A 115,343-nucleotide genomic window follows, 5' to 3' on the forward strand; every position below is an offset into this window, starting at 1 on the left:
GAATACGCTTGACCGCGTGGTTGAGCCGAACCTCCTGCACACCCCCGTTCTGGACTGGTACGAGGACAACGCCCGGGACCTCCCCTGGCGCGCCCCCGACGCGACACCGTGGGGGGTGCTGGTCAGCGAGATCATGCTGCAGCAGACCCCGGTCGTCCGTGTCCTGCCCATCTGGCACGAGTGGATGGACCGCTGGCCCACTCCCAAGGCGCTGGCCGCCGAGCAGCCAGGCGAGGCCGTACGCCACTGGGGCCGGCTCGGCTACCCGCGCCGTGCGCTGCGCCTGCACGCCTGCGCCCGCGCCATCACCGACGAGCACGGCGGCGAGGTGCCCTCCGACCACGAGACGCTGCTGTCGCTGCCCGGCATCGGCGAGTACACCGCGGCCGCCGTCGCCAGCTTCGCCTACGGCGGGCGGCACGCGGTGCTGGACACCAACGTGCGGCGGGTGTTCGCGCGGGCGATCCGCGGCGAGGAATATCCGCCCACCGCCACCTCGGCCGCCGAACGCCGGCTCGCCGAGAGCCTGCTGCCCGAGCTGGGCGCTCCCCGGTGGGGAGTGGCCGTCATGGAGCTGGGCGCCCTGGTGTGCACGGCCCGCTCCCCCCGCTGCGCCGACTGCCCGATCACGGGGCTGTGTGCCTGGCGCCTGAACGGCAAGCCGCCGCACGCCGGCCCCGCCCGCAAGGGCCAGACGTACGCCGGCACCGACCGCCAGTGCCGCGGCCGCCTCCTGGCCGTCCTCCGCGCCGCCCACGGCCCGGTCCCCAAGTCGGCTCTGGACGCGGTCTGGGACGACGCCGCCCAGCGCGAACGCGCCCTGGACGGCCTCATCACCGACGGCCTGGCCGAAGCATTGGACGACGGCACCTACCGCCTCCCCCACGCCTGAGCCCACCGGCCAGCCCGACCGCCCCGGCACGACCGCCCCGGCACGGCCGCCCTGGCACGGCCGCACCGCACAGCGGGTCGACCCCGGTCTTCCACCGACCGCCCGCAGGGGTCACCGCTCCCAGCGGGCTGACCGCACCGGGCTCACCGGACCCACGGGGGCACGAGGCGCTCTGTGTCCTTGGGGGCGAGGTCGCAGGCGTCGGGTTCCGACTTTCCGTCCGAGTTGTAGACCTTGGCCCCGGCCGGTGCGGTCACGATCGAGACGAAGCCGCGCTCGGCGTCGGCGACCATCTGCCGGCTGACGTCCGGGGGCAGCACCATCGTGTCCCCGGCGCCCACCTCGTGCCGCTCGCCGCCCAGCGTCACCACCGCGGCCCCGTCGAGCCACGTCCACACCAGCTCGGCGTCGAACGCGTGCACCGGCCCCACCATGCCCGGCCGCGCCTCCACCCGCCAGACCGCCGCACCCGCCTGCCCCTGCGTCGGCGAGGCGAGCGTGGTCATCACCCCGTTGGGCGTCTCGACCCGCCGCGCCTCTGACGCCGTGACCACACCCATCGCCATCCCCTCTCTCACGCGATCCACGGCGGAACGCCGTAATCGGCACCATCGGCGGCCAGCGCCCGAGCCCCGGCAGGAGCCGTGACGACGGCGCTGTAGCCGGCGTCGGGGTCGGCGAGCACCCGCCGCACGGTACGGGCCGGCATGACGACCGTGTCCCCGGCGGCGACCGCGTACGTCAGCCCGCCCAGCTCGACGGTCGCCGCCCCGGCGACCCAGCTCCACACCTGCTCAGCATCGAAGTCGTGCACCGGCCCCACGGCACCGGGCCGCGCGTCGACCCGCCACATCGACCGGGCCGCCCCGCCCTGCGCTGGCGAGGCGAACGTCGTCATGACCCCGCCAGGAGTCTCCGACCGGCGCGCCTGCGCGCCTCTTATGACAGCCACCAGGCTTCACCCCTAAGATTTAGGCAACCACGTTGTCGAATATAGTTAACCAGGTTGTCTATCATGTCAAGCCCCGGCTTCGAACTGCCCCTGCGCCTGCTGCTCGCGTTCCGCATGTTCATCGACGAGCTGCACGCCGAGCTGGCCCGCCAGGGCCACCCCACCCTGCGCCCGATGCACGGCTTCGTCATGCAGGCCATCGGCCCTGACGGCACCACCGCCGTCGAGCTCGGCCGCGCACTCGGCGTCTCCAAACAGGCGGCCGGCAAGACCATCGACACCCTGGAGAGCGCCGGCTACGTCGAACGCACCGCCGACCCCCAGGACAGCCGCCGCAAGCTCGTCCGCCTCACCCCGTACGGCATCGACGCCCTCACCCGCTCGGCCCGCATCTTCGACACCCTGCGCGCCCGCTGGGCCGCCGAACTCGGCGAGGACCGCCTCAGCGCCCTCGAAGCCGACCTGCGCACCATGACCCCCGCCAACCCCTGGCGCCTGGACACCCCCGGCTGGTTCGGCAACCTCTGAGAACGCCGGAGGGCCCGGCCGACAAGCGACCGGGCCCTCCGAAGACGAATCAGGCGGCCAGCTGCAACCCCAGGCTGGTCAGGTTCGTCCGCGCCCAGGCCAGCTCCTCGGCCAGCAGCGACACCAGCGCGCCAGGCCCCTTGGCCCGGCCGGGCACGGTCAGGTTGTGGGTCTCGACCTCGATGTGCGCGCTCCCGCTCACGGCCCCCGACAGCAGGGCGGTCAGCGTGTCGTGCAGCACGGCCCCGGTGCTGGGCGTCTCGCCGGTGTGGTTGTGCACGTGCCCCAGCTTCACCACGGGCGCGCCCGCCGCGGCGAGCCCCTTGAGCGCCGCGCCCGGCTCCTCGGCCCCGCAGGCCAGGTGGCAGGCGTCGAGGCACACGCCCAGGTGCTCGGAGTCGATGCCGCCCACCCGCTCCAGCGCCTGCTCGGTCGTCTCCAGCACACACCCCGGCCACGGCTCGAACCCGACCCTGATCGTCTTTCCGGTCGTGCTGTAGATGCCGCGCAGCTCGCGGGCCAGCCGCTCGAGCCGGCGGGTGGCGATGGAGTGCAGGTCGGCGGGCCAGTCGCGGCGCCAGCCGATGGGGATGGTGGAGATGCTGCCGAACCGGACGTCCTCCGGCAGCAGGAAGGCGAGGATCTTGGCCAGCGCCATCGTGTAGCGGTAGCGCTCGGGCTTGGCCCAGTCGGGGCCCGGAACGTCCTGGTTGCGGCCGCCGGTGCCGTTGAGGCTGACGACCTCCAGGCCGCGCTCCTCAAGGGAGCGGCGCAGGCGTACGAGCTCGATCCGGTCGGCGGTGAGGTGGTCGGCGACGCTCGGAGACAGCCACAGCCCGATCCCCATCCGCTCCACGCCCAGCCGCTTGCGCACCGGGACCGCGTATCGGGTGAGGTGCGCGATGAGGTTCTCCAGGTCCTCAGCGGGGTGGACGCCTGCGTTGTAGGCGAGGTGAACGAGCGTTCCGTCATCGTGACGCAGGCGCATCGGTTTCCTCCACGGCTTGCTGATGTTGTCCCGTCGCCCGCCTCGGACGTGCGACCAAGTGAGCATGCCTGCCTGCGGCTGCCGCGCGCGTCCGCCCTGAGTTGATGGTCCGCTACTCCTCTGGGAGCAGCCCTCAGTTTGAGATCGCGCTCTTGTGACTCACTTGGATGAGACTTGGCTATGCTCTACGCAGTGTAGTACTACTCGCGGTGGTGGCATAGCCGGCCGTCCAACGATTAGGCAACGACCTCTCTTTCCGGCAGCAACCGGAGTGCGGGCCGCCTGTACCCGCCTCGTACGGCCCCAGAACCGCCCACCCGCCCCGAACACCCGACAAACGCCACCATCCCCCCAAAAGCCCCCTCAGAGCCTTCGGAGCCCACCCTCCAGACCCACCGCGAGCATCCGGCGGCGCTCTGGCAGGGGGCCGAGAGCCGCGGGGGGCCGAGGACGCCGTCCTGGTCATCTTGCGCCGGCGAAGGCAAGAACGGCGCCGCGCGCAGAACCTGCCCGTACCTGTCCGAGCACGCCCTCGGCGGCCACCCGTACGTGACGTTCAGCAAGCGGAAGATCCCCGCACGCGTCTACGAGCTGCGCACCGGCAAAACGCGTGGGCCCGAAGAGCGTGCAGATCTCCGGCTCCAGCTGCCCGCGCCGCATCCACTACACCTACTACGGCGTCGACATCGGCCCGCCCAGCGACATGTTCGTCAAGTCCTCGAAGTCGGACATCCGCGCCGCCTACGGCCGCCTGATCAGCCCCTGACTTTCGGGCACACGAAGGCCCCGCCGACCCCAGACACGCGAAGCCTTCCGCCGACCCCGCAGACACGCGAAAGCCCCCGTGTGAGTGGCTCACACGGGGGCTTTCGACCGAGCCCTTACAGGGGCGTCAGTTCTGGATCGGCGCGGCGATCGCGGCGGCCGAGTCCGGGATCTTCGAGGAGGTCTCCCCCTTGAAGATGAACTTGGCGTCGTCGCCTTCGCCCTCCACCGTCACCTTCACGACCTGCCCCGGCCGGAGCTCGCCGTAGAGGATCTTCTCCGACAGGGAGTCCTCCAGCTCGCGCTGGATGGTCCGGCGCAGCGGCCGGGCGCCCATGACCGGGTCGTAGCCGCGGTCGGCGAGCAGCTGCTTGGCCTCGGGCGAGACCTCGAGCCCCATGTCGCGGTCCTTCAGGCGGGCGTCGACCTGGGCGAGCATCAGATCCACGATCTTGATGATCTCGTTCGGCGTCAGCTGGTGGAAGACCACGATGTCATCGACACGGTTGAGGAACTCGGGCCGGAAGTGCTGCTTGAGCTCCTCCTGGACCTTCGCCTTCATCCGCTCGTAGTTGGACTCGGTGTCGTTGGACTTCGCGAACCCGACCCCGATGCCCTTGGAGATGTCGCGGGTGCCGAGGTTGGTGGTCATGATGATGACCGTGTTCTTGAAGTCGACCACCCGACCCTGGGCGTCGGTCAGGCGACCGTCTTCCAGGATCTGCAGCAGCGAGTTGAAGATGTCGGGGTGGGCCTTCTCGATCTCGTCGAACAGGACCACGGAGAACGGCTTGCGCCGCACCTTCTCGGTGAGCTGACCGCCCTCTTCGTAGCCGACGTAGCCGGGAGGCGAGCCGAAGAGCCTGGAGACGGTGTGCTTCTCCATGAACTCCGACATGTCCAGGCTGATCAGCGCGTCCTCGTCGCCGAAGAGGAACTCCGCCAGCGCCTTGGACAGCTCGGTCTTACCGACGCCGGACGGGCCGGCGAAGATGAACGAGCCGCCGGGACGGCGGGGGTCCTTCAGGCCGGCGCGGGTGCGCCGGATGGAGCGCGACAGGCCCTTGATGGCGTCGTCCTGGCCGATGATCCGCTTGTGGAGCTCGTCCTCCATGCGGAGCAGGCGCTGCGACTCCTCCTCGGTCAGCTTGAAGACCGGGATGCCGGTGGCGGTCGCCAGGACCTCGGCGATGAGCTCCTGAGTGACCTCGGCCACGACGTCCATGTCGCCGGCCTTCCACTCCTTCTCCCGCCGCTCGCGCTTGAGCTGCAGCTGCTTCTCCTGGTCGCGGAGCGCAGCGGCCTTCTCGAAGTCCTGCGCGTCGATCGCGGACTCCTTGTCGCGGCGGACGTTGGCGATCTTCTCGTCGTATTCGCGCAGGTCCGGCGGCGCGGTCATGCGGCGGATGCGCATGCGGGAGCCGGCCTCGTCGATGAGGTCGATCGCCTTGTCGGGAAGGTAGCGGTCGCTGATGTAGCGGTCGGCCAGCTGCGCGGCGGCCACGAGCGCGTCATCGGTGATGGACACGCGGTGGTGGGCCTCGTAGCGGTCGCGCAGACCCTTGAGGATCTCGATCGTGTGGCTGAGCGAGGGCTCGGCCACCTGGATCGGCTGGAAGCGCCGCTCGAGCGCCGCGTCCTTCTCCAGGTATTTGCGGTATTCATCGAGCGTCGTCGCGCCGATCGTCTGCAGCTCGCCGCGGGCCAGCATCGGCTTGAGGATGCTGGCGGCGTCGATCGCGCCCTCGGCGGCGCCCGCACCCACGAGCGTGTGCAGCTCGTCGATGAACAGGATGATGTCGCCGCGCGTGCGGATCTCCTTGAGCACCTTCTTCAGGCGCTCTTCGAAGTCGCCGCGGTAACGGGAGCCGGCGACCAGGGCGCCGAGGTCAAGCGTGTAGAGCTGCTTGTCCTTCAGCGTCTCGGGCACCTCGCCCCTGACGATCTTCTGCGACAGGCCCTCGACGACGGCGGTCTTGCCGACGCCGGGCTCGCCGATGAGAACGGGGTTGTTCTTGGTCCTCCTGGAGAGGACCTGCATGACCCGCTCGATCTCCTTCTCACGGCCGATGACCGGATCCAGCTTGCCCTCGCGGGCGGCCTGGGTCAGGTTGCGGCCGAACTGGTCGAGCACCAAGGACGTGGACGGGGCCGACTCCTGGGGGCCGCCCGCCGCGGCCGGCTCCTTGCCCTGGTAACCGTGGAGCAGCTGGATCACCTGCTGCCTGACACGGTTGAGATCAGCTCCAAGCTTGACCAGCACCTGGGCCGCCACACCCTCACCCTCACGGATGAGCCCGAGCAGGATGTGCTCGGTGCCGATGTAGTTGTGACCCAGCTGCAAAGCCTCACGGAGCGACAGCTCGAGGACCTTCTTGGCCCGCGGGGTGAACGGAATGTGCCCCGACGGAGCCGACTGGCCCTGGCCGATGATCTCCTCGACCTGCTGGCGCACACCCTCAAGGCTGATGCCGAGGCTCTCCAGAGCCTTGGCGGCCACGCCTTCACCTTCATGGATCAAACCAAGAAGAATGTGCTCAGTGCCGATGTAGTTGTGGTTGAGCATCCTGGCCTCTTCTTGGGCCAAGACGACAACACGCCTCGCTCGGTCGGTGAACCTCTCGAACATCTCGTCGCTCCTCACAGAGCGGTCAGTCAGGCCGGTAAATCCGGTCCCGTCCTCCCGCATGCTAGCCCTGGCTCGGCGAACCGTGCCCTCTGCCGCTGACACGCTCTATAGCAGACACGTTCCCCGAGAGCAGGGCGTTCACCCTCCATCCAACTACTGTTCGGGGGTGACATGTTCCCGATACGCCGCAAGCGAACGATGTTTAAGCCGCCCCGGCGGGGCGACTGCGAATTGCCACTCGCGGCGCACGCGGATCCCTCACGGATCTGGCCATCTGACGCCTGGCACGAAGGCGGCGTTGGGGACGCCGCTTCGCCCGCGCGTCGCTGATGCCGCGTATCTGTTCTGACGTCATCGTATGTGGTGATGCGAGGCTTGGCCAAGCGAGCGCACTACGCCCTGAGCACAACTCGCCACCCTGCGCGCACCGCGCTTCTGCGTGCGCCCGTACAGACGGTAATCGGTAATGCGGCATCCGGTCAGCCCGGTTACCGGACGCGTCCCGCATGATGAGACGCCGTCACCGGTTGATGCGTCGCATTCCTCGTGATCCTTGCACGAGCAGGTGCACGGCAATCGGAATGCCGGCCGGTCGCGAGTTGGTCGCATTGCGGGCCGATGCTGGGGAACCGGCAATGCGTGAGGCTTGCTCATACTCGCGTCTTATGCCCACAGGCGGAGGGCGGGGCGGGGATATCGCGCGCGGCCGCGCATCCGTACGCCGCGGGTTTCCCGCCGGATGCGGCGGCAGTGGATCACGCTTTTACGCTACAGCGCGTGAAGAGTTGGGCGGCCGGGTTAACCCCCGGCGGTCGCCGATTTCGCCCGCGCACAAGCGGATGATGCCGGGAACGGCAATGGGGGCGGCCGGCCCGGCGTACACGGAGCGTACTCCTGAATGGGCTCGGCCGCCCCACACGGCTTTCGGCGCGCGCTCGCCCGCATAACGCGGCCCCGGCCGGAAACCGCCGGAAACCGGCGCCGGGGATGGCCAGTGAACGCGCGCGCCCAAAACGCCCACATTTGGGCGCCTTAGGAGATCATCCTCCACCGGAGTCCGGATTCGCGGGACGCCGGGGAAACGATCATGCGCTTATGGCGGCCGCCGGGGTCCAAGGCGAACATCATAAGCGCATGGTCGAGTGACGGGCTTGTCAGTGAGCGGCCTCGTACTTCTCCACGACGGTGGAGGCGATGCGGCCGCGCTCGCTGACGGGCAGGCCGTGGGCCTTGGCCCACTGACGGATCTCCGAGCTCTTCTCCCGGCTCATCGCACGGCTGCCGCCGCGACCGCGGCGACGCGTGGATACGGCGCCCGCCCTGCGCGCGTGCTGCACGAAAGGCGTGAGAGCGTCCCTCAGCTTCTTCGCGTTAAGGTCGCTGAGGTCAATCTCATAGGAGGAGCCGTCAATAGCGAAGCTGACCGTCTCATTGGCCTCGCCCCCATCGAGGTCATCGATGAGAATCTCCTGGATCTGCTTGGCCATGTACGCAATCCTTTCGCGGAGCATTGTTTCATTCGCCTGCCCAAACATATACCCGGAAAGGCGTGGAGACAATTCAGCGCTACGGGGATTCGGCTGACTAGCCGATCAGTTCTGCCGCTCGGGCTGATCCTCGCGGTTTCGGCGGCCCCCCAGAGCCTCGGAGCGGACCAACTTCACTACGCCAAAGATGAAGGCGCCGGCCACCACCAGAGGGGGGATGAGCGCTGACAATACGTCCGTTAGGGCTTCCATTCGTCCTTCGCCTCCACGGCTAGCGGGGTTTCGGGGGCGCTTAAAGCGCTCGGCGCGCCGCCACGGGAGCCCGGCTCCTCATGACGCGCGGGCGATGACCACCCGTACCCGACCATAGCGGCACACAGATGCCCTGCGTGTCGCAGGGGCGCCATCATCCGGCAACCCGGACGCCCCATAGCCTAATGCCAGTCTCTCCAGGCTCCTTACCGGATCAACCGAAAATTTTACGAAAAGACATCGCCCCAGGTACGCCGGTCTCACCGAAGATCTTTTACCACCCGCGTTCCCGCCACCCTGTCGTGCGGCCCCCGCTCCAGCGGCTTGTCCATGAGGATGAGCAGCCCCACGCCGAAGAGCAGCATTCCGGCCACCAGATTGACCACCGGAATGCCCATGAGCATCAGCGGCGCCGGATAGACCAGCGACCGTTTCAGCAGCGTACGGGGCGGCCGGTCGTCCGGCGCCAGGCGAATCCGCATGATCGCCTTACCGAACGTGCGCCCGCGCCGTGAATGAGCCCACCAGTCGTAACCGGCATAAGCGAACCCGGCCACCGCCCATCCGATCACCCCGGGCAGCCGGCCACCGAACACCTCCGACATCCCGACAGTCCGCAAGAAGCCCCACAGCGCAATGAACAGAATGTAATAGAAGACCCCGAAGACGAGCGCTTCAATGAAGCGGGCGGCCAGGCGTTCCCACCATTCAGCGGGGCGGGCCTGCGGTCCTGGTGGTGTCCCGGCCATATCTCCCACCTCACGTGTTCGCGGCGCACGGGGACTCTGACCATTTTCACCGGGGGACCCGGACATAACACAAGGGCCGGCGCAGAGCCGGCCCTTGTGTCGCCCTGAAGGGCTACCTGACCTTGACGACCACGGTCTTGCCGAACTTGTCGCCGAACGTCTGGTGCAGCGGCTTGTCCCAGAGCTGCGACGCGCCGTTGAGCGCGTAGATGAGCCCCGCGATCATGGGGCCCAGGATCGGCACCCAGTAGAAGATGTAGCCGCCCACCGTCAGCAGGGCGCGCTTGAGTGCGACGTCGGTCGGCACGCCGTCGGGCTGCAGCTGCCCGCCGACCTGGACGACCTTGATGCCCAGCGCCATCTTGCCGACGGTCTGGCCCTTCATCTTCGTCAGCAGGAAGTCGTAGAGCAGATAGACGATGGTGACGACGATCGAGACGACCACGTAGTACAGGATCCCGAAGGTCAGCCCGCTCGTGAGGCCCGTGATCGAGCTGTAGGAGGGGTACAGCGGCGCCAGCAGGAGCTGCACCACGTACATGACGATGCCGAAGATGACGCCGTCGAGGAGCCTGGCGAGCAGGCGCTGCCACCACTCGGCGAGCGGCGCGGGCGCACCGGGCGGCTGGACGCCGACCGGCTGGCCGTAGGGCTGCCCGTAGCCGGGCTGCTGGCCGTAGCCGCCCTGGCCGTACGGCTGGGGCTGCCCGTAGCCGGGCTGCTGGCCGTACTGCTGCTGGGGGTCGTAGCCCTGCTGGCCGTAGGCCTGCTGCCCGTAACCGGGCTGCGACTGCTGCTGCTGGCCGTAACCCTGCTGCTGCCCGTAGGCCTGCTGGGCGTCGTAGCCCTGCTGGCCGTAGCCCGGCTGGGACTGCTGCTGCTGACCGTAGCCCTGCTGGCCGGACGGGGGCTGCTGGCCGTAGCCCTGCTGCTGGCCGTAGCCCTGCTGCTGGCCATAGCCGGGCTGGGACGGCGGCTGCTGCCCGTAACCCTGCTGCTGCTGGCCATAGCCCTGCTGGGGGTCATAACCCTGCTGCTGCCCGTAGCCGGGCTGCGACGGGGGCTGCTGTCCGTACTGGGGCTGCTGGCCATAGCCCGGCTGGGACTGCTGCTGCTGGCCGTAGCCCTGCTGTTGCTGGGGGTCGTAGCCCTGCTGTTGCTGAGGGTCGTAGCCCTGCTGCTGCTGCTGGGGGTCGTAGCCCTGCTGGGGGTAGCCCTGCTGGCCGTAACCGGGCTGCGACTGCTGCTGCTGGCCGTAGCCTTGCTGGCCGTACTGGGGTTGCTGGCCGTATGAGGGCGGCTGCTGGCCGTACTGGGGTTGCTGCTGGCCATAGCCGTACTGTTGTTGTTGCTGTCCGTACTGGGGCTGCTGCCCGTAGGCATCGTCCGCCCGGTAGCCGACCACAGTGACGTCCGGGTCGGGCTCGCCGGGGTGGCGGCCCGCGTTCTGCTGCCCGTAAGGGGTGCCGGGTGCAGAGTTCTCGCCGGATTCGTCCTGTGGATACGGCGGCTGTCCGGTGCTCACCGTGTCACCTCGCTTCGAGTGCGCATGTGGCACGTGTCAGGACACATGCCTGTGCTGCCCAACGTATCGACATAGGTATCAACAATCACCTTTCCATCTGGTCAAGGTCCGCGTCACCCGATGTCAGATGCAGCAGCATGCGGGTGTTGCCCAGGGTGTTCGGTTTGACGTGTTCCAGGTCGAGGAACTCCGCGACACCCTCGTCGTACGAGGCCAGCAGTTCGGCGTACACCTCGGGTGAGACCGGCGTGCCCTGAATCTGGCGAAAGCCCAGTCTTGCGAAGAAGTCGACCTCAAAAGTCAGACAGAATACACGCCGCAGACCTAGATCATTCGCCTGCTGTATCAGCGCCGAGACGATCCGATGGCCGACGCCCATGCCACGGCACTGCGGGTCCACGGCCACGGTACGGACCTCGGCGAGGTCCTCCCAGAGCACGTGGAGCGCACCGCAACCGACGACCTGCCCGCCCCGTTCGGCCACCCAGAACTCCTGTACGTCCTCGTACAGGGTGACGGTGGCCTTCTTCAGGAGCCGCGAGCCCGAGCCCGCCCCCGCGTAGGTGTCCACAAGCCTCCTGATGTCCCGCACATCGGGCGTGCGGGCGCGCCGGACCACCACCGCGGTCTCAGCTGTTGTCAGTTCGGCCACCTGCTCCATGGCCCTCCAGGGTACAGATGTCATTACGGCTCGGCCCTAACTCCCACGTCTCGGCCCATGCTGTTACAACTCGTGCTCATCCGAGCACGAGCTCTGAGCAGGCCCGCGAGTCACCAGATCGAGCGGCAAATCCGTCATAAGTTGCGTTTCGTACGGCCAGGCACGAGATCACCTTGTGACTCTTCGGTTGTGAAACCTCTACAGAGTCGGCAGTTCTGGTTGAGCACGAACCCGGAGTGCATTAGTGTCCAGCGACGATGTTCCCCGCGTGTCGCGCGCGGGCGACACGCCTAATCCTCCGCGAGGAGGAGCCGGGGAACCGCCGGTGACGCCCCCCAGCGCCACCATCGGGGTGAATCCGCAACGTCCGGTAGGGCTGCTCCGGCCCGAACCCGTCAGCTAACCCGGCAGGCGTCGACGAGAGGAGCTGGTTGGTGAAGCGCACGCGCAGGCGTGAGAGGACGATCGCGGGCAAGCACGCCCGCCCTCCGCAACGTGCCTCCCGGCGGTCGCGTCTGCTCGGTGTAATAAGTGTCACACTGGCCACCTTTTTGGTCGCCGCCCCCGTCGGCTCGGCGTCCGCCGACCCCAAGCCCTCGCTCCAAGACCTCGCCAAGCAGGTCGAGAAGATGCACACCGAGATCGAGACGCTGGCCGAGGAGTACAACAGCCAGCGGGAGAAGCTCAAGAGCGCCAAGCGGGCCGCTGACGCCGCGAAGAAGACGCTGGCCACCAGCGAGGCCGACCTCGCCGCCAAGCGCGCCAAGGCCGCCGCACTGGCCGAGAACGCCTACATCACCGGCGGCCTCAGCCGCGCCCTCGCCTTCGCCACCTCCGACGACCCCGACGAGTTCCTCGACCGCGCCGCCACCACGTACGTGCTGCAGCAGCAGCAGGGCGAGGCCGTCAACCAGGTCACCAAGGCCAGGGAGGCCGCCGAGCGGGCCAAGGCGGGCGCCGCGACCCGCATCAAGGAGGTCGAGAAGCTCATCTCCGACCTCGACGGCAAGCGCGACAAGATCACCAAGCTGGTCACCAAGGTCGAGAGCAACCTCTTCAGGCGGGCGCTCGGCGAGGCGGGCCGGCCCGGCACCCGGGCCCAGCGCGTCAACCTGCCCATCGTGGGCAGCGGCAAGGCCGCCCAGGCCGCCAGGTGGGCGCTCACGCAGCAGCTCAAGCCGTACGTGTGGGGCGCAGAAGGCCCCAGCTCCTACGACTGCAGCGGCCTCGTCATGGCCGCGTACCAGCAGGTCGGCATCTCGCTGCCGCACTACACCGGCAGCCAGTGGACGGCGGGCCGCCACATCGACCGCTCCGAGCTGCGCCCAGGCGACCTCGTGTTCTTCTACAGCGACCTGCACCACGTGGGCATCTACCTCGGCGGCGGCATGATGGTGCACGCCCCGCGGACCGGCGACGTCGTCCGCATCGCCTCGATCGAGCGGCGGCCCTTCGCCGGCGCGGTGCGCATCGCCGACTGAGCCGCCCCGACTGGAGCCGCCCCCGATCGAGCCCGCCCCGACTGGAGCCGCCCCAACCGAGCCCGCCCCGATAGGAGCCGCCCTGCGAGGTCCGCAGAAGGCCCTACAGGGGCCCGCAGGGCCCGCCCCACACGAGCCCGTCGCCGGTGATCAGATCAGCTGGCGGCGGGCAGCCCAGGCCACGGCCTCGATCGCCGTGGCGACGCCGATGCGGTCGCAGATGCCCCGCAGTCTCCGGCGTACGGTACGGCCGCTGATGTCCAGCCGTCTCCCCACCCGGTCGACCGTGACCCCTTTCGCCAGCTCCGACAGCAATGCGAGGTCCGCATGGCTGAGTTCAACACCTTCAGTGAGCACTTCCATCGGGAGCCCTCCCCCCCAACAGCAGAACGTGGGCCTCTCGACCGGACCCAGGTTGCTCCTCGCAGACCGTAAACGCATTCTGGAAAGGTCGTCAAGCATGACAACCGTGTGGCTTGACCAGCACTATTGACATGATCCGAAATATGTGACGCCCTGGCGATAAAGCACTACAGAACGCCGCCGATTAAGCAGCCCACACAACGCGAAAATCGGCGCTGAACGCCTTTCGATCTTTCTCATCGCACCCATGAGAAGCCGCCCGGCCGACGTACGGGCAGCACGACGGAACGGCCGGTCGGCGAGGTGTTCCAGGGCGGCGCGGCCTCGTCGCGGGCCGGCTCGCGACGGCTCGCGACGGCCGCCCCTGGCCACGCGGCGGAGCCGCCCGCACCTGCGCGCCCGACCCGCCTGCGGGCCTGCGAACTTGACCAGGTGCTTACAGACGATCAAATGTCGGAAAGCGGGCCGACCAGAATGCGGTTCGGCGCAGGCGTCCAGAAGTGCCCTGACCGCGCACGCGAAACGGCGGCGCCGCCCTCAGGGCAGCGCCGCCGCACATGTGCTCAGTGGCTGGGCTCAGTGGCTGGACTCAGTGGCTGGGCTTGACCAGCGGGAACAGAATGGTCTCGCGGATGTTCTTGCCGGTGAAGGCCATGATCATCCGGTCGATGCCGGCGCCCATGCCCCCGGTCGGCGGCATGGCGTATTCGAGCGCCTGCAGGAAGTCCTCGTCGAGCTGCATGGCCTCGAGGTCGCCGCCGGCGGCCAGTAGCGACTGCTCGACCAGCCGGCGCCGCTGCTCGATCGGGTCGATCAGCTCGGAGTAGGCGGTGCCGAGCTCGGTGCCGAACCCGATGAGGTCCCACTTCTCGGTCAGCAGCGGGTTGTCGCGGTGCTGGCGGGTCAGCGGCGAGGTCTCCAGCGGATAGTCCATGACGAACGTCGGCTGCACCAGCGTGTGCTCGACCAGCGCCTCGAACAGCTCCTGCACGAGCTTGCCCGAGCCCCACTTCGGGTCCCAGTGGACCTCGCGGCGGTCGGCCAGCTTGCGCAGCTCCTCAAGGGTGGTGGAGGTGGTGATCTCCTCGCCCACGGCCTGCGAGACCGCGCCGTAGAGCGTGATGCGCGGCCACTCGGCGATGCCGAGGTCGATCTCCTGCCCGTCGTGCACGACCACCGTGGTGTCGAGTGCGGCCACCACGGCCTTCTGGTACATGCGCTGGGTCAGGTCGGCCATGTCGTTGTAGTCGAGGTAGGTGCCGTAGGCCTCGAGCATCGTGAACTCGGGGTTGTGGGTCGAGTCGGCGCCTTCGTTGCGGAAGTTCCGGTTGATCTCGAAGACCTTCTCGATGCCGCCCACCACGAGCCGCTTGAGATAGAGCTCGATCGCGATGCGAAGGTAGAGCTCCATGTCGTAGGCGTTGATGTGGGTCTTGAACGGCCTGGCCGCCGCGCCGCCGTGGATCGGCTGCAGCATCGGCGTCTCGACCTCGAGGTAGCCCTCTTCGTGCCAGAAGTCGCGCACCGCGCGCACGGTGGCGCTGCGGACCCGGGCCATCTTCCTGGCCTCGTCGTTGACGATGAGGTCGACGTAGCGCTGGCGCACCCGCGCCTCGGGGTCGGTGAGGCCGATGTGCTTCTCCGGCAGCGGGCGCAGGCACTTGGCGGTGATCTGCCAGCTGTCGGCCAGGATGGACAGCTCGCCGCGCCGCGAGGTGATGACCTCGCCGCTCACGCCGACGTGGTCACCGAGGTCGACGTCGCGCTTCCAGCTCGCCAGCGACTCCTCGCCCACCTTGTCGAGGGAGATCATCACCTGCAGGTCGCCGCCTCCGTCGCGGAGGGTGGCGAAGCAGAGCTTGCCGCCCACGCGGTTGAGCATGACGCGCCCCGCGACCGCGACCCTGTCGCCGGTCGAGGTGTCGGGCTCCAGGCCCTGGTATTTCTCCCTGACCTCGGCGTTGGTGGCCGTGCGTGGGAAATTCACCGGGTAAGGGTCGACGCCCTCGCTGCGAAGGCGGTCGAGCTTCTCCCTCCGGATGCGCATCTGCTCGGGAAGTTCGTCGCTCACAACATCAAAGGGTAGGGGATATGGCGAACTGCAAGGGCTCGTCGGCCTGCTGTAGATCCTCTGCAAGAGTCCTGGCTTACCAATATCTCACGAGCTCAGGGGGGAGCCGGTAGGGAGCCGGCCCAGGGAGCTCAAGGAGAGAAGATGTTCAAGAAGATCGCCACAGGGCTCCTGGCCGCCGCCGCGACGACCGCTCTCGCCCTGTCACTTCCCACCGCCGCTCAGGCTTCCAGCTTCGACCACCACCGGGACTCCTCCGACAGCTGGGGCCCCGTCCACGCCAAGTTCGGCCTGGCCAAGGCCGAGGGCTGGATCGGCGTCGACTGGAACCGGCGCGGCACCCACAACGAGGTCAGCGTCGCCGGCCGCCTCTACGACCGCGACAACCGCACCTACCGCCGCGGCGGCAAGTGCGCGTTCGTCACCTTCCAGGCCCGCGAGTTCCGCAGCGGCTGGGACACGGTCTACACCGACAAGTACTGCGGCTACCCCGGCTTCGAGCGCTTCCGCTTCGAGGTCGAGGACGTCTCGGCCGTGCGGGTGAAGGTCTGCCAGGCCGGCCCGCAGCGCAACGCGTGGCCGACGAACTGCGGCCGCTGGGACTACATCTACTCCGCCCGCCACTGACCGTGGCAGGCACACGAGCGGCCCCCCGCATCGGCGGGGGGCCGCTCTTTCACGTGTACGGGGGTCAGCCGGCGTTCCTGTGGTAGATCAGCCGCAGCCCGATGAGGGTCAGCCACGGCTCGTGCACGTCGATCGAGCGCGACTCGCCCACCACGAGCGCCGCGTGGCCGCCGGTGGCCACCACGGTGACGTCGTCGGGGTCGTCGGCGAGCTCGGCGGCCATGCGCTCGACGATGCCGTCCACCTGGCCCGCGAAGCCGTAGATGATGCCGGCCTGCAGCGCCTCGACGGTGTTCTTGGCGATCACCGAGCGCGGCCTGACCAGCTCGACCTTGTGCAGCTGGGCTCCGGCCGCGGCCAGGGCGTCCACGGAGATCTCGATGCCGGGCGCGGTGACCGCCCCGACGTACTCGCCCTTGGCGGAGACCGCGTCGAACGAGGTCGCGGTGCCGAAGTCGACGATGATGCAGGGGCCGCCGTACTGGTCGATGGCGGCCAGCGCGTTCACGATGCGGTCGCTGCCGACCTCTTTGGGGTTGTCCATGCGTACGGGCACGCCGGTGCGGATGCCCGGCTCCACGATCACCGCGGTCACGTCGCCGTAGTAGCGGCGGCACATCTCGCGCATCTCGTTGAGCACGCTCGGCACGGTGGAACAGATGGCGATGCCGTCGACGTCGGCCCCCTTGAGCAGTGGCGACTGGGCCAGCAGCCCCTGGAGGACGACCGCGATCTCGTCGGCGGTGCGGCGGGCGTCGGTGGCGAGCCGCCAATGCTCGATGACGTCCTCGCCCTCGAACAGTCCCAGCACCGTGTGCGTGTTGCCGACGTCGATCGTGAGCAGCATCAATTACCCCCGCAGATCCAGTGCGATGTCCAGGGCCGGCGCTGAGTGCGTTAGCGCTCCCACCGCAAGGTAGTCGACGCCAGTGTCCGCCACATCACGGGCCGATTCCAAGGTCAATCCCCCACTCGCCTCAAGAGCAACCCTGTTTTTCGCCCGATTTTTCACGACTTGTACGGCACGCGCGGTGTCCTCGACCGTGAAGTTGTCCAGCAGGATCAGCTCCGCGCCCTCGTCGAGCACCGGGTCGAGCTGGTCCAGCCGGTCGATCTCCACCTCGATCGGCAGGTCCGGGTACCGCTCCCTGACCGCCCTGAACGCCTCGGCCACGCCTCCCGCCGCCACCACGTGGTTGTCCTTGATCAGCGCCGCGTCCGACAGCGACATCCGGTGGTTCACGCCGCCGCCGCAGCGCACCGCGTACTTCTCCAGCGCCCGCAGCCCCGGCAGCGTCTTGCGGCTGTCGCGCACCCGCGCGCCCGTGCCGTCGATCTCCTCCACCCAGCGGCCGGTCAGCGTGGCCACCCCGGACAGGTGGGTGAGCAGGTTGAGCGCGGTGCGCTCGGCCGTCAGCAGCCCGCGCACCGGGCCCTCCAGCGTCATCAGCACGTCGCCCGCCCTGACCCGCTCGCCGTCCTTGGCCGCCCGCTCGGCCCGCGCCGCGCCCAGCCGGACGAACACCGCCTCGGCCACCGCCAGCCCGGCCACCACGCCGTCCTTACGCGCCACCACGTCGGCGACCGCCCGCTGCTCCGCCGGGATCGTGGCCAGGCTCGTCACGTCGCCCGCCTCCTGGAGGTCCTCGTCCAAGGCGCGGGTGATCAGCGCGTCCACCTCGGCCGGGTCGAGCCCGGCCGCCGTCAGCTCCTGCGCCAGGCGCGCGGGCATCGTGTCCTCGTGCGGCGTGTACGTCATGCGCAGCCCCTCCTCGGTCAGCGTCACGTCCAGGTGGCCGAGCCACTCGTTGTCGTCGCGTACGTCGTGGTCCTCGCGCCAGTGCGAGCCGCGCGTCTCCAGCCGGGCCGCCGCCGCACCGGTGAGCGCGGTGGCCACCGTGAGCAGGTTCGTGGCCTCCCACGACTCGGTACGCGGCGGCACCGCCACCGGCGTCCACCGGGCGTCGCGCAGTGCCCTGGCGGTCTCCATGAGCGACTCGCGGCTGCGCAGCACGCTCGCGCCCGCGCTCATGTGGGCCTGGATCCTGGACCTGACCCGGGGGTCCACCAGCCCCTCCTGGGCGGTGGCGGGCACCGGGTCGCCGGGCGACGGGCGTACGGCGTGGATGTCCTCCGCGATGCGCTCGGCGAAGACGAGCCCTTCGAGCAGCGAGTTGGAGGCCAGCCGGTTCGCGCCGTGCACGCCGGTGCAGGCGACCTCGCCGCAGGCGTACAGGCCGTCGATGCTGGTACGGCCCCGCAGGTCCGTACGGACGCCGCCGCTGGCGTAGTGGGCCGCGGGCGCGACCGGGATGGGCTCGGTCACCGGGTCGATGCCGTGCTCGCGGCAGGCCGCGTAGATCGTCGGGAAGCGCGTCTCCCACATCTCGCGGCCGAAGTGGCGGCCGTCGAGGTAGACGTGCTCGCGCCCGGTCTCGCGCATCCTGCGGGTGATGGCCTTGGTCACGACGTCGCGCGGCGCGAGGTCGGCCAGCTCATGCACGCCGGTCATGAACCGCTCGCCCTCGTGGTCGATGAGGAAGGCCCCCTCGCCCCTGACCGCCTCGGAGATGAGCGGCTGCTGCCCGGTCGAGCCCGCGCCCAGCCAGAGCACGGTGGGGTGGAACTGGACGAACTCGATGTCGCGCACCACCGCACCCGCGCGCAGCGCGAGCGCGACGCCGTCGGCGGTGGAGACGACCGGGTTGGTGGTGACCGCGTAGACCTGGCCCATGCCGCCGGTGGCCAGCACCACCGCCCTGGCGTGCACCGCGCCCACGCCGTCGCGCGCTCCCTCGCCCATCACGTGCAGGGTCACGCCCCTGGCCCGGCCCTGGGCGTCCTTGATCAGGTCGAGCACCAGGGCGTGCTCGATGACCTCGATCGAGCCGGCGCGCACCGCCTCGACCAGGGCCCGCTGCACCTCGGCGCCCGTGGCGTCGCCGCCGGCGTGCACGATCCTGCGCCGCCGGTGCCCGCCCTCCCTGCCGAGCTGGAGCTCTCCGTCACCGGTGCGGTCGAACCGCGCGCCCCTGTCCATCAGCCGCCGCAGCGCTCCCGGGCCGTCGGTGACGAGCGTGCGCACCGCCCGTACATCGCACAGCCCCACCCCTGCGACCAGCGTGTCGTTCAGGTGTTCCTCGGGGGTGTCATGCGGGTCGAGCACGGCGGCGATGCCGCCCTGCGCCCAGCGGGTCGAGCCGGACGACAGGCCGTCCTTGGTGACGACCAGAACCTTGGCCGCCGGCTCCAGCTCGGCGTAGCGCAGGGCCACGGTCAGGCCCGCGACGCCGGAGCCCACGACGACCACGTCCGCGTCCACGGTCCAGCCCGGGTCGGGAGCGGTCAGACGCAGGGGAATCGCCGGTGCACTCATGGGGGTCTCCTCACTGAGGCGATTTCGTCACTATGACGATAACGCCTGGGCGCGCGTGAGCATGCCCCGGGGGTGGTCAGGACGGACGGTCGGCCGGGCCCAGCGTGAGGGTGACGTTGTCGATCAGCCGGGTGCTCCCCACCCTGGCCGCCACCGCGAGCACGGCCAGCCCCTCGAAGTCGTCATCGACCTCGCCGAACGTGGCCGGATCGACCAGCGCCAGGTAGTCGAGGTCGAGCGCGGGACCCGCCGCGTCGAGCAGCTTGCGCGCCTCCGCCCTGATCTCGTCGGGCGTGAACTGCGCGGCGCCGGCCCGCAGCGCCCGCGACAGCGCCAGGGCGACCTGCCGGTCGTCCTCCGACAGGTAGCGGTTGCGGCTGGACAGGGCCAGGCCGTCGGGCTCGCGTACGGTGGGGGCGCCGAGGATCTCGATGGGCAGGTCGAGGTCGGCGACCATGCGGCGGATGAGCGCGAGCTGCTGGGCGTCCTTCTGCCCGAAGACCGCGAGGTCGGGCTGCACCAGGTTGAACAGCTTGAGCACGACCGTCAGCACGCCGTCGAAGTGCCCCGGGCGCGCGGCCCCCTCGACGACGCGGCCCATCTCGCCGGAGGAGACGGCGACCTGGCGGTCGGGCGGATACATGTCATCGGCGGAGGGGTGGAAGACAACCTCGACGCCTTCGGCCCGGCACACGTCCAGATCGGCATCGAATGTACGGGGATAGCGCGAAAAATCCTCATTAGGGCCGAACTGCAGAGGATTGACGAAAATGCTGACCACGACCTGATCGGCGCGCACCCGGGCCTGCCTGATCAGTGACCGGTGCCCCTCGTGGAGCGCGCCCATGGTGGGCACCAGCGCCACCGTGCCACCACGGCGCGCCTTGACCAGGTCCTCCCGGTTTCTGGCGACGATCAGCTCCATCAGAGTCTCCCGAGGGGACCGTCGCCTTTAGGCGACGGGGGAATGGGGAGCGGGAGGGCCGTCAAGGCTCGGGCGTGCAGTGATCTGTCAGGTCCGCGCATCAGAGATCTCCGTTCATCGCGCATTGGATGGATGACACTGTTTCTATGACCGTGTGACTCGTCAGGTGCGCACTTCCCCAGGCGCGGCGTACGACCTCGGATACCACGTGGTGTGGTGCCCAAAATACCGCCGCCCGGTCCTCGGCGGACGGGTGAAGGACCTGCGTTTCCGGTTGCCCACGCTGTGGTCGCGGTCCTGCTTGGTGGCCATGGTCGGCGCTGTGTCGGCCGAGACGGTGCGGCGCTGCATCGAGACGCAGTATGAGCGGGCACCCAAGGCGGGTGGCCGTGCGTAGGTCTTACAAGTTCCTCATGCGTCCGACCGCGCACCAGCGGATCGCGCTCACCGCGTGCCTGGACGACCACCGCGCCCTGTACAACGCGGCGCTTGAGGAGCGGCGTGAGGCGTACAGACGGTCCAAGGTGTCGATCCGGTACGGCGACCAGTCCGCCCAGCTGAAGGAGATCCGCGCCGACGACCCCGATCAGGCGCGCTGGTCGTTCTCCTCTCAGCAGGCGACCCTGCGCCGCCTGGACAAGGCGTTTCGCGCGTTCTTCGGCCGCGTCAAGGCCGGTCGCACTCCGGGCTTTCCGCGTTTGAAGGGCCGGGGCTGGTTCGACACGGTTGAGTGGCCCAAGGACGGCGATGGCTGCCGCTGGAACTCCCAGCCCGAGCATCCGTCCGCCACGTTTGTCCGCCTTCAAGGTGCCGGGCATGTCCGTGTCCACCGGCACCGCCCGGTGCGGGGCCGGGTGAAGACGATCAGCGTGAAGCGGGAAGGCTCCCGCTGGTTCGTCGTCTTGTCGTGCGACGACGTGCCCGCCGAGATCCTGCCCGCCACGGGTGCGGTCGTCGGCGTGGACATGGGCGTGGCGTCGTTCTTGACCACCTCGGATGGCGAGCAGGTCGGCAACCCTCGACACCTCACGGCGTCCGCCGGGAAGCCGGCAACCGCTCAGCGGGACCTGGCCCGTAAAAAGCGCGGGTCCACGCGCCGCCGTAAGGCGGTCGCCCGCGTCGCGGCCCTGCACGGCAAGGTCCGGCGTCAACGACTCGACGGCGCGCACAAGGCTGCGAACGCCCTGATCCGCGACTACGACATGATCGTGCACGAGGACCTGCGGATCACGAACATGACCAAGAGTCCGGCCCCGAAGCCGGATGGCGAGGGCGGGTTCCTGCCCAACCGCGCGGCGGCCAAGGCCGGACTGAACAAGAGCATCCTGGACGCGGGCTGGGGGGTGTTCCTGACGGTCCTCGCGCACAAGGCTGAAAGCGCCGGTCGAGAGCTGATCGCGGTGAACCCCGCCGGCACCTCCCGCACGTGTGCCCGTTGCGGGCACTGCGCGAAGGACGATCGTCTCACCCAGGCATCGTTCGTCTGTACGGCGTGCGGTCATGCCGCGCACGCCGACGTGAACGCGGCCGTCAACATTCTCAGGGCAGGGCTTGCCCTTCGCCAGGCTGCGCAAGCGGCTTAGCGAGAAGCCGCTCCCTCCAGGGAGCGGAGGAGTCACAACAGCCCTCCGAACGCGACGGTCAGGTCCATATATTGCCCCCCAGTGCGTCGAGCAGCCGCTCCGCCTCCTCCGGCTTGAGCAGCCCGGCCGCCAGCGCGCGGTCGGCCGTGAGCCTGGCCAGCGCGATGTAGGCGTCGGCCGCCTCGGGCGCGGCCAGGATGAGCGCGTCGACGTGTTTGCGTACGGTGCCGGCGTCTCCCCTGACGACGGGACCGGTCAGGCCCGCGATGCCGAGCCGCAGCACGTTGTCGAGCGCGGCGCCGAGCAGCGGGCCCAGCATCCGGCCTGGATGCTCGACCCCGATGCCGCGCAGCAGGTCGCCCGACTCGGCGATGAGCGTGACCATGTGGTTGGCGGCGCCGGCCAGGGCCGCGTGGTAGAGCGGGCGGTCGGAGTCGGCGATCCAGACCGGCTCGCCGCCCATCTCGATCACCAGCGCCTCGGCGACCGGCCGCAGCACGTCGGGGGCGGTCACGCCGTAGGAGATGCCGGTGAGCTTGTTGAGGTCGTCGTCGCGGCCCGTGAACGTCATCACCGGGTGCAGCGCCAGCGGCAGCGCGCCCGCCTCGGCCGCCGGGTCGAGCACCGACAGACCGTACGCCCCGCTGGTGTGGACGAGCATCTTGCCCCGCAGGTCGGCGCCCGTGCTGGCCAGGCCGCCGACCAGATCGGGCAGCGCGTCGTCGGGCACGGTGAGCAGGATCAGCTGCGCCGCCGCCACCACCTCGTCGGGCCTGGACGGCGAGACGCCGAGGCGCTCGGCCGCCCATCGCTGGGAGTTGTCGGAAACGCCGCTGGCGGCCACCACCCGGTGGCCCGCCTGCGCGAGCGCCGCGCCGAGTGCGGAGCCCACCTTGCCGGCCCCCAGCACGCCGACGGTCAGCCGTGCCGGGCGGTCCCCTGCGTCCATGACGTCTCACCCCTGACCAACGTGATGGCACTGCCGACCAGGGTAACGGCCTCGGGGAGTGGCGAGCGTGACCGGAGATTTGCCGCGCGTTGAGTTACCGACAAAAGGGACAAGGGCATGCGAATGGGTGCACCCCCTGTCGGAAGAGATGAGGAGAGGGGCCATCGCAGAAAGGCAGCGGGCGCCGAGTCCTCTGTGGACCCGACGCCCGCGATCGCGCTGACCCCTTGGGAGTGCGCCGGCCGGTCATCCGCCGACTGACCAGCCGGGACATGAACCCGGGCCGGCCTGCGCCGGCCCGGGCTCTATGAGTGCGGTCAGTGGTGGCTGGGCGCGTAGGCGTTGGCACCGCCCTTGCAGCCCGCGACCGCGAGGCCGATGACGGCGACCGCGTTGCCGCAGACGTTGATCGGGGCGACGATCGGGACGTGGAGCTGGTTGCCGGAGATAACGCCGCCGGTGCCGTTGGTGATGTCGGCGTGCGCCGGGGCGGCCAGCGACAGCATGGCGACGGCTCCGGTGACGACCATGACCTTCTTCAGCACGAGGGCTCCTCTCTTTCGCGGCCTGCACGACCGCGGGGTGCTTCTTCGGCGAGTGAAGGCCGCACCGCCCGATGGTCGACGCAGGGCAATCACTCGATAACAACAGGTAAACGCTAGCGCAAGATTGCGACATTGAGTAGTCATTCAATGACAGTGCGTCGCGATGGGAAGTCATGAGATAGTCCAGGCATGTGGCTCACATGGCGCGCGGCGACGGAGCGCGCGCTGTACGGCGAGGAGGGCTTCTACCTCCGCGAACGCCCCTCGGGCCACTTCCGCACCTCCGTCAGCGCGTCCCCGGCCTTCGCCGAGGCGGTGCTGGCGCTGCTCGCGGAAGTGGACGCCGAGCTGGGCAAACCCGACGCGCTTGACCTGGTCGACATCGGGGCGGGCGAGGGCGTGCTGGTCGCCGAGGTCCTCGAACGCGCCGAGCCCGCGCTGCGCGACCGGCTGCGCGTCACGGCGATCGACCTGTCGCCCAGGCCCGCCGGCCTGCCCGAGGAGATCGCCTGGTCGAGAGAGCTGCCGTGCTGCTTCACCGGGCTGGCCGTCGCCAACGAGTGGCTCGACAACGTGCCGCTCGACGTGGTCGAGCAGACCGCCGACGGGCCCCGGGTGGTGATGGTGGAGGTGCACACCGGCGAGGAGCGCCTGGGCGGGCCGCTGCGGCCGGCCGACCGGGAGTGGCTCGACCGGTGGTGGCCGCTGACACGGATGGGGGCGCGGGCCGAGGTCGGCAGGCCGCGTGACGAGGCGTGGGCGTCCGTTCTCGTCCGTCTCACCAGGGGCCGGGCGATCGCCATCGATTATGCACATCCTGTGGATAACCGTCCGCCCTGTGGAACGCTGACCGGATACCGGGACGGGTCGGTCGTGACCCCCGTACCCGACGGGAGCTGCGACATCACCGCACACGTCGCACTCGACGCGTGCGCCGAGGCCGGGCGGCGGGCCGGCGCGATATCCACAGCCTTGTCCACACAGCGCGAGGCGCTGCGCGAGCTGGGGCTGACCGGCGCGCGGCCGCCCCTCGACCTGGCCCGCACCGATCCGCGCCGCTACCTTCGCGCGCTCGCGCGGGCCTCGGAGGAGGGCGAGCTGCTGGAGGCGACCGGGCTCGGGGGCTTCGGCTGGCTCAGCCAGACCAAGTGACCCTCGCCGCCACGCCCCGGCGAAGCCCGGCCGGGAGCGTCCGCCGCTTCAGGCGGCGACGGTGATCGTTCACGCCTTCATGCGGGGGTGGCCGTCAGGTTCAGCGCGTGGAGGCCGCGGATGACGTAGCCCGGCTTCCATTCGGGCTCTTCCCGCAGCTCCAGCTTCGACGTGCGGTCGAGCAGGGCGCCGAACGACTCCGCCAGCTCGATCCTGGCCAGCGGCGCGCCCAGGCAGAAGTGGATGCCGGCGCCGAACGAGATGTGCGGATTGTCGGCGCGGCCCACGTCGAGCCGGTCAGGGTCGGCGAACACCTCGGGGTCCCTGTTGGCCGAGCCGAACAGCAGGGCCACCTCCGAGCCGCGCGGGATGCGTACGCCGTGCACCTCGATGTCCTCAAGCACCCACCGCTCGAACATCTGCAGCGGCGTGTCCCACCGCATCAGCTCCTCGACCGCGGTGGGCAGCAGCGAGCGGTCGGCGCGCAGCCTGGCCAGCTCGGCCGGGTTGCGGAACAACGACCACCAGCCGTTGCCCGTCACGTTCACGGTGGCCTCGTGACCGGCGTTGAGCAGCAGCACGCAGGTGCCGACCAGCTCGTCCTCGGTCAGCTCGCCGATCTGGGTGAGCGCGCTGACGAGGTCGTCGCCGGGGTTGGCGCGCCGGTCGGCGGCCAGGGCCTTGAGGTAGTCGGAGAACTCCGTGGCCGCGCGCACGGCGGTGTGCTGGGCCTCCAGGGTGGGGTTGAGCTCGTACATGCCGCAGATGTCGGCCGACCAGGGGCGCAGCAGGTGGCGGTCACCGTCGGGGATGCCGAGCATCTCCGCGATGACGGTGACCGGCAGCGGCTCGGCGACCTCGGCGATGAGGTCGCCGCCGCCCTTCTCCACGTACGCATCCACGAGCTCGCCCGCCATGGCCCTGACGCGGGGCCGCAGCGACTCGACCATGCGCGGCGTGAACGCCTTGGAGACCAGCCGGCGCAACCGCGTGTGCACCGGCGGCTCCACGTCGAGCATGCCCGCCCTGATCACGCGCCAGAACGGCTCCTGGAACTCCGGCTCAGCCGGCCTGCCGAACTCCTCGTGGCCTGCCACGTGCAGGTACGAGCGGCCCAGGCGGCGATCCCTGAGCAGCGCGTTGACGTCGGCGTGCCGGGAGATCAGCCATTGGCCCGTCGGCTCGAAGTAGCTGACGGGCGCCTCGCGCCGCAGCTCCTCGTAGACGCGGTACGGGTACGCCACGAATTCCGGATTCCAAGGATCAAAGCCCACTATTTCATCTTAGAAGCGGACGCCTCCCTCTTCGCGTTCCTGCTCCGCACCCGGATGTTGAGCAGCTCGACCACGACGGAGAACGCCATCGCGAAGTAGATGTAGCCCTTGGGGATGTGCTGGTCGAGACCCTCGGCCACGAGCATCACGCCGATGAGCACCAGGAACGCCAGCGCCAGCATCTTGATCGTGGGGTGGCTGTCCACGAACCGGCTGATCGGCCCGGACGCGAACAGCATCACGACCACGGCCACCACGACCGCCGCGATCATGACGCCGAGCTCGTCCACCATGCCGACCGCGGTGATCACCGAGTCGAGCGAGAACACGATGTCCAGCACCATGATCTGCAGGATCACGGAGGTGAAGGAGACGGCCGCGGGCTTCTTGCCGTCCTTGTCGTGAGGCGCCTCCATGTTGTGGTGGATCTCGGTGACGCTCTTGCCCAGCAGGAACAGGCCGCCGAACAGCAGGATCAGGTCACGTCCCGAAATCTCATGACCGAGGACCTCGAACAACGGCTCGGTGAGCTGCACCACCCACGACAGCCCCAGCAGCAGGAGCAGCCGGCTGACGAGTGCCGCGCCCAGGCCGAGCACGCGGGCCCGGTCGCGCTGCTCGGGTGGCAGCTTCCCGGCGAGGATGGAGATGAAGATGATGTTGTCGATCCCCAGCACGATCTCCAGGGCGACCAGGGTTAAAAAGCCGATCCAGATCTGCGGATCGGCCACCCAGTCGAGCATCGGGTACCTCCATGACTCGAGGGCAGGCGGGTTTCCGGTAGCAACGAGCCGGAGGCCGCAGAAGTTCACGGCTTGCGATTTCCGCCCGGGTGTCGGTTATAGTTCCCCTCGTAGGTCATGAGTGCCAGCGTCAAGCCCCGGCTAGCTGGCCGGCAACCCTCGCGTCCGCGGCGGGGTGCCCCGGGTGAAGACCTGGTCCGTCACGAGGTGTGGCGGGCAAGCGCGGGCTCCTCGGCTGCTTCCAGGGGTCCGATGACCCCGAGGAGGTTCGCCGTGTCCACTCTGACGATCTTCAGCAACGCCCGCGCCGCCGAGGAGACCCCGGCGCCCGCCACGCAGGCCCGGCCGATCCCCGCCGTCCTGGGCGCCGACCTCGAAGTGCCGGTCAAGGGCGGCCGCCTGGTCGGCTACGCCAACCTCGACTACGCCGCCAGCGCCCCCTGTCTCGAGCCGGTCAGCGCCGCCGTCACCGCCGCGCTCCCGGCCTACTCCAGCGTCCACCGCGGCGCCGGCTACGCCTCCCAGCTCACCACCGCCAGGTACGAGCAGGCCCGCCACACCGTACGCGCCTTCGTCGGCGCCCGCCCCGACGACGCGGTGATCTTCACCCGCAACACCACCGACGCCACGAACCTGCTGGCCGGCTGCCTGCCCGAAGGCACCACCACGGTCGTCTTCGACACCGAGCACCACGCCTCCCTGCTGCCCTGGCCGAACGCGGTCCGGCTGGCCCCGCCCGCTTTCCCCGGCGAGGCCGTGCGCGCCGCCGACGAGACGCTCGCCGCCATCGAAGGGCCCAAGCTGCTCGTCGTCACCGCCGCCTCCAACGTCACCGGCGAGCTGTGGCCCATCGCCGCCCTGGCCCACATCGCGCACCGGCACGGCGCGCGGATCCTGGTGGACGCGGCGCAGCTCGTACCGCATCGGCAGCTCAACCTGACCGCGCTCGACCTCGACTACGTGGCCTTCTCCGGCCACAAGCTGTACGCGCCGTTCGGCGCGGGCGCGCTGGTCGGGCGGCGGGACTGGCTGGCCGCGGGCGAGCCGTACCTCAAGGGCGGCGGCGCCGTCCGCTCGGTCGGCGAGAGCGCCGCGAACGTCGAGTGGCACGACGACCCCGAGCCGCGCCACGAGGCGGGCACCCCCAACGTGCTGGGCGCCATCGCGCTGGCCGCGGCCTGCGACGCGCTGACCGCGACCGGCTGGACCGAGCTGGTGCGCGAGGAGGAGCGGCTGATCGCGCGGCTGCGTGCCGGGCTGGCCTCCATCGACGGGGTACGCGAGCTGTCCCTGTGGGGTCCCGACCACCCCCGGGTCGGCATCGTGTCGTTCACCGTGGCCGGGTACTCGGCGCGGGAGGTGGCCGAGGTGCTGTCCGGCGAGTACGGCATCGGGGTGCGCGACGGGAAGTTCTGCGCGCACCCGTTCGTCCGTCATCTGCTGGGCGCCTCCGACGGCGGCTGCGAGGACGGCACCGCGTCCGCCGTGCGGGCCTCGATCGGCATCGGCACGACGCAGGAACACGTGGACCGGCTGGTGTCGGCCCTGCGCGACCTGGTCGCACGCTGACGCCCAGCGGCCTCACCGAGCGGCCTTTCCGGGCGGCCTTTCCGGGCGGCCTTTCCGGGCGGCCTTTCCGGGCGGCCCGTCCGCCGGGCTCAGCGGTTCGGTGGCTTACGGTGCTGGGGCGGCTCGTCGGCGACCAGGGAGTCGATCTCCCGCATGTCCTCGTCGTTGAGCCGGCTCTGCCGCGGCTCCTGCTGGGGCGCGCCCGGCTGCCTGGGGACGTCGGGCGGCTCCTCGGTGGTGGACCGGGCGGGCGTGGTGGGCCCGCCGTAGGAGCCGGTGTCCGTGGTGCCGTAAGAGCCCGTGGTGGTGTCCGTCCTGTTCGGCCGGTACGACACCAGGTCCTCCTCGGCGGCCCGGCGGTCGTGCCGCCGCCGGAACATCGACGACAGGATGCCGTCGATCCCGATGCGCCCGCCGCCCAGTGCCAGGAACAGCAGACAGAGCGCGCCGAGCGCCGCCGCGAGCTCCCAGCCGCCTTCCTGCACCATGATGCCCTTGTCCCAGTGCGCGAAGATGATCGCGCCCAGCATGTTGAGCAGCAGCAGCAGCGCCACAGGGCGGACCGCCAGCCCGATGATCAGCAGCACCCCGCCGATGAGCTCGACGACCATGGCGTACCCGGCGGCCAGCTCGGGCATCGGGATGCCCATCTCGCCGAATCCGCTCGCGATCGCGGAGTGCCCGCCCTGCCACTTCTGCCAGCCGTGCGCGACGAAAATCACGCCGGTGATGACGCGCGCGATCAGGGCCGCGATGTCGAAGAGAACTCTCTTCATGGTCCTATCTCCCCCCGTTCCAGCTATTCCTCCCCCTGTCCGGCTATGGGATGTCATCGCATGCCATCTCTTGACCAACCCCCTAGCTGGATCACCAGCGACGACGGTGGCAGCATGGCCGTATGACGGAACGTGTGGTCGGAATCGGCGCGGGCGCGAAAGAGCTGGCCACCGAGGACATGATCCTCAACATCGGGCCGCAACACCCCTCCACCCACGGCGTGCTGCGGCTGCGGCTGACGCTCGACGGCGAGCGCATCGCCACCGCCGAGCCGATCATCGGCTACATGCACCGGGGCGCGGAGAAGCTGTTCGAGGTGCGCGACTACCGTCAGATCATCATGCTCGCCAACCGGCACGACTGGCTGTCGGGGTTCGCGAACGAGCTTGGCGTGGTCATCGCCGCCGAGCGCATGCTGGGCATGGAACCGCCGGTGCGCGCCGTCTGGGCCCGCACGCTGCTCGCCGAGCTCAACCGGGTGCTCAACCATCTGATGTTCCTCGGCTCCTACCCGCTTGAGCTGGGCGCGATGACGCCGCTGTTCTACTCCTTCAACGAGCGCGAGCGCATCCAGGCCGTCATGGAGGAGATCTCCGGCGGGCGCATGCACTACATGTTCAACCGGGTCGGCGGGCTCAAGGAGGACCTGCCGCTGGGCTGGCTCGACCGGGTGTCGGCGGCCGTCGCGGAGACCCGCCGCCGGGTGCCCGACATCGAGAACCTCATCCTGCACAACGAGATCTTCATCGCCCGCACCAAGGGGGTGGGGGTGCTGACCCGGGAGCAGATCCTGCAGTACGGCGTCAGCGGCCCCATCGCCCGTGCCTCCGGGGTGGACATCGACCTGCGGCGCGACGATCCGTACCTGGCCTATGGGGAGCTGCCGGTGAAGGTCGTCACGCGGAGCGCGGGCGACTGCCACGCGCGCTTCGAGGTGCTGCTCGACCAGCTCAAGGTCTCGCTCGACCTGGCCGAGGTCTGCGTCGAGCGGCTGCGCTCGCTGCCGCCTGGGCCGATCAACCAGCGGCTGCCCAAGGTGCTGAAGGTGCCGGAGGGGCACACGTACGCGTGGACCGAGAACCCGCTCGGCATCAACGGCTACTACCTGGTCTCCAAGGGCGACAAGACGCCGTGGCGGCTCAAGCTGCGCTCGGCGTCGTACAGCAACATCCAGGTGCTGCGGGAGATCCTGCCCGGGCACCTGGTGGCCGACATGGTGGCCATCCTCGGCTCGATGTTCTTCGTCGTGGGTGACATCGACAAGTGAGCGGGCAACAACGGGACAAATACGTCGACTGGCTGCGGGCGCTCAGCCTGATCGTCGTGGTGGTCTGGCACTGGGCGTTCACCATCCTCGAATGGAAGCCGCACGGCCCCGAGCCGACCAGCCCGCTCGGCTTCACCTCAGGGTTATGGATTCTCACCTGGCTGCTGCAGGTGCTGCCGCTGTTCTTCTACGTCGGCGGGCACGTGCACCTGCTGTCGTGGCGGCGGGCCAAGGGGCGCGGGACCGGCATCGGGGCGTTCGTGCTGCGGCGCATCCGCGCGCTCGCCTTACCCGCGCTGTTCCTGTCCGGGGTGTGGGTCGTCATCGGGGCGGTGGTGACGTACACGTTCGGGGTGGACTGGATGTGGCGGGTGGTGCTGCTGGTGCTCAGCCCGCTGTGGTTCCTCGGCGTCTACCTCGTGCTCATCGCGCTGCTGCCGGTCGCGCTGTGGGTGCACCGCCGCTACGACGTGCTCGCGCTGATCTGGCTCGGCGGCACGGCGCTCGTCGTGGACGTGCTGCGCTTCCGCTACGGCATCGAGTGGGCCGGCTGGCTCAACATGATCGTCGTCTGGGGCCTCGCCCACCAGGCCGGCTTCTTCTACGACCGGGTCGTGGAGCTGCCGCGCCGCTACGACGCCGCCCTGCTGTGGACCGGGCTGTTCGCCCTGTTCGGGCTGGTGTACTCGGGCATCTACCCCGGCTCGATGGTCGGCGTGCCGGGCGACAAGTGGTCGAACATGGCACCGCCCACGTTCGTCATCGTCGCGCTGCTGCTGTTCCAGATCGGGCTCGTCGAGGTGCTGCGCCCGGCCATGGAGCAGGTGCTGGAGCGGCCGCGCTGGCGGCGGCTCAACGACTTCATCAACCGGTACTCGCTACCGCTGTTCCTCTTCCACACCACCGGCATGGCCATCTCGCTGGGCCTGTCGTGGTGGCTCTTCGGCACGCTCGGCGACCAGATCCCGCCCGACCTGAAATGGTGGCTCGAACGCCCGATCGCCATCATCGGGCCGCTGATCTGCACCACTCCGGTCATCTACCTCTTCGGCCGGCGCCGGGCTTCCGTCCGGCAAACGCAGGACAAGGGTGTCGGCGGATCCATAAGCTCGACGCATGGCTGAGATCGCCTTCCGGGCCAACGCCGAAGACGAACGGATCATCCGTACCGCGTTGCGGGAAGGTGAACGGCCCAGCGACGTGCTGCGTCGCGCACTGCGCCTGCTGCAGCGGGAGATGTGGCACGACCGCCTCGCCGCCGCCGAGCAGCGGGCCGTGGAGGGCCTGCCCGACGAGCGCTAGCGGCGCTCCTCGTCCTCCGGCTTCTTCGGCACCCGGCAGCAGTGCTCCAAGTAGAGGGCCGCGCAGACGAGCAGCACGCAGGAGACGAACGAGCCGGTCGAGATGAAGAACTCGCCGCGCGGCGTCTCCCTGTCGAGGAGCTGCACCGTGTGGAGCGCGAAGCCGGCGAAGACGCCGCCGAACACCGCGCCCGCGTACGCCGACGCCTTGCCCAGCGCCGCCAGCCTGGCCACCGCGAGCGGCTCGACCGGCTTGGTGCCCGGCTTGCGGGCGAGCCTGGCCTTGGTGGCCCAGCCGCTGTAGCCCTCGCCGAGCGCCAGCAGGAGCAGGGTGGGGATGGCGGTCCACGGCAGCAGCGGCAGCCTGCCGTAGTCGCTCATCATGATCGCCGCCCAGGTGGCGAGGGCGACGACGACCAGGATGCCGACGAGGGGGCCGGGGGACGTGGGCTTCAATCGGGCCTCTGCAGCTTGAGATCCTCGCGCAGGCGTACGCCTCGCCGGTCGAGCCCTTCGAGCAGCCCCGCCACCGCGCCCTTGCCGGGCAGCACCCCCTCGGGGTCGCAGTCGGCCCACGGCACCAGCACGAACGCCCGCTCGTGCGCCCGGGGATGCGGCAGCGTCAGCTCGGGGTCGTCGGAGACGACGTCGCCCACCACGATCAGGTCGATGTCGAGAGTGCGCGGGCCCCAGCGTTCGAGGCGCTCACGACCGAACGCGTTCTCCACGCCCAGCGCCCGCTCCAGCAGCGTCTGCGGCTCCAGCGTGGTCTCCGCGATGACGATCGCGTTGAGGTAGGGCCGCTGCCCGCCCGGACCGCCCACCGGGTCGGTCTCATAGACCGGGGACGCCTTGACGAACTCCAGGCCAGGCGCGTCGAACAGGGTGTCCAGCGCGTCCTGCAAGGTCGTGAACCTGCGTCCCAGGTTGCTGCCGAGAGAGAGGACCACCTTCATCCGCGGCTCCGCTCGATGGTCACGATCACGTCGTCGAACGGCACCGGGATCGGCGCCGCCGGTTTGTGCACGCTCACCTCGGCCTTGTGCACCAGCTCGTTGGCCAGGCACACGTCGGCGAGCCGCTGCGCGAGCGTCTCGATCAGCTCGACCGGCTCGCCCTCCACCACCGCGGCCAGCGCCTGCGCCAGCTCCCCGTAGTGGACCGTCTTGGTGAGGTCGTCGCCGGCCGCCGCCGGCGCGGTGTCGAGGAACAGCGTCGCGTCCACCACGAACTCCTGCCCGAGCTCACGCTCGGCAGCGAGCACGCCGTGCCGGCCCCGGGCGCGCAGGCCCTTGAGGGTGATGCGGTCAGCGCTCAAGCTCGCCTTCCTCCTCCTCGTCGTCGTCGGCCTGCAGCACCGGCGACCCGTGGTGCATCCACAACCGCCAGCCCTGCGCGGTGCGGATGTAGACGTTGCTGGCCACCACCTTGCCCGCGGCGAAGCTGGCCTCACCCTCCTCCCCCGCGGTCAGGATGTTCTCCACACAGGTCAGCACGGCCACGTCACCCAGCACCGTCGTGTTGACGTCGGTCAGCACGAACTGGATGTAGGTGGTGTTGGCCATGATCAGGGCCCACGACCGCAGCACCTCGGAGCGGCCCGACAGCAGGGTCCAGCCCGGGTGTACGCAACTCACCTGGTCGTCGGTGGTGTCCTCGGCCCAGATCTCGGTCATCTTGTCCAGGTCGCCGCTCTCGATGGCGGTGTAGAACTCCTGGTTGACCGTCTCGATGGCGGCGGTGTCGACGCTCATGTGCCTGCTCCGGCTCTCTTCCATGCGGCGGCCACGCGCACGGCATCGGCATTGGGACCTACTTCGTGCACGCGTACGCACCAGGCTCCGGCGTGCGCGGCCAGTGCGGTCACGGCCAGCGTGGCGTCGTCGCTGCGACTGAACGGCCGGGGCGTGCCGTCGGGTTCGGCCAGCAGGCGCCCCAGGAACCGTTTACGTGAAGCCCCGATGAGCAGCGGGAAGCCGAGCTCCGCGAGTTGCGGGATGCCGGCCAGCACCGCCCAGTTGTGTTCGGCGTTCTTGGCGAAGCCCAGGCCCGGGTCGAGCACGATCTGCTCCTCCGTGACGCCCTCCGCCATCACCAGATCGACCCGCTTGCTCAGCTCTTCGCGCACCTCCGTCACCACGTCGGTGTAGACGGCGCGGGACTCCATGTCGTGGCTGTGCCCCCGCCAGTGCATCACCACGTAGGAGACGCCGGTGTCGGCCACCACGCGCGGCATCTCCGGGTCGGCCAGGCCGCCGCTGACGTCGTTGACGAGCCGCGCGCCCGCCTCGACCGCCGCCCGCGCCACCTCGGCCCGCATCGTGTCGACGCTGACCACCACGCCGTCGGCGGCCAGCGCCCTGATCACCGGGACGACCCTGGCCAGCTCTTCGTCCAGCGGCACCCGGGCCGCGCCAGGGCGGGTGGACTCGCCGCCCACGTCGACGATGTCGGCCCCCTGATTCACCAGGTCGAGGCCGTGCTGGACGGCGGCGTCGGCGCCGAACCACTTGCCGCCGTCAGAGAACGAGTCGGGCGTCACGTTGACCACACCCATGACGAGGCACCGATCCGCACCTCCCGGCACGTTGATGGGCACGCTAGTCATGGGCCAAGCCTAGGCGCTTCCCCACACCTGCTGACATCGTGGGTACCCCGTTCGCCGCTCGCGACCTGATCAGCGCCCCAGGATGAGCGCCATGGCCTCGGACCGGGTCTTGTCGCTCGTACGGAAGTCGCCCCGCACGGCCGACGTGACGGTCTTGGCGCCCGGCTTGCGTACGCCGCGCATCGTCATGCACAGGTGCTCGCACTCCACCACCACGATCACCCCGCGCGGCTCCAGCACCCGCATGAGCGCGTCGGCGATCTGCGAGGTCATCCGCTCCTGCACCTGCGGCCGGCGGGCGAACACGTCGACCAGCCTGGCCAGCTTCGACAGCCCCGTGACCTGGCCCTTCGCGTTGGGGATGTAGCCCACGTGGGCCAGGCCGTGGAACGGGACCAGGTGGTGCTCGCAGGTCGAGTAGACCTCGATGTCACGCACGAGCACCATCTCGTCGTGATCGACGTCGAAGACCTTGTTGAGCACCTCTTCCGGCGTCTGGCCGAGCCCGGAATACTGCTCGGCCATCGCGCGGGCGACCCTGGCGGGCGTCTCGACCAGGCCGTCGCGGTCGGGATCCTCGCCGATGGCGTAGAGGATCTCGCGTACGGCCTTCTCGATCCGCCCGAGGTCGACGTCGTGCTGCGTCACGTACTTTCCCCGGAGGGCAGGGCGTCCTGGTGGCCCGAGGTGAGCGAGCCGTTGGCCGACTGCTCCTTCGGGGTCAGGATCGGCGGCCGGTCGGACGGCAGCCGCTTGCCGTAGCCCGCGTAGGACGGGCGGTGCTCCTTGACCACCACGGGGGCGAAGATCTGCAGCACCTGCTCGCGGGAGAGCGTCTCCTTCTCCATGAGCTCCAGCACCAGGTTGTCGAGCACGTCGCGGTATTGGACCAGGATGTCCCACGCCTGGTCGTGCGCCGTCTCGATCATCCGGCGGACCTCCTCGTCGATCGTGGAGGCGATCTTCTCGGAGTAGTCGCGCTCGTGGCCCATCTCGCGGCCCAGGAACACCTCCGCCTGGCCGGTGCCGAACTTACGGGCGCCGAGCTGCTCGCTCATGCCGTACTCGGTCACCATGCGGCGGGCGACGGCCGTGGCCTTCTCGATGTCGTTGGAGGCGCCGGTGGTGGGCTCGTGGAAGACGAGTTCCTCCGCCGCGCGGCCGCCGAGCAGCATCGCGAGCTGGTCCATCATCTCGGACCTGGTGGCCAGGAACTTGTCCTCCATCGGCAGCGTCATCGTGTAACCGAGCGCGCGGCCGCGGGACAGGATCGTGATCTTGTGAACCGGGTCGGAGTTGGGCAGCGCGTGCGCCACCAGTGCGTGACCGCCCTCGTGGTAGGCGATCATCTTCTTTTCCTTGTCGGACATGACCCGCGTCTTGCGCTCGGGCCCTGCCATGACGCGGTCGATCGACTCCTCGAGGACGTCCATCGTGATGAGCTTCTGGTCGGCCCGCGCGGTGAGCAGGGCCGCCTCGTTGATCACGTTGGCCAGGTCGGCGCCGGTGAACCCGGGGGTGCGGCGCGCGATGACGTCGAGGTCGACGTCGGGAGCGAACGGCTTGCCGCGGCCGTGGACCTTGAGGATGCCCTTGCGGCCCTCGAGGTCGGGGCGGTCGACCGTGACCTGCCGGTCGAAGCGGCCGGGACGCAGCAGCGCCGGGTCGAGGATGTCGGGCCGGTTGGTCGCGGCGATGAGGATCACGCCGCCCTTGACGTCGAAGCCGTCCATCTCGACGAGCAGCTGGTTGAGGGTCTGCTCGCGCTCGTCGTGACCGCCGCCCAGGCCGGCGCCGCGGTGGCGGCCGACGGCGTCGATCTCGTCGATGAAGATGATCGCGGGGGCGTTGGCCTTGGCCTGCTCGAACAGGTCGCGCACACGGGAGGCGCCGACACCGACGAACATCTCGACGAAGTCGGAGCCCGAGATCGAGTAGAACGGCACCCCGGCCTCGCCGGCGACCGCGCGGGCCAGCAGCGTCTTACCGGTGCCGGGCGGGCCGTACAGCAGCACGCCCTTGGGGATCTTGGCGCCGATCGCCTGGAACTTGGCCGGGGCCTGCAGGAACTCCTTGATCTCCTGGAGCTCCTCAATGGCCTCGTCGGCACCCGCGACGTCGGCGAACGTGGTCTTGGGGGTGTCCTTCGTGATGAGCTTCGCCTTCGACTTGCCGAAGTTCATCACCCGCGAGCCGCCGCCCTGCATCTGGTTCATGATGAACAGGAAGATCAGCACGATGATGACGATCGGCAGGAAGCTCACCAGCAGGCTCAGCAGGATGTTCTCCTGCGGCACCTCGGTGGTGAAGCTCTTGGTCTTGCCGGCGTCGACCTGAGCCTGCAGCTCGTCGGTCAGCTTGCTGCCGTAGCCGGTGACCCAGTCGGACTGGATGAGGTTGGTCGGAGTGCCGCCCGGCTCAACCGCGACCGGGTTGACGAGCTTCACCTCGATCCGGTTGTCCTTGTCGACAATCTTGGCGTTGCTGACGTTTCCGGCGCGAATCTGCTGCAGAACCAAGGACGTGTCGGCCGACTTGTAATTTCCACCGCCACTCCAGAGCTGAGTGACGAGGAGGAGCAGCACGACGATGCCCAGGATCCACAGCAGTGGCCCACGTGTAAATCGCTTGAGATCCATCCGATGCGGAACCCCTTGCGGGCCCGTCCCTTCCTGACCATGGCCTGGAACCCCGGGCACGCCCGGGGCCGCGGCATCCGGCACCGCGACTTCTGACTACCCGAAGGGGACACGTGGTCACCCTCCCGGAGTCTGAAGGTACACCGGCAGAGCGCACGGAGGGACCCGCCCGCTACACCGGTCTTGCCCTATCAACGTACGTCACGTTGCGCCATGTTCCCGGCCATTGCCGGAAGGGAGGGCCCGAAGCGCTATCGATATACGTGCGGCGCCAGGGTGCCGATGAACGGCAGGTTGCGGTAGCGCTCCGCGTAGTCGAGCCCATAACCGATGACGAACTCGCTGGGAATGTCGAAGCCCACGTATTTGACGTCGATCGGCACCTTCACCGCGTCGGGTTTCCGCAGCGCGGCGCAGATCTCCAGCGACGCCGGATTGCGCGACTTCAGGTTTTCCAGCAGCCAGTGCAGCGTCAGGCCCGAGTCGATGATGTCCTCGACGATCAGCACATGACGGTTCAAGATGTCGGTGTCGAGGTCTTTCAGCACGCGTACGACGCCGGACGACTTGGTGCCCGCGCCGTACGACGACACCGCCATCCAGTCCATCTGCACCGGCACGTGCAACGCTCTGGCCAGGTCGGCCATCACCATGACCGCGCCCTTCAGCACGCCGACGAGCAGCACTTCCTTGCCCGCGTAATCCTCGTCTATCCGGGCCGCGAGTTCTTTGATCTTCGCCTGGAGCTCGTCCTCGGGAATGAGCACCTTTTCCAGGTCATTGCCCATGTCGGCAGCGTCCACCTGTGGTTCCTTACGGGATGGGACTGATGGCGAATATCAGGGTGCCATACCGCCGGACGGCGGACAGACCCCCGGGCAGATCCACGGCTTTCTGCCCGTGCCAGTGCGTGAGCAGCCGGTCCACCGCCAGCACGTGGGTCGCCGACAGGGCTCCGGACGGCGCTCCCGCCGCGATCGCCGCCCTCCGCACCATCCGCCGCCTCACGGCGCCGGGCAGCTTCTCCAACTCCGTCACCGGCAGCCTCACCGACCCGCCGATATCGCTTAGAGCGCAATTTTCGTACGCGGAATCGGCCCACTCGTCGAGCGCGTCCGCGTCCTCCCGCGCCATGGCCGCCGTCCGCGCGAGCGCCTCCGCCACCCCCGGCCCGAGCTCCGCCTCCAGCACCGGCAGCACCCGCCGGCGGACCCGCACCCGGGTGAAGCGCGGATCCTCGTTGTGTGGATCATCCCAGGGCCGCAGACCGAGCGCGCCGCAAGCCGCCACCGTGGTCGCCCGAGGGATGCCCAGCAGCGGGCGCCGATAGATCGCCGCGACGGATGCCATCCCCGACAGACTCCGAGTGCCGCTCCCCCGGGCCAGCCCCAGCAGAACCGTCTCAGCCTGATCATCCCTGGTGTGCCCCAGCAACACCGCCGCCGCCCGCAGCCTCTCCGCCGCCTCGCTCAGCGCCGCATACCGCGCCTCCCTGGCCGCCGCCTCAGGCCCTCCTTCAGTACCGACGGTGACGGTCAGCACCTCGGACGGACCGAGCCCCATTTCCGACCCGATCCGCGCCACAGAGACGGCCCGCTCCCCCGACCCCTCCTGCAGTTGATGATCAACGGTCACCAGCCCGGCCCTGAGCTCGGCCCGAGGCGCCACGAACGCGGTCGCCGCCGCCAGCGCCAACGAATCCGCCCCACCACTACAGGCGACGAGAACGAGCGCCCCCTGCGGCAGATCGGCCAACGCCTCCCGCACAGCCCTACGTACATCAGCAACAGCCGGATGTGGACCCACGCACGCATTCTCCCGCCTGCCCCGCCCCACCCCCGACAAGCACCGGCCCCTGCGCACCCGCGCCACCGTGGCTTCCCCGCTCCAGCCGACGCGCGCCGTCTCTCACGAACGGCGTGGACGCGGACCGCCGACCACAGGCGCCGGCCTCCGCCGTACCCCATCCCGCCGACGCGGCGCTCGTGAGAACCCCGAGGAGCGAGGGCTCCCGTCGCTCAGCGGCGCCGCGGTGATGTGGGCGCGTGCCGCTGCTGCGGGGTCGTAAGGCTTTGTTGTCCGACTCCTCTGCTAGGCGGGGAGGGCCGGGGTGCCTATTACGCGGCTGATCCAGGACGTCGGGTCGGCTATCTCCGGGGTCGTGGGGAGGGTTTCGGGGGATGTCCAGATTTTGTTGAAGCCGTCCATGCCCACTCGGTCCACCACCGTGCGGACGAAGGCGGAGCCTTCCGCGTACTGCTTCATTTTGACTTCTATGCCCAGCAGGCGGCGGACCGTGCGGTCGAGGCGGGAGCCGCCCTCGCGGCGTTGCGCGAACTTGGCGCGGATGTCGGCCACCGAGGGGACCACGGACGGCCCTACCGCGTCCATGACGTAGTCGCCGTGGCCCTCCACCAGCGTCATGACGGCCGTGAGGCGGTCGAGGATCTCCTTCTGGCCGGGCGACTGGATGGCGTCGATGAGGTTGCCCTCGCCGCCGCGCACCACGTCGGCGACGGTGTCGGCGGCGTTGCGGAGGCGCTCGAGCAGGGTGGGCAGGTCAAGATCGGACGCGAGCAGGAACTCGGTCATCTGGGAGCGCACGTATTCGCGCAGCCAGGGCACGCCGGTGAACTGCACGCGGTGGGTCTCCTCGTGGAGGCACACCCACAGGCGGAAGTCGTGGGGGTTGACGCCCATCTCGCGCTCGGCGTGGACGATGTTGGGCGCGACGAGCGTGAGCCGCCCCGCGGGCTCCTGACCGGTGGGGTCGGGCGGCAGGAACAGCTCGTACTGCCCCAGCACGCGGGAGGCGAGGAAGGCCAGCACGGCCCCGACCTCGACGCCCGTGATGCGGGAGCCGACGGCGGTGACGATGGCCGGCGGCTGGTTGTCGGAGTTGCCCATGCGCTGCGTGAGCGGCTCGAGCACCACGCGGAAGCCCTCGACGTTGGCCTTGATCCAGCCGGGCCGGTCGACGATGGTCGCCGGCTGCGGCGCGGTCTCCGTGTGGATCTTGGTGAACTGCCGCACGTGCCCTTCGGCCTCGCGTGACAGAGTGCGGAGCTCGGCGACGGCCTGCCTGGCCTCCTCCCGGCTCACCTGTGGGCCGGGGCGCACGAGGCGCGTGCCGGTCGTGACGGCCAGATCCCAGTCGATCACCTGCATACCGTCCACGGTACGTGCTTCTGGTCCGGGCCGCGAAGGACCGTGCGGAGGAACGTGCCGAGGACCGTGCCGGGGACCGTGCTGGGGAACGTGCTCAGGAACGTGCGACGATGGCCGCGAGCCGATCGAGCACGGGTTCGGCGTTGACCGGCACCTGGTCGGCCATGAAGGCGTAGGTGACCAGCCGCCCGTCCTTGGTGGTGGCGAGCCCGGCGAGCGTGTTGATGTGGTTGAGCGTGCCGGTCTTGGCGCGGACGAGCCCGACCTGGTCCTTGCTGTCGCCGCCGGTGAAGCGCCGCCCGTTGCCGAGCGTGCCGGAGAAGCCGGCGATCGGCATGCCGGTGGCGACCGCGCGCAGCTCGGGGTGCTGCGGCGCGCCGGCCAGGGCGATGGCCTTGGCGAGGGCGTGAGGGCTGATGCGGTTGCGGATGGACAGGCCGCTGCCGTCGGAGAGCGAGACGTTCTGGGCCAGTCCGAGCCGCTGCAGCACGGCGTTCACGGCCTTGCCGCCGCCGCCGAACGACGGCTGCTGGCCCTCCTTGATGGCGACGTGCCGCATGAGGGCTTCTGCGAGGTCGTTGTCGCTGCGGGTGAGGGTGTGCTCGACGAGCGCGTAGAGCGGGGCGGAGTCGACGCGGCCGAGCTCGGCGGCGCCGGCGGGCGCCTTGGCGGGACGTACGGACTTGGCGACGGAGACGCCCTGCTCGGCGAGGAGCCTGGCGAAGGCGTCGGCGGCGTATTGGGGCGGGTTCTGGACCCGGGGGGCGCGGAAGCGGGGGTCCTGGCGGCCCTCGTCGATCATCAGCGCGTGGACGGGGGCGACCTCGCCGTCGGGGATGTAGTTGGGCTTCCAGCCAGGCGCTTTGGGGTTGCCGGTGAACAGGCTGTCGTCGTAGGAGAGGGTGACCTTGCGCACACCCCGCGCCTTGAGCGTGGCGGCGGTGCGCGCGGCCAGGGTGTTCAGGCTCGCCTGCTTCGGGTAGTCGGACGACCTGGCCTGGGGGCCGGCGAGCATGGGGTCGCCGCCTCCGACGAGGACGATCGTGCCGGGCTTGGTCCCCTGGACGACGCGGGTGGACAGCCGGGCGTCGGGGCCGAGCGCGGCCAGGGCCGCGGTGCACGTGATGATCTTCGTGGTGGAGGCGGGGGTGATGGCGGTGTCGGGATTGGCCGCGAAGAGCTGCTCGCCTGTGACGGTGTCGAGGACGACCGCGCCCACCCGTCGGCCGAGCGCATCGTCACCCAGCGCGCTGGCCAACTGCTTCGTCAAAGTACCCTTAGTCGGGAGAGGTCCGTCTCCTGACTTCGCCGAAAGCTGGGCCAGCACAGGCCCCGCGGTGACCACGGGGACGGGGGGAGAGCCTTCCGCCGGGGACGCCGTCGGATCGGTCGGCGCAGACCCGCTCGTCAGCGCGCTCAGGTTGAAGTCGGTGGTCATCGCGTAAACGCCGATGACGATCGTCAGGACCTGGAGCACGGCGAGGGTGGTCAGCATCACCAACCGGTCGCGCCGCGCCACGTCGCCTGCCCTCTCTCCTGTGTTCGCCTACGAGACATTAACGCCCGCCCGGGGGTGCCCGGGGGCCTGAGCGGAGGAACCGCGGTGGAGTTCGACGTTGTCGTTGAGATTCCCAAGGGACAACGGAACAAGTACGAAGTCGATCACGAGACCGGCAAGATCAGGCTTGACCGGCTGCTGTTCACCTCCACGCAGTACCCCGCCGACTACGGCTTCATCGAGAACACCCTCGGTGAGGACGGCGACCCGCTCGACGCGCTGGTGCTGCTGCAGGAGCCGACGTTCCCCGGGTGCTACATCACGTGCCGTGCGGTGGGGATGTTCCGGATGACGGATGAGAAGGGCGGCGACGACAAGGTGCTGTGCGTGCCGTCCACCGACCCCCGCATGCATCACATCCAGGACATCCACCATGTCTCGGAGTTCGACCGCCTGGAGATCCAGCACTTCTTCGAGGTCTACAAGGACCTCGAGCCGGGCAAGTCGGTCGAGGGCGCCAACTGGGTGGGCCGCATCGAGGCCGAGGCCGAGATCGAGCGCTCGTTCCGCCGGGCCAAGGAGCACGGTCACCACTGACCTGCCGTCAGCGGGGCCTGGTGGCGCCCACCAGGTCCCCGCGCCAGATCGAGGCCACCCGTACGACGTCGCCGGTCTGCGGCGCGTGCACCATCTGGCCGCGTCCGACGTAGATGCCGACGTGGTGGATGGTCGAGGGGTCGCCGCTGACGTGCGCGAAGAACAGCAGGTCGCCGCGGCGCAGCTGGTCGAGCGGCACGTGCGGGCCCGAGGTCCACTGGGTGCCCGTCCAGTGGTCGAGCCGCACGCCCACCTTCTCCCAGGCCCGCATGGTCAGCCCCGAGCAGTCATAGGTCTCGGGGCCTGCGGCGGCCCACACGTACGGCTTGCCGAGCTGGGTGAGCGCCCAGTTGGCGGCCACGTCCCCCATCCGCGAGCCGCCCGCGACGAGCCCTGACAGGGCCGCCGCGCGCCGCCTGGCGAGGAGCTGGGCACGGGTGCGGGCGGCGTTCACCTTGCGCTGCAGGGTCATCTTCCTGGCCATCAGCTGCCGGGTCTCGCGCCGCTGGCGGGTGACCGCGGTCTGGGCGGCGAGCTTGGCCCGGCGGGCGCTCTCCGCCGCCGCGAGCCGCTCGGCGTGCGCCCGCCCCGCGTACGTCCGCAGGATCGCGGCCACTTCCTGGGCGTCGCGCAGGCGCCGCATGACCGCGCCCTGCTCCTCCTCCAGATAGCCCAGCACCATGGCCCGGTGCAGGAACCCGTCCGTGCCGCCGCGGTCGGCCAGCATCCCCATGTACGGCTTGACCGTCCCCAGGCCGCCGTAGTTCTCGGCGGCGAGCAGCGCGACGTCCTGCCTGGCCCGTTCGACCTCGGCGTCGGCGGCGGCGAGCCGGGCGGTGGCCTGCTGCTGCGCCTGCTCGGCCCTGCGCAGCCGGACGACCTCCCCGTTGTACGCCTCCACCAGCCGCTCCACCTCGGCCGCCAGCCGGTCGAGCCGCGACTGGGCGGTCACCAGGGCGGCGGTGGTGCGGCTGAGCTGGTGGGAGCGCTCGCGTACGGTCTGGCGGGCCCGCTTGACGTCGTGACGGGACGGACCCGGCTCGGCGAGTGCGGGCGGGCACGTGGCCACCAGCAGGCAGGCAGCGAGGAGCCCGGCCCGGAATGCGCGCATAGGTCCCCCTGAAACCGTTGGTTACTCTATGCGCACGATTCCCCCCGGTTAACTCACGTAACGTGACCACACCGAGCCTCAATCGCCCCTTTCCGAAGCGCTGGCAGAACGCGGTTCAGCTGCGGTTCTCCGTTGGGGTGGCGGACGGCTCGTCCGAGGGCGTGGGGGTGGCCGGTTCCGACGGCGTGGTGGTGGGCGTGGGGGTCTGGGTGGGGCTCGGCGAGGGGGACGGGGTCGGGCAGGGGGTGCGGGGACCGCAGGGCCGGGGCTTCGGCGGGTGGGGGTGCGGGTGTTTCGGGGGGCGCGGGTGCTTCGGAGGTGGGGTCCGGGTCGGCGGGGTCTGCGCCGGCGGGGCCTGCGTCGGGGGCTGCTCGGGCGGCTCTTCCGCGGGCGGCGTGAGCCGCGTCGGCGGCTCCTCCGGTGGCGCGGGCGGGGAGGGCGGTGGCGAGGCGGGCCGGGAGGGCGGCGTCTCCGGCTCGCCAGGCCCTGACGACGGCGGAGCGCCGCCGGTCTGCGTGGCCACCACGGGGACCACCGGCGGCGGCTGCCCCGGCGTCCCCGTGACGCCGAGCGGCTGCGCGGTCGTGCCGTCGAGGATGGGCAGCACGGTCAACGGGACGTCCTCGGGGTCGGCCTGCCAGGGCAGGCGGATGCCGGGCGGTTCGCCCGTGGCCGGGAACGCGGCCGTCGCGACACCTGTCACTCCACCGTTCTCCCTTCCGATGTGCTGGAAGATGACCGCTATCGCCACCACGGTCGCGACCGCCGCCAGCGCGCCCGCCACCGCCTGAGGCCACCTCCTGCCGTGGAGCGCGCCGGGAACGGGAAACCCGGCGGCGCCGAGCGCGGCCGTGCGGCGGGCGACGTAGCGGCGGTAGGGCAGCAGCTCGGGGTCGGCGAAGCAGCTCATCACGCGCACCCGCAGCGTCTCGGGCAGCGCGGGCTCGGGCAGCAGCTCGTAGACCTTGGCGACGGAGACCTCGCGGCTGCGGTGGGGCGCGCAGACCTCGCACCGCGGCAGGTGCCTGACCAGGTGCTCGCGCATCTCCGTGGTCAGCGCGCCGGAGAAGCCGGACAGGATGCGGGCCCTGCGCGGGCAGTCGTAGGGGCCCTTCCTGGCCAGCACCTCGGCGGTGATGGCCTCGCGCAGGCTCTCGCGGGCCTGCTCGTGCAGCAGCTCGACCTGGCGTACGGGCTGCGCGACCACCTGCGCCAGCTCGGCGGCGGGCAGCCGGTGGCGGTGGACGAGCTCGAGCACCTCGCGCTCGGCCGTGGGCAGGCTCTGGACGGCGTTCCAGGCCATGATGCGCAGGTCGGCGTCGGCGGGGTCGTCGAGGGCGGGCGCCTCGGCCAGTCCCTCGTCGGCGCCCGTCGGCTCGGCGGCCCTGCGGCGCAGGCACTCGGCTCTGGCCAGCGCGTAGAGCCAGGTGCCGAGCCTGTCGGGGTCGGCCAGGGCGCCGGCGTGCGCCTCGGCGGCGATCAGCGTGTCGCGCAGCGCCACCTGGGCGCTCTCGGCGCTGAGGAGAAGGGACCAGCAGTAGCGGTAGACGCTCTCCGCGTACGCGTCGTAGAGCGTGGCGAGTGCCCCTGGATCACGGGCGCGGAGTGCTTCCACCAGGACGCGGTCAGTCATGTGACCGAAGGTAATGGATCGGTAACTAGTAGTTCCACCACTTCCGGGCTTATGGCCGGTTCTTGTCTGGGAGCGGGCGGATTCCCGTACGGAAATATCGCTCCGCACAGCATTACCGCCCGAAATTTGCGGAAATTACTGCTTGTGTTCGGAGAGGACGGCTGTGCTCCTGTCCACCGCGAACGGCTCGCTGGTCGGCTTGACCGTGTGCATCGGCATCGCGCCGGCCAGCGCCAGCTCCTCGTAAGGACGCCCGGTGGACCCCCAGGTCCTGGCGGTGATCTCGGTCTTGGCGACCTTGGCGTTCTTCGGCAGGCCGAGCACCGACAGCACGAACCTGGGCGCGCTGCCCGCCTTCACGTCGTCCACGAACGTGTCGCCACCGCCGAGGAGTTTTCCGGATTTATCACGCAACATCGCCGTCACGACCAGGCTGCTCACCGGCATTTGATAGGGATTATCGACATATCCGGTAATGAGGTAAGAGCCGTCTTTCTGGGGCAGGGTCTGCACCCGGCTGATCGGGAACGGCTGGAACGACGACACGATCCGCGCCGCCTGCCGCCACCGCGCGGGCCGGTATTGGATCGTCACCTTCGCCGGCTTCACCGAGGCCGGAGCCTGCCCGGTGAAGGCCAGCGAGCCGCCCGGCGGCACCGCGTCGAGCGGCTGGTCCAGCTTCAGCACCTCGGCGCCCTTGGCGTCGTGGCCGACGATGGTGGCGACCACGTGTTCGCCGAAGTGCCACGGGTTGGCGTTGGTCAGCACGCCCGCCCAGTTGACGGCGTACCCGTCGGCGGACTTGACGATGTTGGAGACCTGCTCCTTCATCGCGAGCGGCTTGAGCTGGGGCTGGACGGGACGTTCCTCGCTCGCGCACCCGGCGAGGCAGATCGCCCCGAGTGCGAGGAGGCTGACGGTTCGGCTACGCGGGATCACTTTGCCGTGATAACCCGAACATGGCACGACCGGCAGCGGACACGCGCCAGCCGTACCAACTCTTTAACGCGGATCTCTCACCGGGGACGCACCACGCGCGACTCGTCCCAGACCGGCTCGGGCGACTCGTAGACCATGCCGTCGGCGCCGAAGACGAGATAGCGGTCGAAGTCGGCGGCGAACCACCGGTCGTGCGTGACCGCCAGCACCGTGCCGTCGAACGCCTCCAGGCCCGCCTGCAGCGCCTCCGCGCTGGCCAGGTCGAGGTTGTCGGTCGGCTCGTCGAGCAGCAGCAGCGTGGCGCCCGACAGCTCCAGCAGCAGGATCTGCAGCCGGGCCTGCTGACCGCCGGACAGCGTCTCGAAGCGCTGCTCGGCCACGCGGCCGGCCAGCTCGTAGCGGGCCAGCGCCTTCATCGCCTCGTTCTTGAGCCTGGCGTGCTCGGTCATGACGATCTCGACCGGGGTGCGGCCGCGCAGGTCGGGACGCGCGTGGGTCTGCGCGAAGTGGCCGGGCACCACGCGGGCCCCCAGCCTCGCCACGCCCTCGTGGGCGACCTGCTCGCCGGCCAGCAGGCGCAGGAAGTGGGACTTGCCCGAGCCGTTGGAGCCGAGCACGGCGACCCGCTCGGCGTACCAGACCTCCAGGTCGAACGGGCGCATGAGGCCGCTGAGCTCGAGCTGCTCGCAGATCACCGCCCGCTTGCCGGTGCGGCCGCCGCGCAGCCGCATCGAGATGTGCTGCTCGCTCGGCGCCACCTCCGGCGGCCCCGCCTCCTCGAACTTGCGCAGCCTGGTCTGGGCGGCGTGGTAGGCGGCCGCCATGCCGTCGTTGTAGCGCGCCTTGTTCTTCAGCATGTTGACCAGGGCCTTGATCTTGGCGTGCTCTTCGTCCCAGCGCCTGCGCAGCTCGTCGAGGCGCTCGTTGCGGGCCCTGCGCGCCTCCGCGTACGTGGCGAAGCCGCCGCCGTGGATCCAGATGTTGCCCGACTCGACGGTGACGATGCGGTCGGCGGCGTTCGCGAGGAGCTGGCGGTCGTGGCTGACCAGCAGGACGGTCTTGGGGGTCTCCTTGAGCTGCCGCTCCAGCCACTCCTTGCCGGGCACGTCGAGGTAGTTGTCGGGCTCGTCGAGCAGCAGGGTCTGGTCGGGGCCGCGCAGCAGCGCCTCCAGGACCAGGCGCTTCTGCTCGCCGCCGGACAGCGTGGCGACGTCGCGGTATTGCACCCGGTCGAACGGGACGCCGAGCGCGGCGACCGTACAGGTGTCCCAGAGCACCTCGAACTCGTAGCCGCCGGCGTCGGTGTAGTCGCTGATGGCCTGCGCGTAGCGGAGCTGGGTCTTCTCGTCGTCGCGCTCCATCATGGCCAGCTCGGCCTCGTCGAGCCGCTGCGCCGCCTGCCGCACGGCCGGTGGCGCGACGCCGAGCAGCAGGTCGCGTACGGTGCTGCCGTCGCGCACGCTGCCGATGAACTGCCGCATCACGCCGAGCCCGCCGGAGCTCGCCACGCTGCCCTCGACCGGCTGCAGGTCGCCGGCGATGAGGCGCATGAGCGTGGTCTTGCCCGCGCCGTTGGGCCCGACGAGCGCCGCCTTGACGCCCTCGCCGACGCGGAAGGAGACGTCGTTGAGCAGCGGCCGCCCGTCAGGCAGCACGTACGTCAGATGTCCTACTTCCACGTGGCCCATCCCGGCAGGGTAACGGGCGCCCCGCCAGCCGGTCATCCGGATTTCGCCGCCCTCACGAGGGGCCTGGACACCAAGTGATCTAATGACTAGAACTGTAGGGAACTCCCCTCCCCCTAGGAACTCTCATGACGCGATTCCGCAAAGCCCTCGCCCCCCTCGCCATCGCGTTGCTCGGCTTCACCGCCGTCCCTCAACCCGCCTCGGCGGCGCAAGAGGCTTCCACCTGTGCGCCCACGGTCCTGAGCGCCACCCCTGACGCCCGGCTGACCAGCCTGTTCACCAACCACGGCAACGACAACAACCGCCTGGACGACTGGACGGGCGCCGACGGCACGTACTCGCTCAAGCTGCCCGGCGGCAAGGAGCTGTGGGTCTTCTCCGACACGTTCCTCGGCCGGGTCAACGAGGACGGCTCCAGGCCCCCGGTGGTCGAGGAGGGCGGCTCGACGGTCTTCCTCAACAACACCTTCGCCGTCGAGCGCGACGGCCGGCTGTCCACGATCCACGGCGGCACCGAGGCGAAGCCCAAGGCCGTGATGCCGCCGCGCGACGCGAACCACTGGTACTGGGCCGGCGACGCCACGCTGGCCGGCGGCCTCGTGGAGGTCACCTACCAGGAGTACGAGCGCTTCGGCGAAGGCGCGTGGGACTGGCGCTGGCACCGCAACGTGGTCGCCAGGTTCGCGCCGGGCCGCCTTGAGCGCCCGATCAGCGTGCACGATCTGCCGAGCGGCCACGGCGTGGCCTGGGCGTCGGGCATCCTCAGGGACGGCGGCCACACCTACGTCTACGGGGTCGAGGACCTCGGCTCGCCGAAGTACATGCACATCGCCAGGGTCAAGGGCGACAGCCTGCTCGGCCGCTGGGAGTACCGCACGGCCGACGGCGGCTGGTCGGCGAACCCGGCCGACTCGGCGCGGGTGATGGACGGGGTGGCGAACGAGTACAGCGTCAGCAAGGTCGGATCCGGATATGTCCTGATCACGCATGACACGACCGTGGCGCTCAACCCGAACATCGTCGCCTACTCCGCCTGCTCACCCGCCGGCCCCTTCACCGCCAAGCAGCACGTCTACACGACCCCCGAGACCAACGGGAACATCTTCACCTACAACGCCCACGCGCACCCGGAGATCGACGGGCCGGGGCTCGTGGTGTCGTACAACGTGAACAGCTTCGTCAACACCGACCACTACGACGACGTCTCCATCTACCGCCCGCGCTTCCTGGACGTGACGTTCCAATGAGGCGCAACTGGGCGGCCCGCCTGCGGCAGGGCACGATCGAAGGGCTGGCCGCGGTCACCCTGGAGAACGAGCGGCTGCGCGTGACCGTGCTGCCGGGCAAGGGCGGTGACGTCGTCGAGTTCCTGCACAAGCCGACCGACACCGACCTCGTCTGGCTCACGCCGCGCGGCCTGCGCGACCCGCGCGAGCACCTCCAGGGCGCGCCCGACGACGTCGCCCCCTTCATCGACCACTACGAGGGCGGCTGGCAGGACGTCTTCCCCAACGGCGGCGCGCCCAGCGAATACCGCGGCGCGCGGCTGGCGCAGCACGGCGAGGTGGCGGGGCTGCCGTGGGAGTGCGCGGTCGTGGCCGACTCCCCCGAGGAGGTCGCGGTACGGCTCAGCGTGCGGACGCGGCGGCTGCCGTACCGGATGGAGAAGGTGGTGCGGCTGCGCTCCGGCACGGCCGCGCTGGAGATCGAGGCGCGCGCCACCAACGAGTCGGGGCTCCCGCTGCACGCCATGTGGGGCCAGCACATCGTGTACGGCCTGCCGTTCCTGCGGCCGGGCGGCCGGATCAGGCTGCCCGACGGCGTCACCGTGATCCCGCACGAGACCCCGATCGCACCCGGCGGGCGCCGGGTCAAGGCGGGCGGCCCATGGCGGTGGCCGGTGGTGCCCGCCGACGGGGGCGGCGAGGTGGACCTGAGCGTGGTGCCCGAGCGCGGCCAGCCGAGCGACATCGTCTACCTCACCGGCTTCGACGAAGGCTGGTACGAGATCACCGGCGCGGTCGGCTTCCGGGTGGAGTGGGACGCCACGCTCCTGCCCTACCTGTGGATGTGGCAGGAGCTGGGCGCCACCACGGGGTACCCCTGGTGGGGTCAGGCGTACACGGTCGGTCTTGAGCCGTTCGCCGGCATGCCGACCGACGGCCTGGCCGCGGCAGTGGACAACGGGACGGCCATGGAGCTGGGCCCGTACGAGACGAAGGTGTTGAAGATGCGCGCCGAGGTGGTGGCATGACCGAGTTCGACGGCAAGGTGGCGCTGGTCACGGGCGGTTCGATGGGCATCGGGCGGGCGGTGGTCGAACGGCTCGCGGCCGGTGGCGCGTCGGTGGTGTTCTGCGGTGTGGACAAGGACGCCGAGCAGGACGGCGAGCGCGTCACCGGCCGGGTCGCCGACGTGCGCCGCGCCGACGACCTGCGCGGCCTGGTGGACCTCGCGGTCTCCCGGTACGGCGGCCTGGACATCGTGGTGACCAGCGCGGGCGTGCAGCGCTACGGCACGGTCGAGGAGACCCCCGAGGAGGTCTGGGACGAGGTGCTCGACATCAACCTCAAGGGCGTCTACCTGACCTGCAAGGCCGCGATGCCGCAGCTGCGCGCCCGTGGCGGCGGCTCGATCGTGGTGGTGTCGTCGGTGCAGGCGTTCGCCTCGCAGGCGCAGGTGGCGGCGTACACGGCGAGCAAGGCAGCGCTGAACGGGCTGGTCAAGGCCATGGCGCTGGACCACGCCAAGGACGGCGTCCGGGTGAACGCGGTCTGCCCAGGCTCGGTGGACACGCCGATGCTGCGCTGGGCGGCCGACCTGTGGCGGGGCGAGCTGTCGCAGGAGGAGCAGGTCGCGCAGTGGGGCAGGACCCATCCTCTGGGCCGCGTGGGCCGCCCTGAGGAGGTGGCCGAGGTGGTGGCGTTCCTGGCGGGGCCGCGCTCGTCGTTCGTCACCGGAGCCGAGCACCGCGTGGACGGCGGGCTGCTCGCGCAGAACCCCGCGGCGCTTCCCGAGTAGCTTTCGGAGGAGTTTTCCGAGGAGTTTCCCGAGGAGCTTCCCGAATAGGTCGAGCGCAGACCACGGGTTCCTCCACGAGGGCCAACACTTCTGCCAACGCGGCGAAACCGCAGGGCAGGGCCCTGATAGCAGTGAGTGCGGCGGGCCGGGCCCGCGCCCCGTTCCAGAGGCGCGGCGCCCTTGGGAAATCGACGCGGGTCATGGCCGCTCGCGTGCGATTCCGGCGCGCCGGGTTCCCGGCAGAAACGACTCACTGATCGGAGATACACCTGTGAGGCTCACCAAGAAGGCCGCCGGTCTCATCGCCGCGGCCACGCTGTTCACCGTGGTCGCCCCCGCTGCCGCCGCGGTGGCCAGCCCCCGCTCGACCTGCTACGGCGGCCGGGTCTGCCTGTACGCCGGTTACGACTACAACCGCGGCCAGGTCGACCACTGGCGGGACTTCATCTCGGACGACTCCAACTTCGCCGACAACAACTGGCTGAACTGGGACTTCAGCAACTCCTGGCACAGCATGGACAACGAGACCAGCTCGGTGCGCAACCGCGTCGGCTGCAGTGCGACGCTCTGGCAGCACCCCGGTTACACGGGTGCGCACAGCACGTTCACGCACAACTCGAACGACGGTTTCCTGGCGAACAACGCCATCGGCAACAACCGCGCCAGCGCGCTCGACATCTGGTGCCGCTGAGCGATAAAGGGAGTGCCGGTTTCCGGGCTTGGCCCTCGGAAACCGGCTGCCGCCGGCTCATCGCGAGCACTTTGGTGCTGGCGGCGGCCGCGGCCTGCGGCGTCGAAGAGCCGGTGGCACCGCCCGCGCCCACCAAGGGCGTCACCTCGGTGTCACACCTCGTGCTCCCGTTCGACGCCTACAAGACCACTCCCGAGCAGCGGGCCGTGCTGGGCAACGCCCACAACCGTCTCGTCGTCAGGTGCATGCGCAAGCGGGGCATCACCATCGACCCGCCCGCCGAGAGCGCGGCCGCGATCGCCGCCGTGGATCCCGGCAACTCCCGCCGCTACGGCGTCACCGACCCGGACGCGGCCAAGCGGCACGGCTACCACCTGGCCAGGCCGCCCTCTCCCGACACGACCGGCGCCTGGGCCGGCAAGCTGCCCAAGCGCACCCGCCACCGCCTGTACGGCACCGCGGCCGACCGCGGCTGCCTCGACCGCGCCACGCTCGCCCTGGACGAGGGGGCGCGCAAGGCGGACTGGCCGTGGCTGGCCCTGCAGGACTCGCTGACGCTGGAACAGGCCGCCAAGCACCCGACGGTGACGGCGGCGGTCAAGCGCTGGCAGTCGTGCATGAGCCAGGCCGGCCACTCCTACCCCGCGCCCGAGGCCGCCATCGCCGACAGCCGCTGGAACCTGGACGAGCCCACGGCGGTGACGGAGGAGGAGCGGCAGACCGCGACGGCCGACACCACGTGCAAGTGGGCGTCGGGCCTGGTCGCGGCCTGGTACGCGGCCGACGCCGACCTGCAGAACGCCCTCATCCGCGACAACCCCGACCGCTTCGCCGCGCTGCGCCAGAACCTCAGGCAGCGCCTGGCCAGAGCCTCACGCCTGCTCTCCGAGGACGAACGCCGCCAGGTGAGCTGACTGGGCGAGCCTGCTGGGCTCGTGCACGTACATCATGTGGCCGGCCTCGTAGTACTTGAACTCGATGTTGCCGGTCAGCTCGGGCGGCACGGGCAGGTGGGCGAAGGTGTGCTCGGCGGCGAAGTACGGCGTGGCGCCGTCGTGGTAGCCGCAGGCGACGTGCACGCGCAGGTGCGGATTGGCCCGCATCGCCGCCCCCAGGCGGGAGGCGACCTGCACGTGCGCGTTCTCGAACTCCTTGTACGACCACGGCCGCACCCGCGAGGTGAGCACCTCGTACGGCAGGTCGTTGGCGTAGCCCAGGTCGGTGCGCAGGTAGTGGTTGAGCGCCGCGCTGTACGGCCCCATGATCGCGTCCATGCTGGGGTCGGCGGCGAAGTGCTCGCGGCCGGCGTCGGGGTCCCAGCCGGTGAAGCGGCCGTCGAGCCTGCCGACGACCTGCCGCCGGTGGCGCAGCACCTCGGTGAAGAACCTGATGTGCTCGATGCGCAGGTCGACCCGGTCCACGTAGTCGGTGCTCAGCCCGGTCAGCCCGGCGACCTTGGCGACGGCCGCCGCGCGGTCCTCGGCGGTGAGCCGGTTGCCCCTGGCCAGCGCCCACAGGTAGTCGCGGTCGGCGTACTCCTCCGCCTCGCGCAGCACGTCGGCCAGCGGCCGGTCGCCGTGCAGGCCGTGGTGGTGGGCGATGGCCGCGTACGTCGGCAGGTAGAGCGCGTAGGCCAGGTCGTTGCCCTCGTTGAACTCGCCGGTGATGAAGTCGAGCACCGAGGAGATGAGCATGACGCCGTTGAGGTACATGCCGTAGCGCGACTGCAGGTGCTCGGCCAGCCCGGCGGCCCGCACGGTGCCGTACGACTCGCCGGCGAGGAACTTCGGCGACATCCACCGGCCGTTCCTGGTGGTCCACAGCCTGATCACCTCGCCGACCGACTCCAGGTCGCCGGTGAAGCCGTGGTACGGCTCCGCCTTCTCCCCCTGGGCGGCCCGCGAGAATCCGGTGGAGACCGGGTCGATGAAGACCAGGTCGCTCACCCGCAGCAGGCTCTCCTCGTTGTCCACCAGCCCGTACGGGGGCGGCAGCAGCGCTCCGGCGTCGCCCATGACGACCCGGCGGGGCCCGAGCACGCCCAGGTGCAGCCACACGCTGGAGGAGCCGGGCCCGCCGTTGAAGGCGAACGTCACCGGCCTGCTGCCGGGGTCGGCGCCGTCAAGGGTGTAGGCGGTGATGAACACCTCGGCCTTGGGGCGCAGGCCCTCGAACGTGCCGTCGGTGGTCACCTCCTCGCGCAGCACCATCGTGCCGGCGGTGGCGGTGTACGCCTGGCCGGACGGCAGGGTGTGGGAGGAGGTGACGAGGTTGTCGGCGGGGGCGGCGGGCTTTGACTCTTCAGACATATCGCCCCATTATGGTGCGATTTCCACCGCGGGATCCGCGAACCTCTCGTTGGGGACCGTCGCGTACCAGCCAGGACGCCCCGGATCGCGGTCGTACGGGTAGCCGCCCAGCTCCTTGTAGAGCTCGGCGTAGCGCGCCACCTGATCCCGGTCGAGCCGCACGCCCAGCCCTGGACCGGCCGGGACGGCGATGGCGCCCTCCGAGTACGCCATCTTCCCGCCCTCGATCACGTCGTCCCTGAGCTGGTGGTAGTGGGCGTCGGCGGCGTAGGTGAGGTTCGGCAGCACCGCGCCGAGGTGCAGCATCGTCGCGAGCTGGATGCCCAGCTCCCCCGACGAGTGCACGGCCACCCCGAGCTGGAACGTCTCGCACACCCCCGCCGCCTTGACGCACGGCCTGATGCCACCCCAGAACGTGGTGTCCAGCAGGATCACGTCGGCGCTCCTGCGCAGCACGTTGGAGGCGAGCTGCTCGAAGTTCACCACGACCGTGTTCGTCGCCAGCGGCACGCCGACCTGCGCGCGCACGGCCCGCAGCCCTTCGAGCCCCCAGACCGGGTCCTCCAGGTAGTCGTTGTTCAGTCCCTCGATCGCCTTGCCGAAGCGCAGCCCCTCGGCCACCGACAGCACGGCGTTGGGGTCGTACCTGAGCCGGTCGCCGGGGAACGCCTCGGCCAGCGCGCGGTAGCACTCCAGCTCGTGGTCCGGCGGGAAGACGCCGCCCTTGAGCTTGTGGACGGTGAACCCGTGCTCCTCCTTCAGCCGCGCCGTGTGCTCGACGAGCTGGTCCGGGGTGCGGATCTCGGGGTGGGCGTCGGAGGCGTACCGGAAGAACAGGTACGACGCGAACGGCACCGCGTCCCTGATGCGCCCGCCCAGCAGGTCGCTGACCGGCACCCCGAGATGCTGCCCGACCAGGTCGAGGCAGGCGAACTCGATCGCCGCCAGCAGCTGCGTGCGGTTGTTGTAGAGCGAGGCCGTCGGGTTCGCGATCTTGAAGCGCAGCGCTTCGAGCTGGAACGGGTCGTGCCCCTTCAGGTACGGCATGAGCGCGCGGAAGGCCGCTTCCGCGCTCTCGCCGCCGCCGCCCATCTCGCCGAGCCCGATCAGCCCGTTGTCGGCCTCGACCTCGACGATCGTCCGGACGAAGCGCCCCCAGTGCGCGCCGTTGCTGTGCCGCAGCGGCGCCTCCAGGGGCACGGCCACCGTCGTGGCCCTGATGTCGACGATCTTCACTGGCGCGTCCCCCTGACCACGGCCACCCCGCACGCGGGCAACCGCACCTCGACCGGCTCCTGCCCCGGCAGCGTCACCGTGGTCTCCACCGGCTCGGCGGCCAGCGACTGCAACCGCACGCCCTCCCAGCCGATCGAGGTGACCAGCACGTCGGGATGGTCGACGCGCACGTACGTCTCCGACACCCCGGGGCTGTCGGTGATCAGCGCGCCCACGAACGGCTCGCAGAGCCCCGAGGCGGCCGCCGCGCCGAGCCGCCGCCCGCCCGCGCCCGTCTCGGACGTCACCGCGTACCGGAACGTCGTCTCGCCCTGCTGCTGGGCCGGGAAGTTGGTGTCCCAGATGTTGTTGAGCGCCCACGAGTAGACCGTGCCGTCCTCCTGGTCGAGGGTCGGCGGGAACGGCGCGTACGGCATGTGGATGGTGCCGAGCTGCACCAGCGGCGCCTCCAGCGTGGCCCAGGCGATGGTCAGCTCAGGGTCCTCGAAGGCGATCCAGTGCCTGATCGGCAGCATGTACTCGGCCGAGCCAGGCACCCTCGGCACGTCGGGCCCGCCGACGCCGCCGGTCAGCTCCCAGGCCGTGGCCTGGCCCGCGGCGAACGGGAAGGCCAGGAAGACCGCCTCCTTCGCCGGGGTGCCCTGCTTGGCGAGCTGGTAGGTCAGGTCGAGCCTGGGCACGCCGTGATGCAGCTCGATCGTCGCGCGGATCCAGTCGACGCCCTTGCCGCGCAGCTCCACGACCAGCTTGTCGCCCACGGCCGTGCGCCTGGCCTCGGTGATCCTGGCGTGCTCGCCGATCGCCCGGTCGCCGAGCAGCGTGCGGTCGTGCGCGCCGACGTGGCCCGACAGGTGGTTGAAGTGCGGGGCCGTGGCGTAGCGGTCGTAGACGTACTGGCCGAAACCGGCCGCCGCGTCGCCGTTGACCAGCTCGCGGCCCGCCCGCTTGTCGAAGATCGAGCCGATGTAGCCCTCGCGGACGTCGTACGCCACGCGGTAGAACTCGTTCTCGATCACCCCGCTCTCCTCCAGCTCGACCGGCTCGGGAGCTTGCGTCTCGCCGGGCACGACGTCGAGCCGGACGTAGCCGAAGCCGGGCACGTCGGGCACGACCGCGTGCACGTGCCGGCCGATCGGCCTGGTCGGCCAGTCCGCCGGGTCCACCAGCTCCTCGTGGTGCGGCAGCCGCTCGCCGGTCCGCGCGTCCACGAGCGCGATCGGCACCTCCACGCCGACGACGTCCCGGGGCAGGAAGGCGCGCACGACGTCGGTGCGCGTCCACGTCGCCGGGTTGAAGACGGCGAACGACGACAGCGCGCCGCCCTCGGCGGCACCCGACTCCGACAGCGCCGCGCCGAACCTCCTGGCCGCCGCGTGCAGCAGGTCGGAGGCGTCGTCCTGGGCGTCGTACGCGCCGGACGACTTGCGCGTCCACTGCAGGCCGCCCGAGTCGCCGCCCTCCTCGGCGTCCTCCCACGGGTTCGCCGCGCCCCACGTGTGCTCGTTGAACAGCGCGACCTTGTCGTACGCCGCGTCGATCCGCTCGGTCGCGTCCACCCCGGCCAGCGTGTGCAGCGTCTCGGCCACCCGCAGCGCCGACTGCGCCCTGCGCACGTATCCCAGCGGGCGCGCGCCCGAGCCGAGCCCGTCGGCCCACCAGTCGGTCCAGTCGCCCTCGTGCACCGCGAGACTGTCGTGGTAGCGCTCCTCGACGTGCTCGAAGAAGTCGCTGTTGACCGCGCTGCGCAGCCGCGGGTAGGCCCACTGCTCGTTCCACCGCCGCGCGATCGACGCCGGCACGATCGACGGCCCCGCGTTGTCGGCGTGCGCGCCCTGCACCCGCAGGTGCAGCACGTCCAGCTCGTACGGCTCCTTCGGAGCGTCGGGCCCCTGCCAGCCGAACGTGCCAGGCCCGTACGGGTAGCCGCGCGTCGCCAGCGCCGACAGGTAGCGCGGCAGCAGGTCGTCGGCCAGCTCGTAGGAGTCGGTCAGCCCGACCGTGTTGCCCTCCATGTACGCCATCCCGTGCGGCGTGTCGGTGAACCACACGAGGATCTCGTTGCCGCTCGGCGCCCGCCAGCGGAACGGCCTGCTCAGCTTGTCACCGCCGTGCAGGTACGGCACCGACCGCCCGGCCCAGTTGTGCGCCGCCGCGAGATAGCGCACGCCGTGCTGACTGAGCGCGTCCACCAGGCCCACGACCGCGCCCGGCACGTCGGTGTGCATGGCCGACTTCGTGGCGAAGCCGTAGCGGCGTTCGAGCTGCGCGGTGAAGCGCAGCTGCCGGTGCAGCTCCTCGGTCGAGCACGCCTCGGTGTGCAGCTGGAACGGCAGCGCCGTCACCTCGATCAGGCCCGCCCTGGCCAGCTCGGCGAAGGCGTCCACCATTTCCTTCGGCCGGTGCTCCAGCCAGCGCAGCGCCGGCATCGACGACTCGACCGTCCAGCGGAACTTGGCGTCGTCCGGCCAGGACGCGGTCTCCTGCCCCAGGCGTACGGCCGCGTCGAGGTAGTCGAGGTGGTGGCGCAGCACCGTGCCCTGCGGGTCGGTGTAGCCGATGTCGAGATGCGAATGGTGCACCACGAAGACGCTCCACTTGCGCTGCGGCGTCACCGTGATCTGCGCGCTGCCCACCACGCCCGCGTCGTCGCGGCACTCCAGCGTGAACTCGCGCGGCGCGTCCACCTCCGGCACCAGCAGCGTCACGTCGCGGCCCGACGCGCTGTCCACGCCCACCAGCACATGGGTCAGCGGCTCGGTGCTGGAGACCCGGACCGCCTGGCGGCCGTCGTGGGTGAACAGCGGCAGCACCGCGACCCTGACCTCCAGCCCGCGCACGCTGAGCACGGGCGTCGAGGTGTCGTCTCGCAGCGCCTGCCTGATCCCGTCGTAGTCGGGACTTCCCAGGCTGCGCTGGAGCAACCGGCTGGTCATTGAACACTCCCTAGAGACAGGCCCCTGGCGAAGAGGCGCTGGGTTGCCAGGAACAACACCACGGTCGGCAGTGAGACCACGAGCCCGGCGGCCAGGCCGACCGGGACCGGGGTGCCGGCGTACACGTCGGTCATGAGGCCCGCGATGGCGGTCATGACCGGACGTACCTCCTCGGTCTGGCTCAGGGTCAGGCCGAAGATGAGGTCGTTCCAGATGAAGGTGAACTCGAGGATGAACACGGCGGCCAGCGCCGTGAACGAGATCGGCAGGTAGATGCGCCAGAAGATGCGCCACGTCGAGGCGCCGTCCATGCGGGCCGCCTCGAAGACCGAGAACGCGACGCCGCTGTAGAAGTTGCGCAGCACGAACGCGGCCAGCGGCACGTTGATCGCCGTATAGATGAGGATCATGCCGAGGCGGCTGTCGTACAGACCGGCGTCGCTGTAGCCGACGAAGAGCGGCACCAGCAGCATCTGCGAGGGGAAGATCGTCCCGCCGAAGATCAGCAGGAACCACCAGAACCCGTGGCGCAGCCGCAGCACCACTATCACGTAGCCCGCCAGTGCGCCGACGAGCACGCCGAGCAGCGGCGAGACGCTGCTGTAGAGCGCGGTGCTGGCCAGGCTCTGCGTCAGGTTCGCGCTGTCCAGCGCGGTGGCGAAGTTGTCGAACAGGGAGAAGTCGCCCGAGGGCACCCACGCGCTGGCCGGGTCGTACGAACCGGCCGGCCGGGAGGCGTTGACGAGCAGCAGGTACGTCGGGCCGAGCCAGATCAGGCCGAGCACGACGAGCACGGCGCGGCGGATCACGTGGCCGTCACCTGCCTGCGCAGATAGAGGTAGGAGGCCAGCCCGGTCACCACGGTCAGCAGCACCGCCACCGCCGAGCCGTAGCCGTAGTCGCTGGCCACGAACGTCTCCTTGTACATGGTCACCGCGAGCGTCTCGGAGTTGCGTCCAGGGCCGCCCTGCGTCAGCACCCACACGATGTCGAACGTCTTCAGCCCGGCCACCAGCGCGAGCCCCACCACGACCGCCGTCAGCGGCCGCATGAGCGGCCAGATCACGTGCCGGAACAGCCGCCACCCCGACGCGCCGTCCAGCCGCGCCGCCTCGATCGGCTCCTTGGGGATCGACTGCAGGCCGACGACGAACAGCAGCGTGTTCACGCCGAGCTGCTGCCAGGTCCAGACCGCGAGCATGGCGAACGTGTTCACCGGCGCGTCTTGGAGGAACGCGGTGTCCACGCCGAGCAGCACGTTCGCGATGCCGCCGTGCGACAGGATCGGGCTCCACACCATGGCGAGGCCCGCGCCGCTCAGCGCGTACGGCAGCATGAACGGCACTCGGAACCAGGCGCCGCCCCTGATGTCGTACGACAGCACCGCGACCAGCAGCCCGAGCCCGACCGGCAGCACCATCGTGCCGATCACCCAGATCAGCGTGTTGCGGATCGAGGTCAGCAGCGCCGCGTCATCGAAGAGCTTGCCGAAGTTCGCCAGGCCGTTCCAGACCGGCGGCTCCAGCCCGTCGTACGTGGTCAGGCTCAGGTACGCGGTCCACAGGAACGGCGCGTAGAGCAGCACCGCGACCAGCAGCGCCGCGGGCGCCACGTACCCGTACCGGAACCGGCCGAGCAGCGGGGCGCCCCGTCTCACCTGCGACTGGGATGGCACCGCACTCACTGATGCGTGCTCCAGTACTCGTCGGCGGCCTTCTGGATGGTCTCCAGGACCTCCTTGTACGACGCCGGCTCGGTGACGAACTTGCTGAACCCGTCGAGCGCGGCCGTCAGGATCGGCGGCGGCGTCGCCTCGAAGTAGCGGTTGACCAGGCGGTATTTCCCGCCGCCCGCGTCCTTGGTGACGGTGCCGAGCACCTTGTCGTCGATCGTCACCTTCGGGTTGGCACTGACGTCACCGCGGCTCTTGGCCCACTTGTCCTGCGCCTCCGAGGTGGTCCACCACTTGAGGTACTTCATGCCGGCGTCGGGGTCGGCGGCCTTGGTGAGCGAGCACAGCGGGCCGCTCTCGAAGATCATCGACGTCTTGGGCAGGGCCGGGTTGACGTTGGGGATGACGAAGAAGTCGTAGTCGGTGCCGGCCTTCATGTCGCGGCTGGTCATGCTGGTGTTGAACCAGGTGCCGAACGTCACCATCGCGGCCTTGCCGTTCTTGAGGACGTCGCCCGGGTCCGTTTTATCGCCCGGATTGATGAAATATCCGGCGTCGATGAGCTGCTTCCACCGCTCCATCACCTGCACCACACCCGGGTCGGTGTACTTCGCCTTGCCGGTGGCGAGGCGGTCGTACAGGTCAGGGTCGGTGCCGGCCAGGAGCTGCTCGAACCAGACGAAGGAGAACAGCACGCTGGTGTGGTAGAACGCCTTGACCCCGTTCTTCTTCAGGGTCTCCGCCGCCTGGACGAGCTCGTCCCAGGTCTGCGGCGACTTCAGGCCGTACTTGTCGAAGATCTTCTTGTTGTAGAACATCCCCCAGTAGGCGACGTTCATCGGCACGCAGTACTGCTTGCCGCCGACCGTGTAATAGGGCAGCAGGTCCTGCGACAGGTCGCCCGCCTTGATCGCCTCCTGCCAGATGGCCGAGGTGTCGGCCACCTGCTTCTGCTTGACGATCTCCTCCAGCATCCCCCCGGTCTGCCAGGTGAACAGGTCCGGCTTGACGTTCGTGCGGAACGACGCCTTGATGAACGCCTGGTACTGCGCCGAGTCCGTATAACCCGTCGGCTTCATGCCCAGGCCGATCCGCTGCTTCGACAGCGCGCCCATCTCGTCGAAGAACTTCGACCACGCGCCCTTGTCGTTGTAGAGCGTCAGCTCCGTCTTCTTCTGCTGCTCGCCGGCGCCGTTGCCACCGCAGGCGGCCAGGACGAGCGCCGCCACGCCGAGCGTGGCCACACGTGACCGGAACATGAGCCGGCCTCCTTGGATCTCATCGGGGGGATTGCAACCTGTGCTCGATAACGGTCTTCACCTCGACCAGGTGGGCCCGCATGCGCTCCTCGGCCTGCGCCGCGTCGCGTGCTTCGATGGCCCCCAGGATCGCCAGGTGCTCCTCGTAGTCACGGCGCCGGTCGTCGAAGATCTGCAGAATCTCGCGCTGCTCCGGGCCGTGCACGGTCAGCAGCGAGTCGACCACCTCGTGCAGGACGCTGTTGCCCGCCAGCCGGGCGGTCGCCCGGTGGAAGGCCATGTTCGCGTCGTGCAGCTCGGCGTCCTCGCCGCGCAGATGCCTGCCCGCCTCGTCGAGCACCCGCCGCAGCGCCGCCAGCTCCTCACCGGCGGCGTGCTCCGCGGCCATCGCGGCCAGCGGCGGCTCGATCACGATCCGCGCGCCGAGCAGCTCCAGGAGCTGGGGGGCGTGCATCTCGCGCATGTTCGGATTGGGCAGCACCAGCCGCTCTATCGCGGGCCCGACATAGATGCCGGAACCGTGCCGCATCTCGATGGCCCCGGTGGCCTCGAGCCTGCGCAGCGCCTCGCGCAACGTCGGGGTGGTGACGGCGAAGCGCTGGGAGAGCTCCCTGGTCGAGGGCAGCCTGTCGCCGGGCCGGTGCCCGCCCGTACGGATGAGCTCCAGCATGCGCTCGGTGAGCGCGTCGGAAAGCGAGGGCCGCGTTACCTCGGACATATCAAGTGATCTAATCACTTTTCCGGGATGGCGTCTATGAGGGATACCGTTTCGTCACAGACAGCGTTGTTAGCGCTGTTAGCGCTTGAGCAGCTTGAGCATCATGTCGATCTGTCCCTTACGGGAGCTCTGCACCTGCGCCGCCCACTTCTGCACCTCGGGGTTGGCCCCCTTCGCCACCTCGGACGACGCCATCTGCACGGCGTCGTCCTGGTGCGCGATGAGCAGGTTGAGCAGGTCGTACTCGAAGTTCTTCGACGCCTTGAGCTCCTGGATGCGCTTGGCGTCGGTCTCCGGCATGCCGCCGTGGTGGTCGTGCGCGCTGGTCGGCGGCGTGAGCGGCTGGTCCCAGTCGCGCAGCCAGCGCGTCATCATCTCGACCTCGTCCTGCTGCGTGGTCTCGATGGCCGAGGCCAGCGTCTTGACCTCCGGGTCGGTGGCCTGCGACGTGCCGACCTTGGCGATCTCGATGCCCTGCCGATGGTGCTGCACCATCATCTGCACGAACATCACGTCCTCGGCGTTCACCGGGGGCTCGTCCCCCTGTCCGCCGCCGCAGGCCGTGATGAGCAGGAGCCCGAGGACCGCTAAGACCGTACGCAACCGCCTCAACTCCCGCTTATCAGCCAGGAAACCTTCCTATTCGAAGATCCCCACCCACGCAAGGGCCCCGAACGAAGCTCAGCGCCTCCCCGATGTGCCGCCGGACGATGCCCATCATGGCCTCCCGATCGGGGAAGTCCCCGTCGAGCAGCCGCAGCGGGCCCGCCACCAGCGACAGGTGCTGCGCCAGCCGGTAGAAGCGCATCCTGCCCTCGTCCAGCCCCTCGACGCGCAGCCTCGGATAGTGCTCGCCGAACCTGATGCGCAGGAAGACGTGCTCCCACTCGACGTCGAAGAACTGCGCGCCTTCGATGTCGATGAGCACGGGCTCGCCGCCGTCGTCCATGAGCACGTGGTCGGGCCCCAGCTCACCGTGAATCAATGAGTGTTCGGTACGCGGCTCGACGCCGCCCGCCATGCCGCGCAGCAGCTCCTCGAACGCGGCCCGCTTGTGCCCGATGGCCTCAACCCGTCCGGCCGCCTCCCCCAGATCCTTGAGCGCCCACCCCAGCACCACCTCAGGACACGTCGTGCGCCTGCCCTCCCCCGCCTTGACCGGCCCGACCTCGCCGAGCCCCGCCGACCGGTGCCCCGCCATCCTCTGGAGATGCTCCGCCAGCCGTTCCAGACCGCCGTCGTCGCTCCCGAGCCGCTGTTCGAGCGTGCCGCCACGAACGTCCTCGACGACCGCCACCTCACCCGGATAGAGCCGCCCACTCCCGTCCGCGAACCGCAACTCCGGCACCCGCACACCCAGCTCGCTGAACTCCCGATGCGCCGCCAGAAACAGCCCCATCTCCGACTTTTCGGCGCCCGGCCCCCAGAAGTTCTCCGTGTCGGCCCACACGTAGAGGACGGCACTCGGCCCGCGCTCGAACGTCAGCCGATAGACCCCCTTCTTGGTGCCGCCCCGCAACCGCTCCACCCGTTCGAGCCTGGTGCTGAACGCCTCCCGTGCCAGGGGACCGAGGTCTTCCACAGCAGCGAACCGCCGTTCCCTGCTCACAGGGCCTGCTCAAGGACGTGCCGCATCGGCCGGAACCCCAGCTCGGTGAAGAAGGCCAGCGACGCCTCGTTGAAGTCCCACACATCGGTGAGCACGGAGGTGCACCCCGCCTCTCTGCCGACTTCGCGTACCGCCCGGGCGAGAGCCGACCCGACCCCCGACCTCGCCACCCCGGGATCGACCGCGATGTGCTCGATGGACACGAAACTCCGCGCCCGCAGCATCACGTCACCTTCGCGCCGATGCACGACCCCGGTCACGTACCCGACCGCCCGCCCCGCTTCCTCGGCCAGGAACACCAGCGCCCCCTCCCTGCCCAGAAACCGCACGAAGAGCCGCGCCACCTCCTCCTTGTCCCCGGCCGCCACGAACACATCGGGCCGCGCCTCGACATGCAGCGCATGAACGATCTCATTCAACCGGGCCAGCACCACCGCATCCGCCTCAGTGGCCCGCCGCACTTCGATCTCCGTCACCGCGCAATGGTCCCCACCCCAGCCAAGGACCGCCACCGGTTTACCCGCGTACACCCCGCCGGCTCATCATCAGATCGACCACCCACCGCACCCCGGGCCGCAACGTCTGCCCGTACTCCCGGAACAATTCATCCCGCGTCCCGAAATATCCGAGATCAGCCACCACCCGCGCCGACAGATCGCAGGTCGGCGCGACGGTGCCGTCCCAGTCCACGGCCGTCCTGGCGACGGCGTCGAACAGCGTCTCAGCGCCGGCGTTGTCGAAGCCGGAGCCCACGCACAACCCGTCATAGATCTCCGACACGGCGACCCACCGCCCCTCCACCCGGAACTCGGGCCACGCCAGCACCACCTCGTCAGGCACCAGCGCCCGCAGGCCGGGGAACCGCGCGTACCAGAAGGCCCCGTCGATCACCCGCCCCCTGACCCGCGTGGCGATCCCCCGAGCCCGAGCCACCGCCTCGAGCACCGCCATCCGCTGGCTGCACGACCCCCGCCCCCGCCGCACGGTCACGGACACCGGCTGCTCGTCGTTCATGGCGTAGACGGGACGAATGCGGTCACCGATCAGCCGATGCGCCTCCCGCACCCACTCCCGCACCCACTCCCCTGACCTCGTCCGCCAGGCACGCCACCCGAGGATGCCCCCAGTCGAGGATCCGCGTCGCCGCCACCCCACCCGCGACTTCGAGTTCGGGACCGTCGCCAGACGCCGGTAATCGCCGCCGGGGCATGAGCAGCCGCGAAGTCACGATCCCCTCCTGGGTCCACTCACCGCATCAGCAGCATCAGACGCCGCAAACAGAAAGCCAAACCCCAAAAGATCCCAGACACGGACACGCCCCCTTCATTCCAGCACCGACCCCCGATCCCGCCATCATGCCGACCCTGCCGGGGTATGGCGACCCCTGCCGGGCATCGGCGATGCCGGGGCGCGTGGAGTACGTGTCCAGAGTGCCGGAACCACCGTGGGACAGTCTGATCGACGACCTCTACTACCTGGCGGGCGCGCCCCCGTACCCCAGGCTCACGCTCCCTCCGATGCCGTCCGCCGAGCGGCGTCATGGCGGCGGCCATGGGAATGGCCGATGGGCCCTCACCAACGACATGCACGGCACGGTCCCCACCACCCCCACCCATCGCTGCCCGACCGCTGACCCCGCGGACGGACGCCCCCTTGTTGTCCCGGCCGGAGTACGCATACCAAGCGACGCCCGACCGCTCGGCCACCCCCACGTCCTCCGCGAACATCCCCTGAATCTGCTCATCCAGCCGGCGTGCGCTGTCGCGCCTGCGACAGCGCACGCCGTCGCTGATCAGGCTTTCATCGTGCATTCGACCTTGTCGCAGGCACCACGGAGCTTCGAGCCCGCGTTCATGTTGCAGTTGATCTTTCCGGTCACCCATTCGAACAAGACGTGGACGAACCCGACGCGACCGAGCGTGGACATGAGCTGGGCGCCACCTCCCTGGTCGTCGTTCCAGTAGAAGACGACGGTCTTGATGATGCGGGCGGTGAGGTCGTTGATCTTGTTCAGCACGGCCACATGCTGCAAATCCTCCCTGCGCAACGCCTCGAAGTGCACGATCTGCCCGTCAATCGCGTTGGCCTTCTCCAGCTCCGCGGCGAGGTTGCGGAGCACGACGCGGCGCGGCTCCAGCGTGCTCAACGTCTTCGCTTTCGCGCTGAAGCCCTTCGCCGCGGAGCGCTCCATGGCGGAGGCGGGCTTGGTGAACAGCTCGAGCAGCTCGAACGAGACGTCGTACAGCTCATTCGCCGGCGCGGCCGACGCGAGCGCTTCCAGGCGCGCCGCCAGATCGTCGTAGTCGGTGAGGACGGCGTTGCCTGCGTTCAGCTGATGCAACCCCTGAACATAGGCGTTGCGCCAGACGAAGTCCGGACGCGTGGTCGCGATCTCGCTGACCAGATCCTGCACGCCATTGAAGCCCTTGCCTTGGACAGTGATCATGAGTCCCCCTCCGGTCCGTGTCCGAACCCCCAGAAGAACGTACGGGCATCCTCTGTTACACGACCAGCGGCAGTCCGCTGTCGCCGGCGAGAAAGAACTGTGGCAGACCGGCAGTACCGACGAGCACTGCGCGTGACCCGGCTCTCGTGCCTTCACCGGGCCGGCCGAGCGGCGGGAGCCGGCGGAGCGGGTGGGCGCGTAGGAAGAGTACGCGTCCACGTACACCAGCTCACCGCCGGTTCCACCGAGCGTTCCGGGTCCCGGTGGGGGTCGGTGAGCAGCGGCTCCGAGCACACTCGCCGACGTACTTCTCGCGGCTCAGCCGGGCGGAGCGCAGCACGTCGATCGAGATCCTGGTGATCGTCGTCGAGAGGAATGCCCTGGTCGACGCAGGCCGGGTGGAGGATGCCTCGAAACGCAGCCGAGCTCCTGGACGGCGTCCTCGGCCTCGGCCACGCTCCCCAGGATCCGGTAGGAGATCGGGAACAGCGGCGGTCGCAGCTCCTGGAGTCGTTTCGCCTGCCTTTTAGGCTGTCTCGAAATATGGCTTCTGGGTGCACCGGTCACCTCATGTGGCTATGATCCCGCCTAATTTCGATCTTCAGACGAAGGGCTTCTATGAAGCGGCAGATCATGCGCACAGCCGGCGTCGCAGCTCTGGTCCTGACCGGGGTCCTGGGGGTCAGCCCCAGTGCGCAGGCCGACGTCTACGCGTGCAAGTACAGCCTCTGCGTGTACGAGCACGACAACTTCAAGGGAGACATGTGGGTCTTCACCATCAGCGGTAACGAGTGTCAGACCACGGGCAGGCTGAGCGACCGGGTGAGCTCCATGAGGAACCCCTCCGGCGCCCGGGTCCGGTTCTACAACGCCTCCGGCTGCGCCGGTTCCTACGGCTACACGGCCCAACGCTGGTCGGAAGACGCTGACCTGTCGAACAACGGCTTCGACAACAAGGCCAGCTCCATCAAGCCCGGCTGATCACAGCCAGTTCGGCTCGGCGTGCCGCTCGTAGTAGGCGGTTCCACCCCCGTACCCACCAGAGGAGTTCGCGTGTCGCTTCGGCTGCTGGGCTCGGTGGTGGTCCTCCTGGCCGCGGTGGCGGCCTGCGCCACCGCGGAGGGAACGGAACCCGCGCCCCCGGTGCCGATGCCGGGGGCGGAAGCACGCGAGCTCTCCGTGCCCTTCGACAGGTACAACTTCTCTCCGGCGGACATCATGATCCTGGAGGCCGCCGAGGACCTCCTGATCCGCGACTGCATGCGGCGGCGGGGCATGGAGTGGGAGGTGCTGCCACCGGCCGTGGCCGACGACGTCGAACCGCCCAACCGGCGCCGCTACGGCGTCGTGGAGGCAGAGGTCGCCGGCCTCTACGGGTTCCGCGTCCCCCCGGACCGCCCCTCCGTGGCCCGGCGCTTCGCCGCGCGGGAGACCCGCACGCGACGTCTGTCGACGGCGGCGCGGGAGGCGGCGTACGGCAAGACGGGCAGTTGCCTGGGGGAGGCGCGCGATCACCTCGAACGCGGGGCGCCGCAGGTCGACGAGGCGTTGTTCAACCGGCTCATCACGGAGACGTTCGAGCGGTCCCAGCAGGACCCGGAGGTCCAGCGGGTCTTTCGGGCATGGAGTGCCTGCATGCGGGAGCAGGGCCTGCGCTACGCCGATCCGCTCGCCGCGGTCGCCGACGAACGATGGACGGGCGACGGCGCCCCCACCCGAGAAGAGATCCGCGCGGCACAGGCGGATGTCCGGTGCAAGGCGGAGACGGCTCTCATCTCCGTCTGGTCCGCTGTGGAGAAACGCATCCAGGACGGTACCGTCCGCGCGCACGCCGCCGAGTTCCAGGCGCTGCGGACGGCTAAGGATCAGCAGCTCGCGGCCGCCCGTCGCGTCCTCTCCGCCCAGGACTGACACCCTGTGCCGCGCGGATGGCGGCTGAGCCAACGGCGCGACCCCGACAGAGACCCACCGGGCCGGCGTGCCACGTCCACGGCCGAGCAGGCGAGCGGCCGAGCAGGCGAGCGGCCGAGCAGGCGAGCGGCCGAGCAGGCGAGCGGCCGAGCAGGCGAGCGGGCGAGCACGGCGACGTCACGGACCAGGGCGGTCCTTTAGACGCGTGCTCCAACAGTCGCGGGCCGTGCAGTACTCCGGTGCTCTGGCCGAACTCAGTGATGTTTTCGACGGCCTTCGGGGCAGTCTCCAAGCAGTGCAGCGCGTGGGCGGTGCTGGCCGCGACCGGCCGGAGAGCGTGAGAACCCGTAGCCGTACTTCGCTGCTGTACGCCCATGCAAAAGGCCCTCTCGGATCATCCGGGAGGGCCTTTGAGCTGGGAGCCGCCTTGGGGATTCGAACCCCAGACCCCTTCATTACGAGTGAAGTGCTCTGGCCGACTGAGCTAAGGCGGCATCTGCCGTGCAGCGTGAAAGAGTCTACAGGAGCCCGAGGGGTTCTCGCTCCCATCGGTCCGCCGATGTCAGGAAAGCCCCCTGCGGCGGACCGGCCCCCTCACGGCTCCGGCCACAGCCTCACCGCCTACAAGGTGCCGCCCGCGTCCCCGCCGCCCCCGTACGTAGAGTCGTACGCCTTCCTGGGCCCGCACACGCTGGCCCGGGAGCACGAGCACCGCCGGCCCCCGTCGTTGAGCCGCACCACCACGGAGTCGGACGGCACGTTGTGGCCCACCACCGTGCCCGGGCCCTCGGGGGTTTCCACGCTGGTGCCCGTGCGCGGGGCTGAGGCGCGGAACTCCTGGTACAGCGGGTGTTCGTACTTGAGGCAGCACATCAGCCGGCCGCACGCCCCCGCGATGCGCAGCGGGTTGACCGGGAGGTCCTGGTCCTTGGCCATGCGTACGGAGACCGGCTCGAAGTCCTTGAGGAAGGTCGCGCAGCACAGGTCGCGGCCGCAGGGGCCGATGCCGCCCTGGAGGCGGGCCTCGTCGCGGGGGCCGATCTGGCGCAGCTCGACCCGGGCCCGCAGGTTGCGGGCCAGGTCGCGGACGAGGGCACGGAAGTCGACCCGGTGTGGCGCCGAGAAGTAGACCGTGTAGACGTTGTCCTCATCGAGGTAGTCGATGCCGACGACCTTCATAGGCAGCGAGTGCCGCTTGATCAGCCGCTTGGAGACGCTGCGAGCCTCGGCGCGGCGCCGCTTGTTCGACTCGTCACGCGACAGATGTTCCTCGCCGGCGGGCCCGGCGCACACCGGGAGCCCCTCTACGTCTTCGCTCGTGTACTGCGGCGCCCAGACGCACTCCGCCACCTCAGGTCCCGAATCCGTTGGTACGAGCACTTTGTCGCCCACCTTGTAGGTGTGCTCGCCGGGATCGAGGTAGTAGAGCCTCCCGTAACGGGTGAAGCTCACGGCCATGATCATTCCCATGGGCTCGAGCTCGCCTCCTGACGGCGTAGGGGTCATTTACCGTCTTCCCTGCCACATTACGTGGGCAGGCCCGCAGTGGTGAGGGGTGGCGGCGGCAGATCTTGAGCTGGGGCCCCGCCGACGCTGGCCCCATGCCGTCGATCAGCCACCACCGACGGTGGCCCCACGCCGGTCGATCAGCCACCACCGACGGCGGCCCCACGCCGGTCGATCAGCCGCCGCCGCACTCGGCTCCGGCCGCAGCAGCATCCCGCGCCTGTTTCTGGAGTACGAGCTGGTGCTCGCCCTCGGCTGCGGCCGGGGAGCGGTGCTGCGCCGGCCGCAGGGTCAGCCCGTGCCCGGACACATCGTCGTCGCCGGCAGATCGAGGCCGAAGTCGATGAACAGCGTATGTCGCGCGGGCACGCACGCCTGATAGACCACCGCCGCCACCCCCGGCTGCCGCTTCAACCGCTCGACCACCTCGCCCCCCTCCATCTCGTTCTTCAGCGCGATCTTGAAGCTGTCCGGCAGGTCCCCCACCCTGGTCGCATCGACGAGCGCCGGATTGCTCTCCTGGAACGACTCCTTGAAACGCTCGTAAGACACCTCCTTGCTCTCGAAGATGTGCTCCGCCACCTGCGGCGACGTGCCGATCAGCTTGTCGATCGCGCGCTTCTGCGCGGCCGTCGCGGCCTGCCCCTCCTTGCGGCCGGCACCGCATGTGGGCACGCGTGTGCCCTCGTTGCACAGGAAGACGCTGACCTGCCACTTGAGATCATCGGCGGTCGGCACCTTGGTGATGTCGGGCGAAGCCCGGTCGACGACCGTATGGAGCCCCTCCAGCCTGAAGACGGCTTGGTTCACCTGCTCCCGATCTCCACCCTTCTTGATCTTCAAGTGGAACGAGGGCGGCAGATCACCCGGCTTGACCGCGTCGAGCACGGCGGGGTTGCCCGCGTAGCTCTTCCTGAATCGCTCGTAGGCCGCCGCCTGGTCCTCGAAGGACACCTCGTTGACCTGAGGGAGCCCGCGCAGCACCGCCTCGATGGCCTCGACCTGCTGAGGGGTGGCGTCACGGCCACTGCACGGCGCCTCGGTCACTGCCTTCGAGCACACGAAGACAGCCATCTCGGCCGCCTCGCTCTGCGCGGGCTCGACCGCCGCCACGTGATCCCGGCCGCCGGTGCCCAGGGCCACGGCGGTCGCCGCCCCTGCGAAGACCACCACCGCCGCCGCCACGCTCAGCAGCCGGTAGTCCACGCGCCACCGCCGCTCGGGGGCGCGAAGGGGACGCAGAGTGGCGGGGTCAAGGGAGGCGCCGGCCTCGGCGAGGGCCTCGCGCAGCCGGTCTTCCACGGGACTGTTCATGATTGCTCCCCAAGTGCCCGGCCGAGCGCCGCCAGCCCACGCGTGACCGTGGAGCGTACGGTGCTCGCATTGATCTTCATCGTCTCGGCGATCTCCTGGTCGGTGAGGTCGAAGTAGTAGCGCAGCGTCAGCGCCTCGCGCTGCCTGCCGGGCAGCTCGCGCAGCGCGAGCAGGACCTCTCTGCGCTCCTCTCCCAGCAGCGCGGCGCTCTCCGCGGACCAGACGGGCGGCTCGTACGGCGGCGCCTTGCGGAAGACCGTCGCCCGCCGCCGCAGCACGGAGCGGCACCCGTTGAGCACCGCGGAACGCACGTAGGACAGCAGCTTGTCGGCCTCGCGCAGCCGGACCCGGCCCGCGCACGTGCGCTCGAACGCCTCCTGCACGACGTCTTCCGCGGTCGCCTGGTCACCGACCATGATGAGGGCCAGCCGGACGAGCCCGACGTGGTGCTCGGCGAAGATCGACGCGACGTCGACCCGGCGCCGCGCCAGATCCTCTTGCTGGGTGAGTAGTTCGGTTTCCACGCAACAGAGACGCCCGGCGGGCTCATCTGCTGCTTTGGCCGGCCAACTGTTTTTCAGCGCAGTGCCAGCATCATCGCCTCGACGGCCATCTGCGGGTTGACGCTGGCCGCGAGGCGTTCGCGACACTGCATGATCGCGTCGATGCGCCGCAGCGTCTCCTCCGGCGTCGTCGATTTGGCGAGCTGGTCGAGGTCGAAGCGCAGGTCGTCGTTGGCCAGCTCGACGCCCTCGGCCCCGAACTGCATGGTGAGCACGTCGCGGTAGAACGACACGAGCTCCAGCAGGGCGCTGTCGAGCGAGTCGCGCTTGATGCGGGTGGCACGCGACTTCTGCCGGTCCTCCAGCTCCTTGAGCGCCCCGGCACCACCCCTGACCAGGCCCCGGTTGAGCCCCTTGCCGGTGGACCCCTCGCCGTACAGCTTGCGCAGCTCCGCCGTCTCGTTCTCGTTGAGCGCGGCGGTGGCGGCGGCGGCCTCCTCCTCGGCGGTCTTCACCAGGCGTTCGGCCGCGGCGATGCACTCGCCGACGCCGGTCAGCGCGCGCGGGATGCTCAGCACGGCCTCTCGCCGCCGCCTGACGCCCTCGTCGAGTGCCAGCGCACGCGCGCGGCTGATGTGCCCCTGCGCGGCCCTGGCGGCGGATCTGGCGGTCTCCCAGGGCACGCTGTCGCGGGTGGCCAGCACGTGGGCGACGGCCTCGGTGGCGGGCGTGGTGAGGGTGACCTGGCGGCAGCGGGACCTGATGGTGATCATCAGGTCGTCGGGTGCGGGGGCGCAGAGCAGCCACACCGTACGCGGCGGCGGCTCCTCGATGGCCTTGAGCAGGGCGTTGGCGGCCGACTCCGTGGCCCGGTCGGCGTCCTCGAACAGGATGACCCGCCACCGCCCCTGCGTCGGCGCCCCGGCCGCGCGCAGGATCAGCTCGCGGGTCTGCTTGACGCTGTAGGACAGCCCCTCGGGACGTACGGACTCCAGGTCGGGGTGCGAGCCGATGAGCACCTGGTGGCACTGGTCGCAGTGGCCGCAGCCGCCGTCGGGGCAGAGCAGGGCGGCGGCGAAGGCGCGTGCGGCGTCTTCGCGACCGGCGCCCGGCGGGCCGGTGAACAGCCAGGCGTGCGTCATGCCGGCGCCGCGCCCGCCCGAGACGACCTCTCCGGCCGCCGCCGCGGCCCGCGACAGCACGGCGATCGCCTGGTCCTGCCCCACGAGGTCATCGAAAACCGTCACGGGGTCAAGGCTAACCGCGCCCGCCACCCCGGAGTACGCCTGAAGCCAGGGATCAGGTGTCAGTCTCGGATGGCGGGCATGGTGCCCGTGGCGTCTTCGGACTCGCGCGGCACCGGGTCGGGCAGGATCTCGCGGACCCGGTCGTGGATCTGCCGGGTGATCGTCTCCTGCGGCAGCGTGCCGTCGACCACGAGGTAACGCTCGGGCGCCGCAGCCGCCAGCGCGCGGAACTCCTTGCGTACGCGATGGTGGAACTCGAGCGGCTCGGACTCGATGCGGTCGGCGGCCCCGCCGAGCCGGGTCAGCCCCACCTCGGGCGGCGTGTCGATGAGCACGGTCAGGTGGGGCACCAGCCCGCCGGTCGCCCACGCGTTGACCTTGGAGACGTCTTCCGGGTCGAGGACGCGCCCGGCCCCCTGGTAGGCCAGCGAGGAGTCGACGTAGCGGTCGGTCACCACGATCGAGCCCCGGTAGAGGGCCGGCCTGATCACCTTCTCGACGTGCTCGGCCCGGTCGGCGGCGTAGAGCAGCGCCTCGGACCGCGCCGACAGGCCCCGCTCGGCGGCGTCGAGCAGGATGGCCCGCAGCCGCATGCCGACCTTGGTGGCGCCGGGCTCGCGCGTCTGCACGACGTCGTAGCCCTGGTCGCGCAGCCAGATGGCGAGCAGCCGCGACTGGGTGGTCTTGCCCGACCCCTCGCCGCCCTCGAACGCCACGAACAGCCCTGGCACGTGCTCGGCGGCCCCCGTGGGGAACCGCTCGCCGCGCACCGCCGCGATCAGGTCGGCGGCCAGCGGCACGCCCTTCCTGTCGTCCATGTGACGCAGCGCCAGCAGGCCGACGACGATGGCCAGCGCCCCGCCGATCACGAGCACGAGGTTGGTGCCGTCGAAGCGGTAGCTGATCTGCCCCATGCCGAGGACGTGAACCCCGAACAACGCCGCCAGGGGGTTGGCCACGGCCACCACGAGCAGCAGCGTCACCCGGGCCGTGGACTGCAGGAACGCGAACGTACGACCGCGCAGCGCGTCTTCGACCTCGAGCCCGATCAGCGTGTAGCCGATGATCCAGGCGATGCCCGCGCACGCCCCCAGCAGCACGGTCAGCATGACCACGATGACCAGGTTGTGCACCAGCGCGATCGCGATCAGCACGAGCCCGGCGACGGTGATGGCCAGCCCGAACAGCCGCCGCCGCGACAGCTCGCGCAGCAGCCTGAGCCCGAAGAACATGCCGAGCGCCATGCCGACGAAGACCGCGCCGAACACCACGCCGTAGGCCGCGTCGCCGCCGCCCAGCGCCTCGACGTAGATCTTGGCCACGCCCACCACGGCGCCGCCGGCCGCGAAGGCACCGAGCATGCCGATGATCAGGCCGCGCACCAGGCGGTTGCCGCCCACGAACCGCCAGCCCTCGATGACCTGCTTGAGCACGGACGGCGTGGAGATCGCCCCGTCGCGCTTGGGGATGTCGCGCAGGGTGAAGATGAGGACGGCCGAGACGAGGTAGGCGCAGGCGTTGACGATCAGCGCGAGGCCGGTCGCGCCGTGGCCGGTGAGGAACGGCACCGCCCCGCCGATCAGGTCGCCCGCCACCGACAGCGCCGCGAAGAGCATGGCGGCGACCGGCGCGGTGCCGTAGGTGACCAGCAGGTTGAGCCGGTTGGCCGACTCGAGCTGCGCCTTGGGCACCAGGTTGGGCACCGTGGCGTCCTTGGCCGGGACCCAGAACAGGTTGACGCACTCGACCAGGACGGTCGCGACGATGACCCACTGGTAGCTGTTGACGAACGGGATGGACAGCACGACCGCGAACCTGGCCAGGTCGGCCGCGAACATGGTCAGCCGCCGGTCGAACCGGTCGGCGAAGACCCCGGCGAGCGGCCCGAGCAGCACGGCGGGCAGCATCTTGGCGACGAACACGCCGCCGACGGCCAGCGACTGCACGCGGTAGTCGCCCTCGGTGAGGTTGCCCGCGAGGGCGGTCAGTGCCAGCAGGTTGAGCCAGTCGCCCAGGCTGCACACCGACATGGCCGTCCAGAGCCGTCGAAACGGCGCATTGGCCAGCACGTGGGCCGGGCGACTCCGGCCAGGGGCAGTCATGATTTCAGCGTATCCAGGTGTCGACCGGAAGGGGGTGGTCAAGAGACGGCCCGGATATTCCCGGTCGTCCGTGGCTGAGGGTATTACGACAACAGAGTCGGGCGCAGGTTACACACCTCGAATAGGCCCGCGAAAACCTCATTGATGTGTCACTCCGGCCTCTTGCCGCGCCGTTTCCACCAGGGGCCGCCACGCCGCCGCGATCTCGCCGGGCACGTCGAGCTCACTCCACAGGTCGATGAGCAGCACCGCGTCGATGTGGGTGAGCAGCTCGTCGGGCCCGCCGCCGCACAGCAGCGCGGTGTAGGCGGCCCGCCGCTCGTCGCGGTCGGCCAGCTCGTACGTGCGCCCGCCCACCCGCGCGACGCCCAGCGCCGCCGAGACCGGCAGCCGCCGCAACCGACTGGGCACGTGGAACGTGTGCCCGTCACCCGTCGTGCGGGCGACGCACTCGACCTTGGCCTCCAGCACCAGCTCGAACCCGGCCGCGTCGAGGATGCGCCCCGCGGTCTCCAGCGTCGGCGACTTCCTGCCGTGCTCGTAGGCCGACAACGTGGTGCGCGACGTGCCGCTCACGCTGGCCAGCGCCTTCTGGTTGAGATCTGCCGCCCGTCTGGCCTGACGGAACAGCAGCCCGCCGCGCCGGGCCCAGGACGCGACCTCCTGTCCGAACGCCTGCTCCACCGGGGAAGAAGCCATGACCGCCCTCCGAGAGTATCCGCGCGGATACTCTACGCCATCAGAGCGTCACGTGACCACTTCATTACCCGAAGTCAGCTCCGCAACTCCACCAGGCTGATCTCGGGCGGCGCCCCCACGCGTACGGGCGGCCCCCAGAACCCGGCGCCCCTGGTGACGTAGACCTGCACGCCGTCCACCGTGGCGAGCCCCGACACGACCGGCTGCTGCAACCCCACGACCAGGTTGAACGGCGCGATCTGCCCGCCGTGCGTGTGACCGGACAGCTGCAGGTCGACGCCGTGGCGAGCGGCCTCGCTCACCTGGATCGGCTGGTGCGCGAGCAGCACCGTGGACCGGCCTTCCGCGCGTCCGCCGAGCGCCTTGGCGAAGTCGGGGCCGTCGCCGCTCGACGCGCCGCCGACGTCGTTGACGCCGGCCAGGTCGAGCACGGCCCCCTGGTGCGCGATCTCGACCCGCTCGTTTCGCAGCGAGCGTACGCCCAGCTCGCCCAGCTCCTCGACCCACTCCTCAGGACCTTCCGGCGAGAAGTATTCGTGGTTGCCGGTGACGAAATAGGCCCCGTAACGGGACTCCAGGCCCTTGAGCGGCCGCGCGAGCGAGCCGAGCTGGGCCACCGAGCCGTCGACCAGGTCGCCCACGATGGCCACCACGTCGGCCTCGAGCCCGTTGATCATGCGGACGATGCGCTGGGTGTGTCCGATGCCGGTGAGCGGGCCGAGGTGGATGTCGCTGACCACCGCGAACCGCAGGCCGTTGAGACGCGGGTCGAGCTTGGGCAGCCTGACCGTGACCGGCTCGATCACGGGGTCGCCCAGGGCGCTCGACATGCCGTACCCGACCGTGCCGACCGCGCTGACGCCGGCGATCGCCGCGGTGGCCCGCCCGAGAAAGAGCCGCCTGCTCATGTCCCCGCCGGCCGGCGGGGAACCGGTCGGCGCGGAACCAGCGGGCACGGAACCAGTGGGCAGGGAACCAGTGGGCAGGGAACCAGCGGGCACGGAACCAGCGGCCGAGGATCCGGTCAGAGCCTCGGCCGCCGCCGGGTCCCCGGTCAAGGTCGCCGTGCCACCGCCCGCCTCACTGGCGAAAACCGGCTCAGGCGCCGCAACGGGCTGAGGTGCCGAAGCCCTCCTGCGCAGCACCGCCCCCACGACGGCCCGCGGAATCTCCAGCACCGCCAGGATGATCACCAGGTAGAACATCACCGCCAGCCAGACGTAGCCCGCCCAGGCGATCCAGCTCTCCAGCCCCAGCCGCGACCCGATGAACGTCCCCATGAGGACCGCGAGCAGCAGCACCAGCGCCAGGGTCAGCGACACGCGCAGCCGACCGGGCCCGGTGGTGCCGCGCACCAGCCGGCGCCACAGGTAGTAATGCGCGAGCAGCACGCCGCCGGCGAAGATCAGGACGAACACACTGACGATGCTACGTCCGGCGGCCACCACCTGATGACCGCCGAATCCGACGAAGCTACGACTTGGTCGCGGGCTTCTTCGCCGCGGGCTTCTTGGCCGCCGTCTTGCGCGTGGTCTTCTTCGGCGCGGGCGCCCGCTCACGCCGCTCGGCCAGCAGCTCGGCGGCCCGCTCGATGGTGATGTCCTCGACGGTGTCGCCCTTGCGCAGGGACGCGTTGGTCTCGCCGTCGGTCACGTAAGGGCCGAAGCGCCCCTCCTTGACCACCACCGGCTTCTTCGAGTTGGGGTCGTCGCCCAGCTCGCGCAGCGGCGCCGCCGCCGCGGCCCGCCCCCTGCCGCGCTGCTTGGGCTGCGCGAACAGCTCCTTGGCCTGCTCGATCGTGACCGTCAGCAGGTCCTCTTCCGAGGAGAGCGAGCGGGAGTCGGTGCCCTTCTTCAGGTAGGGGCCGAACTTCCCGTTGTGCGCCACGACCTCCTCGCCCTCCAGGTCGCCGACGACCCGCGGGATCGACAGCAGCTTGAGCGCGTCGTCGAGGGTGATCGTGTCGAGGGACATCGTCTTGAACAGCGAGCTCGTACGCGGCTTCGGCGCGTCGGCCTTCTTCGTCCGCTTCTTCGGCGCGTCCTCGTCGGCGGCCGGCTCCGGCAGGACCTCCGTCACATAAGGCCCATAACGCCCGTCCTTGGCCACGATCATGTGCCCGGTCGCGGGATCCTGACCGAGCTCACGGTCACCGGTCGGCCGCGAGAACAGCTCCTCGGCCTTCTCCGCCGTCAGCTCGTCGGGCGTCATGTCCTCGGGGACGTTGACGCGAGCGCCGTCGCGGTCGAGGTAGGGGCCGTAGCGCCCGACCCGCAGCACGATGTCGGTGCCCTTGACCGGGAACGAGCTGATCTCCTTGGCGTCGATGTCGCCCAGGTCGGTGACCATCTCCTTCAGGCCCTCGTCGCCGTCGGCGCCGTAGTAGAACCGCCGCAGCTCCGGCTCCCGCTCGGCCCGGTCGTTGGCGATGTCGTCGAGCACCTTCTCCATCTCGGCGGTGAAGTCGTAGTCGACGAGGTTGCCGAAGTGCTGCTCCAGCAGGTTGACCACGGCGAACGCCAGGAAGGACGGCACCAGCGCCGTCCCCTTCTTGAACACGTAGCCCCGGTCGAGGATGGTGCCGATGATCGAGGCGTAGGTGGACGGCCGCCCGATCTCGCGATCCTCCAGCTCCTTGACCAGCGACGCCTCGGTGTAACGCGCGGGCGGCTTGGTGGAGTGGCCGGCCACGTCGAGGCGCGACACGCTGAGCGCGTCGCCCTCCTCCAGGTTGGGCAGCCGCTTCTCGGAGTCGTCGCGGTCGGTGGACGGGTCGTCGGCCCCTTCGACGTACGCCTTGAGGAAGCCGTAGAACGTGATCGTCCGGCCGGACGCGCTGAACTCGACGTCCTCGCCGGCCGACGACCTGCCGCCGACCTTCACGGTGATCGACTCGCCGACCGCGTCCTTCATCTGGGACGAGACCGTACGCTGCCAGATCAGCTCGTACAGGCGGAACATGTCGCCGGAAAGCCCGGTCTCGCCCGGCGTGCGGAACTCCTCGCCCGACGGCCTGATCGCCTCGTGCGCCTCCTGGGCGCTCTTGACCTTGCTGGAGTAGACGCGCGGCTTGTCGGGCACGTACGCGGAGCCGTACAGCTTGATCGCCTGCGAGCGCGCCGCGGCCACCGCCGTCTCCGACAGCGTGATGCTGTCGGTACGCATGTAGGTGATGAACCCGTTCTCGTACAGCCGCTGCGCCACCTGCATCGTGTACTTCGCGGAGAACCCCAGCTTCCGGCTGGCCTCCTGCTGCAACGTGGTCGTCCGGAAAGGCGCGTACGGCTTGCGCGTGTACGGCTTGCGCTCGACCGACTTGACCGCGAACGAGACGCCCGCCAGCCGCCCGGCCAGCTCGCCCGCCGCCGCCTCCGACAGGTGCAGCACGTCGGCGCCGCTCTTGAGCTGCCCGGTGCTGGCGAAGTCGCGCCCCTGGGCGACCCGCTTGCCGTCGACCGAGGTCAGCGTGCCGGTGAAGTCGCGCGGCCGCTCGTCGGCCTTGCCGGTGTCGAACAGCGCCTGCAGGTCCCAGTAGTGGGCGGACGTGAACGCGATGCGGTCGCGCTCGCGCTCCACCACCAGCCGCGTCGCCACCGACTGCACCCGGCCCGCCGACAGCTTCGGCTTGACCTTCTTCCACAGCACGGGGCTGACCTCGTAGCCGTAGAGGCGGTCGAGGATGCGGCGCGTCTCCTGGGCGTCGACCAGGCGGAGGTTGAGGTCGCGCGGGTTGGCCACGGCGTCGCGGATCGCCTGCGGAGTGATCTCGTGGAAGACCATGCGGTGCACGGGGACCTTCGGCTTGAGCACCTCGCGCAGGTGCCAGGCGATGGCCTCGCCCTCGCGGTCCTCGTCAGTGGCGAGATAGAGCTCGTCGGCGTCTTTGAGCAGCTGCCGCAGCTTGGCCACCTGGGAACGCTTGTCGGGGTTGACGACGTACAGCGGCTCGAACCCGTGCTCGACGTTCACACCGAGACGTGCCCAAGGCGCCCCCTTGAACTTCTCGGGGATGTCGTCGGCCTTCTCCGGCAGGTCGCGGATGTGACCGATGCTCGATTCGACGATGTAGCCGCGCCCCAGGTACCCGGCGATCGTCTTCGCCTTGGCGGGCGACTCGACGATCACCAGGCGTGTTCCGCCGGCGCTGCCGTTCTTGGCTGGCACGCTGCTTCCTACCTCGCTGTTCGCTTGCAAATCCCCCTGCCGGGAGTCGGCACAGACTGAAAGGTAACCCGACTCGCGGAATTTTCCTTCCCCCGGGCTACCCACTAGCTTCCGGGTCCACCCACAAGCACGCAGAATAAGGCTCATCGAGCGGCAAGGCGCCCTGACCCACCCTGGAGACTAATCGTTGTGCTCGACTACTCCTACATGGATATCTTCATTCCGCGCGACCTCACCCGCGAAGCAGCACGTCAGCTGCTGACCGAACACGCAGAGTACGGACAGTGGGAGCTGGCGCGCGTGCGGGTGCACCCCGACGGCAGCCGTCACGTACGCCTGCGCAGAAAGATCATGCGAGTCCGCCGCACGCTGTGACCACCGGGCATGACTTTGCCCGTCCCGGGCCGCGCCCCCGGAACGGGCAAAGTTCAACCAGGTAGTGGATGAACGTCGAGGTACCTCAGATAAGTACCTCCTTTCTGCTACTTACGGCCGAGCCGGAACCGGCGCGCAGAGGCGAACAGCGTCGCGGAGGCGGCCAGCATGCCGCCGAACACGAGGGCGATCAGGGATCCGCTGTTCATCCCGGTGACGCCCGCCGGCTGCTCGGCGCTCATGAGGCCGATGCCACCGATCGGCAGGCTGCGGGTGGCCGAGGCGATGGTGCTGCCGGCCGGGGTGGAGGCGACCAGGTCGGTCGCCGGGGAGAGCGCCGAGATGGGGCTGGACGGAGCGGTGCGGCGCTTGTGGTCGGCGGGGGCGGCGGCGTGCTTGCGCTTCGGCGTGGCCGGGGCCTGGGTCAGGCCGGGCAGCTCGGGGAGCGCGGGCAGGCCGAGGGTCTTGGAGATGTCCTCGACGACGGGGACCTGCGAGGTCGCGGCGGGCTTGGTGGCCTCCTTGACGTTGCCGACGCCTTCGAGCCCGCGGGTGACGCCGCTCAGGTCGCCGGCGCCGGGCAGGTGCTTGGTGACCTCGGTGGCGGGCAGCCCCTGGGCGAGGCCGGCCGCCGCGGCGCCGACCTCCTGGCCGCCGCCGCCCAGCACCGGCAGGGCGGGCGCGATGGGCAGCAGGCCGCCCTTGGCCGCCGCGAACTTGGTCGTGGTACGGGCGAAGCGGTCGAACCTGCTCGGCCCTTCGTGGCCCGGCTTGCCGACCCGGGCGCCGCCGAGGCAGCCGGCCGCCGCGTCACCGAGGACCGCCGCCGCGTTGCCGCAGACGTTGACCGGCGCGGTGATCGGCGCGACCACCTGGTTACCGCTCAGCACGCCGCCCGCACCCGAGGTGCGGTTGTTGCCGCCGCCGACCCCGTGCTGCGGGTGGACGCCCGCACCGCCGTGGCACTGGGCCCGCGAGAGGCCGAGCACGGCGGCCGCGTTGCCGCAGGCGTTGACGGGGGCCGTGATCGGCGCGACCGCCTGGTTGCCGGCCAGCACGCCGCCGGCGCCCGACGTGCGGTTGCCGCCCGCGCCCCGCGCCGAGTTCTTCACCGTGGCGCCGCCCTTGCACCCGGCGAACGCGTGCCCGACCAGTGCCACCGCGTTGCCGCAGACGTTGACCGGCGCCGTGATCGGCGCGACCACCTGGTTACCGCTCAGGACACCGCCCGCACCCGACGTACGGTTGCCACCGGCGCCCGACTGCCCCGACTGCTCCACCTTCGCCCCGCCGCGGCACCCGGCCGAGGCGTTGCCCACGGCGTTGCCGCAGACGTCGATCGGCACGCTGATCGGCGCGATGACCTGGTTGCCGCTCCCGACGCCGAAGCGCCCGTCGGTGTCGTTGCCCCTGGACCCCGGCGCCTGGTGGCGGGTGTGGTAGCGGTGGCCCGGCCCGCCGTTGTTGGTGACCGACGAGCCGCCCTGGCAGCCGGAGAACGCCCGGCCCACCGCGGCGACCGAGTTGCCGCAGATGTTGATCGGCACACTGACCGGCGCCACCACCTGGTTGCCGCCGCCGACGCTGCCGTTGCCCGACGTACGGTTGCCGCCCGCGCCCTTGCCGGTGTTGTGCACCGTCGCGCCGCCCTTGCAGCCCGCGGTCGCGTCGCCGAAGATGGCCACCGCGTTGCCGCAGGCGTTGATCGGGGCCGAGATGGGCGCGGTGATCTGGTTGCCGCCGAGCACGCTGCCGTCACCCGACGTGCGGTTGCCGCCGGCCCCGACCTTGCCGTGGGTGCGGACGGTCGAGCCGCCCTTGCAGCCCGCGTCGGACTTTCCGATCAGGGAGACGGCGTTGCCGCACGCGTTGACCGGGACGCTGATGGGCGCGTTGACCTGGTTGCCGCCCAGCACGCTGCCGTTGCCCGACGTCTTGTTGGGGATGCCGTTACGGCCGGTGTTGACGACTTCCGCGCCGCCCTGCGAGGTCGCCTCCGACTTGCCGACGGCGGCGATCGCGTTGCCGCTGATGTCGATCGGCAGCGAGATCGGCAGGTCGACCTGGTTGCCGCCGCCGACGGACCCGTTGCCGGAGGTGTCGGCGAGCGCGGTGCCGCCGCCGAACGACATGACGGCCACGGCCAGCAGAGCAGCAGGGCTCGATGCCTTCGCCCACGTACGCATGATGGATGCTCCTAGTGGTTCTGGGGGGATGATGTGAATCGGTCTCGCGCGCCTTGCCCGGGGCACGGCTGTTGGGACGCCGTACGTTCCACGCGTTGTCACCGCGTGCAGCGGGAGACCCAGGGGATGCGCGAACCGCGTGAACTGACGTTGGTCTCACCCGCGGGCGGCGATGCGGTGGCGCCTTGATGCGCCTGCGCTACCGGTGAACCGGCACGCTTCGCCGCCGCGTTCGTACTGGGAAGCAGCGCTCGCTCCGGAGAGCTCGATCCGGGAAGCCGCGCTCTTCGCGGTCCGGTGGGCGGCCGGGCTGTGGCCGGCCCGCGCCCCGGACCTTCGCGGGATCAGTCAGGTGAGAAAGAGGGGTCGTCCGCCGCTGTGCGGACGACGGGGGGAAGCAGACGCGCCAGAGGTGCGCGACCGGCCTCGAGCCGCGGGTCGAAAGCGGACCTCGCGACGTCCCCCGCAACGGACCCGAACGGCCCGCTGCCACCGCCGTTGGGCACCAAACCGTTGGTGTCCAGGATCTTTCCGGCGCTGGACGGTGACGGCAGGCCAGGATCCTGCTGGCTGTTGAGGCCGTCGACCGTGCGCCCCGCCATGGCTTCGGCGTTGACTGACGCCGTCACGGGGCTGGTGAGTGAACGATGAGCCTGGGACGCGGTCTCATCAAGAGAGCCGGCCTCCGAAGCCTGGGATCCGGTCTCTGCCGCCGCTCCTGTCGCCGCGGTGGAGTCCGCGGCCGCCGGAGCGGCGGTGAGCATGCCGAACAGAACAGCGAGCAGCCACCCTGCGGCCACGAGGACCCCGGTGGCGGCTGCACGAAGGATGACTCGCCGGGCGCCGGCCGCGAACCGCGCCATCCGGTCCGCCCGGTCGATGGTCACGCCCTGCGCTGAGCTGGCGACACGCGGGCGGCGAGCAGCCCGGGCCGAGGCCCGCACCTGCCTGTCCGCCTCGCGCGTCATGTGCCCTCCAAAGCTCCAGAACCGGCCTCACGATGTGAGGCCGGTCCGTGGACTCACCCCTCAACGATCCGTAACCGTAGCAGCACCCAAAGTTGCCGCAAGCACTTTTCAGCCGACGGCCAGAATTTCCCCAACTCCCCAGTACGCAGACCCACCCCAACCCACCCATCCCGCTCCCCCGAGCCCCACGGAACCCCCATCCCGAGCCCTCGTTCCCCCCATCCCGCCCCCTCGACGAACCGGCCCCGGTTTCTCGGTATGACTCAGTGCTCAGAGTTTGCTAACCTTACGGAGCCGACGCGGGATGACGGTCTCGCGTGCAGGCACCAAGTCCGGGTGGCGGAATAGGCAGACGCGCTAGCTTGAGGTGCTAGTGCCCAGTGATGGGCATGGGGGTTCAAGTCCCCCCTCGGACACAGGATTACCCCGCGAAGAGCTCGCCCTGAAGGGCGGGCTCTTCTGCGTTGAGTTCAGTCACGACACGGGTCGCCGCGTGGCAGATGATGACCAGGCCTTTGGCTCGTAACGCAGAGACGATCTCTGTCGGCTGCTTCTGTGCTTTGCCGCCGACGTGCGCTGACAACTCTGCCAGCAGTCGGTCCTCACGTATATACAGGAACTTCTAGGCCGGACGCCGTGCGAGGTCTGGCGCTGGTGTAGCCGTGGCGGCATCGATAGCCTGGACGTCCGTTCGCCCAATGCGAATCCAGACGGCGCCCGCAGAAGCCGCACTTCAGCAGGCCCGCGAGCAGATAGACGCGCGGACTGCCGTCCTGGGTGGGTCGAGCAGCCCGGATCGCCTGCGCGGCGACGAAGTCGTCGTCGCTGACCAGTGCTGGATGGCTCCGCTTCGTCGAGATCGCCCACTCCTGAGGAGCGTTCCAGCCGCGCGGACTGATGACCTTGTGCTGGACCCAGCTGTCGAACAAAGAGGACATACCTAGGTGACGCAGGAATGCGCCGCCTGTGACGCCACACCATGAGGCATCATGGAGAGGCTCAACGACGTGAATCAGGAGGTGAGCATGGCCATCGATCGGTTCACCACGCCGCTGTACGGCATCGCCGAAGCTGCCGGCTACCTCGCGATCCCCGCCTCCACCTTCACCAACTGGGCGTTCGGCTACCAACGCCGTCAGCACGACGGCCGCGCGATCCGCGCTAAGCCGGTCATCACCGCCACCCGGGCAGAGCGGCCGAACGAAGCGTCCGTGCCGTTCATCGGCTTGGCCGAGGGCTATGCCCTGGCCGCGTTCCGGCAGGCCGGCGTACCACTGCAGCGCATCCGGCCGGCAATCGACGCATTGCAGCGAGAACTCGGCCTGGAACACGCCCTGGCCAGCCGCCGGCTCTTCACCGACGGCGCCGAAGTCCTCTACGACTACGCCGAGCACGTCGGCGACGACTCGGCCCGCGAACTGGTCGTCGTCCGCAACAACCAACGAGTCTTCACCGAGATCGTGCAGAACTACCTGCGCCGCGTGCACTTCGCACACGACGGATACGCCGAAGTGATCACCCTTCCGCAATACCGCGTCGCCGAGGTCACGATTGACGCCCGCCACGCCTTCGGCCGGCCCCGATTCGCCCGCGGAGGCGCCAAGATCGAAGACGCGATCGACCTGTTCCAGGCCGGAGAGCCCGTCGATGTCGTAGCCGAGGAGTACGGGCTCACTCGCGACGAGATCGAGGATGTCCTGCGTGTCGCCACCCGAACAGCCGCGTAGGTTCTTCATCGACCGCAGCCTCGGCCGGGTCGCCGTCCCCAAACTACTGCGCGAAGCCGGATGGGACCTCATCACCCTGGCCGAACACTACGGCGTCCCCCAAGACGAGACCATCGAAGACACCCGCTGGATCGAAGACAGCGCCAAGCTCGGCTGGGCCGTCCTCATGAAGGACAAACGCATCCGCTACCGGCAAGCCGAGATCGACGCCGTCATAGGACACCGGGCCCGCTGCTTCGTCGTCACCCGCGGCGATCTCACCTCCGCCGCCTACGCCGAACGCTTCATCACCAACCAACAGCCCATCTTCGCTGCCTCCGCTACCCCTGGGCCCTTCATATTCGCTGTCCACGCCGACCGGCTGGAGCGTCTATATCCCCCGCATCACTGATTCCCGCACTTGCTTCCGGACCCTGCTGTTCATCGCAACCGGGCGTACATGAGTTCATTGAATCCGACCATGTCGGCGAACCTCGATCGTGCGACCCAGCCGGCCGCCTTGGTCAGGATGCGGCTCGGTCACCGGCTGTGGTGGACTGGAGCATGCCTAAGAGCCGCGGCCGCCGCAAGGCCACCGGCAGCAAGCCGGTCTGTCGTTCGCCCCTGCCGCCGCGCCGATCTGACCTGCTGCTGCGTGACGCACGGCAGCTCACCGGCCCGACTGATCCACTGATGGCCGAGGTCTGGGCCAGCAGTTGGCTCGGTCAAGCATGGGTGACCGCGGAGCTGAGCGAACGCGAGGCCGAGCATCGGTTGTGCATGGAGGTGACCGGCCGGGCATGCACCAAGCCCACACCGCACGGCTTGGCCGCAATCGCCGCGCTTGCGCGGGTCGCACCCGCCACCGACATCACCATGCTGGCCGAGACGATCGACATCCTGACCGAGACCCAGCCGCTGCCTCCCTGGTACACCGCCATGTCCGCGGACGCGGCATGGACCGCGACATCGGCGTGGCGAGCGGTGGACGTGTGGGACCGCGAACAGGTGCTGCTCGTCGATTACGACGGCCCGCATCCCCACACGTTGATGGTCCAAGTCCTCAAGCCCGGTGGGCTGATGATCGGCAAGATCGCGGTCCTGGAGCCCGGCGCCGCCGCGCAGTGGGACCAGCGGCACGAATCCGATGAGGTGCCCATGCCGATCACCCAGGCTCCGGTGGCTGAGGTGCTCGCCGACCTGGCCGACGCGTTGCGCACCACGGATATCACCTGGCCGCGCAACGACGACGAGGACTTCGTCGACAATCGGGCACTGGCCTGGTCCCGCTGCCGCGATCACTTGCCCGCCTGGCCCGAACGAGACGGCCTCCCCGAGGCCGAACGCCACCGCCTGATCCAGGAGTTCACCAGCACCAGTCATACGGACGACGACGTGAGCAGGTCACTGGCCGAGCTGTTCCTGGACTACGGCGAGGGTTACATGATCTCCGGCCCGCTGACTTGGAGCCCGGACGAGGTCATGCTGCTGCTCACCGACTGGCTGCCCCGCAAGGCCGTTCTCGACGCCGAGCAGCGGGCGGCGCTTCCCGACGTTCTGCGCCGGTGGGTGGCCTACGCTCTTGTCCGGCGCGGCGTCGATGCACCCTGGATCACCCCGGTGGTCGACGCCGTCGACGCCCACCTTCCCGCGTTCCGGCAGGCGTTCGATGACGGCACCTCCTGGGGACCCGCCAAACAGATCGCCGCCGCCCTCACCGACCGCGGCATCGACCTCACCGATCGGCAAGCCGTCGACGATGCCATCCACGCCCTCAACGCCGAACGACTCGCACGCCGCCTCCTCCCGTGATCAAGTGCGGGTACCGGTGAGCCGCGTCGCGGTCTCGATAGCGGTCCAAAGGAGGAATTCCGTGCCCGGCATCGCTCGTGAACAAGTGGCCGAGTTGCTCGCCACGTCGGCGGAGTCCGCTGCGTCCAGCGCCTCGCGAAAGCTTCCCGCAGCCGATCTCTCGGTGGCGGTCGATGGACTCGGCCCACTACGGTTTCCCATCGCCGATGAGCAGGCCGTCCAGCTACGCGAGCTCGGCCGCCGCGCGCGGTTCGGGCGGGGTGAGCAGACCCTGACCGACCCGGAGGTGCGCGACACCTGGGAGATTCCCAAGGAGCCGGTGCACGTCGAGTGGACGGAAGCGTTCACGGCCGTCCTCGACGGGATGCGCGCGGAATTGGGACTGCCACCGCACTGCCAGCTCATGCCCGAGCTGCACTCCGTGCTCCTGTACGAGACCGGGCAGTTCTTCGTCCCGCACCAGGACTCCGAGAAGGACGATGCCATGGTCGCGACCTTGGTGGTGTCGCTGCCGTCCGCGCACACCGGCGGCGAGCTCGTGGTCGAGCATCAGGGCCAGAGCAAGAAGTACCGGGGACTGAAGACCGCGGTCTCGCTGGTGGCCTTCTACTCCGACTGCCGGCACCAGGTTCTGCCCGTGAAAAGCGGCAACCGCGTCACCCTCACCTACAATCTGCTCCTGAGGGGAGACAACCAGGTCTCGGCGACCGAAAGTCCGCTGGTCGGCGACCTCGCGACTGCCCTTCTCACGCACTTCGCCACCCCGGTCGTCCTGCCTTACAGCTCCCGGAAGGGGAAACCGCCGGCGCGACTGGCGTACCTGCTCGACCACGAGTACACCGCCCGAGGGCTGAGCTGGTCCCGGCTGAAAGGGTCAGACTCCGCGCGGGGCGCCCTGCTGCGGGCCGCTGCCGAGCGGGCGGACTGTGAGATCGCCCTGGCCCTCGCGGAGATCCAGGAGACCTGGGACGCCTACGACGAGGACGAGGACGCGTGGTACGGCGACCATGAGGACGAGGATCCCGACGGCTACCAGGACCCCGGCAGCACGGACGACAGGCAGTACGTGCTCCAGGACCTGATCGAGACCTCCACCACGCTCACCCACTGGATCGGCCCGGAAACAGGGCGGCTGGAGGACATCTCGCTGGACATCAGCGACGCCGAGGTGGCCTCGACGACCCCGACGACCGACATGACGCCCTACTCCTCCGAGTACGAGGGCTACATGGGCAACTACGGCAACACCCTGGACCGCTGGTACCGGCGGGCGGCGCTGGTCATCTGGCCCCGGAACCAGGGCTTCGCCAGCCGCGCAGAGGCGTCTCCAGGATGGGCGCTGGACGAACTCGCCGCGACGGCCCGTGCCGGCAAGATCGCGGAGGCTCGTGAGGCGGCGCGGTCGCTGGAGTCCTTCTGGCACGCCGCCGGCCGTTACCCCGGCCAGGCCGAACTTCTGGGCAAGGCGTTGGAGGCGGCCAGGGAGCTGGATGACGCGCAGGTCGCGACCATGCTGCTGCGGCCGTTCGCGCTGGAGCGGCTGATCCCTCCTCATGGTCCGGCATTCGCGGCCCTGGCCACGCACTACGGCGACATCTGGATGGACGGCCTGCTGCGCTACTGGACAGAGGGCTGGCGGCCCAGCTCCTACGGCCTCGCCCAGGCACCGTCGGAGTGGTTCGAAGATCTCCCACGCCTGTGTGCCGCGCTCTCGACGGGGGGAACCGCGTCCACCGCAGCCGCCCGCCGCATCATCGAAGTGTCATGGACGATGTTCACGGGCCAGGTCGCTCCGGCACTCGACGGGCCGCTCACCTCCCGGCGGGAAGCATGGCTGACCGCCTTGGGGGCGCCATGCGCCGGGATCATCGCGGCCGCGGCCAGGCTGGGATCGACGGACGTTCTCCAGAACGCCCGAAAGCTCACGCGAACGGCTGGTGATCGGGCGCACGCCCTGGCGATGGCGACGCTGCGTGCCGCCGGGACGCGCCGAGCGGGCTTCGGCGAGCTGGCCCTCTCCTGTGCCGATCGAATCCGCGCATTACTGGCGCAGCCACAACGCGCGCCGGGCGACTGGTCGATCAAGCTGCCCACCGGATGCGCGTGCGAGCTGTGCGAGACGCTCGGCACGTTCCTCCGAGACCCTGAGCGACGCGCGCTCGACTGGCCGCTCGCGAAGGACAGGCGCAGGCATGTCCACGCCAGGATCGATGAGGCCGAGCTGCCTGTCCATCACGAGACCAGGCGGCAGGGCCGCCCGTACACCCTCGTACTGACCAAGACAGAAGCCCTGTTTGAACGTGAGCGTCTCGCCCGTGAGCGCCACCAAGCGGATCTGGCCTGGCTCACCGATGAATGGAAGGTCTGAGCTCTCCTTTACCAGCGGCACGATCCATCACAGCTGGAACTCCTCACCGACCGGCACTACGACAAGGCCGAGCGAGCCGTCGACATGCTCGCAGCCCGGCCGACCACCCTGGGCGAGCCCTATTCACGCCACCTCGGCGGCGAGGTCCGCGAATTGCGCTTCATCCTGGACGGCAACGCCGTCCGCATCACCTACTGGCTCGCACCCGAGCAGCGGATCATCCTGCTCACGGTGTTCCGCAAGACCCGGCAACGAGAAGAAGCCGAGGTCGAGCGGGCACGACAAGCACAGAAGGTCTGCGAAGCAGAGCACGGCCCCGCAGAACACACCTACGACAGGGCGAAGGAGGACACGCCGTGAACCACTCCCAGTGGAAGACCCGACGAACCAAGAAACTTCTGGGCGAAACAGTGGACGAATCCCCCGCCTACGTCGAGGCCGGATACGCGCTGGCGCTCGGACAGGCCGTCTATGACCGCCGCACCGCACTCGGCCTCTCCCAGGCCGAACTCGCCCGCCGCGCGGGCATGACCCAACCCCAGATCTCCGTCATGGAAGGCGGCGACTCCAGCCCCACCCTCCCCCTCCTCACCCGTCTCGCCAAAGCCCTGGACGCATCCCTGACCATTCAACTGGACGACGACACCTCGGCATTCGTCTTCACGCCCCACCACAACCCTCAACCCAGCAAGCCATCCACTGACGGCCGCATCTCAGCAGCCTGACCCAGGCAGAGGGTTGTCACTTCAACCTGTACGGACATCGTCAGGCCAGATGAAGTGGCACACGGGAATAGGGATCGCGACAGGCCATGTGCGATTGGTGACGCTCACCCCTCGGACACACCAAAAGGGTCCTGGTCACGCACAGACGTGACCAGGACTTTCTGCTTTCCGGGGCGGTACGGCGGAGACCAGGTCGGTCCTCGCGGTCAGCCCCCGTGCGGGCCCGGCGCGCTGCTGCCCTTGTAGGACGCGAGGTCGGACACGAGCTGCGTGAGCGCGCGGTCCTCCGCGTAGCGGCGCTCGTGCAGGGCGGCGATCTTCTCCGCGACCTCCGGGTCCTCGTCGTCGGTGACGTCGAACGACACGAAGTTCTCGACCAGCGGGAGACCGATCTCGTCGGTGTGCCGGTGGGCGGGGTGCTTCAGGTACGCCCAGTAGCCGTCCAGGTCCTTGATCACGAAGGTGGCGCCCCACGCGAACTCGCCGCCGACGTCGCGGCCGACCACGAACGAGACGACCTCCGGGATGACCCGCCCCTGGTTGCGCAGGCTCTCCAGCGCGGCGTCGACCTTGTCGGTGGGGGCGTCGGGCCGCAGCGTCATGCGGACGGTGTGGTAGATCATCGGATTTCCTTTCCTCGGTGTGAACGACGGACCGCGATCGAGGCGACGAGCACGCCCGCGAAGGCCACGATCCCGGTCGATGTGAAGGTGTCCGCGATGCCGGGCACCTCGATCAGGGGCTGTGCGGCGAGCGGCGAGAGGAACTGGCCGAGGAACACGGCGGCGACGAATCCGCTGAGTACCCGGCCGCGGTGTTCGGGCGGCGCCGGCTCGGTGAGCCGCAGGTTCAGGTTCGGTACGGCGAGCCCCACCCCGGTGCCGCCGACGAGCAGGCCCGCGACGACCAGCGTCGCCGCCGCGAGCACGATCGCCTGGGCGGCGCGGGTAGGTGCCTCGCGCACTGCCGTCGACATCAGGGCTCCCCTCCTGGGGTTCGTCCGGGTACGTCCCTCAGACTCACACCGGGGCCGTCCGCCGGCATCGGCGAGAACCACCTACATCGGCGGCATCGGTGATGCGCGATACCGTGGCCACCGTGGGGACAGCGGCTCGGACGATCGTGGGCAGGGACACCGAACGCCGCAGGCTGGACGAGCTGGTCGGGCGCGCACGAAACGGCGAGGGCGGGGTGCTGGTGCTTCGCGGCGAGGCAGGCATCGGCAAGAGCGTGCTGCTGGACCATGTACGGGGCGCGGCGCGCGGGATGCGGGTCGTCGAGGCGTCAGGTGCGGAGTTCGAGACCGAGTTCCCGTTCGCCGGCCTGCATCAGCTGTGCGCGCCGCTGCTCAGTGACGTCGACCTGCCCGAGCCGCTGCGTACCGCCCTCGACGCCGCGTTCGGGCTCGCCGAGGGCACACCGGAGATCTTCCGCGTCGGCATGGCGGCCCTGGAGCTGCTGACCTCGGCCGCGGACGCGCACCCGCTGCTGTGTCTCGTCGACGACGCACACTGGCTCGACGACGCCTCGCTGCGGGTGCTGACCTTTCTCGCCCGCCGGGTCGCGGCCGAGCCGGTGGTGATGGTGCTGGCGGCCCGCCACGGGCTCGACGACCTGCCCGGCGTCGAGCTGACCGGTCTCACCGACGACGACGCGCACCGGCTGCTGGCCGACACCCGTACGACGCTCGACCAGGCCGTGCGCGACCGCGTGCTGGCCGAGGCGGGCGGCAACCCGCTCGCCCTGCTCGAACTTCCCGGCGCGGGCGGCTTCGCCATGCCGGCCACGTCGTCGGTGGCGAGCCGGGTCGAACGCAGCTTCTCCGACCGGCTCGCCGGGCTGCCGCCGGACGTACGGCTCCTGCTCACGGTGGCGAGCGCCGACCCGACGGGCGATCCCGGCCTGCTGTGGGCCGCCGCGGAACTGCTCGGGGTAAAGGCCTATGCCGGTGCGCACGCGGAGGCGTCCGGCCTGGTCGTGCTCGGACCCGGGGTGCGGTTCTGCCACCCGCTCGCCAGGTCCGCCGTCTACCGGGCGGCGGCCGTCGACGACCGGCACGCCGTGCACGCGGCGCTCGCCGGCGTCACGGACCCCGTACGCGATCATGACCGGCGGGCATGGCACCGCGCCATGGCCGGTTCAGGACCGGACGAGGACGTCGCCGCCGAGCTTGACCGCTCCGCCGCCCGCGCGCTCGCACGCGGCGGAGTGGCTGCGGCGGCGGCGTTCCACGAGCGCGCGGCCGCGCTGTCCCGCGACCAGGACCGCCGCGTGGAGCGCACCCTCGCCGCCGCACACGCCCACCTCGACGCCGGTGCCCCCGACGAAGCCGCCCGCCTGCTCACGACCGTCGCGTCCGACGATGACGCCACCGTGGCCAGGGTGGAGCTGATGCGCGGCAGGATCGCGTTCGTGCGGCACCGCGACGGTGACGGCCCGGCGTTCATGCTGAGCGCGGCCCGCCGCCTCGCCGCGACCGACCCGAGGCGGTCGCGGGACTGCTATCTCGACGCCGTGGAGATGGCCCTGGTCGTCGGCAGGGCGAGCGGTGTCATGGACATGGTGGTCGAGGCGGCGCGCTCGGCGCCGGCGGTGCCCGGACCGCCCGACCTCCTCGACGCGCTGGTACGCCTCGCGGCGGAGGGGCACCGCGCGGCGTCGCGGCCGGTACGCGAGGCCGTCGCCGCGAGTCCCCTGTGGACCGAGCGGCCCGCGCTGGCCGGCATGCTCGCCGTCGAGCTCTGGGACGTCGGCACCCACGGCGTGATCACCGACTGGGTGCTGGCCAGAGCCCGTGAGACCGGGTCGCCGCTCATGCTCCGCCTCGGTCTCGGCATGGCGGCCGCGAGCGCGGTGCACGTCGGCGACTTCAGTGCCGCCACATCGGCGATCGCCGAGGAGGAGGCGGTGGCGGACGCGATCGGGGTGGCGCCGCTGGGGTATCCCCGGCTGCACCTGGCCGCCATGCGCGGCCGGGCGGCCGAGGCCAGGACCATGATCGGGACGTTCACCGCCGAGGCCGCCGCGAGCGGCACCGGGCAGACGATCGCCAACGCCCACTGGGCCGCGGCGGTCCTCGCCAACGGTCTCGCCAACTATCCGGCGGCACTCACCGCCGCCAGGGAGGCCACCCGCCACGGCGACCTGTTCGTCACCGCGATCGCCCTGCCCGAGCTGGTGGAGGCCGCCGCCCGCAGCGGCGATCACGAGACGGCAGAGGCGGCGCTGACCTCGCTCACCGAACGCACGGAAGGCAGCGGCACACCGTGGGCGCTGGGGGTCGGCGCCTACGCCCGCGCGCTGGTCACCGGTGACGAGGCCGACCATCGCGCGGCGCTCGACCACCTGGAGGCGACCAGCCTCGCCCCGTACCTGGCCAGGGCACACCTGCTCTACGGGGAATGGCTGCGCCGCCAGGGCAGGAGACGGGACGCGCGCACCCAGCTGCGCGCCGCCCGCGAGCGGCTGTCGGACATCGGCATGACCGCCTTCGCCGACCGCGCCACCGCCGAGCTGCGCGCGGCGGGCGAGGACGTCCGCGGCCGCACGACGGGCGACACCGACGACCTCACCGCCCAGGAGACGCACATCGCCCGCCTGGTCGCGGGCGGCGCCACGTCCAAGGAGGTCGCGGGGCGCCTGTTCATCAGCCCCCGCACCGTCGACGCCCACCTGCGCAACATCTTCCGCAAGCTCGGCATCACCTCCCGCCGTCAGCTGAGGGAACTGCCCACGCTGCGGTGACCAGGTGGCGAAGTAAGGCGCCGTCCGAACGGGAGGAGTTCTTCGGCTCCTCCCGCTTGGACGCTTCAGCGCACGTGGTTACCAGGAGGACGAGCCCGGCAGCTCGTTCCTCATTTCTGGTTCGGAGTGCATGGTGAGCCGGTGCTACGGCCTTCGTCATCTTGACGAGGGGCCGAGGCATCTTATTCGGGCGGACGGACTCTCCCCGAGGTCAGGAGAGGATAGAGCGAGTCTCGGAGAGCCGCGGTGGCCCGTGCGATCTGCTCATGCGTCGTGATCTTGTCGTCCAAGGCTTGAAGGACACGGCCGATCTCCCCCTGTGCCTCGGCGGGAGGAAGCACCACAGGCAAGGTTCCTAGGACGCGAGTGTTGATGCTGGGAAGCACGCTCCCAGCAGAATGGCGAGTCAGCCAGTCGAGCACCGATGGTGAGTTCAGATAGTCGCTCAGGTATTTCGGGTCAATTCCCTGTCTGGGACGAATCCTGATCAGCCCGGTGCCGCACATCCACCCTTTGTGTGCGGAGGTCACCAAGGCGTGTCGGCCGACCACTCCGGTACGCGTGCAAAGGATGTCGCCCTCCGCGAGCCGATGAGTCTCCAGTTTGCCGGCTGTGCCCTCGTCGATGCGATCGAAGCTTCCTGTGATGCGCCCGCCGACGAGGTTACGCGGTCTGACGACGCCCACAGACCCGTCGTCCGAGGCCCGGGCGGAGGGGCCTGCGGTGAGTTCGCTGATGTCGGCGAGGCGTACTTCCTGCCAGCCCGGCGGCAACTCCTGGACCGGAGGTTCGAGTATCTGAGCTCGGCCGATCATCTGATCCATGACCATGTCCACCCTCGCCGACCGCTCTCCCAGACGAGCCAGCTCACGAAGCAACGTCTCGATGCCTTGACGGCCGTCGTCTGTCCTGGCCGCGGCCTCGTTGAGGGCGTACTTCTCGGGGGTGAGGTCGTAATCATTCTTCTTCAGGTCCGCAGCAGTCACGACGGCGGTGGGCAGCGCCTCGTGGGCGGGGGTCACACCCGCGCGCCAGTCGGTGAGAACCGCGCGAATCACCTCATGGTCCTGCTCCGACAACTCTCGCTGAGCACGCTGTGACAACCTGCCCAGCCCGGTCGCGTCTACCAGGAGCAACTCCCGCTGCGGATTAGAGGAGCGACGCAGAACCCATATCGTGGCGCCGATCGCCGTGTTGTAGAACAGCATTGGAGGCAGTGCTATCACCGATTCGATACAGCCGTCCGCCACCATGGCCTGCCTGATCACGCGCTCGCGTCCCCCGCGGAAAGCGGCTCCGGCAGGCATGACGACCGCGGCACGCCCACCTGGCGCCAGCCGCTCCAGCACGAACTGCAGCCATGCGAAGTCCGCGTTGCCACGAGGCGGTGGTCCATAGAGCCAGGACCTTTCCAGCGCCGGATCTTCCCGGGACCAGCCGCGTAGGCCGAACGGGGGGTTCGCGACGATGTAGGAATAACTGGAGTCGCCATTACCGGGACGACTGAGGACATCGATCGACTGCCTGCCGAGTCGAGAGTCGATGCCATGCAGCGCCAGGTTCATCCGCGCCAGGGTCAGGGCCTCGGCATTGAGACCGTCACCATGAACGGCAAGACCGGGAGTTTGAAGGGCCGCTGTGAGCAGTATCTCCCCCGAGCCGCAGCATGGATCGTAGATGGTCCCGGGCGCTTCGGCGGCGAGGGCCTCCACCAGAACGCGGACGATGGAAGGAGGCGTGTAGAACTCCCCTCCACGCTTGCCTTCCAGCATGGCGAAGCGATCCAGCAGAGTACGGAAGGCGGCGGCGCCACCCAATTCGTCGACAGCGACATCCGCGAACTCGACGAGCTCTGACGGGATCTTCGCATCCACTTGAAAAGCGATCGGCGGCGGCGCGTCGCCGGTTCCGAGCTTGTTGTTGATGGAGGTCATCAGCGACGCCGGATCACTGCGGTCGCCAGTGAGAACGGATGACCATCCATTTCGATCCTGCGCACGCATAAAAATCAGGCTGAGCACCAGATCGCGGTACCTCAGGATGTCATACGCGCCTCTCAGCTGGTCGAGCGTCCGCCACAAGTCGTTCGTCTTGGGACGCTTAGTGCTGACCGGCTGCGCCTGCGGGCTCTGTGCCGCTGGTCCTGCGAGATTCCTGCGGAACCGTTGGCCGAAGGTCGCACCCGACCGCTCGTTCGGCAGGAGCGCGTTGCTCGCGATCCTGCGCTGGTCGAGCCACTCCAGAACCGCCTCGACCTCGAACAGTTGCTCGCCTCCGACGAGTCGCGGCCGTGGATAATCTTCGTGTCGGCGCTCCCAATTGCTAACGGCGGGGCGTTTGACCTCAGCCAGCCGTGCGATCTCGGCTCGCGAGACGAAACCTTGGGGCGAGGTCATCGTCTCGTCCCTTCCGGCCGTCGGGCCAGCACCTCAGGCACCCGGTCAAAGGCACGCAGCCAGCTGGCGAACTGCGGCTCGACATAGCCCAGCAAGGTGTAGATCTTGACATGATCCGCCGCCAGATGACGGTGGTGGATCGGCTCGTGATGCATGATGCGATTACGCAGAAAGACCATGGCCTGCAAGTTGTCGCGTAGCGATTCTCTGCTGCCCGAATAGTACGGGAACGCCCGGTGCAAGGCGGGGACCCACAAGTGCCTGTCGTACTTCCTGCTGAGAAGTGATACCCAGAAGCCGAACGACAGCTCAGTGACCACGTCATCGGCAGAGGGCCGGCGGACGTCCTTCCTGGCCAGCTTTTGCTTGGCGGCAGTGACCTTGGCCGCCTCGGACATGTTCAGAGGCGCCACCCGCCACCAGTCGTCCGTTCCGAACCGGTTCCGCAACTGGTCGTGCTCGGCGTTACGCAGGCAGATCTCCAGGCAGTGCAGCGGCCCGTAGAACGCCTCGGACACCTGGACGTTCCACTGATACAAGTCCCATGCCACCAGGCGATCTCCTGAAAGCGCGCCGAGGTACGGGGCGAAGCGCGGTACCGAGATCACCCGCTCAACCCATCGGGGCAGATCAGTGTGCAAGACGACACCTCCGAAGGCATGGCTGTCATACGGCGGTGCCTCGGGATATGCTCGAAGTCGTAAGCCCCGGGTCCGCCTCTGCTTCGCATGCCGCCCGGGGCACGGCTTTTTCTGAGCCGTAGCCGTTACACGGCCCGCCTCGAAAGGCTCTCCGCTGTACCCCGAAGGTACAGCTATACGATCATCAACACAATTGTAGTAAGCCTACAAAAAACTGTTAACCTAACCTCTCCGCCGGTGGGGACGACATGCGTGGCAGGGTTCAACGGCCATCCCCACACCGTCGGCGGCACGCAGTCACGCCCGCGCTTCGAGCAAAGACGACGGCCCAGCCGGCGATCACGCCACCTTGTCACCGGCAAGCAGGGCGTCCATGGCTCGAAGGATGATGTGGGAGGCGTCAGGCTTCGCCAGAGCCAGCGTGATGGATGACGGCCTCCTCGCGTAGTCGGCCGCGGCAAGGCGCTCCGGGAGGTCCGCCCATCCGGGGAGTACGGAGAGGGCACGGGCGAGTCGCTCCAGGCGATCCATCGGCACACCCCTGTTGCGCATCCACTCGAAGTTGATCGACAGCACCGACTTGCTCACGCCGGTATAGATACTCCACACCGCCGCCTCGTCCTGGCCGGTACTGAACCAGGCAGTGGCTGATGGGTGGACGCCTTGCCCGAAGTAATAGCCGCGGAAAGCCGGATGGCCCTCCGCATGCCGGTACACAGCGAGGAGTGTGTCGGCCACTTCAGGAGGACAGTATTCGTCGAGGGCGTGGAGAAGGCTCTCCTCGGTCCATTTCGACAGCCCCCGGATCACACCCCTGCGTTTCGCATCAGCCACGACCGGAGCCGCCCCCAAAGAGCCGACTTCGGCTGGGGGAATGCTGGGATCCGTAGCCGGCGGCAGGTCACCAAGCGCCTGGAGTATCGCGATCACCACCGACTCGAGTACATCGATGGCCTGCTCGGCCTCCCGCGCGGTGATTTTTTTCTTACGGCGGAAGCTGTCCGGGTCGTGATCAGCAGTGTGCGCGATGTTGTTCCGGCGCCTTGCGATCTCGGTGAGTTGGGCGCGTATCTCATCGGCCGCGATCGGCATACTCGGATCTTGGTCAGTCAGCTTGTCAGCGACCGACTTCCACAGTTTGATCTTACTGACATGGGAGAAGCCCTCCGCGATCTTGTCCGGATGCTGGAAGGTCTTGTACTCGAAGAACCCCTCAAGAGCGGCGCGGAACGCTTCATCCAACGGTTCGCCGTTACGGTGTACTTTTTCTACCAATTCGACTGGCATGGACAGCTTGCTGAAGTTGTTCGGGCGAGGAACTTCTGGCCTCTGTGCGAGAGCTACTGCTCGGTCGATGATCTCTTGAGTGACCCAGTGATCAAGTGCCGCGACCGCCTGGGTCCATGCCGCCCTGTAAAGATCGGTGACATCGAAGGCGCCGACACCCAACCTTTCCAAGTTACGACCGCCGTGCACGAGCTGCCGCGCATAGCCGAGATTGCGTTGATATTGCTCGAACGCGCTGGGAAACTCTCCTGCCCTGAAGAGTCGCCGATTGTGGTATTGACGGCGCAATTCCTGACAGATGACGTCACCCGGGAAGTCCTCCAGCGCCTTGATCCCGTCGCTGGTGATCGACCAGCCGTTCCTCTTGGCCATCCAGCCCAAGGAGGCCGCCTCGCCGGTGCGGAAACCGACCTCGGTCCACCACCGGATCTCGCCATGTGCATCAGGACTCTGCAGGTCACGAGGTATGGCAACGCGTTCGATCACCGCATCGCGTACGACACCGGGGGGCACCGCGCCCCCGGCTTCACGCAGCACCTCCAGAGTGACACGGAAGATCGGCATGATCTGTTCGGTGAAGGACACTCGGCACACCTCTCCATGTTCGGTTATCGGTCTCGGTCAGCGGCGGAAATACTCATGCTCCTCAATACACGGCCTGCTGACAGGGTACGGCCATCGCACGCACGGATAGGCGGCGAGTGCGACAAATCCCGTGCTCCACAATCCCATGGCTCCAGCGTGATTCGTGAGATAGGGACGCCTGGCCGTGCGCTTTGTCTGGATGCGCATATAAGCTCTCATAACAGGCGAATGTGGAGCATTAGCCGAGGAATGGTTGTGGACCATGTACGACCAGCGGCGCTCAGCCTTCGGACGCCCGTACGGTGTCGATCGCTGTCTCCGCTCCTGAGCGCTCGCCGGTGCGGGGGCCGCGGCGAGGGGACGCCGATATGCGTGATCTTGTTGCGGGACCCGTGAGGCGGGGTGGACCATGTGCGTTCGGTGGCGCTCGGTCCTCGGCCGCCGACAGCGTGCAGCGCCACGTCTCTGACGTGGCGCTTTCGGCGGAGTGATCACAGCGGCCCTGATGGGAGGGCGGATGGCCATCGAGTTCCGGTTGCTGGGGAGCATCGAGGCGTACGTGGACGGGTGTCCGCTCGACGTGGGGCCGGCGCGGCAGCGGTCCGTGCTGGCGGCGTTGCTGATCAGTCCCAACGAGGCCATTCCGGCGGATCGGCTCGTGGAGCGGGTGTGGGCGGATCGTGCGCCCGGTCAGGCCAGGGGGACGCTGCGCACCTACATCGCTCGGTTGCGGCATGCCCTCGGCGGCTTCGACGAGGTCGGGATCGTGCGTCACGCCAGCGGTTACATGGCCTGCCTGGAGCGAGGGCTGGTAGATCTGCACCGGTTCTACGAGCTGATCGGCGAAGCCCGGGCCACGGATGACGGGGTGGTGGCCATCGATCTGTTCCGCCGGGCGCTGGCGTTGTGGCGGGGGGAGGCGTTCGCTGAGCTGGACACGCCCTGGGTGCGCACGCTGCGAAGCGAGCTGGAGACCGCGCGGATCGGAGCCGAGCTGGACCTCAGCGACCTGCTGCTGGCCCGTGGCCGGCATGACGAGGTGCTGGCCGCGCTGCACACGGCGGCGGCGGCGCGGCCGCTCGACGAGCGGCTGGCGGGGCAGCTCATGCTCGCGCTCTATCGCGGCGGCCGGCAGGGTGACGCACTCGACCGCTACCAGAGCCTGCGCGACCGGCTGGCCGAGGAGCTGGGCGCCGATCCGAGCCCGCCGCTGCGGCGGCTGCACCAGCAGATCCTGACCGCTGATCCGGCGCTGGACCTCCCGGACGGCGGGTCGGAGGACGGGACGTCGCCGACGCCGCGGCAGCTTCCCGCGCCGCCCCGGTTGTTCACCGGCCGGGAGCGGGAACTGCGTGCGCTCACCGCCGCGCTGGACGACGCGGCCAGGGACGGGACGTCCATGGCGGCCTTCGCGATCGAGGGCGCGGGCGGGATCGGCAAGACGTGGCTCGCCCTGCAGTGGGCGCACGAACAGGCCGGCCGGTTCCCCGACGGGCAGCTGTACGTCAACCTCCAGGGCTTCTCCCCCGGCGCGCAACCCACGTCCCCGGTCGCGGCCGTGCGCGGTTTCCTCGACGCGCTCGGCGTCGACCCCAGCGCGGTCCCGAAAGACTTCGACGCGCAGGCGGCGCTGTATCGCAGTCTCGTCGCGGGCCGGCGGATGCTGGTCGTCCTGGACAACGCCGCCACCAGCGGTCAGGTGGTGCCGCTGCTGCCAGGCAGCCCCACCTGCACCGTGCTCATCACCAGCCGTAACAAACTGACCGGTCTCATCGCCGCCCACGGCGCCCGCCCGATCATCCTGGACGTGCTCGGCGAGGCCGAGGCGCACGAAATGCTCACCCGCCGGCTCGGCGCGGACCGGCTCGCCGCCGAGCCGGAGGTGGTGCGCGACCTGCTGCGCTACTGCTGCGGCCTGCCCCTGGCGCTGGGCATCGTCGCCGCCCGCATCCTCACCCATCCCGGCCTGCCGCTGTCGGTGTTCGCCGAGGAGCTCCGGGATCACTCGACCCGGCTGGACGCGCTGGACACCGGCGAGGCGGACACCGACGTGCGGGCCGTGCTCTCCTGGTCGAAGCACGGCCTCAGCGCGGACGCCGCCGAGTTGCTCGCCCTGCTCGGCCTGGCCCCCGGGCCGGACGTCAGCCTCGCGGCCGCCGCGTCCCTGGCCGGATGGCCGCCACCCCGTACCGCCAAGGCGCTGCGGGAGCTGGACGGTGCGCATCTGGTCCAGCAGCACGTACGCGGCCGTCACCGGATGCACGACCTCATCCGCGTGTACGCGTCCGAGCAGGCCCGGCGCGGCCTGTCCGACGACGCCTGGGCCGCCGCCCTGCGACGGCTGGCCGACTTCTACGTCCACACCGCCTACGCCGGCGACCGCCTGCTGCAGCCGCACCGCGAGCCGATCGAGATCGGCGCCCCGGCCGAGGGCTGCCGCCCCGAGCCGTTGGAGGACCAGACGGCGGCGCTGTCGTGGTTCGACGCGGAGCACGACTGCCTGCTCGCCGCGCACCGCATGATGGCCGACGAGGGCCTGCACGCCTCGGTGTGGCAGCTCGCCTGGGCGTCGCGCACCTTCCAGCGGCGGCGCGGGCGCTGGCACGAGGAGCTCACCATCTGGCAGGCCGCCCTGGCCGCCGCGGAACGGCTGGGTGACGTCGCCGCCCAGATCGAGGCCCATCGCTACCTCGGCGGCACCTGGGCCCAGCTGGACGGGCACGCCGAAGCTGTGCGCCACCTCGAACACGCGCTGTCCTTGGCCGAGCGCGCCGGCAACACCGCGGCCCAGGCTCACACGCACATGGCCTACGGGTGGGTGGAGAAGGCGCGGAGCGCCGACGAGTCGGCGGTGGAGCACGTCATGCGCGCCTCGCACCTGTACCGGACGCTGGACAACCCCGTGTGGGTGGCGGACGCGCTCGCCACCGCCGGCTGGTTCCACGCCGAGCTGGGCCGGTACGACACGGCGCGCGGGCAGTGCGAGGAGGCGTTACGCATCTATCAGCGGCACGGCGATGTCGAAGGCGAGGCCGACACGCTGCACAGCCTCGGGTACCTCGCCCACCACACCGGCCGTCACGTCGAGGCGCTCGGCCACTACGAGCGGGCCCGCGCCCTGTTCCAGGATCTCGGTCACACCTACAACGAAGCGGACGCCCTCGACCGGATCGGCCACACCCAGGCGGCGCTCGACCGTCCCGAACCGGCCCGGCAGTCCTGGTGTCAGGCTCTCGATCTGTACCGGGCCCAGCAGCGCGGCGCCGACGCAGAACGGGTTCAGATTCAGCTCGCGGCCCTCGACGACCCCATCTAGGGCTCAGTCCCCGCGAGGGTCTCTTCACGGCTGGGCGACGTTGACCACGGCGCGTGCCGTCCATGTCGCCGAACAGCTCTCCGGCGGCGCGCCGGAGTACATCCACGCCCTGTGGCGAAGCGCCACCAAGCGGATCTGGCCTGGCTCACCGATGGCTGGAAGGGCTCTCACGGTTTCCGGTTGATCAGCAGGTCGATCCGGTTCGAGGTGCCGCCGGTCTCGGGTTCCTGGTCCTGCTCGCGGCTGAAGAGTCCGTCCAGCTCGTCACCGACCAGGACGGCCAGCATCTCGCCGCCGGACCAGGCGTAGCGCAGGATGCGCAGGTCGTCCTCGGCGTGGATGACGTGGAAGCCGGCGCTCTCCAGCTGCTCCTGGGGGGACTGCCGGCGCTGTGCGTACGTGATGGTGGGGCTCTGCGTCTGTTGCGCTCCCGCCCGTACGTCGCCCATGGGGATCAGGTACGACTCGTCGCTGTAGGAGTCGAGGGTGACCAGCAGGGCCGGACCGCCCTCGGCTCCGGGCTCCACGTCCAGCCGCACGATGCCACGGTCGAAGACCTTCAGCTCTCTCTTCAGATAGAGCACGGGATCGCCGTCACCGGACCGTCCGACCAGCTGCGACACGCCTCTCCAGTACGGACTGGCGCCGAGCCGGCCGCCGCCGGGCCGGTCAGGCCCGGAGGCCGTGGCCGAGCCGGGCAGGAGCCCTGAGATGCCCGCGTCGGTGGGCGCCGCCCACGGGAACATGACCGCGATGGCCTGTGGGTCCACGCGCCGCATGTACGTGTTGTCGCCGTAGAAGCCGTGCGCGGCGATCAGTTCGCCGGCCCGGCCGGGGAAGCGCAGCTCGGTGCCGTCGACGAGGTTCGTGACGACGTAGTCGGGGCTGTAGTCCAGCAGGTCACCGTACGGGGATCGCGGGGGGAACAGCGGCATCTCCCGTCTGACCGCGTACCCCTGCCCGCCGATGGTGACGCGGTCGAAGCCCGGCAGCACGTCGTCCAGGTGCCTGATCAGGCGCAGCGGCAGCGCGTGCTGGGCGTGCGTCGCTCCCTGCGTCCGTACGAGGTGGTCGTCGTGCCGGACCACCCCGGGCACGTCGCTCCGCCAGCCCTGCGTGACCTGGTAGGCGAACTGCCGCTCAAGGGTGCGGATGTCGTCGAGCCGGCCGGTCGGCGCGGCGTCCAGCGCGGCCTGGAGCGCGTCCGGGCCGGCGTGCACCACCAGGTCGCGAAGGTGCGGCTCCGCCGGGTGGATCGTCCACTCCGCCAGGGCGTCGCCCAGCCGCACCCCGTCGGCGGAGCCGCCGATCAGGCGGGCGCCGCGGGCGGGTACCCGCTGGTACAGGGTCTCGGGCTGCCCGTCCACGGTGATCGCCAGAGTGGTGTCGGCGCCGGCTCTGATGCGCAGTCCCGCGCCGTCGTCGTGGACGTCATGGAGGTCTTCCTGCCGGGCGGCGGCATCCGTGGTCCGCCGGTACAGCACGACGCGGGAGTCCGCTCCCTGGCGGAGTACGAACGGCCCGCCCTGCCAGAACGGGGTGGCTCCCAGCTGCCGGAAGCCCGGCAGGTGCGCGGGCGAGGCGGCCACCTGGCCGAGCGATTGCTCGATCCGCGCGGCCTCGTCGGCCGCCACGGGACCGGACGCTCTCGGCGAGGCGGCAGGCAGGTCGAGGTAGACCGAGCCGCCCCGGTGGTTGGGGTTGTACAGGCGGCTCCCGGCCTCCTGGCCGGCCGGGACCCGGAGCTGGAAGGGGAGGCCGTTGACCTCCAGCTCAAGCCCGCCGTCGGCGTCCGCGTGGATCGTCGCCGCGTTCATCAGCCGCTGCTGCGACGGGGTGAGGGGGACGCCGGTGTACAGCCCGGTCAGCCGCCGGCCGTTCAGCACCGCGAGGATCGTCGTGGTGCCGTGCGTGAGCCGCATGATCCGCAGCCGGCCCTCGTCGATCAGCGGCTGGAAGCCGAGCGCGCGTAGATTCCGCTCGTTGGCGTTGACGAACCCTTTGGTGGGCAGGAACACGTCCCACATCTTCGCCAGGCCGTGGTCTTCGAAGGACCACCCGGCCCGCGCCTTTCCGGTGCGGTACTCCACGGCGATCATGCCGTCGACCTGGATGCGGGAGATCTCGTCAGGGCTGCCGAGCCGGGCCCACAGGCTCCGCCCGCCGTCACCGAACTCGATCAGCACGTTGTCGCTCCCCACGAACCTGCCGCCCAGGAGGCGCGTTCCCGCGGGCGGGGCCGCGACCGGCGCGGGCAGGACGGGGAGCTCCGGCGCGCGGGTGCCGGGCGGCGTGGTCGCCGCGACGACGGCGACCACGCCGGAAGGGCGGTCCAGGTCCCTGTCGGCGTAGCTGACGAGCTGGTCCAGGTGGCCGTCCGGCAGGCGCTCGTTCAGATGCGTCAGCACGCGGATGATCTGTTCCGGGGAGAGTCGGGCCGGGGATCTCCTGCCTCCGTAGAGGCCGTGCGAGGCGGCCGTCTCCGCGACCAGCGGGTGGAAGGTCAGCCGCTCCCCGGTCGTCACGTTGGCCACCTCGATGAGGTCGTCCGGCGCGGCGGGACCGAGAGGGTTGCCGGCCGGGCCGGACCTGCGCAGCACGCGCGTGTCGTACGCGTGGCCGTCGATCCGGACGCGGGCGCGATCGACGTGACGCAGGACGTGGGAGATGCGGCGCAGCGGCTGGGCCAGGTCGTGGTGGGTCCGCCCGGCTCCCAGCACCAGCGTGTTGTCCCTGACCAGCACGTCGCGCACGTCCTCTGCGCGGCCGAGCAGGCCGTGCTCGCGCAGGCGCTGCTCGACCTCGGTCCTCGGCGTGCCGTCGAAGAGATCGAGGTTCGCGATGACCGCGTTGTCGTTGACGCCGCCGCGGGCGAATCCGGTCGGCTCGTTGACGACCTCCGTCCGTCGCATCCCGGGCAGGTCCTGGGAGAGGTCCACGAGCAGGACCTCGGCGTCCACGACGGACGCGTCCTCCAGCACCGTGAACTCCATCCAGCCGTTGTTCACCCTGACGCCTCTGAGCCCGGTCGCCGGATGGGTGAGCGTGCCCAGGGCGGTGGCTCCGGTCAGCAGTCCCGCCAGTCGCTCGTCGCCCACCGGGACGTGCAGCCCGACGAGGCGTCCCTGGGAGAAGGAGGCGATGACGTCCGCGGTGGCGTGGCGGATGCTGCGCAGGCCCGGCTCCTCGTGCACCGTGACGTAGAAGCCCTCCGGTACGCCGACGATGCCGGGCGGCTGCCGCAGCCGGTCGGCCATCTCCGGCGTGAGTTCCGCCGGTGGGACGCCGCGCAACCGCGGGCCGCCCGTCTGCTCGACCCGGAACCACCCATCGCCTTGGAGCACGTGCAGGACGCCGTCGAGGACGTGCACGCCGTGGATGCCGCGAAGGCGCAGCGGGCGGTAGAGCCGGAGCGTCCCCTCATCCCGGTCCCTCGTCGCCACCCAGCCGTCGCCTTCCTTCCACGCCTCCTCGTTCATCTGCCAGGTCGCCGGCGGGGCGAAGGGGGTGAGTGCGGGCCGGTCGCCGCCGGGCGGCTCATCCCGTGCCGTGTTGCGCGCCGCCGGCGCCGGCGGCGGACCGCTGATGGGCGGGCGGGTGGCGGGGCCGTCGGACAGGATGATCCGCCGCTCCTCGGGGACGAACGTGACGTGGAGCCTGGTCCCCGGCTCGGCCAGCACCTGGCGGAGGCCCGCCTGCCACGTGATCGGCCCGAGCTCGCGCGCGCCCGCCACGTCGAAGTCGAACCGGTAGCGCACCGTGCCATCGGGCACCCTGGTCGCGGGGTGCGCCGCCTGGGCGGTCACGAGCATGAAGGCGTCCAGCATGAAGTCCGGCACGGCGGTCCACGCGCTGAGCTCCTGCGGTGTCAGGTCCAGCCAGAACGAGACCGGATGAGCCAGGCGCGGCAGCAGCCGCCACGCGGCCCACATCTCCGCCACCGAGCCGTCGATCGAGCCGTCGATCGAGCCGTCGATCGAGCCGTCGATCGAGCCGTCGATCGCGCCCCGTCCGGAGCCCGGCGCCTGCCTGATCGCCGCGTTGACCTCCGTGTCGTGTCCGGCGGTGAAGGCACGCAGCGCGACAACGCCCTCGGGCCGGGTGGCGAAGCCGGGTGCGTACCGCCGGATCAGCTCCGGGTCCGCGGCCTGCAGGTCCCACAGGCCGCTCACGAGCCGGTCGAACTCGGTGACGGACAGCCACTCGCGCACGTCCTGCCGGGTCGTCGCGTCGATGCGCGCGTACCGCGTCTCTCCGCTCGCGGTGCGGGCCGCGGCGTGGGCCAGCAGGGCGCCGCTGAACAGGAGGTGATCCCCCGTGGACAGGGCCTGCGTGATCTCCGGGTTTCCTGAGTTCAGCGCCTCCAGCGCGCTCTCGTACACGCCGCGCCGGCCGCCGAGCCGGAACTCGGCCCGCCGCATGGCCGCCTGGCGGTCGCGGGTGCGGGCGTCGTACAGGGCCTCGAGCTGGCCCAGTTGCCGGAGCCGCAGGTCCGGCAGGCCGGTCCAGCCCATCTCGATGGCAACCTGCCGGCCCCTACGCAGCGCCGTGTCGCCCGGCTGCCACCCAGGCGGCGGTTCCGCCGTACGGGTCTCGGTGCCCGCCGTGGACGCGGTCTCGGGGAGGGCCTCCGCCACCAGCGTGGCGAGATCGTAGCCGGACAGGTACTGCCCGGGCGCTCGCGCCGCGAGTGCCTCCCCGATGCGCTCCGCCACGACCGCGAACCGGTCTCCCGCGTGGCCGAGGGCGATGTGGGGCGAGTGGTCGGCCGCCGCGGCGAACAACTGGGCCACCTTGACGACGGCGCGCGTGCTGTCCATGTCGCCGAACAGCTCTCCGGCGGCGCGCCGGAGCACGGCCACGCCCTGTTCGCCCGGGTAGCGGTGGCCGCCGGTGAAGCGGAACCATTCGACGAAGCGGGCCAGGCCGTCCACGTCCAGGACGGAGAGCCGGTCGCGGCCCATGGCCTGGGCGATCATGCGGAGGAAGGCGTGGGCGCGTGGCGGGGCGCCGTCCTGGTCGGTGACCAGCTCGACCAGCGCGCGGATCCTCCTGAGGTCGGCTCCTCTGAAGGGGAACTCGGGCGAGGTGCCGTACATGGCGGCGGCGGTGGAGAGCAGCGCGTCCGTGTAGGCGAGGTGGTGCCGGGTGAGGTCGCCGACCGTGACCTCGCGGTGCACGGCCGCCATGCGTTCGAGCCGCAGCACGTGGTCGAAGAACTCCCGGCCGTGGGCGGGGAAGGCCGCCAGGAGCTCGCGTACGTGCTCGGGCAGCCGGATCGTGTCCGGCGTGGGCGTGGCCGGGCTCATGGTCTCGTACGGGACGGCGGGCTCGGCCTGGCCCCTGGCGACCGGCAGCCGGCGCGGCCGGGTCTCCGTCCGCGCGGAGGAGAGGTCGAAGGCCCCGGGACGCATCGCGCCGGGGCGCCGCTGGACGGTGACCTCCATGGTCTCGGCCAGGGCCGACAGCGCCATGAGGTGACGGTGGCGAATCCCGGCCCTGGCGGGGAACGGGCTGCCGGACACGTCCGAGACGGAGTCCTCGGCCCACCAGAGCCGCTCCGAGCCCATGAAGCTGGGATCGCGCCGCACCAGGGTGCCGGCGAGCGTGCGCCGGTCCTGCTTGGCCGCCTCCATGTAGTCGTCGTCGAAGCCCAGATGGTGGCCGAGCTCGTGGGCGGCGAGTGCGAGCCCCCAGCCGGCGTAGAGGTGCTCGGCGTTGGGGCGGGCGCCCGGGGTCCTGGGGTGGAAGGTGACCCTGGGCTCGTCGCCCTGGGCCGGCACGAACCGCAGCCTGACGTGCAGCTGGGAGCCGTCGCGCAGGCGGTGCTGGTGGTTGTAGTAGACGTCCACCGCGTCCAGCATGTTCGACTGCTCAAGGAGCAGCTCGGCCTCGCTCATGGCGGGGTCGGCCGCGTACCGGAGGATCAGGGTGAACTCCGTGACGGCGTGCGTCGTGCCGGCCTCGTCCACCACGCGCAGCGAGCGCACCTCCAGCCGGGACCTGCTCCGCTCCCACGGGTGCCGTTCCTCGACCTCCTCGCCCGCGTACTGGCGCAGTCGCGCCCACTGTGACGCTCTGACCGCCTGGCGCGGGTCCAGGGAGTAGGCGTTGCCGTCGCGCAGGACGTCCAGGGTGCGCTCGTCGTGCAGCGGCAGCAGGGGTGGGCGCGTGTCGGGGTTGAGGTCGGTGCTGCGCGGTTCCGGCGCCGGAGGGGCGGGTGCCGGCGTGGCTGGTGTGGGGGCCGGTGTGGGGGCCGGCGGTGGTTCTGCCAGGGTGCGGAGCCTGTCCAGGCGCTCGCGGCCGGCTCCCTCGGGGACGCCCTCGGTGAAGGTCGCGAGGACGGCGTCGAGTCTGGCCCGCAGCTCGGCTCTGGCCTCGGGGGTGCTCGCGGTCCTGTACTGGCGCGACAGCAGGCGGAAGACGTTCTGGCGGGCGTTGTGCGAGGTGTCGCGGCCGTCCGGGTGGCCGGTCAGCGCCGCCATCGTGGTGCGCGGGGCGGTCAGCTGCTGGAAGACGTCGGAGACGACGGCCAGGACGGTGGGAGCCGCCTGGTCGGGCGCGATCCTGGCGGCCAGGCGTACCCGGTCGGGAGCCTGCGCGGTGCCCTCGCCCAGCTGTACGTGGCTCAGCGCGGCGCCGTCGACCGGCCCCACCTCGAAGGTGATGTGCCGGTCGCCGATGAGCAAGGTGGTGTCGTCCACCCAGCTCCAGGTCATGGACCGGCTGCCGAGGTCGGCCGGCTCGACCTCGGCGTCGAAGGCGGCGCGGGCCTCGGCGACGGTGAGGTCGTCCAGCGCGGCCCGCCTGCCGTCCGCGACGAACCAGTCCCCGATCGGCCGGACCTCGACCTCCCGCGCAGGCCGTGGCGCTCGCCACCCGGCCGGATCCGGCCGGTCCGGGTCGTGGTGGAAGGCCACCGCGCCGGTGGGCAGCCCGGCGAAACCGGCGCGTCCTCGCGGGCCGCGCACGGGTGACCCGGTGAGCGGATCGACCGGGTTCTCCGGTGCGTACGCGGTGGCGCCCGGGTCCGGGGTGTCGCGTGCCACGGGGGCGGCGGTCCGTGCGTTGGTCACGGCGCTCTCGACCAGCTGAGCCAGGTCGTAGCCCGACAGCTTCGTGCCCGGCTCCCTCGCGGCGAGCGCCTCGCGGACCGCGTCCACCACGACGCCGAAGTGCCTGCCCACCTCGCCGTACGCCATGGACGGTGAGAGCTCCGCCACGGACGCGAACAGGTGCGCGACCTCGACCACGGCCCTTGTGCCCTCGACGTCGCCGAACAGCTCACCGGCGGCGCGCGTCAGCGCCTTCACGCCCCGCTCGCCGGGGAAGCGCTGGCCGCCCGTGGCGCGGTACCACTCGGCGAAGCGCGACAGCCCTTCCACGTCACGGATGAGGAACCGGTCCACGTCCATCGCATCCGCCAGCTGACGGACGAGGGTACGGGCGTCCGGCACCGCGCCGTCCTGGTCGGCGACCAGCTCCAGCAGAGCACGGAAGCGGGTGAGGTCGGGGCCGTCGAAGGCGTGGTCGGGCACCGCGTTGTACATGGCGACCGCCGTGGAGATCAGCGCGTCGGTGTAGGCGAGATGGTGCCGGGTCAGGTCCGCGACCGGGACGTCCCGGTGCAGGGCCGCCATGCGGTCGAGCCTGAGCGCGTGCTGGAAGAACTCGGGCCCGCTGACCGGGAACCTCTCCAGCAGGTCGCGTACGTGGTCGGGCAGCCTGGTGCTCTCCGCCGTGGGCGCCGGCAGGTGGATCGTCTCGTGCGGCACCGCCGGACTCGCGGGACCGGCGACGACCGGCAGGTCGCGTGACACCGTCGTGGTCCGATCGGTGCGCCGGCGGCTGTCGCGACGCCGGGGGACGGTGACCTCCTTGGTCTCCGCCAGGTCGGAGAGGATCTCCAGGTGACGCGGGCGCAGGCCGACCACCGCTGGGAACTCGCGTCCCTGGTGGTCACGCACGACTCTTGCCGATGAGGGCCAGAAAGGCCGGTCGGCGCCCATGAGGGTGCGATCCCGCTGGACGTAGGGGGCGGTCAGCGTGCGCCGCCCGTATGCGGTCTCGTCCACGTAGTCGTCCGGGAAGCCCAGATGGTGGCCCAGCTCGTGAGCGTAGAAGGTGATGGCCTGGCCGACGGCGAAGTGGGCGTAGTCGGGTCGTCGCCCGGTGTCGGGGGCCAGCAGGACGGCGGGCTCGTTCCCCTGGGCCTCCACGAGCTCCACCCGCAGGTGCAGCTGGGAGCCGTCGCGGAGCCTGTGCTGGTGGTTGTAGAACAGATCGATGGAGTCGAGGAGGTCCGACTGCTCCTTCAGCAGTTCCTCCCTGCTCAGGTCGGGAGCCCTGAACCGGACCCGGAGGGTGAACTCGGTGATGGGGTGGGTCGTCCCCGCCTCGTCGGTCACGTCCATCAGGCGCACTTGGAGCAGCGACAGCACTCGTTTGCGGTGCTCCCGCTCCTCGACCACCTCGCCGGGGAACCGGCGGAGGCCGGCCCACTGCGATGCCTTGAGCGCCTTCTTCGGGTCGATGGCGTACGCGTTGCCGTCGCGCAGCGCGGCCAGGGTCCGCTCGTCGTGCTGAGGGAGCAGCGGTGGCCGGGTGTCGGGGTCCAGGTCGGTGTTGCGGGGCCCGCCCTGCGCGGCCGCGGCCGGACCGTCCGGACGGTGACTCGCGGCCTGTGCGTGCCGGCCCGCGGCCGGGTCGTCCTGCGACGGGCGGTCGGAGTCGGCCTGCGTGGACAGGTCCGTGACAGTCACGGGGGGTGCGGCCGTGACGTCGGCTGTGGCTGCGGTACGGCCGTCCGGCGCGGCTTGGGCGCGCTGCTCGGCTTGGGCGCGCTGCTCGGCTTGGGCGCGCTGCTCGGCTTGGGCGTCCGGCATGGCTTGGGCGTTCTGCTCGGATGGAGCGGGTGCGAGGGGGGTGGCGGTTTTCGGCTGGGGCGTGGTTTGGCCCTCAGCGGGCTGAGCCTGGTTCTGGGGGTGCGGCGGGGCCTGGTGCCGGGCCGGAGCGCTCGGGTGCTGGACGTCTTGAGCCGGCGACATGTGCGGCGTCGGTGAGGTGGGTCGCGGCGAGCGGTCGCCGTTCAGCAGGCGCTGCAGGTCACCGGTGGTGAGCCGCTGCTGAAGGGTGTCCGTGACGTCGCGGGTGGTCTGCACCGAGAGGTCCGGCGTGGCCCACTGGTGCGGGACGACCTGCGGCGGCGCTGTGGCGGCCGGCCGGGGCCCGTCCGGCGACGGTCCGGTCCCGTGCGTGGCCGGGCGGTACCCGTCCGTGGTCGTCCCGGCGAGGTGCGTCCCCATGCTGGCGGCGTAGTTCGACAGGGTCGTGGTCGGGCGGACGGCCGCGCCCATGACGTGCACGTTGAACGGGCTGTACGTGTTCGCCCGGAACCCGCCGGCAGCGGCGGCGCCCACCAGCGACTCCAGGGTGATCCGTCCGGGATCGCCGTACACCAGGACCCCGGCCCCGACCTGGCCCGCCACGGAGCCGGGCACGTTCGGCAGGGCAGTGGCGAGCACGGCCCTCGGATAGCGCTGGAACGCGGGCAGCACCCCGGTGCGGGCGCCCGCCGTCCGGTACAGCGTGCCGATGCCGGGCAGCCGGTCGATGTACCCGGCCATGTGGCGACCGAGCCAGACGCCGGTCGCGGTGCCGATGACGGTGCCGACGATGATGGCGTTGGTCAGCTGCCAGTCCCACTCGTCCCGCAGCCCCTCCTTGATCTGGTCGCGCTGGGCCTTCAGGCTGGCCAGACCTTCCAGGAGCTCTTCTGGCATCTCCGTCGCGAGCTCCAACGCGAGGAAGCGGCTGCCGGCGCCGGCCGCGAGCACGGTCCGGCCGGCGCCCGTGGCGGGTCCCGCGCGGCCGGCGACGAGCAGCAGCCGGCGCAGCAGCAGCTGGGCACGGACGCTGCCCAGCTGCGCGGACAGGCGTACGACCAGCGCCGCGAAGGGGCTGCTGACGGCCACGATGCCGAGCGCGGCCGCGGTGACCGACACCCAGAAGGCGATGTTGATCGACCGTTTGGTGAAGTCGGCCTCCAGCGCGAAGGAGGCGAAGTGCTCGGCCAGCTGCGCGGCCTGGTTCGCCTTGGCGACGACGCCGGTTTTGTCGTCGAACTGCCGGCGGATGACCGTGAACGCGGGCGGTTTGGCCGGGGAGGTGTATCCGGCGTCGATGGCGCCGACGGCGGTGCCTGTCTTGTCCACCGCGTCGCCCATGGTGGCCGCCAGGGAGTCGAACAACTGGGCCGCCCGGCCCAGCTCCACCGTCCTGGTGTCGGCGGGCCACGGCTCGCCCGCCGTGAACAGCGGGATGAACGTGTAGTTGACCCAGTCGGGCAACGCCGACGTCTCCCAGGCCGGGCGTACCTCGGTGGTGGGGACCCGCCGGAGCGGCGCGCCTCTGCCTGGGACGTAACTGGGGTTGACCGGTTTCGTTGTCGCCATCCGACGTCGCGCTCCGTCAGGCGGGGCCGAGCATGCGGGCCGTGCGCTGGGCCAGCGCCGCGTCGGTGCTCAGCGAGTTGCCGACGGCCTTGCGTAACTTGGCCGGTGTCCTGTTGATGTCCTGCACGAGCGCGCCGGTGTCGTAGAGCCACAGGTCCAGGCCGCCGTTCGCCTCAAGGGCCTGGATGAACGCGGTGCCGGCCGCTCCCGTGCCCCAGATCTTGGCCGCCAGCAGTCCGCGCAGCTCCGTCTCGTCCGACCGGTAGGCGGTGTCCAGATCACTCGCCATGAGCTCGAACTGGGAGATGCCGGTCGAGATCGGCTCGGTGATCTCGGTGCCCTCCTCGTTCCTCACCGGTGACCGTCCCCCTCGGCCATCTGGCCGGCCAGCTGCCGCATGAGGGCCTCGACGTCGCCTTCGACGTGCGCCCGCATCTGCTCGGCGGGCACGATCGAGGCGAAGATCTCCACCACCCTTTCCTGGGCCGCGAGCGTGGCCCGGTGGATGGTGTCCTTGATCGTGTCCGCGAGTCCGCGGGCGTCGGGGCGGCGGAACACGCGGGGGTCGAGGTCGAGGCTGATCAGCTCGCCGCGGGCGCCGACGGTGGCGGAGACGAGGCCGTCCGCCGACTTCTCCGTGACCTCGACGGCGCGGGCCTGCTCGTTCAGGGACAGCGCCTCGCTCTGCAACCGCATGAACCGGGCTTGGAGCTCGTCGGTGTAGGCCTGCAGCCCGCCCGCATCAACGTTCATCGACATATCCCCCAAAGTGTCTGCCCGGTAACGTACCAATGACAACACCCGTCACAACAGGACATCCACCGGCAGCTCCTGCACCTCCGCGACCTCGGCCCTGGGCACCCACAGCCTGTGGACACCGCGGTCGATCCGGTCGAGGTCCAGCTCCTTGGCCACGGTGACCTGCGCGCCGACGTACTCGATGAGCACTTTGTCCCCCCGCTGCGCGCACAGCCGGAACGGCGCGTCCCGCCAGGTGCAGACGGTGATGACGTGGCGTACCCAGGCGCACTCCGCGGCGGGGACGGGCCTGACGTACAGATCGTCCGCCAGCCGCTCGAACCCGGCGGCGGGCGACGCGCGGCGCAGCCGGATCCACAGCCCGTCCTCCAGCAGCTGCGGAGCGGCGTCGTACACGGCTCCCCTCCAGGAGGCCCGATAGCTCATCCGGGCTCCTCCACCAGCCACTTCCCGCGATCGGCGTCGAATTGCGCGCGCAGCCGCTCCACGCCGTCGGCACCCAGCTCCAAAATCTCCGCCCCGTACGGCAGCAGGATGCCGTCGATCTTGTACTCCCTGACGATCTCGTCGGCGCTGGGCGCGAGGCCCATCCCGACGAACGGCGGCTCCTCGACGACCCACCCGGCGACGGCCCGCATGCTCTGCTCGTCCGTCCCGCCGTAGGGCGTGCGGTAGAGGGACAGGCCGACGGCCGGCCAGCGCAGGATGTTCACCGTGCCGTCGCGGGTGAGCGCCTCGTCCCTGGCCAGGGCCTCCGCCAGGGCGGCCGGCCGCGTGAGGTGCGCCACGTCCGTCGCGAGGTGGCAGTAGCCGGACACCCGCGGCTCCCCCGTGCTCAGCAGCTCCAGGACGTCGAACGGGCGCAGCAGCTTCTGCACGATCGGGACGCCCGCGTCCGGCGCCGCTGCCACGACCTCCCGCAGCGTCGGCGCGGCGAGCCTGGCCACCGTCCCCGGCTCCAGGGAGAAGCAGACCGGCCGCCCCGGGTTGACCGCCAGCCCCCAGTGCGGGTTGGGCCAGCGGGCCGCCAGCTCCGGCAGGGTCACGACCCGGAAGTGGGAGGCCACCTCACCCATCGACTCCGGCGAGGTGAACACGGCCAGCCACGTGCGCCCGTCCGCCGTGAACGTGGGCCAGACCGCCGGCGTCTCACCCCGCGCCGCCTCGTCGCCGATCGGGAGCGCGAAGGCGGCGGTGCGCAGCAGCTCCGAGCAGGCGGACCAGTCGCCACGGGCGTGCGCCCTGCCGAGCGCCTCCTCGAACGTGCTCGCGACCTGCATGGCGTCACCTTAATGGTGTGCAGCTCACCGCAGGGCGTCCACCGGCTCCATCCTGGCGCCGCGCAGGGCCGGGTAGAGGCCGGCCAGCAGGCCCACCACCGCGCCGGCGACGGGCGCGGCGATGGCGAGGCGGACGTCCAGGAGCGGCGTCCACTGCTTGGCGGCCGCCACGGCGACCACGGTGACCACGCCGAGCGCGGCGCCGACCACGCCGCCGATCAGCCCGATCAGCGTCGACTCCAGCAGGAACTGCGCGGCGATGTGCCGGCGGGCGGCGCCGAGGGCGCGGCGCAGGCCGATCTCCGGCACCCGCTCCATGACGGTGACCAGGGTGACGTTCGCGATGCCGACGGCGCCCACCACCAGCGAGACCAGGCCGAGGATGAGGAAGAGCGCGTTCACGTCGTCCTGCGCCTGGTCGCGGGCCCTGGTGGGGCTGGGCGGCGCGACCACGTGCAGCATGTCCGCGTTGCCGGGGCTGAGCGCGGCGGGGGCCTGGCCGGCGATCAGCCCGGCGGCCCCCAAGGTGGTGTTGACCAGCACCCGGGTGACGTCGCGGAGGCCGAACTGCCGGCCCGCCGTGGGCGGGACGATCACCGCCGTGCTGAGGTTCCGCTCGCGGCGCAGGTCGCCCATGATGCCGATCACCGTGTACGCGTGCCTGCCGATGAAGATCGCCGGTGACCGGTCGAGCCGGGTGACGCCGAGCGCTCTGGCCGCCTGGTCGCCGATGACCGCCACCCGGTCGCCCCGCCGGACGTGTCCGGTGTCGTAGAAGCGGCCCTGCAGCATCCGGCCGCGCGCCGCCTCGGGCAGCCCGGTCGTCGCGGCCAGCACGGTCAGCGACTGCGTGGTGACCCTGGACGGGTCCACGATGTCGTTGGAGCGCACGGACAGGTTGGAGCCGTCGTCGCTCTCGGCCACCGCGGCGGCCGACTCGACGCCGCGCAGCCTGGTCAGCCGGTCGATCGCGGTCCACTCCACGAGCGGCTCGAACTCCTGCTCCGGCACCTCCACGGTGATGGCCGTGGCCACCAGCTCGTCGAAGCGGCCGACGATCTGGTTGCCCGCCGTCGCGGCCACGCCGAGCGTGACGACGAGCGTCGTGATGCCGAGCACGGTGCCGAGCGTGGTGAGCGCCGAGCGCACCGGCCTGGCGAGCATGCCGGCGACGGACTCGCCGATCAGGTCGCGTACGTGCATCACGCCTCCTCCACCGGCACGCCGTCGGTGATGCGCACCCGCCGCCCGGCCCGCGCGCCGACCTCCTGCTCGTGCGTGATCACCACGATCGTCAGCCCTTGCCCGCGCAGCTCGTCGAACAGGCCGAGCACCGCCTCGGTGTTGCGGCTGTCGAGGTTGCCGGTGGGCTCGTCGCACAGCAGCAGGGACGGCTCGCCCACGAGGGCTCTGGCGATGGCCGCGCGCTGGCGTTCGCCGCCGGACAGCAGGCCGGGCGCGAAGCCGGCGCGATGGGCGACGCCGACCCGCTCCAGCGCGGCCATCGCCCGCGCGCGCCGCTGCCTGATCGAGCCCGGCCGTCGGCGGTAGACCTCGGCGAGCATGACGTTCTCCACGACGCTGCGGTGGGACAGCAGGTGAAAGGCCTGGAAGACGAAGCCGATGCGGTCGGCGCGCAACCGGGTCCTGGCGCCGTCGCGCAGGGTCGTGGTCTCGACGCCGTCCAGCCGGTAGCTGCCGGTGCTCGGCCGGTCGAGCAGGCCGAGCACGTTGAGCAGGGTCGACTTGCCTGACCCCGACGGGCCGGTGATGGCCAGATAGTCGCCCCTGCACACCCGCAGCGTGACGCGGTCGAGTGCGCGGACCGGCGGCTGCGCGGGGAACTCCCTGCACACCTCCGTCAGCTCGATGACCGGCTCAGGCACCGCCGACCACCACCCGGTCGCCCTCCTTGAGCGCGCCGGTGACCTCGACGTTCCCGTCCGCGGTCAGGCCCGTGCGCACCTCGACGTCCTCGGTCTCGTCGGGCGCGTGCTCGACGCGTACGCGGGCCTTCCCGTCGGCCGAGGTGATCACCGCCGCCACCGGGACCACCAGCACCGGCTCCTCGGTCGCGCCCACGGTGACC

The 115,343-nt window shown here is 70.1% G+C and carries 98 protein-coding genes, 2 tRNA genes and 2 riboswitches (1 of these 102 cut by a window edge); of the genes, 30 read left to right on the forward strand and 70 right to left on the reverse strand.

What is annotated here, in order from left to right; translation table 11 throughout:
- Positions 1 to 16 precede the first annotated feature (16 nt).
- The gene (locus tag AB0K28_RS10345) at positions 17 to 892 is read left to right on the forward strand and encodes an A/G-specific adenine glycosylase (RefSeq protein WP_364367597.1); all 876 of its coding nucleotides are present in this window, start codon (positions 17 to 19) and stop codon (positions 890 to 892) included.
- A gap of 143 nt (positions 893 to 1,035) precedes the next feature.
- On the opposite strand, the gene AB0K28_RS10350 is transcribed toward AB0K28_RS10345, so the two are convergent.
- Positions 1,036 to 1,452, reverse strand: coding sequence for an AraC family ligand binding domain-containing protein (locus AB0K28_RS10350; RefSeq protein ID WP_364367600.1), 417 nt, complete (start codon positions 1,450 to 1,452; stop codon positions 1,036 to 1,038).
- 14 nt (positions 1,453 to 1,466) lie between these two features.
- The gene (locus AB0K28_RS10355; RefSeq protein ID WP_364367603.1) at positions 1,467 to 1,844 is read right to left on the reverse strand and encodes a cupin; all 378 of its coding nucleotides are present in this window, start codon (positions 1,842 to 1,844) and stop codon (positions 1,467 to 1,469) included.
- A gap of 63 nt (positions 1,845 to 1,907) precedes the next feature.
- Here AB0K28_RS10355 and AB0K28_RS10360 point away from each other — a divergent pair, with 63 nt between their 5' ends.
- Positions 1,908 to 2,372 carry a MarR family winged helix-turn-helix transcriptional regulator gene (locus tag AB0K28_RS10360; protein WP_364367606.1) on the forward strand — a complete coding sequence of 155 codons (465 nt, stop codon included), beginning with the start codon at positions 1,908 to 1,910 and terminating at the stop codon, positions 2,370 to 2,372.
- Between the two features lie 49 nt (positions 2,373 to 2,421).
- Here the strand turns inward: AB0K28_RS10360 and AB0K28_RS10365 are convergent, their stop codons facing one another.
- A complete protein-coding gene (locus AB0K28_RS10365; protein WP_364367609.1) occupies positions 2,422 to 3,360 on the reverse strand; it encodes a TIM barrel protein in 939 nt (312 codons plus the stop codon).
- A 610-nt stretch (positions 3,361 to 3,970) separates the two neighbouring features.
- Between AB0K28_RS10365 and AB0K28_RS10370 the strand changes: the two genes are divergently transcribed.
- Positions 3,971 to 4,126: a hypothetical protein gene (locus AB0K28_RS10370; RefSeq protein ID WP_364367612.1), complete on the forward strand. Its 156-nt coding sequence runs from the start codon at positions 3,971 to 3,973 to the stop codon at positions 4,124 to 4,126.
- A gap of 126 nt (positions 4,127 to 4,252) precedes the next feature.
- Here the strand turns inward: AB0K28_RS10370 and AB0K28_RS10375 are convergent, their stop codons facing one another.
- The 5 genes from AB0K28_RS10375 to AB0K28_RS10395 form a co-directional block, all read right to left on the reverse strand.
- Complete coding sequence (locus AB0K28_RS10375; protein WP_345392338.1) at positions 4,253 to 6,754, reverse strand: ATP-dependent Clp protease ATP-binding subunit; 2,502 nt, start codon at positions 6,752 to 6,754, stop codon at positions 4,253 to 4,255.
- 1,154 nt (positions 6,755 to 7,908) lie between these two features.
- Entirely contained in the window at positions 7,909 to 8,241 is a 333-nt protein-coding gene (locus AB0K28_RS10380) for an Lsr2 family protein (RefSeq protein ID WP_090937978.1), read from the reverse strand.
- 512 nt (positions 8,242 to 8,753) lie between these two features.
- Positions 8,754 to 9,242: an RDD family protein gene (locus AB0K28_RS10385; protein ID WP_355412607.1), complete on the reverse strand. Its 489-nt coding sequence runs from the start codon at positions 9,240 to 9,242 to the stop codon at positions 8,754 to 8,756.
- A 112-nt stretch (positions 9,243 to 9,354) separates the two neighbouring features.
- On the reverse strand, positions 9,355 to 10,767 hold the full coding sequence (locus tag AB0K28_RS10390; RefSeq protein ID WP_364367617.1) for an RDD family protein: 1,413 nt from the start codon (positions 10,765 to 10,767) through the stop codon (positions 9,355 to 9,357).
- A gap of 85 nt (positions 10,768 to 10,852) precedes the next feature.
- Positions 10,853 to 11,428 (reverse strand): amino-acid N-acetyltransferase, encoded by a 576-nt coding sequence (locus tag AB0K28_RS10395; RefSeq protein WP_355412611.1) that lies wholly within the window; start codon positions 11,426 to 11,428, stop codon positions 10,853 to 10,855.
- Between the two features lie 277 nt (positions 11,429 to 11,705).
- Positions 11,706 to 11,857, forward strand: a riboswitch (cyclic di-AMP (ydaO/yuaA leader).
- 122 nt (positions 11,858 to 11,979) lie between these two features.
- Here AB0K28_RS10395 and AB0K28_RS10400 point away from each other — a divergent pair.
- Positions 11,980 to 12,909, forward strand: coding sequence for a C40 family peptidase (locus tag AB0K28_RS10400; RefSeq protein ID WP_345392347.1), 930 nt, complete (start codon positions 11,980 to 11,982; stop codon positions 12,907 to 12,909).
- Between the two features lie 150 nt (positions 12,910 to 13,059).
- Here AB0K28_RS10400 and AB0K28_RS10405 read toward each other — a convergent pair whose 3' ends face one another.
- A complete protein-coding gene (locus AB0K28_RS10405; protein ID WP_345392350.1) occupies positions 13,060 to 13,272 on the reverse strand; it encodes a LuxR C-terminal-related transcriptional regulator in 213 nt (70 codons plus the stop codon).
- A gap of 589 nt (positions 13,273 to 13,861) precedes the next feature.
- Positions 13,862 to 15,343, reverse strand: a complete 1,482-nt coding sequence (gene lysX, locus AB0K28_RS10410; protein WP_364367622.1) for a bifunctional lysylphosphatidylglycerol synthetase/lysine--tRNA ligase LysX — start codon at positions 15,341 to 15,343, stop codon at positions 13,862 to 13,864.
- Positions 15,344 to 15,487: 144 nt separating this feature from the next.
- On the opposite strand from lysX, the gene AB0K28_RS10415 reads away from it, so the two are divergent.
- On the forward strand, positions 15,488 to 15,970 hold the full coding sequence (locus tag AB0K28_RS10415) for a hypothetical protein (protein WP_345392353.1): 483 nt from the start codon (positions 15,488 to 15,490) through the stop codon (positions 15,968 to 15,970).
- A gap of 64 nt (positions 15,971 to 16,034) precedes the next feature.
- Here the strand turns inward: AB0K28_RS10415 and AB0K28_RS10420 are convergent, their stop codons facing one another.
- From AB0K28_RS10420 to panC, 3 genes are all read right to left on the reverse strand, one after another.
- Positions 16,035 to 16,817 (reverse strand): type III pantothenate kinase, encoded by a 783-nt coding sequence (locus AB0K28_RS10420; RefSeq protein WP_364063997.1) that lies wholly within the window; start codon positions 16,815 to 16,817, stop codon positions 16,035 to 16,037.
- A 3-nt stretch (positions 16,818 to 16,820) separates the two neighbouring features.
- Entirely contained in the window at positions 16,821 to 19,346 is a 2,526-nt protein-coding gene (locus AB0K28_RS10425) for an L-aspartate oxidase (RefSeq protein WP_364367626.1), read from the reverse strand.
- Positions 19,347 to 19,422: 76 nt separating this feature from the next.
- Entirely contained in the window at positions 19,423 to 20,271 is an 849-nt protein-coding gene (panC, locus tag AB0K28_RS10430) for a pantoate--beta-alanine ligase (protein WP_364367629.1), read from the reverse strand.
- A gap of 154 nt (positions 20,272 to 20,425) precedes the next feature.
- On the opposite strand from panC, the gene AB0K28_RS10435 reads away from it, so the two are divergent.
- Together AB0K28_RS10435 and AB0K28_RS10440 are read left to right on the forward strand one after the other, a co-directional pair.
- Positions 20,426 to 20,668: a hypothetical protein gene (locus AB0K28_RS10435; RefSeq protein ID WP_364367632.1), complete on the forward strand. Its 243-nt coding sequence runs from the start codon at positions 20,426 to 20,428 to the stop codon at positions 20,666 to 20,668.
- A gap of 16 nt (positions 20,669 to 20,684) precedes the next feature.
- Positions 20,685 to 21,854, forward strand: a complete 1,170-nt coding sequence (locus AB0K28_RS10440) for a transposase (protein ID WP_364367635.1) — start codon at positions 20,685 to 20,687, stop codon at positions 21,852 to 21,854.
- Between the two features lie 58 nt (positions 21,855 to 21,912).
- On the opposite strand, the gene AB0K28_RS10445 is transcribed toward AB0K28_RS10440, so the two are convergent.
- The gene (locus AB0K28_RS10445) at positions 21,913 to 22,803 is read right to left on the reverse strand and encodes a DUF2520 domain-containing protein (protein WP_355412625.1); all 891 of its coding nucleotides are present in this window, start codon (positions 22,801 to 22,803) and stop codon (positions 21,913 to 21,915) included.
- Positions 22,804 to 23,120: 317 nt separating this feature from the next.
- Positions 23,121 to 23,348 carry a chaplin family protein gene (locus AB0K28_RS10450; RefSeq protein WP_345392362.1) on the reverse strand — a complete coding sequence of 76 codons (228 nt, stop codon included), beginning with the start codon at positions 23,346 to 23,348 and terminating at the stop codon, positions 23,121 to 23,123.
- Positions 23,349 to 23,537: 189 nt separating this feature from the next.
- Here AB0K28_RS10450 and AB0K28_RS10455 point away from each other — a divergent pair, with 189 nt between their 5' ends.
- Positions 23,538 to 24,500 carry an SAM-dependent methyltransferase gene (locus AB0K28_RS10455; protein WP_364367638.1) on the forward strand — a complete coding sequence of 321 codons (963 nt, stop codon included), beginning with the start codon at positions 23,538 to 23,540 and terminating at the stop codon, positions 24,498 to 24,500.
- 77 nt (positions 24,501 to 24,577) lie between these two features.
- Here the strand turns inward: AB0K28_RS10455 and AB0K28_RS10460 are convergent, their stop codons facing one another.
- Together AB0K28_RS10460 and AB0K28_RS10465 are read right to left on the reverse strand one after the other, a co-directional pair.
- Positions 24,578 to 25,774 carry a cytochrome P450 gene (locus AB0K28_RS10460; protein WP_364367641.1) on the reverse strand — a complete coding sequence of 399 codons (1,197 nt, stop codon included), beginning with the start codon at positions 25,772 to 25,774 and terminating at the stop codon, positions 24,578 to 24,580.
- Entirely contained in the window at positions 25,774 to 26,517 is a 744-nt protein-coding gene (locus AB0K28_RS10465) for a TerC family protein (RefSeq protein WP_364367644.1), read from the reverse strand. Before AB0K28_RS10465 ends, AB0K28_RS10460 begins: the two co-directional genes overlap by 1 nt.
- Positions 26,518 to 26,630: 113 nt before the next feature.
- A riboswitch (SAM riboswitch) is annotated at positions 26,631 to 26,746 on the forward strand.
- A 44-nt stretch (positions 26,747 to 26,790) separates the two neighbouring features.
- Here AB0K28_RS10465 and AB0K28_RS10470 point away from each other — a divergent pair.
- The gene (locus AB0K28_RS10470) at positions 26,791 to 28,086 is read left to right on the forward strand and encodes an aminotransferase class V-fold PLP-dependent enzyme (protein WP_364367647.1); all 1,296 of its coding nucleotides are present in this window, start codon (positions 26,791 to 26,793) and stop codon (positions 28,084 to 28,086) included.
- Positions 28,087 to 28,175: 89 nt separating this feature from the next.
- Here the strand turns inward: AB0K28_RS10470 and AB0K28_RS10475 are convergent, their stop codons facing one another.
- Complete coding sequence (locus AB0K28_RS10475; RefSeq protein WP_345392374.1) at positions 28,176 to 28,862, reverse strand: DoxX family protein; 687 nt, start codon at positions 28,860 to 28,862, stop codon at positions 28,176 to 28,178.
- Positions 28,863 to 28,984: 122 nt separating this feature from the next.
- Here AB0K28_RS10475 and AB0K28_RS10480 point away from each other — a divergent pair, with 122 nt between their 5' ends.
- From AB0K28_RS10480 to AB0K28_RS10490, 3 genes are read left to right on the forward strand one after another with little or no spacing between them, the layout of a single operon-like run.
- The gene (locus AB0K28_RS10480) at positions 28,985 to 30,130 is read left to right on the forward strand and encodes an NADH-quinone oxidoreductase subunit D (protein ID WP_364367650.1); all 1,146 of its coding nucleotides are present in this window, start codon (positions 28,985 to 28,987) and stop codon (positions 30,128 to 30,130) included.
- Positions 30,127 to 31,254, forward strand: coding sequence for an acyltransferase (locus tag AB0K28_RS10485; RefSeq protein WP_345392380.1), 1,128 nt, complete (start codon positions 30,127 to 30,129; stop codon positions 31,252 to 31,254). The genes AB0K28_RS10480 and AB0K28_RS10485 overlap by 4 nt, the downstream gene beginning before the upstream one ends.
- Positions 31,247 to 31,432 carry a hypothetical protein gene (locus tag AB0K28_RS10490; protein WP_364367653.1) on the forward strand — a complete coding sequence of 62 codons (186 nt, stop codon included), beginning with the start codon at positions 31,247 to 31,249 and terminating at the stop codon, positions 31,430 to 31,432. Before AB0K28_RS10485 ends, AB0K28_RS10490 begins: the two co-directional genes overlap by 8 nt.
- Here AB0K28_RS10490 and AB0K28_RS10495 read toward each other — a convergent pair.
- The 11 genes from AB0K28_RS10495 to dacB all read right to left on the reverse strand — a co-directional run bounded on the left by AB0K28_RS10495 (position 31,429) and on the right by dacB (position 41,365).
- Positions 31,429 to 31,887: a DUF3180 domain-containing protein gene (locus AB0K28_RS10495; protein WP_364367656.1), complete on the reverse strand. Its 459-nt coding sequence runs from the start codon at positions 31,885 to 31,887 to the stop codon at positions 31,429 to 31,431. The two genes, AB0K28_RS10490 and AB0K28_RS10495, sit on opposite strands and share 4 nt — an antisense overlap.
- Positions 31,884 to 32,387, reverse strand: a complete 504-nt coding sequence (gene folK, locus AB0K28_RS10500) for a 2-amino-4-hydroxy-6-hydroxymethyldihydropteridine diphosphokinase (protein ID WP_345392386.1) — start codon at positions 32,385 to 32,387, stop codon at positions 31,884 to 31,886. The genes AB0K28_RS10495 and folK overlap by 4 nt, the downstream gene beginning before the upstream one ends.
- Positions 32,384 to 32,749 carry a dihydroneopterin aldolase gene (gene folB / locus AB0K28_RS10505; RefSeq protein ID WP_345392389.1) on the reverse strand — a complete coding sequence of 122 codons (366 nt, stop codon included), beginning with the start codon at positions 32,747 to 32,749 and terminating at the stop codon, positions 32,384 to 32,386. The genes folK and folB overlap by 4 nt, the downstream gene beginning before the upstream one ends.
- Complete coding sequence (locus AB0K28_RS10510; protein ID WP_345392392.1) at positions 32,739 to 33,185, reverse strand: nuclear transport factor 2 family protein; 447 nt, start codon at positions 33,183 to 33,185, stop codon at positions 32,739 to 32,741. Before AB0K28_RS10510 ends, folB begins: the two co-directional genes overlap by 11 nt.
- Complete coding sequence (folP, locus tag AB0K28_RS10515) at positions 33,182 to 33,988, reverse strand: dihydropteroate synthase (RefSeq protein WP_364368023.1); 807 nt, start codon at positions 33,986 to 33,988, stop codon at positions 33,182 to 33,184. Before folP ends, AB0K28_RS10510 begins: the two co-directional genes overlap by 4 nt.
- 120 nt (positions 33,989 to 34,108) lie before the next feature.
- Positions 34,109 to 34,687, reverse strand: coding sequence for a GTP cyclohydrolase I FolE (gene folE / locus AB0K28_RS10520; protein ID WP_345392395.1), 579 nt, complete (start codon positions 34,685 to 34,687; stop codon positions 34,109 to 34,111).
- Positions 34,684 to 36,678: an ATP-dependent zinc metalloprotease FtsH gene (ftsH, locus tag AB0K28_RS10525; RefSeq protein ID WP_355412651.1), complete on the reverse strand. Its 1,995-nt coding sequence runs from the start codon at positions 36,676 to 36,678 to the stop codon at positions 34,684 to 34,686. Before ftsH ends, folE begins: the two co-directional genes overlap by 4 nt.
- A gap of 251 nt (positions 36,679 to 36,929) precedes the next feature.
- Positions 36,930 to 37,481 carry a hypoxanthine phosphoribosyltransferase gene (gene hpt / locus AB0K28_RS10530; RefSeq protein WP_364367661.1) on the reverse strand — a complete coding sequence of 184 codons (552 nt, stop codon included), beginning with the start codon at positions 37,479 to 37,481 and terminating at the stop codon, positions 36,930 to 36,932.
- 10 nt (positions 37,482 to 37,491) lie between these two features.
- Positions 37,492 to 38,484: a tRNA lysidine(34) synthetase TilS gene (tilS, locus tag AB0K28_RS10535; protein WP_364367664.1), complete on the reverse strand. Its 993-nt coding sequence runs from the start codon at positions 38,482 to 38,484 to the stop codon at positions 37,492 to 37,494.
- A 285-nt stretch (positions 38,485 to 38,769) separates the two neighbouring features.
- Entirely contained in the window at positions 38,770 to 39,846 is a 1,077-nt protein-coding gene (locus AB0K28_RS10540) for a zinc-dependent metalloprotease (RefSeq protein WP_364367667.1), read from the reverse strand.
- A gap of 94 nt (positions 39,847 to 39,940) precedes the next feature.
- Positions 39,941 to 41,365, reverse strand: coding sequence for a D-alanyl-D-alanine carboxypeptidase/D-alanyl-D-alanine-endopeptidase (gene dacB / locus AB0K28_RS10545; RefSeq protein ID WP_364367670.1), 1,425 nt, complete (start codon positions 41,363 to 41,365; stop codon positions 39,941 to 39,943).
- Positions 41,366 to 41,449: 84 nt separating this feature from the next.
- Between dacB and AB0K28_RS10550 the strand changes: the two genes are divergently transcribed.
- On the forward strand, positions 41,450 to 41,941 hold the full coding sequence (locus tag AB0K28_RS10550; RefSeq protein WP_355412661.1) for an inorganic diphosphatase: 492 nt from the start codon (positions 41,450 to 41,452) through the stop codon (positions 41,939 to 41,941).
- A gap of 7 nt (positions 41,942 to 41,948) precedes the next feature.
- Here the strand turns inward: AB0K28_RS10550 and AB0K28_RS10555 are convergent, their stop codons facing one another.
- From AB0K28_RS10555 to AB0K28_RS10570, 4 genes are all read right to left on the reverse strand, one after another.
- A complete protein-coding gene (locus AB0K28_RS10555) occupies positions 41,949 to 43,052 on the reverse strand; it encodes a C40 family peptidase (protein WP_364367673.1) in 1,104 nt (367 codons plus the stop codon).
- Between the two features lie 115 nt (positions 43,053 to 43,167).
- Positions 43,168 to 44,685, reverse strand: a complete 1,518-nt coding sequence (locus tag AB0K28_RS10560; protein ID WP_364367676.1) for a sigma-70 family RNA polymerase sigma factor — start codon at positions 44,683 to 44,685, stop codon at positions 43,168 to 43,170.
- Positions 44,686 to 44,820: 135 nt separating this feature from the next.
- A complete protein-coding gene (locus AB0K28_RS10565) occupies positions 44,821 to 45,624 on the reverse strand; it encodes a hypothetical protein (protein ID WP_364367678.1) in 804 nt (267 codons plus the stop codon).
- 77 nt (positions 45,625 to 45,701) lie between these two features.
- Complete coding sequence (locus AB0K28_RS10570; RefSeq protein ID WP_364367680.1) at positions 45,702 to 47,312, reverse strand: ATP-binding cassette domain-containing protein; 1,611 nt, start codon at positions 47,310 to 47,312, stop codon at positions 45,702 to 45,704.
- 125 nt (positions 47,313 to 47,437) lie between these two features.
- On the opposite strand from AB0K28_RS10570, the gene AB0K28_RS10575 reads away from it, so the two are divergent.
- The 5 genes from AB0K28_RS10575 (at position 47,438) to AB0K28_RS10595 (ending at position 51,938) form a co-directional block, all read left to right on the forward strand.
- Positions 47,438 to 48,559 (forward strand): DUF4185 domain-containing protein, encoded by a 1,122-nt coding sequence (locus tag AB0K28_RS10575; protein ID WP_364367683.1) that lies wholly within the window; start codon positions 47,438 to 47,440, stop codon positions 48,557 to 48,559.
- Positions 48,556 to 49,566 carry a DUF4432 family protein gene (locus AB0K28_RS10580; RefSeq protein ID WP_364367686.1) on the forward strand — a complete coding sequence of 337 codons (1,011 nt, stop codon included), beginning with the start codon at positions 48,556 to 48,558 and terminating at the stop codon, positions 49,564 to 49,566. Before AB0K28_RS10575 ends, AB0K28_RS10580 begins: the two co-directional genes overlap by 4 nt.
- Complete coding sequence (locus AB0K28_RS10585) at positions 49,563 to 50,333, forward strand: SDR family oxidoreductase (protein ID WP_345392419.1); 771 nt, start codon at positions 49,563 to 49,565, stop codon at positions 50,331 to 50,333. Before AB0K28_RS10580 ends, AB0K28_RS10585 begins: the two co-directional genes overlap by 4 nt.
- A 271-nt stretch (positions 50,334 to 50,604) precedes the next feature.
- The gene (locus tag AB0K28_RS10590; protein ID WP_364367689.1) at positions 50,605 to 51,024 is read left to right on the forward strand and encodes a peptidase inhibitor family I36 protein; all 420 of its coding nucleotides are present in this window, start codon (positions 50,605 to 50,607) and stop codon (positions 51,022 to 51,024) included.
- A gap of 71 nt (positions 51,025 to 51,095) precedes the next feature.
- On the forward strand, positions 51,096 to 51,938 hold the full coding sequence (locus AB0K28_RS10595) for a hypothetical protein (RefSeq protein WP_364367692.1): 843 nt from the start codon (positions 51,096 to 51,098) through the stop codon (positions 51,936 to 51,938).
- On the opposite strand, the gene AB0K28_RS10600 is transcribed toward AB0K28_RS10595, so the two are convergent.
- From AB0K28_RS10600 to AB0K28_RS10655, 12 genes are all read right to left on the reverse strand, one after another.
- A complete protein-coding gene (locus AB0K28_RS10600; protein ID WP_364367695.1) occupies positions 51,897 to 53,333 on the reverse strand; it encodes a peptidase S10 in 1,437 nt (478 codons plus the stop codon). The two genes, AB0K28_RS10595 and AB0K28_RS10600, sit on opposite strands and share 42 nt — an antisense overlap.
- A 9-nt stretch (positions 53,334 to 53,342) precedes the next feature.
- On the reverse strand, positions 53,343 to 54,569 hold the full coding sequence (locus AB0K28_RS10605; RefSeq protein ID WP_364367698.1) for an enolase C-terminal domain-like protein: 1,227 nt from the start codon (positions 54,567 to 54,569) through the stop codon (positions 53,343 to 53,345).
- Positions 54,566 to 57,502, reverse strand: coding sequence for a glycoside hydrolase family 38 C-terminal domain-containing protein (locus tag AB0K28_RS10610; protein WP_364367701.1), 2,937 nt, complete (start codon positions 57,500 to 57,502; stop codon positions 54,566 to 54,568). The genes AB0K28_RS10605 and AB0K28_RS10610 overlap by 4 nt, the downstream gene beginning before the upstream one ends.
- On the reverse strand, positions 57,499 to 58,311 hold the full coding sequence (locus AB0K28_RS10615; protein ID WP_364367704.1) for a carbohydrate ABC transporter permease: 813 nt from the start codon (positions 58,309 to 58,311) through the stop codon (positions 57,499 to 57,501). The genes AB0K28_RS10610 and AB0K28_RS10615 overlap by 4 nt, the downstream gene beginning before the upstream one ends.
- A complete protein-coding gene (locus tag AB0K28_RS10620) occupies positions 58,308 to 59,159 on the reverse strand; it encodes a sugar ABC transporter permease (RefSeq protein ID WP_364367707.1) in 852 nt (283 codons plus the stop codon). Before AB0K28_RS10620 ends, AB0K28_RS10615 begins: the two co-directional genes overlap by 4 nt.
- Before the next feature lie 23 nt (positions 59,160 to 59,182).
- Positions 59,183 to 60,433 carry an ABC transporter substrate-binding protein gene (locus tag AB0K28_RS10625; protein ID WP_364367710.1) on the reverse strand — a complete coding sequence of 417 codons (1,251 nt, stop codon included), beginning with the start codon at positions 60,431 to 60,433 and terminating at the stop codon, positions 59,183 to 59,185.
- Between the two features lie 19 nt (positions 60,434 to 60,452).
- Positions 60,453 to 61,151, reverse strand: coding sequence for an FCD domain-containing protein (locus AB0K28_RS10630; RefSeq protein ID WP_364367713.1), 699 nt, complete (start codon positions 61,149 to 61,151; stop codon positions 60,453 to 60,455).
- Between the two features lie 78 nt (positions 61,152 to 61,229).
- Entirely contained in the window at positions 61,230 to 61,754 is a 525-nt protein-coding gene (locus AB0K28_RS10635; RefSeq protein ID WP_345392452.1) for a DUF305 domain-containing protein, read from the reverse strand.
- A gap of 19 nt (positions 61,755 to 61,773) precedes the next feature.
- Complete coding sequence (locus AB0K28_RS10640; RefSeq protein ID WP_364367716.1) at positions 61,774 to 62,760, reverse strand: phosphotransferase; 987 nt, start codon at positions 62,758 to 62,760, stop codon at positions 61,774 to 61,776.
- Positions 62,757 to 63,236, reverse strand: a complete 480-nt coding sequence (locus tag AB0K28_RS10645) for a GNAT family N-acetyltransferase (protein WP_345392458.1) — start codon at positions 63,234 to 63,236, stop codon at positions 62,757 to 62,759. The genes AB0K28_RS10640 and AB0K28_RS10645 overlap by 4 nt, the downstream gene beginning before the upstream one ends.
- A gap of 40 nt (positions 63,237 to 63,276) precedes the next feature.
- Entirely contained in the window at positions 63,277 to 63,837 is a 561-nt protein-coding gene (locus AB0K28_RS10650) for a transglutaminase domain-containing protein (RefSeq protein WP_364367718.1), read from the reverse strand.
- A gap of 715 nt (positions 63,838 to 64,552) precedes the next feature.
- Positions 64,553 to 65,206: a hypothetical protein gene (locus AB0K28_RS10655; protein WP_345392461.1), complete on the reverse strand. Its 654-nt coding sequence runs from the start codon at positions 65,204 to 65,206 to the stop codon at positions 64,553 to 64,555.
- A 618-nt stretch (positions 65,207 to 65,824) separates the two neighbouring features.
- Here AB0K28_RS10655 and AB0K28_RS10660 point away from each other — a divergent pair.
- Together AB0K28_RS10660 and AB0K28_RS10665 are read left to right on the forward strand one after the other, a co-directional pair.
- Positions 65,825 to 66,187, forward strand: a complete 363-nt coding sequence (locus AB0K28_RS10660; RefSeq protein ID WP_364367721.1) for a peptidase inhibitor family I36 protein — start codon at positions 65,825 to 65,827, stop codon at positions 66,185 to 66,187.
- A gap of 72 nt (positions 66,188 to 66,259) precedes the next feature.
- A complete protein-coding gene (locus AB0K28_RS10665; RefSeq protein WP_364367724.1) occupies positions 66,260 to 67,117 on the forward strand; it encodes a hypothetical protein in 858 nt (285 codons plus the stop codon).
- 420 nt (positions 67,118 to 67,537) lie between these two features.
- Here the strand turns inward: AB0K28_RS10665 and AB0K28_RS10670 are convergent.
- The 9 genes from AB0K28_RS10670 to topA form a co-directional block, all read right to left on the reverse strand.
- Positions 67,538 to 67,611 (reverse strand) — tRNA-Thr (locus AB0K28_RS10670).
- 127 nt (positions 67,612 to 67,738) lie between these two features.
- Positions 67,739 to 68,575: a regulatory iron-sulfur-containing complex subunit RicT gene (gene ricT / locus AB0K28_RS10675; RefSeq protein ID WP_364368026.1), complete on the reverse strand. Its 837-nt coding sequence runs from the start codon at positions 68,573 to 68,575 to the stop codon at positions 67,739 to 67,741.
- 339 nt (positions 68,576 to 68,914) lie between these two features.
- Positions 68,915 to 69,829, reverse strand: a complete 915-nt coding sequence (locus tag AB0K28_RS10680) for a permease-like cell division protein FtsX (protein ID WP_364367727.1) — start codon at positions 69,827 to 69,829, stop codon at positions 68,915 to 68,917.
- Positions 69,830 to 69,933: 104 nt separating this feature from the next.
- Positions 69,934 to 70,461, reverse strand: coding sequence for a SigE family RNA polymerase sigma factor (locus AB0K28_RS10685; protein ID WP_364367730.1), 528 nt, complete (start codon positions 70,459 to 70,461; stop codon positions 69,934 to 69,936).
- A 53-nt stretch (positions 70,462 to 70,514) separates the two neighbouring features.
- A complete protein-coding gene (locus AB0K28_RS10690) occupies positions 70,515 to 71,687 on the reverse strand; it encodes a DNA polymerase III subunit delta' (protein ID WP_345392482.1) in 1,173 nt (390 codons plus the stop codon).
- A 59-nt stretch (positions 71,688 to 71,746) separates the two neighbouring features.
- Positions 71,747 to 73,789, reverse strand: a complete 2,043-nt coding sequence (gene tmk, locus AB0K28_RS10695) for a dTMP kinase (protein WP_364367734.1) — start codon at positions 73,787 to 73,789, stop codon at positions 71,747 to 71,749.
- A 138-nt stretch (positions 73,790 to 73,927) separates the two neighbouring features.
- The gene (locus tag AB0K28_RS10700; RefSeq protein ID WP_364367737.1) at positions 73,928 to 74,488 is read right to left on the reverse strand and encodes a helix-turn-helix transcriptional regulator; all 561 of its coding nucleotides are present in this window, start codon (positions 74,486 to 74,488) and stop codon (positions 73,928 to 73,930) included.
- Between the two features lie 74 nt (positions 74,489 to 74,562).
- A complete protein-coding gene (locus AB0K28_RS10705; protein WP_364367740.1) occupies positions 74,563 to 75,906 on the reverse strand; it encodes a metallophosphoesterase in 1,344 nt (447 codons plus the stop codon).
- Positions 75,907 to 75,961: 55 nt separating this feature from the next.
- Positions 75,962 to 78,652, reverse strand: coding sequence for a type I DNA topoisomerase (gene topA / locus AB0K28_RS10710; protein ID WP_364367743.1), 2,691 nt, complete (start codon positions 78,650 to 78,652; stop codon positions 75,962 to 75,964).
- A 189-nt stretch (positions 78,653 to 78,841) separates the two neighbouring features.
- On the opposite strand from topA, the gene AB0K28_RS10715 reads away from it, so the two are divergent.
- A complete protein-coding gene (locus AB0K28_RS10715; RefSeq protein WP_103957247.1) occupies positions 78,842 to 79,027 on the forward strand; it encodes a DUF5703 family protein in 186 nt (61 codons plus the stop codon).
- A gap of 107 nt (positions 79,028 to 79,134) precedes the next feature.
- Here the strand turns inward: AB0K28_RS10715 and AB0K28_RS10720 are convergent, their stop codons facing one another.
- Both AB0K28_RS10720 and AB0K28_RS10725 read right to left on the reverse strand, forming a co-directional pair.
- A complete protein-coding gene (locus AB0K28_RS10720) occupies positions 79,135 to 81,213 on the reverse strand; it encodes a chaplin family protein (protein WP_364367746.1) in 2,079 nt (692 codons plus the stop codon).
- A 344-nt stretch (positions 81,214 to 81,557) separates the two neighbouring features.
- Positions 81,558 to 82,181, reverse strand: a complete 624-nt coding sequence (locus AB0K28_RS10725; protein ID WP_364367749.1) for a hypothetical protein — start codon at positions 82,179 to 82,181, stop codon at positions 81,558 to 81,560.
- A gap of 330 nt (positions 82,182 to 82,511) precedes the next feature.
- On the opposite strand from AB0K28_RS10725, the gene AB0K28_RS10730 reads away from it, so the two are divergent.
- Positions 82,512 to 82,597, forward strand: a tRNA-Leu gene (locus AB0K28_RS10730).
- A 186-nt stretch (positions 82,598 to 82,783) separates the two neighbouring features.
- Here the strand turns inward: AB0K28_RS10730 and AB0K28_RS10735 are convergent.
- A complete protein-coding gene (locus tag AB0K28_RS10735) occupies positions 82,784 to 83,110 on the reverse strand; it encodes a recombinase zinc beta ribbon domain-containing protein (protein WP_364367752.1) in 327 nt (108 codons plus the stop codon).
- 60 nt (positions 83,111 to 83,170) lie between these two features.
- Between AB0K28_RS10735 and AB0K28_RS10740 the strand changes: the two genes are divergently transcribed.
- From AB0K28_RS10740 to AB0K28_RS10765, 6 genes are all read left to right on the forward strand, one after another.
- Positions 83,171 to 83,908: a DUF433 domain-containing protein gene (locus tag AB0K28_RS10740; protein WP_364367755.1), complete on the forward strand. Its 738-nt coding sequence runs from the start codon at positions 83,171 to 83,173 to the stop codon at positions 83,906 to 83,908.
- The gene (locus AB0K28_RS10745; protein ID WP_364367758.1) at positions 83,883 to 84,299 is read left to right on the forward strand and encodes a hypothetical protein; all 417 of its coding nucleotides are present in this window, start codon (positions 83,883 to 83,885) and stop codon (positions 84,297 to 84,299) included. The genes AB0K28_RS10740 and AB0K28_RS10745 overlap by 26 nt, the downstream gene beginning before the upstream one ends.
- Before the next feature lie 137 nt (positions 84,300 to 84,436).
- Positions 84,437 to 85,699: a hypothetical protein gene (locus AB0K28_RS10750; RefSeq protein WP_364367761.1), complete on the forward strand. Its 1,263-nt coding sequence runs from the start codon at positions 84,437 to 84,439 to the stop codon at positions 85,697 to 85,699.
- A 61-nt stretch (positions 85,700 to 85,760) separates the two neighbouring features.
- Complete coding sequence (locus AB0K28_RS10755; protein ID WP_364367764.1) at positions 85,761 to 88,067, forward strand: 2OG-Fe(II) oxygenase; 2,307 nt, start codon at positions 85,761 to 85,763, stop codon at positions 88,065 to 88,067.
- A gap of 33 nt (positions 88,068 to 88,100) precedes the next feature.
- Positions 88,101 to 88,427, forward strand: a complete 327-nt coding sequence (locus AB0K28_RS10760) for a type II toxin-antitoxin system RelE/ParE family toxin (protein WP_364368029.1) — start codon at positions 88,101 to 88,103, stop codon at positions 88,425 to 88,427.
- The gene (locus tag AB0K28_RS10765; protein WP_345392512.1) at positions 88,424 to 88,792 is read left to right on the forward strand and encodes a helix-turn-helix transcriptional regulator; all 369 of its coding nucleotides are present in this window, start codon (positions 88,424 to 88,426) and stop codon (positions 88,790 to 88,792) included. The genes AB0K28_RS10760 and AB0K28_RS10765 overlap by 4 nt, the downstream gene beginning before the upstream one ends.
- A gap of 206 nt (positions 88,793 to 88,998) precedes the next feature.
- Here the strand turns inward: AB0K28_RS10765 and AB0K28_RS10770 are convergent, their stop codons facing one another.
- Both AB0K28_RS10770 and AB0K28_RS10775 read right to left on the reverse strand, forming a co-directional pair.
- Positions 88,999 to 89,415, reverse strand: coding sequence for a Dabb family protein (locus AB0K28_RS10770; RefSeq protein WP_364367767.1), 417 nt, complete (start codon positions 89,413 to 89,415; stop codon positions 88,999 to 89,001).
- A complete protein-coding gene (locus AB0K28_RS10775) occupies positions 89,412 to 89,768 on the reverse strand; it encodes a hypothetical protein (protein ID WP_364367770.1) in 357 nt (118 codons plus the stop codon). Before AB0K28_RS10775 ends, AB0K28_RS10770 begins: the two co-directional genes overlap by 4 nt.
- Before the next feature lie 122 nt (positions 89,769 to 89,890).
- On the opposite strand from AB0K28_RS10775, the gene AB0K28_RS10780 reads away from it, so the two are divergent.
- On the forward strand, positions 89,891 to 92,536 hold the full coding sequence (locus AB0K28_RS10780; protein WP_364367773.1) for a LuxR family transcriptional regulator: 2,646 nt from the start codon (positions 89,891 to 89,893) through the stop codon (positions 92,534 to 92,536).
- Positions 92,537 to 92,718: 182 nt separating this feature from the next.
- Here the strand turns inward: AB0K28_RS10780 and AB0K28_RS10785 are convergent, their stop codons facing one another.
- The 3 genes from AB0K28_RS10785 to AB0K28_RS10795 form a co-directional block, all read right to left on the reverse strand.
- A complete protein-coding gene (locus AB0K28_RS10785) occupies positions 92,719 to 94,932 on the reverse strand; it encodes an N-6 DNA methylase (RefSeq protein WP_364367776.1) in 2,214 nt (737 codons plus the stop codon).
- Positions 94,929 to 95,573 carry a hypothetical protein gene (locus AB0K28_RS10790; RefSeq protein ID WP_364367779.1) on the reverse strand — a complete coding sequence of 215 codons (645 nt, stop codon included), beginning with the start codon at positions 95,571 to 95,573 and terminating at the stop codon, positions 94,929 to 94,931. The genes AB0K28_RS10785 and AB0K28_RS10790 overlap by 4 nt, the downstream gene beginning before the upstream one ends.
- Before the next feature lie 339 nt (positions 95,574 to 95,912).
- On the reverse strand, positions 95,913 to 97,445 hold the full coding sequence (locus AB0K28_RS10795) for a hypothetical protein (RefSeq protein ID WP_364367782.1): 1,533 nt from the start codon (positions 97,443 to 97,445) through the stop codon (positions 95,913 to 95,915).
- A 517-nt stretch (positions 97,446 to 97,962) separates the two neighbouring features.
- On the opposite strand from AB0K28_RS10795, the gene AB0K28_RS10800 reads away from it, so the two are divergent.
- On the forward strand, positions 97,963 to 100,761 hold the full coding sequence (locus AB0K28_RS10800) for a BTAD domain-containing putative transcriptional regulator (protein ID WP_364367785.1): 2,799 nt from the start codon (positions 97,963 to 97,965) through the stop codon (positions 100,759 to 100,761).
- A gap of 167 nt (positions 100,762 to 100,928) precedes the next feature.
- On the opposite strand, the gene AB0K28_RS10805 is transcribed toward AB0K28_RS10800, so the two are convergent.
- The 8 genes in view from AB0K28_RS10805 to AB0K28_RS10840 are tightly spaced (at most 51 nt apart) and all read right to left on the reverse strand, a layout consistent with a single transcriptional unit that may run on beyond the window.
- Positions 100,929 to 111,215, reverse strand: coding sequence for a hypothetical protein (locus tag AB0K28_RS10805; RefSeq protein WP_364367788.1), 10,287 nt, complete (start codon positions 111,213 to 111,215; stop codon positions 100,929 to 100,931).
- A gap of 16 nt (positions 111,216 to 111,231) precedes the next feature.
- On the reverse strand, positions 111,232 to 111,570 hold the full coding sequence (locus tag AB0K28_RS10810) for a hypothetical protein (RefSeq protein ID WP_345392563.1): 339 nt from the start codon (positions 111,568 to 111,570) through the stop codon (positions 111,232 to 111,234).
- Positions 111,567 to 111,968 carry a YbaB/EbfC family nucleoid-associated protein gene (locus AB0K28_RS10815; RefSeq protein ID WP_364367791.1) on the reverse strand — a complete coding sequence of 134 codons (402 nt, stop codon included), beginning with the start codon at positions 111,966 to 111,968 and terminating at the stop codon, positions 111,567 to 111,569. The genes AB0K28_RS10810 and AB0K28_RS10815 overlap by 4 nt, the downstream gene beginning before the upstream one ends.
- 51 nt (positions 111,969 to 112,019) lie before the next feature.
- Entirely contained in the window at positions 112,020 to 112,400 is a 381-nt protein-coding gene (locus AB0K28_RS10820; RefSeq protein WP_364367794.1) for a hypothetical protein, read from the reverse strand.
- Entirely contained in the window at positions 112,397 to 113,254 is an 858-nt protein-coding gene (locus AB0K28_RS10825; RefSeq protein ID WP_364367797.1) for an SseB family protein, read from the reverse strand. The genes AB0K28_RS10820 and AB0K28_RS10825 overlap by 4 nt, the downstream gene beginning before the upstream one ends.
- A gap of 24 nt (positions 113,255 to 113,278) precedes the next feature.
- Complete coding sequence (locus tag AB0K28_RS10830; protein ID WP_364367800.1) at positions 113,279 to 114,457, reverse strand: ABC transporter permease; 1,179 nt, start codon at positions 114,455 to 114,457, stop codon at positions 113,279 to 113,281.
- Complete coding sequence (locus AB0K28_RS10835) at positions 114,457 to 115,140, reverse strand: ABC transporter ATP-binding protein (RefSeq protein ID WP_364367803.1); 684 nt, start codon at positions 115,138 to 115,140, stop codon at positions 114,457 to 114,459. The genes AB0K28_RS10830 and AB0K28_RS10835 overlap by 1 nt, the downstream gene beginning before the upstream one ends.
- Positions 115,133 to 115,343 carry the end of a peptidoglycan-binding protein gene (locus AB0K28_RS10840; protein ID WP_364367806.1) on the reverse strand. 1,553 nt of this gene lie beyond the right edge of the window, so 211 of the gene's 1,764 nt are visible here — the last part of the coding sequence; the start codon falls outside the window, past its right edge; its stop codon occupies positions 115,133 to 115,135. The genes AB0K28_RS10835 and AB0K28_RS10840 overlap by 8 nt, the downstream gene beginning before the upstream one ends.

Source organism: Nonomuraea sp. NPDC049504 (genome assembly GCF_040676845.1).
GTDB lineage: Bacteria > Actinomycetota > Actinomycetes > Streptosporangiales > Streptosporangiaceae > Nonomuraea > Nonomuraea salmonea.

What these genes read in the sequence shown, in the direction of transcription:
- ricT (WP_364368026.1), bottom strand. Translation starts at nt 68,575, where the DNA reads ATGGCCGTGAGCTTCACCCGTTACGGGAGGCTCTACTACCTCGATCCC.
- AB0K28_RS10770 (WP_364367767.1), bottom strand. Translation starts at nt 89,415, where the DNA reads ATGATCTACCACACCGTCCGCATGACGCTGCGGCCCGACGCCCCCACC.
- AB0K28_RS10660 (WP_364367721.1), top strand. Translation starts at nt 65,825, where the DNA reads ATGAAGCGGCAGATCATGCGCACAGCCGGCGTCGCAGCTCTGGTCCTG.
- AB0K28_RS10475 (WP_345392374.1), bottom strand. Translation starts at nt 28,862, where the DNA reads ATGAAGAGAGTTCTCTTCGACATCGCGGCCCTGATCGCGCGCGTCATC.
- AB0K28_RS10395 (WP_355412611.1), bottom strand. Translation starts at nt 11,428, where the DNA reads ATGGAGCAGGTGGCCGAACTGACAACAGCTGAGACCGCGGTGGTGGTC.
- AB0K28_RS10420 (WP_364063997.1), bottom strand. Translation starts at nt 16,817, where the DNA reads ATGCTGCTCACGATCGACGTCGGCAACACGCACACGGTGCTGGGACTG.
- AB0K28_RS10800 (WP_364367785.1), top strand. Translation starts at nt 97,963, where the DNA reads ATGGCCATCGAGTTCCGGTTGCTGGGGAGCATCGAGGCGTACGTGGAC.
- AB0K28_RS10405 (WP_345392350.1), bottom strand. Translation starts at nt 13,272, where the DNA reads ATGGAAGTGCTCACTGAAGGTGTTGAACTCAGCCATGCGGACCTCGCA.
- AB0K28_RS10540 (WP_364367667.1), bottom strand. Translation starts at nt 39,846, where the DNA reads ATGCAGGTGATCGACTGGGATCTGGCCGTCACGACCGGCACGCGCCTC.
- ftsH (WP_355412651.1), bottom strand. Translation starts at nt 36,678, where the DNA reads ATGGATCTCAAGCGATTTACACGTGGGCCACTGCTGTGGATCCTGGGC.
- AB0K28_RS10815 (WP_364367791.1), bottom strand. Translation starts at nt 111,968, where the DNA reads ATGAACGTTGATGCGGGCGGGCTGCAGGCCTACACCGACGAGCTCCAA.
- panC (WP_364367629.1), bottom strand. Translation starts at nt 20,271, where the DNA reads ATGGAGCTGATCGTCGCCAGAAACCGGGAGGACCTGGTCAAGGCGCGC.
- AB0K28_RS10575 (WP_364367683.1), top strand. Translation starts at nt 47,438, where the DNA reads ATGACGCGATTCCGCAAAGCCCTCGCCCCCCTCGCCATCGCGTTGCTC.
- AB0K28_RS10490 (WP_364367653.1), top strand. Translation starts at nt 31,247, where the DNA reads ATGGCTGAGATCGCCTTCCGGGCCAACGCCGAAGACGAACGGATCATC.
- AB0K28_RS10785 (WP_364367776.1), bottom strand. Translation starts at nt 94,932, where the DNA reads ATGACCTCGCCCCAAGGTTTCGTCTCGCGAGCCGAGATCGCACGGCTG.
- AB0K28_RS10555 (WP_364367673.1), bottom strand. Translation starts at nt 43,052, where the DNA reads ATGCGCGCATTCCGGGCCGGGCTCCTCGCTGCCTGCCTGCTGGTGGCC.
- AB0K28_RS10415 (WP_345392353.1), top strand. Translation starts at nt 15,488, where the DNA reads ATGTTCAAGAAGATCGCCACAGGGCTCCTGGCCGCCGCCGCGACGACC.
- AB0K28_RS10740 (WP_364367755.1), top strand. Translation starts at nt 83,171, where the DNA reads ATGGAGAGGCTCAACGACGTGAATCAGGAGGTGAGCATGGCCATCGAT.
- folP (WP_364368023.1), bottom strand. Translation starts at nt 33,988, where the DNA reads ATGGGTGTGGTCAACGTGACGCCCGACTCGTTCTCTGACGGCGGCAAG.
- AB0K28_RS10580 (WP_364367686.1), top strand. Translation starts at nt 48,556, where the DNA reads ATGAGGCGCAACTGGGCGGCCCGCCTGCGGCAGGGCACGATCGAAGGG.
- AB0K28_RS10445 (WP_355412625.1), bottom strand. Translation starts at nt 22,803, where the DNA reads ATGGACGCAGGGGACCGCCCGGCACGGCTGACCGTCGGCGTGCTGGGG.
- AB0K28_RS10725 (WP_364367749.1), bottom strand. Translation starts at nt 82,181, where the DNA reads ATGACGCGCGAGGCGGACAGGCAGGTGCGGGCCTCGGCCCGGGCTGCT.
- AB0K28_RS10805 (WP_364367788.1), bottom strand. Translation starts at nt 111,215, where the DNA reads ATGGCGACAACGAAACCGGTCAACCCCAGTTACGTCCCAGGCAGAGGC.
- AB0K28_RS10385 (WP_355412607.1), bottom strand. Translation starts at nt 9,242, where the DNA reads ATGGCCGGGACACCACCAGGACCGCAGGCCCGCCCCGCTGAATGGTGG.
- AB0K28_RS10830 (WP_364367800.1), bottom strand. Translation starts at nt 114,457, where the DNA reads ATGCACGTACGCGACCTGATCGGCGAGTCCGTCGCCGGCATGCTCGCC.
- AB0K28_RS10465 (WP_364367644.1), bottom strand. Translation starts at nt 26,517, where the DNA reads ATGCTCGACTGGGTGGCCGATCCGCAGATCTGGATCGGCTTTTTAACC.
- AB0K28_RS10375 (WP_345392338.1), bottom strand. Translation starts at nt 6,754, where the DNA reads ATGTTCGAGAGGTTCACCGACCGAGCGAGGCGTGTTGTCGTCTTGGCC.
- AB0K28_RS10610 (WP_364367701.1), bottom strand. Translation starts at nt 57,502, where the DNA reads ATGACCAGCCGGTTGCTCCAGCGCAGCCTGGGAAGTCCCGACTACGAC.
- AB0K28_RS10700 (WP_364367737.1), bottom strand. Translation starts at nt 74,488, where the DNA reads ATGGCTTCTTCCCCGGTGGAGCAGGCGTTCGGACAGGAGGTCGCGTCC.
- AB0K28_RS10820 (WP_364367794.1), bottom strand. Translation starts at nt 112,400, where the DNA reads ATGAGCTATCGGGCCTCCTGGAGGGGAGCCGTGTACGACGCCGCTCCG.
- AB0K28_RS10825 (WP_364367797.1), bottom strand. Translation starts at nt 113,254, where the DNA reads ATGCAGGTCGCGAGCACGTTCGAGGAGGCGCTCGGCAGGGCGCACGCC.
- AB0K28_RS10600 (WP_364367695.1), bottom strand. Translation starts at nt 53,333, where the DNA reads ATGTCTGAAGAGTCAAAGCCCGCCGCCCCCGCCGACAACCTCGTCACC.
- AB0K28_RS10440 (WP_364367635.1), top strand. Translation starts at nt 20,685, where the DNA reads ATGCGTCCGACCGCGCACCAGCGGATCGCGCTCACCGCGTGCCTGGAC.
- AB0K28_RS10775 (WP_364367770.1), bottom strand. Translation starts at nt 89,768, where the DNA reads ATGTCGACGGCAGTGCGCGAGGCACCTACCCGCGCCGCCCAGGCGATC.
- AB0K28_RS10630 (WP_364367713.1), bottom strand. Translation starts at nt 61,151, where the DNA reads ATGTCCGAGGTAACGCGGCCCTCGCTTTCCGACGCGCTCACCGAGCGC.
- AB0K28_RS10455 (WP_364367638.1), top strand. Translation starts at nt 23,538, where the DNA reads ATGTGGCTCACATGGCGCGCGGCGACGGAGCGCGCGCTGTACGGCGAG.
- AB0K28_RS10365 (WP_364367609.1), bottom strand. Translation starts at nt 3,360, where the DNA reads ATGCGCCTGCGTCACGATGACGGAACGCTCGTTCACCTCGCCTACAAC.
- AB0K28_RS10510 (WP_345392392.1), bottom strand. Translation starts at nt 33,185, where the DNA reads ATGAGCGTCGACACCGCCGCCATCGAGACGGTCAACCAGGAGTTCTAC.
- tmk (WP_364367734.1), bottom strand. Translation starts at nt 73,789, where the DNA reads ATGACTGCCCCTGGCCGGAGTCGCCCGGCCCACGTGCTGGCCAATGCG.
- AB0K28_RS10720 (WP_364367746.1), bottom strand. Translation starts at nt 81,213, where the DNA reads ATGCGTACGTGGGCGAAGGCATCGAGCCCTGCTGCTCTGCTGGCCGTG.
- AB0K28_RS10560 (WP_364367676.1), bottom strand. Translation starts at nt 44,685, where the DNA reads ATGACTGACCGCGTCCTGGTGGAAGCACTCCGCGCCCGTGATCCAGGG.
- AB0K28_RS10570 (WP_364367680.1), bottom strand. Translation starts at nt 47,312, where the DNA reads ATGGGCCACGTGGAAGTAGGACATCTGACGTACGTGCTGCCTGACGGG.
- AB0K28_RS10655 (WP_345392461.1), bottom strand. Translation starts at nt 65,206, where the DNA reads ATGATCACTGTCCAAGGCAAGGGCTTCAATGGCGTGCAGGATCTGGTC.
- AB0K28_RS10350 (WP_364367600.1), bottom strand. Translation starts at nt 1,452, where the DNA reads ATGGGTGTGGTCACGGCGTCAGAGGCGCGGCGGGTCGAGACGCCCAAC.
- AB0K28_RS10585 (WP_345392419.1), top strand. Translation starts at nt 49,563, where the DNA reads ATGACCGAGTTCGACGGCAAGGTGGCGCTGGTCACGGGCGGTTCGATG.
- AB0K28_RS10380 (WP_090937978.1), bottom strand. Translation starts at nt 8,241, where the DNA reads ATGGCCAAGCAGATCCAGGAGATTCTCATCGATGACCTCGATGGGGGC.
- folK (WP_345392386.1), bottom strand. Translation starts at nt 32,387, where the DNA reads ATGAAGGTGGTCCTCTCTCTCGGCAGCAACCTGGGACGCAGGTTCACG.
- AB0K28_RS10425 (WP_364367626.1), bottom strand. Translation starts at nt 19,346, where the DNA reads ATGAGTGCACCGGCGATTCCCCTGCGTCTGACCGCTCCCGACCCGGGC.
- AB0K28_RS10480 (WP_364367650.1), top strand. Translation starts at nt 28,985, where the DNA reads ATGACGGAACGTGTGGTCGGAATCGGCGCGGGCGCGAAAGAGCTGGCC.
- AB0K28_RS10625 (WP_364367710.1), bottom strand. Translation starts at nt 60,433, where the DNA reads ATGTTCCGGTCACGTGTGGCCACGCTCGGCGTGGCGGCGCTCGTCCTG.
- AB0K28_RS10360 (WP_364367606.1), top strand. Translation starts at nt 1,908, where the DNA reads ATGTCAAGCCCCGGCTTCGAACTGCCCCTGCGCCTGCTGCTCGCGTTC.